The 115,343-nt window shown below is 52.6% G+C and carries 113 protein-coding genes, 2 tRNA genes, 1 pseudogene and 1 riboswitch (2 of these 117 cut by a window edge); of the genes and pseudogenes, 91 read left to right on the top strand and 25 right to left on the bottom strand.

Annotated elements, in window-relative coordinates; translation table 11 throughout:
* The 19 genes from sdhA to ACL02P_RS12455 all read left to right on the top strand — a co-directional run.
* On the top strand, positions 1–1,289 hold the 3' portion of the coding sequence (gene sdhA, locus ACL02P_RS12545) for a succinate dehydrogenase flavoprotein subunit (protein ID WP_009224828.1). The gene continues 457 nt to the left of window position 1, outside the view; the window shows 1,289 of its 1,746 coding nt (coding positions 458–1,746); its start codon lies beyond the left edge, outside the window; the stop codon is at positions 1,287–1,289.
* A gap of 12 nt (positions 1,290–1,301) precedes the next feature.
* Positions 1,302–2,087, top strand: coding sequence for a succinate dehydrogenase iron-sulfur subunit (sdhB, locus tag ACL02P_RS12540; RefSeq protein WP_009224829.1), 786 nt, complete (start codon positions 1,302–1,304; stop codon positions 2,085–2,087).
* Positions 2,088–2,208: 121 nt separating this feature from the next.
* Complete coding sequence (locus ACL02P_RS12535; protein WP_412837406.1) at positions 2,209–3,351, top strand: tyrosine-type recombinase/integrase; 1,143 nt, start codon at positions 2,209–2,211, stop codon at positions 3,349–3,351.
* A gap of 175 nt (positions 3,352–3,526) precedes the next feature.
* Positions 3,527–3,952 (top strand): GNAT family N-acetyltransferase, encoded by a 426-nt coding sequence (locus tag ACL02P_RS12530; RefSeq protein ID WP_412837405.1) that lies wholly within the window; start codon positions 3,527–3,529, stop codon positions 3,950–3,952.
* Positions 3,953–4,176: 224 nt separating this feature from the next.
* On the top strand, positions 4,177–4,884 hold the full coding sequence (locus ACL02P_RS12525) for a class I SAM-dependent methyltransferase (RefSeq protein ID WP_323079130.1): 708 nt from the start codon (positions 4,177–4,179) through the stop codon (positions 4,882–4,884).
* Between the two features lie 369 nt (positions 4,885–5,253).
* Positions 5,254–5,433, top strand: coding sequence for a hypothetical protein (locus ACL02P_RS12520; RefSeq protein ID WP_412837404.1), 180 nt, complete (start codon positions 5,254–5,256; stop codon positions 5,431–5,433).
* Positions 5,434–6,440: 1,007 nt separating this feature from the next.
* Complete coding sequence (locus ACL02P_RS12515) at positions 6,441–6,989, top strand: GNAT family N-acetyltransferase (protein WP_412837403.1); 549 nt, start codon at positions 6,441–6,443, stop codon at positions 6,987–6,989.
* Positions 6,990–7,274: 285 nt separating this feature from the next.
* Entirely contained in the window at positions 7,275–8,417 is a 1,143-nt protein-coding gene (locus tag ACL02P_RS12510; protein ID WP_412837402.1) for a YaaC family protein, read from the top strand.
* Positions 8,418–8,663: 246 nt separating this feature from the next.
* Positions 8,664–9,287, top strand: coding sequence for a hypothetical protein (locus ACL02P_RS12505; protein WP_412837401.1), 624 nt, complete (start codon positions 8,664–8,666; stop codon positions 9,285–9,287).
* Positions 9,288–9,520: 233 nt separating this feature from the next.
* On the top strand, positions 9,521–10,372 hold the full coding sequence (locus ACL02P_RS12500; RefSeq protein ID WP_412837400.1) for a hypothetical protein: 852 nt from the start codon (positions 9,521–9,523) through the stop codon (positions 10,370–10,372).
* A 202-nt stretch (positions 10,373–10,574) separates the two neighbouring features.
* Positions 10,575–11,042, top strand: coding sequence for an NUDIX domain-containing protein (locus tag ACL02P_RS12495; protein ID WP_412838240.1), 468 nt, complete (start codon positions 10,575–10,577; stop codon positions 11,040–11,042).
* 147 nt (positions 11,043–11,189) lie between these two features.
* Positions 11,190–11,543: a hypothetical protein gene (locus tag ACL02P_RS12490; RefSeq protein WP_412837399.1), complete on the top strand. Its 354-nt coding sequence runs from the start codon at positions 11,190–11,192 to the stop codon at positions 11,541–11,543.
* Between the two features lie 268 nt (positions 11,544–11,811).
* Positions 11,812–12,591 carry an MBL fold metallo-hydrolase gene (locus tag ACL02P_RS12485; RefSeq protein ID WP_412837398.1) on the top strand — a complete coding sequence of 260 codons (780 nt, stop codon included), beginning with the start codon at positions 11,812–11,814 and terminating at the stop codon, positions 12,589–12,591.
* Positions 12,592–12,830: 239 nt separating this feature from the next.
* Entirely contained in the window at positions 12,831–13,208 is a 378-nt protein-coding gene (locus ACL02P_RS12480) for a hypothetical protein (protein ID WP_412837397.1), read from the top strand.
* 51 nt (positions 13,209–13,259) lie between these two features.
* The gene (locus tag ACL02P_RS12475; protein ID WP_323079184.1) at positions 13,260–13,472 is read left to right on the top strand and encodes a hypothetical protein; all 213 of its coding nucleotides are present in this window, start codon (positions 13,260–13,262) and stop codon (positions 13,470–13,472) included.
* Between the two features lie 488 nt (positions 13,473–13,960).
* Complete coding sequence (locus tag ACL02P_RS12470) at positions 13,961–14,422, top strand: GNAT family N-acetyltransferase (protein ID WP_009225047.1); 462 nt, start codon at positions 13,961–13,963, stop codon at positions 14,420–14,422.
* Between the two features lie 50 nt (positions 14,423–14,472).
* On the top strand, positions 14,473–14,946 hold the full coding sequence (locus ACL02P_RS12465; protein WP_036645129.1) for a hypothetical protein: 474 nt from the start codon (positions 14,473–14,475) through the stop codon (positions 14,944–14,946).
* Positions 14,947–14,963: 17 nt separating this feature from the next.
* Entirely contained in the window at positions 14,964–15,353 is a 390-nt protein-coding gene (locus tag ACL02P_RS12460; RefSeq protein ID WP_009225049.1) for a VOC family protein, read from the top strand.
* A gap of 44 nt (positions 15,354–15,397) precedes the next feature.
* A complete protein-coding gene (locus ACL02P_RS12455; protein WP_009225050.1) occupies positions 15,398–15,568 on the top strand; it encodes a hypothetical protein in 171 nt (56 codons plus the stop codon).
* Between the two features lie 280 nt (positions 15,569–15,848).
* On the opposite strand, the gene ACL02P_RS12450 is transcribed toward ACL02P_RS12455, so the two are convergent.
* Entirely contained in the window at positions 15,849–16,223 is a 375-nt protein-coding gene (locus ACL02P_RS12450) for a hypothetical protein (RefSeq protein ID WP_009225051.1), read from the bottom strand.
* A 229-nt stretch (positions 16,224–16,452) separates the two neighbouring features.
* Between ACL02P_RS12450 and ACL02P_RS12445 the strand changes: the two genes are divergently transcribed.
* Both ACL02P_RS12445 and ACL02P_RS12440 read left to right on the top strand, forming a co-directional pair.
* Positions 16,453–17,100, top strand: a complete 648-nt coding sequence (locus ACL02P_RS12445) for a FusB/FusC family EF-G-binding protein (RefSeq protein ID WP_412837396.1) — start codon at positions 16,453–16,455, stop codon at positions 17,098–17,100.
* A 149-nt stretch (positions 17,101–17,249) separates the two neighbouring features.
* Positions 17,250–17,675 (top strand): hypothetical protein, encoded by a 426-nt coding sequence (locus ACL02P_RS12440; RefSeq protein ID WP_009225053.1) that lies wholly within the window; start codon positions 17,250–17,252, stop codon positions 17,673–17,675.
* A gap of 60 nt (positions 17,676–17,735) precedes the next feature.
* Here ACL02P_RS12440 and ACL02P_RS12435 read toward each other — a convergent pair whose 3' ends face one another.
* From ACL02P_RS12435 to ACL02P_RS12425, 3 genes are all read right to left on the bottom strand, one after another.
* Positions 17,736–19,364 carry a response regulator gene (locus tag ACL02P_RS12435; RefSeq protein WP_009225054.1) on the bottom strand — a complete coding sequence of 543 codons (1,629 nt, stop codon included), beginning with the start codon at positions 19,362–19,364 and terminating at the stop codon, positions 17,736–17,738.
* The gene (locus ACL02P_RS12430; protein ID WP_412837395.1) at positions 19,361–21,106 is read right to left on the bottom strand and encodes a cache domain-containing sensor histidine kinase; all 1,746 of its coding nucleotides are present in this window, start codon (positions 21,104–21,106) and stop codon (positions 19,361–19,363) included. Before ACL02P_RS12430 ends, ACL02P_RS12435 begins: the two co-directional genes overlap by 4 nt.
* Positions 21,107–21,621: 515 nt before the next feature.
* Positions 21,622–22,866, bottom strand: a complete 1,245-nt coding sequence (locus tag ACL02P_RS12425) for an IS110 family transposase (protein ID WP_090728280.1) — start codon at positions 22,864–22,866, stop codon at positions 21,622–21,624.
* Between the two features lie 410 nt (positions 22,867–23,276).
* Between ACL02P_RS12425 and ACL02P_RS12420 the strand changes: the two genes are divergently transcribed.
* From ACL02P_RS12420 to ACL02P_RS12390, 7 genes are all read left to right on the top strand, one after another.
* A complete protein-coding gene (locus tag ACL02P_RS12420) occupies positions 23,277–24,200 on the top strand; it encodes an ABC transporter permease (RefSeq protein ID WP_009225056.1) in 924 nt (307 codons plus the stop codon).
* 18 nt (positions 24,201–24,218) lie between these two features.
* On the top strand, positions 24,219–25,145 hold the full coding sequence (locus ACL02P_RS12415) for a carbohydrate ABC transporter permease (protein ID WP_009225057.1): 927 nt from the start codon (positions 24,219–24,221) through the stop codon (positions 25,143–25,145).
* Between the two features lie 47 nt (positions 25,146–25,192).
* Positions 25,193–26,812 carry an extracellular solute-binding protein gene (locus tag ACL02P_RS12410; protein WP_009225058.1) on the top strand — a complete coding sequence of 540 codons (1,620 nt, stop codon included), beginning with the start codon at positions 25,193–25,195 and terminating at the stop codon, positions 26,810–26,812.
* A 156-nt stretch (positions 26,813–26,968) separates the two neighbouring features.
* Complete coding sequence (locus tag ACL02P_RS12405) at positions 26,969–27,898, top strand: glycoside hydrolase family 43 protein (protein ID WP_260070372.1); 930 nt, start codon at positions 26,969–26,971, stop codon at positions 27,896–27,898.
* A 104-nt stretch (positions 27,899–28,002) separates the two neighbouring features.
* Positions 28,003–28,581, top strand: coding sequence for a DUF4269 domain-containing protein (locus tag ACL02P_RS12400; RefSeq protein ID WP_036645188.1), 579 nt, complete (start codon positions 28,003–28,005; stop codon positions 28,579–28,581).
* A gap of 116 nt (positions 28,582–28,697) precedes the next feature.
* Positions 28,698–29,219 (top strand): YfiT family bacillithiol transferase, encoded by a 522-nt coding sequence (locus ACL02P_RS12395; protein ID WP_412837394.1) that lies wholly within the window; start codon positions 28,698–28,700, stop codon positions 29,217–29,219.
* Positions 29,220–29,449: 230 nt separating this feature from the next.
* Entirely contained in the window at positions 29,450–32,062 is a 2,613-nt protein-coding gene (locus ACL02P_RS12390; RefSeq protein WP_412837393.1) for a carbohydrate-binding protein, read from the top strand.
* A gap of 40 nt (positions 32,063–32,102) precedes the next feature.
* Here the strand turns inward: ACL02P_RS12390 and ACL02P_RS12385 are convergent, their stop codons facing one another.
* Entirely contained in the window at positions 32,103–33,182 is a 1,080-nt protein-coding gene (locus tag ACL02P_RS12385) for a permease (RefSeq protein WP_085170486.1), read from the bottom strand.
* Between the two features lie 204 nt (positions 33,183–33,386).
* On the opposite strand from ACL02P_RS12385, the gene selD reads away from it, so the two are divergent.
* The 9 genes from selD to nagZ all read left to right on the top strand — a co-directional run bounded on the left by selD (position 33,387) and on the right by nagZ (position 42,139).
* Complete coding sequence (selD, locus tag ACL02P_RS12380; RefSeq protein WP_412837392.1) at positions 33,387–34,439, top strand: selenide, water dikinase SelD; 1,053 nt, start codon at positions 33,387–33,389, stop codon at positions 34,437–34,439.
* Positions 34,440–34,461: 22 nt separating this feature from the next.
* Positions 34,462–35,499 (top strand): tRNA 2-selenouridine(34) synthase MnmH, encoded by a 1,038-nt coding sequence (gene mnmH / locus ACL02P_RS12375; RefSeq protein WP_036624522.1) that lies wholly within the window; start codon positions 34,462–34,464, stop codon positions 35,497–35,499.
* A gap of 137 nt (positions 35,500–35,636) precedes the next feature.
* Positions 35,637–38,036 carry an S-layer homology domain-containing protein gene (locus ACL02P_RS12370; RefSeq protein ID WP_412837391.1) on the top strand — a complete coding sequence of 800 codons (2,400 nt, stop codon included), beginning with the start codon at positions 35,637–35,639 and terminating at the stop codon, positions 38,034–38,036.
* 118 nt (positions 38,037–38,154) lie between these two features.
* Positions 38,155–38,781, top strand: a complete 627-nt coding sequence (locus ACL02P_RS12365; RefSeq protein ID WP_412837390.1) for a MerR family transcriptional regulator — start codon at positions 38,155–38,157, stop codon at positions 38,779–38,781.
* 4 nt (positions 38,782–38,785) lie between these two features.
* Complete coding sequence (locus tag ACL02P_RS12360) at positions 38,786–38,929, top strand: hypothetical protein (RefSeq protein WP_009225065.1); 144 nt, start codon at positions 38,786–38,788, stop codon at positions 38,927–38,929.
* Positions 38,930–39,093: 164 nt separating this feature from the next.
* Positions 39,094–39,552 carry a DinB family protein gene (locus ACL02P_RS12355; RefSeq protein ID WP_036645134.1) on the top strand — a complete coding sequence of 153 codons (459 nt, stop codon included), beginning with the start codon at positions 39,094–39,096 and terminating at the stop codon, positions 39,550–39,552.
* A 63-nt stretch (positions 39,553–39,615) separates the two neighbouring features.
* On the top strand, positions 39,616–40,158 hold the full coding sequence (locus ACL02P_RS12350; RefSeq protein WP_339299969.1) for a hypothetical protein: 543 nt from the start codon (positions 39,616–39,618) through the stop codon (positions 40,156–40,158).
* Positions 40,159–40,195: 37 nt separating this feature from the next.
* Positions 40,196–40,780 carry a TIGR00730 family Rossman fold protein gene (locus ACL02P_RS12345; RefSeq protein ID WP_260070363.1) on the top strand — a complete coding sequence of 195 codons (585 nt, stop codon included), beginning with the start codon at positions 40,196–40,198 and terminating at the stop codon, positions 40,778–40,780.
* A 36-nt stretch (positions 40,781–40,816) separates the two neighbouring features.
* On the top strand, positions 40,817–42,139 hold the full coding sequence (nagZ, locus tag ACL02P_RS12340) for a beta-N-acetylhexosaminidase (RefSeq protein WP_412837389.1): 1,323 nt from the start codon (positions 40,817–40,819) through the stop codon (positions 42,137–42,139).
* Here nagZ and ACL02P_RS12335 read toward each other — a convergent pair.
* On the bottom strand, positions 42,127–42,462 hold the full coding sequence (locus ACL02P_RS12335; RefSeq protein ID WP_412837388.1) for an MGMT family protein: 336 nt from the start codon (positions 42,460–42,462) through the stop codon (positions 42,127–42,129). The two genes, nagZ and ACL02P_RS12335, sit on opposite strands and share 13 nt — an antisense overlap.
* Positions 42,463–42,635: 173 nt before the next feature.
* Between ACL02P_RS12335 and ACL02P_RS12330 the strand changes: the two genes are divergently transcribed.
* Positions 42,636–43,379 carry a DUF1361 domain-containing protein gene (locus ACL02P_RS12330; RefSeq protein ID WP_412837387.1) on the top strand — a complete coding sequence of 248 codons (744 nt, stop codon included), beginning with the start codon at positions 42,636–42,638 and terminating at the stop codon, positions 43,377–43,379.
* Positions 43,380–43,414: 35 nt separating this feature from the next.
* On the top strand, positions 43,415–43,978 hold the full coding sequence (locus tag ACL02P_RS12325; protein WP_009225072.1) for a GNAT family N-acetyltransferase: 564 nt from the start codon (positions 43,415–43,417) through the stop codon (positions 43,976–43,978).
* A 139-nt stretch (positions 43,979–44,117) separates the two neighbouring features.
* Here ACL02P_RS12325 and ACL02P_RS12320 read toward each other — a convergent pair whose 3' ends face one another.
* The gene (locus tag ACL02P_RS12320) at positions 44,118–44,927 is read right to left on the bottom strand and encodes a histidinol-phosphatase (RefSeq protein WP_009225073.1); all 810 of its coding nucleotides are present in this window, start codon (positions 44,925–44,927) and stop codon (positions 44,118–44,120) included.
* 63 nt (positions 44,928–44,990) lie between these two features.
* Positions 44,991–45,893: a LysR family transcriptional regulator gene (locus tag ACL02P_RS12315; RefSeq protein ID WP_323077553.1), complete on the bottom strand. Its 903-nt coding sequence runs from the start codon at positions 45,891–45,893 to the stop codon at positions 44,991–44,993.
* 381 nt (positions 45,894–46,274) lie between these two features.
* Between ACL02P_RS12315 and ACL02P_RS12310 the strand changes: the two genes are divergently transcribed.
* The 6 genes from ACL02P_RS12310 (at position 46,275) to ACL02P_RS12285 (ending at position 52,896) form a co-directional block, all read left to right on the top strand.
* Positions 46,275–47,744 carry an IS1380-like element ISPaen1 family transposase gene (locus ACL02P_RS12310; RefSeq protein WP_009225442.1) on the top strand — a complete coding sequence of 490 codons (1,470 nt, stop codon included), beginning with the start codon at positions 46,275–46,277 and terminating at the stop codon, positions 47,742–47,744.
* Between the two features lie 265 nt (positions 47,745–48,009).
* Entirely contained in the window at positions 48,010–48,468 is a 459-nt protein-coding gene (locus ACL02P_RS12305) for a chemotaxis protein CheX (RefSeq protein WP_323077551.1), read from the top strand.
* 105 nt (positions 48,469–48,573) lie between these two features.
* Positions 48,574–49,350 carry an SDR family NAD(P)-dependent oxidoreductase gene (locus tag ACL02P_RS12300; protein ID WP_412838239.1) on the top strand — a complete coding sequence of 259 codons (777 nt, stop codon included), beginning with the start codon at positions 48,574–48,576 and terminating at the stop codon, positions 49,348–49,350.
* A gap of 122 nt (positions 49,351–49,472) precedes the next feature.
* Entirely contained in the window at positions 49,473–50,891 is a 1,419-nt protein-coding gene (locus tag ACL02P_RS12295; RefSeq protein ID WP_412837386.1) for a DEAD/DEAH box helicase, read from the top strand.
* Between the two features lie 23 nt (positions 50,892–50,914).
* A complete protein-coding gene (locus tag ACL02P_RS12290; RefSeq protein ID WP_412837385.1) occupies positions 50,915–51,667 on the top strand; it encodes an ABC transporter ATP-binding protein in 753 nt (250 codons plus the stop codon).
* A gap of 2 nt (positions 51,668–51,669) precedes the next feature.
* Positions 51,670–52,896, top strand: a complete 1,227-nt coding sequence (locus ACL02P_RS12285) for an ABC transporter permease (RefSeq protein WP_412837384.1) — start codon at positions 51,670–51,672, stop codon at positions 52,894–52,896.
* Positions 52,897–52,961: 65 nt separating this feature from the next.
* Here the strand turns inward: ACL02P_RS12285 and ACL02P_RS12280 are convergent, their stop codons facing one another.
* The 3 genes and pseudogenes from ACL02P_RS12280 to ACL02P_RS12270 form a co-directional block, all read right to left on the bottom strand.
* The gene (locus tag ACL02P_RS12280; protein WP_232282282.1) at positions 52,962–53,096 is read right to left on the bottom strand and encodes a YjcZ family sporulation protein; all 135 of its coding nucleotides are present in this window, start codon (positions 53,094–53,096) and stop codon (positions 52,962–52,964) included.
* A gap of 108 nt (positions 53,097–53,204) precedes the next feature.
* Entirely contained in the window at positions 53,205–54,503 is a 1,299-nt protein-coding gene (locus ACL02P_RS12275) for an aminotransferase class I/II-fold pyridoxal phosphate-dependent enzyme (RefSeq protein ID WP_036645138.1), read from the bottom strand.
* 128 nt (positions 54,504–54,631) lie between these two features.
* Positions 54,632–54,910, bottom strand: a pseudogene (locus tag ACL02P_RS12270) (pyridoxamine 5'-phosphate oxidase family protein); the annotation flags it as partial.
* Positions 54,911–55,153: 243 nt separating this feature from the next.
* Here ACL02P_RS12270 and ACL02P_RS12265 point away from each other — a divergent pair.
* Positions 55,154–55,939, top strand: a complete 786-nt coding sequence (locus tag ACL02P_RS12265; RefSeq protein ID WP_009225083.1) for a helix-turn-helix domain-containing protein — start codon at positions 55,154–55,156, stop codon at positions 55,937–55,939.
* A 209-nt stretch (positions 55,940–56,148) separates the two neighbouring features.
* A complete protein-coding gene (locus tag ACL02P_RS12260; protein ID WP_412837383.1) occupies positions 56,149–57,084 on the top strand; it encodes a hypothetical protein in 936 nt (311 codons plus the stop codon).
* A 42-nt stretch (positions 57,085–57,126) separates the two neighbouring features.
* On the opposite strand, the gene asd is transcribed toward ACL02P_RS12260, so the two are convergent.
* Entirely contained in the window at positions 57,127–57,924 is a 798-nt protein-coding gene (gene asd, locus ACL02P_RS12255; RefSeq protein ID WP_412837382.1) for an archaetidylserine decarboxylase, read from the bottom strand.
* 181 nt (positions 57,925–58,105) lie between these two features.
* Positions 58,106–58,217: riboswitch (TPP riboswitch) on the top strand.
* A 108-nt stretch (positions 58,218–58,325) separates the two neighbouring features.
* Here asd and ACL02P_RS12250 point away from each other — a divergent pair.
* The 3 genes from ACL02P_RS12250 to ACL02P_RS12240 are packed head-to-tail and all read left to right on the top strand — an operon-like array spanning position 58,326 to position 61,356.
* Complete coding sequence (locus ACL02P_RS12250; RefSeq protein ID WP_036645141.1) at positions 58,326–58,931, top strand: ECF transporter S component; 606 nt, start codon at positions 58,326–58,328, stop codon at positions 58,929–58,931.
* Complete coding sequence (locus tag ACL02P_RS12245; protein ID WP_412837381.1) at positions 58,931–60,556, top strand: ABC transporter ATP-binding protein; 1,626 nt, start codon at positions 58,931–58,933, stop codon at positions 60,554–60,556. Before ACL02P_RS12250 ends, ACL02P_RS12245 begins: the two co-directional genes overlap by 1 nt.
* Positions 60,553–61,356, top strand: coding sequence for an energy-coupling factor transporter transmembrane component T family protein (locus ACL02P_RS12240; RefSeq protein ID WP_412837380.1), 804 nt, complete (start codon positions 60,553–60,555; stop codon positions 61,354–61,356). The genes ACL02P_RS12245 and ACL02P_RS12240 overlap by 4 nt, the downstream gene beginning before the upstream one ends.
* A gap of 96 nt (positions 61,357–61,452) precedes the next feature.
* On the opposite strand, the gene ACL02P_RS12235 is transcribed toward ACL02P_RS12240, so the two are convergent.
* Complete coding sequence (locus ACL02P_RS12235; RefSeq protein WP_412837379.1) at positions 61,453–62,550, bottom strand: YheC/YheD family protein; 1,098 nt, start codon at positions 62,548–62,550, stop codon at positions 61,453–61,455.
* Positions 62,551–62,774: 224 nt separating this feature from the next.
* Here ACL02P_RS12235 and ACL02P_RS12230 point away from each other — a divergent pair, with 224 nt between their 5' ends.
* The 11 genes from ACL02P_RS12230 (at position 62,775) to ACL02P_RS12180 (ending at position 71,785) form a co-directional block, all read left to right on the top strand.
* Complete coding sequence (locus ACL02P_RS12230) at positions 62,775–63,953, top strand: glycosyltransferase family 4 protein (RefSeq protein WP_412837378.1); 1,179 nt, start codon at positions 62,775–62,777, stop codon at positions 63,951–63,953.
* Positions 63,954–64,137: 184 nt separating this feature from the next.
* Positions 64,138–64,968, top strand: a complete 831-nt coding sequence (locus ACL02P_RS12225) for a glycosyltransferase family 2 protein (RefSeq protein ID WP_412837377.1) — start codon at positions 64,138–64,140, stop codon at positions 64,966–64,968.
* Between the two features lie 7 nt (positions 64,969–64,975).
* Positions 64,976–66,112, top strand: coding sequence for a glycosyltransferase family 2 protein (locus ACL02P_RS12220; protein WP_412837376.1), 1,137 nt, complete (start codon positions 64,976–64,978; stop codon positions 66,110–66,112).
* Positions 66,109–66,852 (top strand): glycosyltransferase family 2 protein, encoded by a 744-nt coding sequence (locus ACL02P_RS12215; protein WP_412837375.1) that lies wholly within the window; start codon positions 66,109–66,111, stop codon positions 66,850–66,852. The genes ACL02P_RS12220 and ACL02P_RS12215 overlap by 4 nt, the downstream gene beginning before the upstream one ends.
* A gap of 38 nt (positions 66,853–66,890) precedes the next feature.
* Complete coding sequence (locus ACL02P_RS12210) at positions 66,891–67,622, top strand: sugar phosphate nucleotidyltransferase (protein ID WP_016311045.1); 732 nt, start codon at positions 66,891–66,893, stop codon at positions 67,620–67,622.
* A gap of 30 nt (positions 67,623–67,652) precedes the next feature.
* Positions 67,653–69,002, top strand: a complete 1,350-nt coding sequence (locus ACL02P_RS12205; protein WP_412837374.1) for a GT-D fold domain-containing glycosyltransferase — start codon at positions 67,653–67,655, stop codon at positions 69,000–69,002.
* Positions 68,992–70,311, top strand: coding sequence for a glycosyltransferase family 2 protein (locus tag ACL02P_RS12200; RefSeq protein ID WP_412838238.1), 1,320 nt, complete (start codon positions 68,992–68,994; stop codon positions 70,309–70,311). The genes ACL02P_RS12205 and ACL02P_RS12200 overlap by 11 nt, the downstream gene beginning before the upstream one ends.
* A gap of 137 nt (positions 70,312–70,448) precedes the next feature.
* The gene (locus tag ACL02P_RS12195) at positions 70,449–70,736 is read left to right on the top strand and encodes a nucleoside-diphosphate sugar epimerase (protein ID WP_412837373.1); all 288 of its coding nucleotides are present in this window, start codon (positions 70,449–70,451) and stop codon (positions 70,734–70,736) included.
* A gap of 25 nt (positions 70,737–70,761) precedes the next feature.
* Positions 70,762–71,118: a hypothetical protein gene (locus tag ACL02P_RS12190; RefSeq protein WP_016311048.1), complete on the top strand. Its 357-nt coding sequence runs from the start codon at positions 70,762–70,764 to the stop codon at positions 71,116–71,118.
* Positions 71,115–71,462, top strand: coding sequence for a hypothetical protein (locus tag ACL02P_RS12185; RefSeq protein ID WP_412837372.1), 348 nt, complete (start codon positions 71,115–71,117; stop codon positions 71,460–71,462). The genes ACL02P_RS12190 and ACL02P_RS12185 overlap by 4 nt, the downstream gene beginning before the upstream one ends.
* Positions 71,426–71,785, top strand: coding sequence for a hypothetical protein (locus ACL02P_RS12180; RefSeq protein WP_412837371.1), 360 nt, complete (start codon positions 71,426–71,428; stop codon positions 71,783–71,785). The genes ACL02P_RS12185 and ACL02P_RS12180 overlap by 37 nt, the downstream gene beginning before the upstream one ends.
* 288 nt (positions 71,786–72,073) lie before the next feature.
* Here ACL02P_RS12180 and ACL02P_RS12175 read toward each other — a convergent pair whose 3' ends face one another.
* Positions 72,074–73,000 carry a transposase gene (locus tag ACL02P_RS12175; RefSeq protein ID WP_260070345.1) on the bottom strand — a complete coding sequence of 309 codons (927 nt, stop codon included), beginning with the start codon at positions 72,998–73,000 and terminating at the stop codon, positions 72,074–72,076.
* Positions 73,001–73,611: 611 nt separating this feature from the next.
* Here ACL02P_RS12175 and ACL02P_RS12170 point away from each other — a divergent pair.
* The 13 genes from ACL02P_RS12170 (at position 73,612) to ACL02P_RS12110 (ending at position 87,129) form a co-directional block, all read left to right on the top strand.
* Positions 73,612–74,697, top strand: a complete 1,086-nt coding sequence (locus ACL02P_RS12170) for a DUF3880 domain-containing protein (RefSeq protein ID WP_412837370.1) — start codon at positions 73,612–73,614, stop codon at positions 74,695–74,697.
* Between the two features lie 74 nt (positions 74,698–74,771).
* Positions 74,772–75,896, top strand: coding sequence for a glycosyltransferase (locus ACL02P_RS12165; protein ID WP_412837369.1), 1,125 nt, complete (start codon positions 74,772–74,774; stop codon positions 75,894–75,896).
* Between the two features lie 64 nt (positions 75,897–75,960).
* Positions 75,961–77,535 carry a glycosyltransferase gene (locus ACL02P_RS12160; protein WP_412837368.1) on the top strand — a complete coding sequence of 525 codons (1,575 nt, stop codon included), beginning with the start codon at positions 75,961–75,963 and terminating at the stop codon, positions 77,533–77,535.
* Between the two features lie 20 nt (positions 77,536–77,555).
* Positions 77,556–78,647, top strand: a complete 1,092-nt coding sequence (wecB, locus tag ACL02P_RS12155) for a non-hydrolyzing UDP-N-acetylglucosamine 2-epimerase (RefSeq protein ID WP_036645207.1) — start codon at positions 77,556–77,558, stop codon at positions 78,645–78,647.
* Complete coding sequence (locus tag ACL02P_RS12150; protein WP_412837367.1) at positions 78,640–79,626, top strand: polysaccharide biosynthesis protein; 987 nt, start codon at positions 78,640–78,642, stop codon at positions 79,624–79,626. Before wecB ends, ACL02P_RS12150 begins: the two co-directional genes overlap by 8 nt.
* Positions 79,623–80,453: an SDR family oxidoreductase gene (locus ACL02P_RS12145; protein WP_260070341.1), complete on the top strand. Its 831-nt coding sequence runs from the start codon at positions 79,623–79,625 to the stop codon at positions 80,451–80,453. Before ACL02P_RS12150 ends, ACL02P_RS12145 begins: the two co-directional genes overlap by 4 nt.
* Positions 80,446–81,378 (top strand): SDR family NAD(P)-dependent oxidoreductase, encoded by a 933-nt coding sequence (locus ACL02P_RS12140; protein ID WP_009225108.1) that lies wholly within the window; start codon positions 80,446–80,448, stop codon positions 81,376–81,378. Before ACL02P_RS12145 ends, ACL02P_RS12140 begins: the two co-directional genes overlap by 8 nt.
* Positions 81,375–82,085, top strand: coding sequence for a glycosyltransferase (locus tag ACL02P_RS12135; protein WP_412837366.1), 711 nt, complete (start codon positions 81,375–81,377; stop codon positions 82,083–82,085). Before ACL02P_RS12140 ends, ACL02P_RS12135 begins: the two co-directional genes overlap by 4 nt.
* A 139-nt stretch (positions 82,086–82,224) precedes the next feature.
* The gene (locus ACL02P_RS12130) at positions 82,225–82,632 is read left to right on the top strand and encodes a hypothetical protein (protein ID WP_009225110.1); all 408 of its coding nucleotides are present in this window, start codon (positions 82,225–82,227) and stop codon (positions 82,630–82,632) included.
* Positions 82,633–82,722: 90 nt separating this feature from the next.
* On the top strand, positions 82,723–83,652 hold the full coding sequence (locus ACL02P_RS12125; protein ID WP_009225111.1) for a glycosyltransferase: 930 nt from the start codon (positions 82,723–82,725) through the stop codon (positions 83,650–83,652).
* Between the two features lie 64 nt (positions 83,653–83,716).
* Complete coding sequence (locus ACL02P_RS12120; protein ID WP_260070339.1) at positions 83,717–85,027, top strand: nucleotide sugar dehydrogenase; 1,311 nt, start codon at positions 83,717–83,719, stop codon at positions 85,025–85,027.
* A 27-nt stretch (positions 85,028–85,054) separates the two neighbouring features.
* On the top strand, positions 85,055–86,041 hold the full coding sequence (locus tag ACL02P_RS12115; RefSeq protein ID WP_009225113.1) for a polysaccharide biosynthesis protein: 987 nt from the start codon (positions 85,055–85,057) through the stop codon (positions 86,039–86,041).
* A 17-nt stretch (positions 86,042–86,058) separates the two neighbouring features.
* On the top strand, positions 86,059–87,129 hold the full coding sequence (locus ACL02P_RS12110) for a glycosyltransferase family 2 protein (protein WP_260070337.1): 1,071 nt from the start codon (positions 86,059–86,061) through the stop codon (positions 87,127–87,129).
* 86 nt (positions 87,130–87,215) lie between these two features.
* Here the strand turns inward: ACL02P_RS12110 and ACL02P_RS12105 are convergent, their stop codons facing one another.
* Positions 87,216–88,286, bottom strand: coding sequence for a glycosyltransferase family 4 protein (locus tag ACL02P_RS12105; RefSeq protein WP_009225115.1), 1,071 nt, complete (start codon positions 88,284–88,286; stop codon positions 87,216–87,218).
* 213 nt (positions 88,287–88,499) lie between these two features.
* Here ACL02P_RS12105 and ACL02P_RS12100 point away from each other — a divergent pair, with 213 nt between their 5' ends.
* The gene (locus ACL02P_RS12100; protein ID WP_036645153.1) at positions 88,500–89,501 is read left to right on the top strand and encodes a YhcN/YlaJ family sporulation lipoprotein; all 1,002 of its coding nucleotides are present in this window, start codon (positions 88,500–88,502) and stop codon (positions 89,499–89,501) included.
* A 91-nt stretch (positions 89,502–89,592) separates the two neighbouring features.
* On the opposite strand, the gene nagA is transcribed toward ACL02P_RS12100, so the two are convergent.
* Genes nagA through ACL02P_RS12085 form a run of 3 tightly spaced genes read right to left on the bottom strand, consistent with a single transcriptional unit; the run spans position 89,593 to position 92,374 of the window.
* Positions 89,593–90,783 (bottom strand): N-acetylglucosamine-6-phosphate deacetylase, encoded by a 1,191-nt coding sequence (gene nagA, locus ACL02P_RS12095; RefSeq protein WP_009225117.1) that lies wholly within the window; start codon positions 90,781–90,783, stop codon positions 89,593–89,595.
* Positions 90,783–91,511, bottom strand: coding sequence for a glucosamine-6-phosphate deaminase (nagB, locus tag ACL02P_RS12090; protein WP_009225118.1), 729 nt, complete (start codon positions 91,509–91,511; stop codon positions 90,783–90,785). The genes nagA and nagB overlap by 1 nt, the downstream gene beginning before the upstream one ends.
* Positions 91,505–92,374 carry a MurR/RpiR family transcriptional regulator gene (locus ACL02P_RS12085; RefSeq protein WP_009225119.1) on the bottom strand — a complete coding sequence of 290 codons (870 nt, stop codon included), beginning with the start codon at positions 92,372–92,374 and terminating at the stop codon, positions 91,505–91,507. Before ACL02P_RS12085 ends, nagB begins: the two co-directional genes overlap by 7 nt.
* 236 nt (positions 92,375–92,610) lie before the next feature.
* Here ACL02P_RS12085 and ACL02P_RS12080 point away from each other — a divergent pair, with 236 nt between their 5' ends.
* The 3 genes from ACL02P_RS12080 to ACL02P_RS12070 all read left to right on the top strand — a co-directional run bounded on the left by ACL02P_RS12080 (position 92,611) and on the right by ACL02P_RS12070 (position 95,162).
* Positions 92,611–93,054: a MarR family winged helix-turn-helix transcriptional regulator gene (locus tag ACL02P_RS12080; protein ID WP_009225120.1), complete on the top strand. Its 444-nt coding sequence runs from the start codon at positions 92,611–92,613 to the stop codon at positions 93,052–93,054.
* A 274-nt stretch (positions 93,055–93,328) separates the two neighbouring features.
* Positions 93,329–94,819, top strand: coding sequence for a glycerol kinase GlpK (glpK, locus tag ACL02P_RS12075; RefSeq protein ID WP_412837365.1), 1,491 nt, complete (start codon positions 93,329–93,331; stop codon positions 94,817–94,819).
* Between the two features lie 118 nt (positions 94,820–94,937).
* Positions 94,938–95,162 (top strand): helix-turn-helix domain-containing protein, encoded by a 225-nt coding sequence (locus tag ACL02P_RS12070; protein WP_009225122.1) that lies wholly within the window; start codon positions 94,938–94,940, stop codon positions 95,160–95,162.
* A gap of 151 nt (positions 95,163–95,313) precedes the next feature.
* Here ACL02P_RS12070 and ACL02P_RS12065 read toward each other — a convergent pair whose 3' ends face one another.
* Positions 95,314–96,669 carry a dipeptidase gene (locus tag ACL02P_RS12065; protein ID WP_009225123.1) on the bottom strand — a complete coding sequence of 452 codons (1,356 nt, stop codon included), beginning with the start codon at positions 96,667–96,669 and terminating at the stop codon, positions 95,314–95,316.
* Positions 96,670–96,916: 247 nt separating this feature from the next.
* Here ACL02P_RS12065 and ACL02P_RS12060 point away from each other — a divergent pair, with 247 nt between their 5' ends.
* The 3 genes from ACL02P_RS12060 to ACL02P_RS12050 all read left to right on the top strand — a co-directional run bounded on the left by ACL02P_RS12060 (position 96,917) and on the right by ACL02P_RS12050 (position 100,025).
* Positions 96,917–98,113: a peptidylprolyl isomerase gene (locus ACL02P_RS12060; protein WP_412837364.1), complete on the top strand. Its 1,197-nt coding sequence runs from the start codon at positions 96,917–96,919 to the stop codon at positions 98,111–98,113.
* Positions 98,114–98,292: 179 nt separating this feature from the next.
* Entirely contained in the window at positions 98,293–99,027 is a 735-nt protein-coding gene (locus ACL02P_RS12055; RefSeq protein WP_036645155.1) for a class I SAM-dependent methyltransferase, read from the top strand.
* Positions 99,024–100,025, top strand: coding sequence for an MBL fold metallo-hydrolase (locus ACL02P_RS12050; protein ID WP_412837363.1), 1,002 nt, complete (start codon positions 99,024–99,026; stop codon positions 100,023–100,025). Before ACL02P_RS12055 ends, ACL02P_RS12050 begins: the two co-directional genes overlap by 4 nt.
* A gap of 66 nt (positions 100,026–100,091) precedes the next feature.
* On the opposite strand, the gene ACL02P_RS12045 is transcribed toward ACL02P_RS12050, so the two are convergent.
* On the bottom strand, positions 100,092–100,658 hold the full coding sequence (locus ACL02P_RS12045) for a phosphatidylglycerophosphatase A (RefSeq protein ID WP_407673920.1): 567 nt from the start codon (positions 100,656–100,658) through the stop codon (positions 100,092–100,094).
* A gap of 154 nt (positions 100,659–100,812) precedes the next feature.
* Here ACL02P_RS12045 and ACL02P_RS12040 point away from each other — a divergent pair, with 154 nt between their 5' ends.
* The 3 genes from ACL02P_RS12040 to ACL02P_RS12030 all read left to right on the top strand — a co-directional run bounded on the left by ACL02P_RS12040 (position 100,813) and on the right by ACL02P_RS12030 (position 103,421).
* Complete coding sequence (locus ACL02P_RS12040; protein ID WP_412837362.1) at positions 100,813–101,871, top strand: GerMN domain-containing protein; 1,059 nt, start codon at positions 100,813–100,815, stop codon at positions 101,869–101,871.
* A 153-nt stretch (positions 101,872–102,024) separates the two neighbouring features.
* Positions 102,025–102,783, top strand: coding sequence for a ribonuclease PH (gene rph / locus ACL02P_RS12035; protein ID WP_412837361.1), 759 nt, complete (start codon positions 102,025–102,027; stop codon positions 102,781–102,783).
* Positions 102,784–102,785: 2 nt separating this feature from the next.
* On the top strand, positions 102,786–103,421 hold the full coding sequence (locus ACL02P_RS12030) for an XTP/dITP diphosphatase (protein WP_009225130.1): 636 nt from the start codon (positions 102,786–102,788) through the stop codon (positions 103,419–103,421).
* 370 nt (positions 103,422–103,791) lie between these two features.
* Here the strand turns inward: ACL02P_RS12030 and asnB are convergent, their stop codons facing one another.
* Together asnB and ACL02P_RS12020 are read right to left on the bottom strand one after the other, a co-directional pair.
* On the bottom strand, positions 103,792–105,636 hold the full coding sequence (gene asnB / locus ACL02P_RS12025) for an asparagine synthase (glutamine-hydrolyzing) (RefSeq protein WP_412837360.1): 1,845 nt from the start codon (positions 105,634–105,636) through the stop codon (positions 103,792–103,794).
* 324 nt (positions 105,637–105,960) lie between these two features.
* Complete coding sequence (locus tag ACL02P_RS12020) at positions 105,961–107,205, bottom strand: IS110 family transposase (protein WP_090728280.1); 1,245 nt, start codon at positions 107,203–107,205, stop codon at positions 105,961–105,963.
* A 410-nt stretch (positions 107,206–107,615) separates the two neighbouring features.
* Here ACL02P_RS12020 and ACL02P_RS12015 point away from each other — a divergent pair, with 410 nt between their 5' ends.
* The 3 genes from ACL02P_RS12015 (at position 107,616) to ACL02P_RS12005 (ending at position 108,480) form a co-directional block, all read left to right on the top strand.
* Entirely contained in the window at positions 107,616–107,930 is a 315-nt protein-coding gene (locus ACL02P_RS12015; RefSeq protein ID WP_009225132.1) for a hypothetical protein, read from the top strand.
* A gap of 34 nt (positions 107,931–107,964) precedes the next feature.
* The gene (locus ACL02P_RS12010) at positions 107,965–108,315 is read left to right on the top strand and encodes a hypothetical protein (RefSeq protein WP_232282284.1); all 351 of its coding nucleotides are present in this window, start codon (positions 107,965–107,967) and stop codon (positions 108,313–108,315) included.
* A 91-nt stretch (positions 108,316–108,406) separates the two neighbouring features.
* Positions 108,407–108,480, top strand: a tRNA-Arg gene (locus tag ACL02P_RS12005).
* A 389-nt stretch (positions 108,481–108,869) separates the two neighbouring features.
* On the opposite strand, the gene ACL02P_RS12000 is transcribed toward ACL02P_RS12005, so the two are convergent.
* From ACL02P_RS12000 to ACL02P_RS11990, 3 genes are all read right to left on the bottom strand, one after another.
* Positions 108,870–108,943: transfer RNA gene (locus ACL02P_RS12000), tRNA-Gly, on the bottom strand.
* A 365-nt stretch (positions 108,944–109,308) separates the two neighbouring features.
* Entirely contained in the window at positions 109,309–109,809 is a 501-nt protein-coding gene (locus ACL02P_RS11995) for a glutathione peroxidase (protein WP_009225134.1), read from the bottom strand.
* A gap of 4 nt (positions 109,810–109,813) precedes the next feature.
* Positions 109,814–110,395 (bottom strand): thioredoxin family protein, encoded by a 582-nt coding sequence (locus ACL02P_RS11990; RefSeq protein ID WP_036645157.1) that lies wholly within the window; start codon positions 110,393–110,395, stop codon positions 109,814–109,816.
* A gap of 526 nt (positions 110,396–110,921) precedes the next feature.
* On the opposite strand from ACL02P_RS11990, the gene ACL02P_RS11985 reads away from it, so the two are divergent.
* From ACL02P_RS11985 to ACL02P_RS11970, 4 genes are all read left to right on the top strand, one after another.
* Positions 110,922–111,911 (top strand): ABC transporter ATP-binding protein, encoded by a 990-nt coding sequence (locus ACL02P_RS11985; RefSeq protein ID WP_028539362.1) that lies wholly within the window; start codon positions 110,922–110,924, stop codon positions 111,909–111,911.
* Positions 111,908–112,909 (top strand): ABC transporter ATP-binding protein, encoded by a 1,002-nt coding sequence (locus ACL02P_RS11980; RefSeq protein ID WP_009225137.1) that lies wholly within the window; start codon positions 111,908–111,910, stop codon positions 112,907–112,909. Before ACL02P_RS11985 ends, ACL02P_RS11980 begins: the two co-directional genes overlap by 4 nt.
* Positions 112,910–113,013: 104 nt before the next feature.
* Positions 113,014–114,678: an ABC transporter substrate-binding protein gene (locus ACL02P_RS11975; protein ID WP_009225138.1), complete on the top strand. Its 1,665-nt coding sequence runs from the start codon at positions 113,014–113,016 to the stop codon at positions 114,676–114,678.
* A 39-nt stretch (positions 114,679–114,717) separates the two neighbouring features.
* Positions 114,718–115,343: the 5' portion of an ABC transporter permease gene (locus tag ACL02P_RS11970; protein ID WP_009225139.1), read on the top strand. It continues 379 nt past the right edge of the window; 626 of the gene's 1,005 nt are visible here — the first part of the coding sequence; its start codon is at positions 114,718–114,720; its stop codon lies off the right edge, out of view.

The raw sequence follows: 115,343 nt of genomic DNA, 5'->3' as shown, positions 1-115,343 counted from the left end.
CGAAATATGAAAACTGGGAGTTCCTGTCTGTTGTTTTGGACGATGAAGGCGTCTGCCGCGGCATTACCGCACAAAACCTTCGCTCGATGGAAATCACCACGTTCCCTTCCGATGCGGTCATTTTGGCGACAGGTGGCCCAGGGATTATCTTTGGTAAAACGACGAACTCGGTCATCAACACGGGGACCGCGGCCAGTGCCGTGTATCAGCAAGGCGTCACGTACGCTAACGGTGAGTTCATTCAAATTCACCCAACGGCGATTCCGGGCGATGACAAGCTGCGTCTGATGTCGGAATCTGCACGCGGCGAAGGCGGACGGATCTGGACGTATAAGGACGGCAAACCGTGGTACTTCCTGGAGGAGAAATACCCGGCCTACGGTAACCTTGTACCGCGGGACATCGCGACACGGGAAATTTTCCATGTGTGCGTGGACCTGAAGCTGGGCATTAACGGCGAGAACATGGTGTATCTCGACCTGTCCCACAAGGATCCGAAAGAGCTGGACGTGAAGCTCGGCGGGATTATCGAGATTTACGAGAAGTTCATGGGCGACGATCCGCGTAAAATTCCGATGAAAATTTTCCCGGCAGTCCATTACTCTATGGGCGGTATGTGGGTCGACTATAACCAAATGACCAACATTCCTGGCCTGTTTGCGGCTGGCGAATGCGAATACCAATATCACGGGGCGAACCGTCTTGGCGCCAACTCGCTGGTGTCGGCGATTTACGGCGGCATGGTGGCCGGACCGAAAGCGGTGGAATATCTTCGCGGCCTGAAGAAATCGGCAGAGGATTTGAGCCCAAGCATTTTCGAAAGTTACCGCAAGGCCCAAGAAGAGAAATACGAAGGGATCCTGGCGATGGATGGCACGGAAAATGCCTATGTCATCCACAAAGAACTGGGCGAATGGATGACCGCGAACATGACCGTCGTTCGTCACAACGATCGCTTGGAAGCAACCATAGGCAAAATCAAAGAACTCAAAGAACGTTACAAAAAGATCAACATCAACGATACGTCCCGCTGGAACAATACGGGAGCGGCGTTCACCCGTCAGCTGTGGAATATGCTGGAGCTGGCCGAAGCCATGACGAAGGGGGCGCTGCTGCGTAACGAAAGTCGGGGCGCGCATTATAAACCGGAGTTCCCGAACCGGAACGACGAGGAATTCTTGAAGACGACAATGGCGAAGTGGACGCCGGACGGCCCGGAAATTTCGTACGAACCGGTCGACGTCTCCTTGATCCCACCGCGGATTCGCGACTACTCGAAGGACAAATAGGAGGGGATACCCATGGCAATGGCGGAAACGGATGTATCGGCCAAACAACAAACGGCCAAAAAAGTTAAATTCATCATTACACGCCAGGATGATCCGAACTCGAAGCCTTATACGGAAGAATTCGAGCTGGATTACCGCCCTGGCATGAACGTGATCAGCGCCTTGATGGAAATCCAGCGGAACCCGGTAAACCGGAAGGGCGAGCATACCTCGCCGGTTTGCTGGGAGTCCAACTGTCTGGAGGAAGTGTGCGGCGCCTGCTCGATGGTGATCAACGGCAAACCGCGCCAGGCTTGTGCGGCACTCATCGACAATTTGGAACAGCCGATTCGCATTGAACCGATGCGGACGTTCCCGGTCGTGCGTGACCTGGTGATCGACCGCAGCCGGATGTTTAATGCGCTCAAGCGGGTGAAAGCATGGATCCCGATCGACGGCACGTACGATCTGGGACCCGGGCCGCGGATGCCGGAGAAGAAGCGCCAATGGGCGTATGAACTGTCCAAGTGCATGACCTGCGGCGTCTGCCTGGAGGCTTGTCCAAACGTCAATGAGAAGACGGACTTCATCGGTCCGGCAGCCATTTCCCAAGTGCGCTTATTCAACGCGCATCCAACAGGCGAGATGAACGCCGAAGAGCGTCTGGAGGCCCTGATGGAACCCGGCGGCATCGAAGGCTGCGGCAACTCGCAAAACTGCGTCCGCGCCTGCCCGAAAGGCATCCCGCTGACCACCTCCATCGCCGAAATGAACAAGGCGACCACGAAGCATATGTTTAAAATGTGGTTTATGCAGTAATAGAATCTAATGGATTCATACCGATAAAGTAACGCCATTCATCCGAAAGAATCGGAGACAGACCTCGGGAGGGGCTGTCTCTTTTTTTTCGAGCTAGACAGAATAATGGAGGGGATCAGGGATGTACATTCATATTCATCGGATCGAACATGATCAGGTTTCCGTGAAATTGGAGGATTTCTCGAAAGAGGATGTAGGTAAGCTGCGTGCGGTTGGGGGAGGGAAGTGGGATCCTAACGGGAAGTTCTGGCGTTTTCCTTGCACGGAGGAGAAAATCAGGCAATTCGCAGAGTGCTTTCCGGGAGCGGAGATTCGAATGGACGGGTTAGCCGTGTCGTTAAAGCTATCCAGCGATGAAAAATTCATTCAGGCCCTGGAACAAAAGCTACTCACCTCGCTCAAGCTGAAGGGATATAGCCTCAAAACCAGCAAGGCCTACAGGGGGCATGTCCGGCGATATTTGCAGAACTTGGCTGATCATTTGAAGATGAAAAGCCCAGGAACCCTCAAGGATGAGAAAATTATGTCCGCGATCATCGACTCGTCCCGTACACAACAGTATGCTTTGCAGCTCCTTGAGCAAGGGCACTCTCCTGCTTATGTGAACCAAGCCATCAGTGCTTTGCGTTTCCTGGCCGTCGAGGTATTCAAGCAACCTTCCGAACAGATGAAATATATCCGACCCCAAAAAGAGAAAAAACTGCCCTATGTCCTATCGGAGCAGGAAGTACTCCGCGTTATCCAAGCGCCGACGAATCTGAAGCACCGCACGATGTTGTATCTGGCTTACGCCTCAGGGCTGCGCGTGAGCGAGGTCGTACGGCTGAAAGTCACGGATATCGACCCAGAACGCGGCATCCTTCGAGTCCGGCAAGGAAAAGGCAAAAAGGACAGGCATACCTTACTATCGCAAACGGCTTGGGACATGATCAAAAAATACGTAGAAGCGGAGCGACTCTCCAACTCGATGTGGTTGTTTCCGGGGCAGCATTCGGGGAGCCACTTGCATGAACGTTCATTGCAAAAGGTATTTCAGGAAGCCCTGCAAACCTCCGGCATCCGGAAACAGGTAGGCATTCACGTCCTTCGGCACTCTTTCGCCACCCATTTGCTTGAGAACGGCACCGACCTCCGCTATATCCAGGAACTGCTGGGCCACGCCAATCCCTCCACCACCGAACGCTACACCCACGTCAGCACCAAGAATCTGAAACGGATTGAGAGTCCGCTTGATCGGATTTTACGTGATCGAAGGGGGGAATAGCAGACTCCGGGAGGAGGATAAATTACAACTTACAGAATTAAGGAATGGAGGTATAATTAAGGAGATGTAATCGATTACGCAAATCCCCAGGTCAAGATGGTATTTGTGACGTGCAGAGATAAGGGAGTTATGTGAAATTCCTGTAAAGAGTAATAATAACCATTGGAGAGCCAATATGATCAATTTGAAGAATTATCATGACTTGACTGAAGTATTTCTGCTTTTGGCCGAATGTATGTGGCCTGATAATGAAAGAATTTTTCAAGAACTCAATAAGTACAAAGCAGATGACACAAAGGTACTTTATGGAAGACTCGTGAATAATGAACTTATAGGGCTAATTGGATTATTCCAGTTTTCGACTATGGAAGTTGAGCTGAAGCATATAGCCATTCGATCTGATTATAGAAAGCAAGGAATAGGAAGAGAAATGATTTATGAATATTTTAATAAGAATGACATTTCTAAGATGGTAGCTGAAACCGATAACGACGCAGTGAACTTCTATAGAAATATTGGATTTGAAATTACGAGTTTAGGGGAGAAATACCCTGGTGTTGAAAGATTTCAATGCATTTTATTAAGAGACAAAATCATTTGAGGGAATATTCAAGAAGACAGGAACTTCACATAACACCGTATTCACGCGTCGGGCCGGCATTCGCCGACCCTCGGTCCGCCCGAGGCATTTCGAGGAAGCAGATGCAGGCGGACAACCCTGAGGCTAAGTGGCGGAGCCACCCGGCGACTTCGTCGCCTTAAGTCTCCCGGGTTCGTGAATACAAGAACGTTAGATGAAACTTGCAGAAAGCTAGAGGTGAGGGTTTGGACAGAGTAGCGTATATAAGATCAGAAGAGAAGAAATATCATGACTTCTGTTATGATAATTACAATTTGTATGAACCTGGTTCGTGGCTGCATAGACCAGTAAGAACCGTAATCGACCTCCTCGATGAGTATAAAGGTCAAGAATACTTATCTGTATTAGATTTAGGATCTGGAATTGGTAGGAATAGTATCCCCATAGCAGAATCATTAAAGACCAGAATGGGGAAAGTAGTTTGCGTTGATTTATTGGAATCAGCGATAGATAAATTGAAAAGCTATAGTAACAAATTTGGGGTTGAACAATATATTGTTACAAGATTATCAGATATTGAACAGTTCAGAATCGAACAAGACGAGTATGACATGATTATTTCTGTATCTGCCTTGGAACATGTTAGTTCGGAAAGGGCATTGGAAATAAAGCTTAAAGAAATGACTCTTGGAACCAAAACGAATGGATCCAACTGTATAATTATTGGATCGAACATAAAGGAAGTAAACCTTGATAATGGACAAGAATTAGATCCAATGTTTGAAGTGAATATATCTACTGAACGAATGATGGAATTATTGGATCATCAATATTCTGGTTGGGAAATCAAAAAACGATTTGTAAAACAATTAGAATATGAGATTGACAGAAATGGAGAACCCGTAAAACTGACAACGGATTGTATAACCTATGTTGCAAAGAAAATAGTGTAAGTAATTCAAAGAGGCCTGCAAGCATCATCTAACAATGTGTTCACGCATCGGCGGACAAGCCGCCTCGGTCCCGGAAGATAAGTCGGGGAAGTAATTGCCGGGACACATCCATTCACCTAACCGCATCGCGGCCGGGAAACCCTGAGGCTAAGATAGGAGCTATCTAAGCCTCAGGGTCTCCCTTAAGGTGAATGGACGTCGTGAACACTGAACGTTAAGTGAAATTCTCGAGATTGTTAAACTACCTGGTGATCGGATTTCATGGCTATCCCAATTGGATGAAGATCGGATTTGCTGGGGCATTTCGATAAAGCTAGATGAAGATCGGATTTGCTGGGTCATTTCAATGAAGCTGGATGAAGATCGGATTTGCTGGGGCATTTCGATGAAGCAGGAAGAAGATCGGATTTGCTGGGGCATTTCGATGAAGCAGGAAGAAGATCGGATTTGCTGGGATATTTCGATGAAGCAGGAAGAAGATCGGATTTGTTGCGACACTTCGATAAAGAAGATAAAGACCGGATTTTACAGAATTGTTTGGCGAAGTGAGATGAAGAGCGGCTTGCTTAGTGATCTTAGTGAGCCTTTAATAATAGGGAATGGGATTGTTCAGCTGATTCGGAGATGTCGAGAACTTCACTTAACACCGCATTCACGCATCGGGGCATTCGCCCCTCGGTCGCCCGAGGCAATTCGAGGAAGCGGATTCAGGCGACAACCCTGCGAACCTAACCGCGTCGCGGCCGCCCCTTCGGGGCTTAAGGTTCTCGGGTTCGTGAATGCAAAGACGTTATGCGAAATTTCAGAAGCAAGTCATGAGGAAGAAAGCCCACCAGTGTTCGACATTATGTTAATATATGGGATATAGTCACCTGAGAGATTATTCGGAAAAAGTTAATCCTCGGTGACTTTTTTTGATTTCATTATTATTTCACACTGGACGCAAGATCGTTGAATTCACCCTATTTTTGTTTGTAGTAGAGAATCCAGTGAGCAGAAGTGGCACGTTTAAGAGCTGATTTTTCATTTTTGATACGGTTCCATGTTACGGTATTCGGATCTAGATCCGGTCTGATTGCATAGGGTTACTTTGAAACAGAGTTAGACCTGGCGTGCTAAGTTCATCTCGGCGGGACTTAGTAAGAGTCTGAATGCATAGGGGTATCTAGAGACTGCGAGAAGAGAACGTGCCACGTTTTGAAGTGGATTCGGAGGAGTGAAGTAACTCAGGAAAAGCCATACAAATACGTTTCGAGAGCGAATTCAAAGAAGTAAGGGTGAATTCAAAAGCGATCTTGCTTGGGCAGATTCATTGAAACTTCGCATAACACAGCATTCACGCATCGCAGCCTTACGGCTGCTCGGTCGCCGAGAGGCATTTCAAGGTAGTGGAATCAGGCGACAACCCTGCGAACCTAACCGCGTCGCGGCCGCCCCTTTGGGGCTTAAGGTTCTCGGGTTCGTGAATGCGGGAACGTTATAAGAAATGGGGGCAATGCGAATTGAAACCAACGAAATAACCCTCCACTAACCATGAATTGAATTGGAGGTAAAGTATGATCAAAGAGACAAATATACAAACTAATAGACTGATAATTAGACCATATAAAGAAAGCGATCTTCTTGAAGCCTTTCAATTAATGCAAGAAAAAGATTTATTTCAATACTTGCCGATGGAAGTAATGTCTTTGGAGGATTATAAGGGTCTTTTTAGTTGGTTGATTAATTGTTATGAAACAAGCTATAAGGAAGATTGGTTCAAATATTCATTTGTAATTACTGATAGGGAGACAGGAAACCACATTGGATGGTGTGGAGTCGGTTGCTTAGACTTTAATCATGATTATAAGGAAGTGTTCTATTTAATAGGGAAGTCTCATTGGGGCAGAGGATATGCAACAGAAGCAGTACAAGGGCTAATCAATTATTGTTTTAATAATCTTGGACTGAGTAAACTTACCGCAGTAGTGAAACCAGAAAATAAAGCATCAAAAAATGTATTAGAGAAGCTAGGATTTTGTTATGAGTTTACGGTATCAGACTTACCGGAAGAATTTGATTTTTATAATGGGGAATTGCTTTATTCAATAAGTAAAGAGATGTAAATTAGTAAGTATTGCTTCGAAGGCCCCCACATCTTATAACACCATATTCACGCATCGGGCATTCGCCCCTCGGTCCGGCACGAAGATAGAAGTGGGTTCGATGAGGCATTTCAGTTTCGGGGAAGTATAGGCAGCCGGACACATCGATCCCCCTAAGATAGGAGCTATCTAAGGGGGATCGACGTCGTGAATATAATAACGTTATAGGAAATTGGCGCAAACATTTTTTTGACAATGTATGATAATATATTGCATATATTTACTATCAAAAAACAGAGGGATAACATGACAATTGATAGAAGAACGATTACAAGGCTCAGAGAATCTTTATATAAGAATACTAAAGATATTAAAGAGGTTAAAGAAAAGATTAAAGTAAAAGAAGCTAGACCTTCAATAAAGAAGGGGAATAACGAAATTCCCGTGAGAAAGGCAGTCATTAATCCCAATTTTGCAAACAAAACGGTTTTGACAGATTCTACATGGCATTATGTTGAATTGTTCTTAAAAGAGCAAAAGGAGAATGAAGCGCTTAATTACTGGTACCAGGCAGAAAACTTCTTTAGAGCTACGCAAAGTTTAGATATGCTTTCTAAGCCATTAACTTCTTATTACTGCTTTCTTAATGCCACAAAAGCTTTGTTGACGTTTCGTAAAGTTGGTTACAATTTGAAGCATGGTGTGTCTGGTGAAAGTAGTTCAGGAAGAGTAAATCTTCAAAATGAAATTATATCAATTTATCCAAGAGGAGTTCTCTCAGGACTTTGTAATTACCTTCGGGAGTCTATCACTACTCCAAAAGAAAATTATACATTAAAAGATATACTATATAATTTGGAATATATCCATAGAGCATATAATATGACTTATACAAATCAACCCGAGCTTTTTATTCCGGTTGAAGAAATCAGATTTGTTCATGACAAGGATCGAAAAGTAGGTTGGTTAGAAGCAGTTCTTGAACCTCAATACTCTAATCAAGCTACAATTTCTAAGCTAGAAGGGTACAGCTTGGATAATTATTATAATAATTCAGATTTTTATGTTATTCGAAGAAATAAGACTTTTAATTGGGATGCTCCACGAAATGCCCCGACTGCAACAAGCCTAGATAATTTCAAAAGCTATTATTTTAAAAATAGAAGAAACCTTCGTTATATATTTAGTCCAAACAAACTTTGGTACATAAAAAGATCCAACTTAACCAATGGAATAATCAATAGAAGTACATTGACACTTACATTTGCAGCAATGCACAGACTTAGTGAAATGTCTCGATATGATCCAAATACCTTAGATAAACATCTATCAAACACAGCTGGATGGCTTATTTCAGAATTTATCACAAAATCGGCTTTTCAATTTATTGATATGATTTCCTCTGAAATAACAGGGGATGATTTCAGAGTGACAGGATTTAGGACATAATTGATTGGACGTATTTCAAGGAAGGCGCCAACATCCTATAACACCATATTCACGCATCGGGCATTCGCCCTCGGTCCGGCAGAAGTTGGAAGTGGATTCAGAGAGGGAATTTTCAGTAGCAGGGAAGTTTAATCAGCCGGACACATCGATCTTCCTAAGATAGGAGCTATCTAAGGAAGATCGACGTCGTGAATACAAGAACGTTAGACGAAATTCACTTAAAACTTTTTTTTGGAGGGTCATATCATGGAAGTATTATTTAAACGTAACCCGGACATTAAGAAGAACGCATATCCGAATTGGAGAAGAAGCAACTATTCAAGTTGGGAATTTAAAACTTACTCAGAGATGTACAAGAAAAGCGGGGATCTGCTAATAGATACTATTGCAGATAATTACAATAATAGAGCTGATGAAGTTATTATTCCTAGTATCTTTTTATATCGCCATGCAACTGAATTGATTCTAAAAGCTATCTTGTTAACACATTATCTAATGGACAGAAGTATGTCCAGAGAGAAGATACAAGATAAACTTCAAGGACATAGCTTATTTACTTTGTGGAATAAAGTTGAAAATATTATTCCTGAGTATTTGAAAGAAGCAATTCAAAAGGACAAAAGTCCATTTCAATTAATGAAAGCAGCTGTTATGGAACTGCATGAGATAGATTCAACTTCAATGATGTTTAGATATCCTTTTGATAAAGAGTACAAAGAAGCGCAATTAATAGGTGACGAAGAACATAATTTTGGGATTGATTATATAGTACTGAAACAACAATTTAATGAAGTATACAATTATTTAGAAGGCGTTTTCTATACGATATTTAATAGGTACGAGAATTTAGAGACAATTCCTATTTTGTAAGCTTAGTCATTGAAGAAGTGAACTTCGTCTAACAATGTATTCACGCCACGGAGCCTGGAGGCTCCTTGGATTGCCAGAAGGTAGGAAGCAAGGAAGCGGACTCAGGCAATCAACCACTTCGAGGCTAAGTCCTGGCGGACCCAGTCGCATGCGCTCCTTTAAGCCTCTCGGGTTCGTGAATACTGGGCACGTTATGTGAAACCATCGGTTGAATTATAAAGGAGGTTAAGCGGATGCAGAACGAAAATGAAAAAAAGTTTTTGATAGAATTTATCAAAGAATCAAAAATAGCATCTTTTAATAAAATGAATAATGCTACTTATAAATTCGGCACTTTGCTTGCTTTTTTCATAGGTAGTATTGTTTATACAGTAAATAATCTCCCGCAAACACCTCCGGATTTGAATGATTATTATGTGGCAAGCATATTAACAAATTATTTTATTGGAACCGTTATAATTGTATCGCATATATTTAATATTTGTTTTAGAAGGGGACAAACTAGACAAAACGCGATAAAGAATTGGAACAAACTAGAAAGTGCTTATATGAAGCCTGTAGAAATAGCAGGAATGATACAAGTAGTTATTTTTATATTATTAGTAATAGTAATGACTGTATTGTGCTTTCGACTAAAATTCCATTATTGGGAAATTTTAATACAGTATATTCCTATATTTTATTTGTCTTTTTTTATGTTAAGAAATCTAGCAAAAGGAATAAATGAAGATAAACTTAGACAAAAGCCAACTCAAGTAACCATTTCTCTATTGATGCTACTACTATCAATAGTACTTCCCTTCTACAATCTTCCAACAATTATTAAATTGATATTCCAACATAAACTTATTGCTCTATATTCACTTTATTTTGTTGGATGTTATTGGGCAATACTATTTATATTTAAAGTATTTGCATATCGAATAATATATACATGGGTTGAAGACTTATACAATGAAATTCATCTTAATAACATTGAATTAGATGAGATAAAAGCTAAACTCAAATTAGAATTTTCTTCTGGAAGGAATTTAGAAACAATGATTTATACTAGCAAATTCGAAGAAGACGATGGCATCACATAACAGTGTATTCACGCTGCGGGCCATTCGGCCCTTGGATCGCCAGAAGTTAAGATGCTAGGAAGCAGGTCAGGCGATCAACTCCTGCGAGGCTAAGTCTTCGACCCGGGCGCAAGCACCCTTAAGCCTCTCGGATTCGTGAATACGGGAACGTTAGACGACATAATCGATTTATAAAACATAAAGGAAGGTGAAACGCGTGCCGATGTCAGAGTATTATAAGAATATTAGAAATAAGATCGGACCAGATTTATTATTTATTCCGTCAGTGGCTGCCATAATAAGAAATGAAAAGAATGATATACTGTTTATTCGTAAGAAGGGTGAAACTATTTGGGGACTGCCTGCAGGCGCAATAGAAATTGGTGAATCACCATCGGAATCAATTAAGAGAGAAGTATACGAAGAGACAGGACTCATAATTCATCCAAAGAGAATCATCGGGGTTTTCGGAGGTGATAAGTACAGGTACGAATATACTAATGGACATAAAGTGGAGTACATAGTAACTATTTTTGAGTGCTCAATTAGAAGTGGCGAATTGAGTCCAGTGGATGGGGAAGCTGAAGAACTCAGATATTATGCAGAAGAAGAAATTCCCCCAATTGCAATACCCTTGCCGAAAGAGATATTTATCAAAAAATTGAGTAAAGATAAAACCATATTTGAATGATATTCGATGAAGTCAATTACGTCGTATAACACAGTATTCACGCTATGGGGCTACCGCCCCTTGGTTATCAGATGTATAATCATGGAAGTAGCTCAGACAACAAACGCCCCAGCCTAAGATAAGAGCTATCTAAGGCTGGGGCGTTTCGTGAATACAAGAACGTTATCTGAAACCGGTGAAAGAGCTAATAAAAATAACCATGAGAAGGTGTTTTGCATGAAAGTCATTTATAAAATTACATATCCAAATGGCAAGATATATATTGGAAAGGATTTTACAGATAGCATTAATTACTTTGGAAGTGCAAGCAGTTCTTTAATAGAGAAGGATTTTACAAGTGAACAAAGAAAAGACTTCATAATTCGTAAAGAGATTTTGTGGGAATCGGACAATGCTTCTGATAAAGAAGTGAATAAAAAAGAGATTGAACATATAAAAAAGTATAGATCGAATGATCCTGATGTTGGTTACAATCAATGGCCTAAATATAGAAAAGAGTAGAACTGATAAAATCAATAATATCTTTGAGAGTAATTCGACGAAGTCACCGGCATCAGATAACATTGCATTCACGCTGCGGATCGTCTTCGCCGATCCTTGGTCCGCCAGAAGTTATAAGCAGGGAAGCGGAGTCAGGCGGACAACCCTACGAGGCTAACTGCGCAAGAGCAGCCGGTGACTTCGTCACCTTAAGCCTCTCGGGTTCGTGAATCCAGGAACGTTAGCTGAAATTGCTGTAAAGAACGAAATTAAAAGGGAGGGAAACTCATTGAATCCCGATGAGTGGTTCACAATTGAAGAAATCGACCCAATGACTTTTGCCATAAGTGAATATGGCCATTGGGAGAAGGTGCATTCATATTTAGTTATTGGTGATGAATACGCTGCGCTAATAGATTCAGGAATTGGAATAGGAAATATCAAAAGTGTTGTTGATCAATTAACTTCTTTGCCTATTAAAGTCTTAACAACACACGTTCATTGGGATCATATTGGGGGTCATGGGCAGTTTAATGAAATATACGTACATGAGTTAGAGAATGATTGGTTAGAGAATGGAATACCTGGACTTCCTATTGAGGTAATACGTCGTGATGTAGGTAGAGATATTACAAAACCGTTACCAGTTGATTTTAGAATAGAAGCTTATGAGCCATACAGGGGTAAGCCCACTGCCGTATTAAAGGATAATCAAACGATAAATTTAGGAAACAGAACATTAACTTTCTTACATACACCTGGGCATTCACCAGGGCATCTATGTATTTATGAAGAAGAGCGCGGCTATTTGTATACTGGAGACTTAATCTACAAGGGAACTTTGTTTGCATTTTATCCAACGACAGATCCATTGTTGTTTATCAAATCTGTAGAGAAGATAAGTCGAATCGATCATATAACAAGAATACTGCCGGGACATAATGAATTAGACTTGAGCAAGGATTTTATAATTGAGTTGAATAAAGCCTGCCAGGAGCTGTTTAATAAAGGATTAGCCAGGCATGGAACAGGGATACATGATTACAAAGATGTAAAGATCTATTTTTAGTAATTCGTAGAAGACAGCAAATTCAGCTAACACCATATTCGCGCATCGGGGGACGAGCCCCCTCGGCCCGGACCGGAGTCAGAAGTGGATTCGGGGATGTCATTGGCAGAAGCAGGGAAGTGAATTCAGCCGGACACATCCTTCCCCCTAAGATAGGAGCTATCTAAGGGGGAAGGACGTCGTGAATACACGAACGTAATCTGTAATAATCGCAAAATTCATAAGAGCCAAGAGGAAAAATGAAAAAGAAAAATAATACACCAAGACATAAAAGACTTAATCAAGAAGGCAGACTACAAGCTGCGAAGCATTGGTTAGTTAAGTACAATGGAAAGAATCTTGTTAGAGGATATAGCAATCATTTTGCTGTTGATCTATTGTGTGCAGTAAGAGAACTAGAAAAACTGGGAATCCAAATTGATAAAGAATATAAGAAGCAATTGGAAATAGATTTACAAAATAAAATTAGAAGGACAGATATGAAAAAGAAGAAGATAATAGAAAACCAAGAGATTGAACGATTATTATTTTCTGAAATTGATGAGGATTATGAAATAGAAGAATATATAGAACTGCCGTTTGGAAGAGGGGACGAAGATGGCGATTACTACAGATAACACCATATTCACGCATCGGGCATTCGCCCTCGGTCCGGCACGAAGTTAGGAGTGGATTCGGAGAGGCATTTCAGTAGCAAGGAAGCGGAAGCAGCCGGACACAAAACATTTTTTGGAAGAAGAGTAATGGAAGAAAATAAAAAAGAAAAAAACAAAATATTTCATTGGCTAATTGAAATAGCAATACTTTTAGGAGTATGGGGCTTTGAAAATCCATTTATTGCCTATAATGACATATTGTTTCAATCGCTGCTAATAGTCTGAGGATGCGTACTGGCTGCCGCGATCAGAATGATGCAGCCACGTTCCCTTTGGGCTTCTGAAGGCGATACGCCTGATCCAGGGCCTTCAAACAAAGCTCCTTCGTCATTCGTTCGTCCATATGGAAGCCGACAATTTTACGCGTGCAGGGGTCCTCCAGACCTGATTCGGCTTCTCCGCTACTCTTGAATTCGGCGATCCAGCGGTACAACGGTTCTCATGCAGCCCCATTTCTCGGACTACCTGCGCCACCGTTTTCCCTTCTTCTTGGATGAGTCTTACGGTTTGAAGTTTGAATTCCTTGGTCGAAGAAGGCGGATCAATTATTGGTTTGGGTCACTCTGCATTATTGTGGGATTGGTCTTTCTATTTCTAGATTTCAATACACAAAATCATCGACGTAATTTGTAGGTTCAATAAAGAATATTAGTTCATGCATGCAAGAACAATAGATTCAATTACTGCAGAATGTATGGGAGATAAATATGGATGTGAAGATTAGATTACTTAAGGATCACGAAGATATTCCCCTTGATCTATTACTCTTAGCTGATCCATCGCAAGAGATGATCGAGGAGTATTTGCAAAGAGGTCAGTGTTATGTTGGTTTGCATGATAGAGATAAAGTTATTGCTGTCATTGTATTACTACAAACACGACCAGGAACATTGGAGATTGTTAATATCGCGGTGCGTGAAGACTTTCAGGGAAGAGGAATCGGGAAGAAACTGATCCATTTTGCAATTGACAAAGCAAGAGAACAAAACGTCAAAACGATTGAAATAGGGACAGGAAACTCAAGCATAGGTCAGCTATTCCTTTATCAAAAATGTGGATTCCGAATTACTGGAATCGATCGGGATTTTTTTATAAGACATTATCCTGAAAAGATTTATGAGAACGGAATTCAGTGCAGGGATATGATCCGGTTAAGTCTTGATTTGATTGAATAACTTGAAGACTCCGTAACATCCTTCAGGTTTCATCTTATGGAGGTGACCAATTGAAGAAGAGAGTGATCATAACATTATGTTGTATATTCCTTATTGTAATTCTTTATCTCACTTATGACTTTCATCGTCCCCGTCATGTAGAAGTAAGTCTGAGAAGCACTATTTACTCGGTAGAAACGGAGTTCGAAAAGCAAACGCAAATATCAATCATCGGCGAGCACTATAAAGTGCTTTTTGGGAAAGATAGGTTCATCGGAAAAATGATTGTAGATAACGATTTGGTCTATGATATCAAGCTCAAGAGAGAAGGCAACAAATATTTTGAAACACTTACAAAGAATAATGAGTTTCATGTACTAAATTCAATCGGCTCCATAATGACATCCGCTGATTTTAATAAGGTATGGTTACAATTGAATGATATAAATGAGAGATATCATCTTACTGAGGGATATGTATCAGGACCAGCGGGAAATAAAAATGAAGCAAACCAGGTTGCTAGAAACATCCTTGAGGGAATGTAATAAAAAGGAGCTTATCAATGATCCATCATGTCGAAATCAATGTTTCCGACCTCCAAACAAGTAGAGCGTTCTGGGATTGGATTTTTCAAGAGCTTGGATATTCGGTCTATCAAGAGTGGGACCAGGGAGTGAGTTGGATCAGCGGAACTACATATATTGTCTTTGTACAAACAGGAGAAAAATACTTAGATATTCCCTATCACCGAAAAAGAGTGGGATTAAATCATCTTGCTTTCCAAGCTAATTCCAAGGAGCAGGTAAATAAGATTACGAATCAGCTTGAAGATCGTGGGGTTACTATTCTGTATAAAGATAGACATCCTTATGCAGGTGGACCGGATCATTATGCGGTATTTTTTGAGGATCCTGATCGAATGAAGGTAGAAATTGTTGCTCCTTTGCATTAGTAGGATTATTTTTATTTAATGAACACGGCTATTCAGGCAAGCAAGTGCAAGAGGCACATATGAAACTGGCGAAACACGGAATAAAATGGTCAAGTTTAGAACCCCCCAAACATTCAGGCGAGTTGAATGTATCCCTAATTCTGAATGCGGATGAGGGCAATCCACGTGATGAAATGATCAAGAAATGGGATGCCAAACTCGACTTCTACCATTAAAACGGGTAAACTCACTCAGAAAAAATTAGTGTACGTCCGTGGGGATTACCAGCTTGAATTTATTTTTGATAGCAGTACGGACCTGAATCACATCAATTTAACTTACAAAGGTGCAAAGTAAAAAAGCAGCTTAAACAACAAACGCCCCAGCCAAAGAGCGATCTAAGGCCGGGGCGTTTCGCTATATTCGTGCATTTAAGGAGGAAACCAATCCGGGTAAGAGGAACGCGGTGAATTCTAGCTTCTTTAGATCTGCTTCCAACGATGAGCCTGTAATCAATTATTGTCTAATAATAAGAATGTCTCTAGGTGGTCTTCCGGTGCGTTGGATTTCAGCGATCTCCGAGTTCGTCAGATTACGGCCAACTAAAATGAGCGAAGATGTCACGTTATTGAAGTTGAAATTGCCCAAGTTGGACACATTTTGACTGCCCCGGAATACCCGGAAGGAACCTTGAAAGTTCGTTCCCGAGAACAACACCAGGGTAACGCGAGAGCTTTGCACAATATTTCTGAGACGGAAGCTGGTAAGTGCATTGTTGAATCTGAACGCTCCAAGATCGCGGACAGCGACCCCGCCGCGTCTGAAGAGAATTCGGCGGCCAGTAAAATTAGTACCTGACCATAATGCAAGACGTACATCGCGGTTTGCCAAATCTATCACTCCTTTTCATAGGGGTGATATAATATATTTCCGTTTCTATGAATCGGTGTGGACAAGAGAGTAGGGCACTTGTTTGATTTTAAGAGGAATCGAATTGCGGCTTTCCGAACTTGCTGATATACTTTTTCCTATTCGATCGCCCAAAATTCATTTTATCGTTTCTAATAACAGGCTTTGCACCTTATTGAATTGATTCATTACAAATAAGGGGCTGAAAGCTATGTGTACACCATTTATTAGAAACCACCAGTATAACGTGATCAAGAAACAAGCGGAATTTCTTCAGAAAACCCTGCGAACCGTCGCGGATCGAAGCGTTCTGGAGACAGTAAGGTTTAGTGCCGTTACGAATATCGTTGAGGCCTTTCCGACGCTGACGGAGGAGCAGAAGCAGATGCTCGGTCAAATCGCGACCTTCGAGACAGCTTATGAGTTCCAAAGATATCTTGGCGCGTTGGAACAATATCTGGAGCCTTTTCCGCCGATTACGGTGAAGCAGATTGAGAAGCTATTCCCTAAAAATAAAAAGCTGAAAGTACCGGATCTCGCCGCCATCGACTTTCGTTACGTGACGTACTTGAGTTGGGTGGACATCGCGACGAACAAGCTATACATCGTCTACCCGTACGAAGGCCGGTTCATCGGCATCGAGGGCCGCATCACGCCGACCAATAAGAAAGGGTATTGCTTGTTCTGCAATCGGCATCAGGAGCTTGCCTTTTTCTCGGTGAAAACCAAGTCCGCCCATGCTTCGCCGGACAACTTCTCCATGTACGGGAATTATGTCTGCCTGGAGAACCGGGATTGCAACCATAGCATTACGGATACGGGGGCTTTGGAGCGGTTCTTGCTGTCGGTTGGAAAATAAGTGAATAAGCGAAGAAGATCGCCGTTGATCGGCGATCTTCTTTTGCACTTGCATAGGATTGTGGGTGTCAAAGGATTGGAGTAAAATGGAAGCGGAACCCAGGCCGTGCGGAGCACTGCTGGAAATATGATTTGAGGGAGGCACTCTCAATGAAAAAAGCACTGAAAATTATGCTGATGCTGTCCTTGATTTGGGTTTGCTTGGTTCAGCCTGTGTCGGCGGCTACAACAAAGACGATCAAACTCAAGGTGACCCTCGTTAGTGTTGAGTTGGTGGAGAACAATCATGTTGGCAATGAGTGGTATACCAAGGCATCGGTGAATGGCAAAGAAATCGAGGAAGGCTCAACCGTCACTCTGAAGCTAAAATCATCGGAGAGTCTGAAGTTAAAAGCGTATGCGGAAGAGCAGGACAAAATTCCGGAGAGCGGCTCAGCTAACGCAACGGTGAAAGGGTCCTCCGTGACCAAGGACATTACCAAGTCACTTAAAGTAAAGGTTACCGAAAATCGAGGCCGGTATTCCGGGAATACGGCGGAATGGAAATTTACGTTTAAGGTGCAAAAATCGAAATAGACAAGGGAAAAGGGCCTTCCGATCGTCGGAAAGGCCCTTCTTCATACGCTTGGGGAGCGTTCAAGCCCGCTCCGCCACCGGCCATCGTGCCGCAGTGCGCGGGTTCTTCTTGTACTCGTTGGGCGTGACTCCGACCTCTTGCTTGAACAGCTTGGAGAAGTAGGAGTAGTTGGCGTAGCCGACTTGGTTTGCCACGGCGTACACGGACAGTTTGGTTGTTTCGAGCAGCTGCTTGGCAACGGAGATCCGGACCTGGATGACGTAGCTGCCCAGCGAGATGCCCGTTTCTTTCTTGAATAAGCGGGCGAGATAATCCGGGTTGAGGTAGACGACCTCCGCGAGATCGTTCCGGGTCAGCTCATCCCCGTAATGGGCGTGGATGTACTGTTTGATTTCCTCGGCAACGGATTTCGGTTCCGCCGCAAAATCCCGATAGGCCATGGCCGTATTCACCAAATAAGTGACGTATTCCTGCATGTCCTCGATGGAATGGAGAGACTGCGCCAACAGCTGCTCATTGGCCCGCGCCGCATATAATTTGTGCGCTTCGATGCCTTTTAACTTCAAGAAGGCGTAGACAAGCTGCACAATATCCAGGCGGAATAAGGCAAGGCAAGAGGTGTCCAGCGTCTTGCGGTCCAGGCAGTCGCGAAGATATCGCGCCGTCTCGGCGAGGAACGAAGCCGAATCGTTCTGATGAAGCAGTTCCTCCAAGCGGGTCAAATTCGGGGGATGATATACCGTTTGCTTTTTTAGATCATCGCGCTCTGCCCAATAGGTTCGGTTGCGGGTTTTGGTCAAACTCTCGTTCATCGCCAGTAGTTGGTGCAGTACGTGGCCGATACTCTCCAGCCGATCGGAGAGACCCACTAAGCAGCAAGCATCGCAATGCAAATAGGCGTTGGCTCTGCGAATCCCTTCGGAGCATAACTCCGCGAGTACGTCGGGTTCCGGCGGGGCGTTCCACTTGAGGATGGCCATCCATTGATGCTCCTTCACCTCCAGGATCGTCTCGACGGCAAACTGCGGATGTTTGAGCAGTTCGCCCAATACATTCCCGAGGGCAAAATCGAACAACCCCTTCTCCTCCCGGCCTAAGCTGCCGTTGTATGGAAACACGTGAATCAGCACTGGCTGAAGGATGTCGGACGGAAGGTAGGAGAGCTGCTGATCTTCCACCGCCTGAGCCACCGCTGCAGGCTTAACGGGTGCGGCCACGCTCGCGTTCACCAGCTTACGCCAGAAATACTCCAAGAGGTTGGCCTGATTTCGCTGCCATAGCACCCCTTCTTGCATCGCCTTCTCCCGCTGATGCTGCTCCTCGGCCCGCGCGACCGCTTTACGAAGGATCAGCATCAGCTTATCGAACTCGATTGGCTTAAGAAAATATTCGAAGCTCTGAAGCTCAATCGCTTTCTGCGCATAGTTGAAATCCGCATAGTTTGTCAGGAAGATAGCCTGGACGGCATAGTTCTCTTCCCGGATCCAAGCGAGCAGCTCAAGTCCGCTACCCTGCGGCATCTCGATGTCAGAGATCAGAATTTGTACCGAGTGCTGTTGCAGGATGTCACGAGCCTGGGCGACGTTGTTTGCGGTATAGACCTTATCGATCCCCAGAGCCTTCCACTCGATTTTCTTCTCTAAAGCAGCGACGACATAAACATCGTCATCCACGACTAATGCATTCATACTGCCACGCTCCTGTTCGTCCCGGCATCTGCCGGAAGGGATAAGATCACGCATGCACCGCCGTCCTCCCGGTTGGAGAACGATACGGCTGCATCCCCGTTGTAGAGAGACGCCAAACGCTGCAGTGTGTTCATAATTCCGATATGGTTTCCAGCGGATTGATCCAGAGGCCTGCCGTTCTGCAGACACTCCAGGATCTCCGGCGGGAATCCGGGTCCGGTATCGGTGATCCGGATCGTCATGCGCTCCTCGCCATCCTCCCGCTCCAATCGCACCGCCAATTCGATGTGTACTTGTGAAATACGGGACACCGCATATTTCACCGCATTTTCCACAAAGGTCTGCAAGACGAGCGGCGGGATTCGAGTCTCTGCGGCCAACATTTCCTCTACGTCGATGCGATAAACCAGTGCGTCTGGATACCGGTGTTTCTGAATATCCAGATATATCCGCACGTGCTCGATCTCATCTCTCAACTTAACGAAATCGCCATCGTTTTGGAAGATGTAGCGGAAATATCGCGAGGTGGATAAGGCCATCTGCTCGATTTCCTGATATAGCTGCATTTGCGCCATGCTATAGATATTCGTCAGGCAATTCAGGAAAAAATGCGGATTAATCTGCAGCTTCATATAATCCAATTGGATCCGCTGCTTCTCTAGTTCCCGTTCGTACAAGTCGATTTTAAACTTCTTGATCTGGTCGACCAGGTTCATGAATTGTTTATTTGCTCTTTCCAGCTCGATGATCTTACTGCTTTCGAACGCCAACGGCTCCCCTTCCTCCGTCCAAAACGCCAGGTTATAGGAGAAGCTCTTGATTGGAAGAAGGACCTTGTTCCGGAAGTAGATCAGGATGAACCCCAGGCTGCAGGTGATCATAACGGCGAGCAGGAGGATCAGCAGCTGGGCGATCATGATTTTCTCAAATGTCCCGAACTGGATCACCAGCTTTACGTGAAAAGAAGCGTTCGTGAACTCCCCGTTAACCGTCGTTCCACCCTTAAACAAGTTCTGAAAGAACGAGGGTCGCCGATCCTCGTCCAGCAGCGCACCGTTGTTGGAGATCGGGCTGGTTAAGACCTGGCTGCGATTATCCACCAGGGAGACGAACCCGTTCTCGCCGAGATTCAGCTCCCGTAAAGGACGAATCAGTTGATCCGCGGACACCAGGCTGATCATGTAGCTATCGTGAAAAGGAACGATGTTCGTAATATAGTGCCTGCCGTTAATTTCAACCGGTGTCCACTTGGAGTAAATTTTCTCGTAGACATCCCGTCCCGCCTCCACATTGGCGATGACCTGTTCCTTGAGCTCCAGGTAATGTGAATACGGAATACTGATCGGCGCACAGTTGAGGAAAAAATCCTGTTTCTTCAAATACACGAAGAAATTGTATTCCTGGCCGTAGTTTTTTTGCAGCTCATTAAAGCGCTTGTGCAGATTTTCATTCCCCTCAAAAAACTCCACGCTGTTCATCGGGTGATCGTTCATCGCCTGCAAGTTCTCATCGTTCGCCAGCGTCCAGCCCGTATAGTGGTTGATATAAGCGAAATCGTGGTTGATCCGGTTGATGTATAAATCCGCGGTATCCTGCAGAAAACGCGTGGATTGCTGCTTGACGATCGATACCGCAGATAAGCTGATGACAAAATCCAGGATCAGGATGATGAAGGAGATCAGAAACATGAAGTTAACGTAGTGACGAATCGGATATGGTTTGTTTTTCGCGGTGTTAGCCATGGCCCCCTCGCCTCTTCCTGCCGATACTAGCTTGTTTTTCAGTGGGAACACCTTTATGAATGCGCTGTCAAAGGTATTAACCCTATTATAAATCCTCCTTTAGAAAAAGAAGACCGAATCCCATCTACACCAACGGAAAGTCCGGAAAGCGTCAAATCAAGTCCGGATTCCGTTATTCCCTTCGGCCGCTGGTTAAGGGGACAGGATTCGGGCCCATGGGAGCCGGCGAGCAAAAGTCCGTTTACTGCCGAGTTTGAGTCCGATAAACGCACCAGGCTGGGCACTATACTGAAGACATGAAGCCGCCGGACATACGAAAGGCGTGACTAGGAGTTTAGACGATCAAGAAGTCCAGCGGTATGATGTCAAGTCCTAGATTCGAGTAAATTGGAAATTTTCTATGTGAAAAGTGCTTTGAGTCTAGAAAAATGACAATATCAAACTAATCCCAGCCCAAATCAAGGATAATTCCAGATTTTTACTGGGAATGAGTAAGGACTTTGGCAAAGGGGGCGTCAATCCTTCGCAGTCGTTACCTTCTTCCGTGGCGTATAGAGTTGGCCGTTGCGTAGCAGCACATCGACCAGACGCACAAGTTTTCTTGCCGTTAAGACGAGGGCGCGTTTGTGTTGGTGCTTAGGAACTTCTTTGTACTTCTTCCGGTAATACTCACCGAATTCCTCATCGCGGTTTTTCACCGAGTTGGCAGCTTCAACCAGGTAATAGCGAAGGAATCGGTTGCCGGATTTAATGCGTTTGGTATCTTCGGCTTCAAAAGGGCCAGACTGATGTTTACGCCAGGAAAGGCCGGCATACTTGGCCACAGCCGCTTGATCACTGAAGCGATCGATGTCTCCAATCTCCGCGAGGATACCGGCGGCATACACCCGGTCAATCCCAGGGATGGAGCGCAAGCATTTGGATTCAGGCAGGCCTTCGAGAATGCGCTCTATGGCTTTGTCCAAATCTTTGAGCTGTGCCTGGATGCTTCGAATCACTTGAATGGATGTGCCAAGCACCAGGTCGATGGAGTCCTCAACCACTTTGGAAAGTCGATAAGAGGCTCTGGCAGCCTTCTGAATGCAGCGTGCGACGTTCTCCGGATCAGGGAAGCGATTGCGTCCCTTGTCCCTTAAATAGTCGGCCAATTCGGCGACATCCATCGTGGCAATGTCGTCAAGGCTGTACTTCTCGGAGAGCATCTCCATGAGCGCGTGACCGAATACCGAGCTGTCTACTTCGGTCGTAAAGGCGTTGCACTTGTAGAACAGGTTCTGCAAAAAATATTGCTTCTCACGCGCCAGGTTGTGGATCAGGTGGAATCGCATGCGCGTGAGGCGCTGGAGCGCAACATATTGCTCTTGCATGACGATGGTGGTGGTCAATCGTCCAAAGCGCAAGCGATCCGCAATCACCCAGGCATCAAGACGGTCGGTCTTGTCCATATCCGGGTAGGCTTCTCTGAATTTGCTGACCAGCTTCGGGTTGATGGTGAACACTTTGGCTTTACGGGCTTTGAGCGCCGGATCCTCATGCATGAACATGGCAGGATGCCAGCTGTAGACCGAAGTCGCTTCAAGGCCAATGTGAATCTCGGAAGACGAATGCTTGTCCGCTACAGCGACGATGCGATCTCTCAGATGAGAAGCGCCGTCGAGATTATTCTTGACGGTGAGCGTTTCCAGCTTGTCTCCGTCGGGATTCATAAAGCACGCTTCCAGTTCTTGTGAGCTGACGTCAATACCGACAAATAACTTCAAATGGAGTTCCTCCTTTCTGTTGAGGGATTCAGGGAATGGACGCTCCGGGATGCCTCCGGCGCACACGCAGATCAATCACCCTCGCCTATGAGAACACACTTCAGTCCATGAGCTGCCCCGGCACTGCTATAGCCGGGCATGGGTTGCCGAAGGGAACAGCCAGCGGGTAAGAAGTTCAGACGTGTACCGGAGAAACAGACTTTTAATGTAGACGTGGCTACAGGAGGGATACGAATTTCCCCGAATGGACCCTAAGTTCCATTGTCCAGAGACATTCCAGAAAGTCCAGTCCCCATTCAATTTTCAAAGAACGATTTGCTGGAAAATTTCAAGGAATCTCTCCAGCCCCTACGGGGCTGGAAGCTGAAAGAAAAGAGCTTTCAAAAGATACTATACGAGGAGGGGATGTCATGAAATCCGGCGCAGTGGGCCTAAGGCGGACGCTTGGACAAATCAAAAGAAACCGGGGACTGTACTTGCTGCTGTTGCCTGCGGTGGTGCTGACGCTGTTATTCGCGTACAAACCGATGTACGGCGTGGTCATTGCGTTCAAGGATTATAGCCCGGCGCTTGGCATTGACGGTAGTCCTTGGGTGGGGTTCAAGCATTTTGAGAAATTTTTTCATTCGTATCAATTTTCGACGACGATTAAGAACACCATCATTATCAGCTTATACAGTATCGCCACGTTTCCGATTCCGATTGGGCTGGCCTTGATGGTCAATCAGATGCGGCCGAACCGGTTCCGACGTTTTTTTCAAACCGTCTCGTATATGCCGCATTTCATTTCTACCGTCGTCATGGTCGGGTTGATGCTGATTCTGCTCTCTCCGAGCACCGGACTGGTCGGCAATTTGTACAAACTGTTCGGCGGAGATGCACCTGATTTGATCGGTTCTGCCGGTTGGTTCAGCAGCATCTACGTCTGGTCGGACGTGTGGCAGCATGTTGGATGGGACAGCATCATCTACATTGCTGCGTTGTCTACAGTTGATCCCAGCTTGTACGAGGCGGCTACCGTTGATGGAGCCAGCCGCTGGCACAAAATCCGCTACATCGATATTCCGATGCTGATGCCGACGGCGATCACGCTGCTCATTTTGCGGGTTGGCGGTCTGCTGGGCGTTGGATTCGAGAAGGTCTATCTAATGCAAAACGACCTGAACATTACCGCAAGTGAAATCTTGTCCACGTACATCTACAAGATCGGCCTGCTGAGCAGCCAGTACAGCTTCTCCTCGGCGGTCAACCTGTTTAACACGGTCATTAACTTCCTGCTGCTGATTCTGGTGAACCAGATCTCCAAGAAATACAGCGAGAACAGCCTGTGGTAGGGAAGGGGGGAGAAGGAGATGAAAATGGAGACAGCCCATTCAGCAACAAATCCAGCCGTGCAGCCAATTAACAATCGATCTTCCGACAGAGTGATGGAAGTGCTGCTTTATGTCTTTGCGGTGCTGTTTCTGATTGTGTTAATTTACCCGCTTTATTTTATCGTTATCGCTTCTTTCAGCGACCCGTCAGCGGTGGCGAACGGGCAGGTGTGGTTTGTTCCCAAGGGGTTTACCCTGGATGGCTATAAGGAGCTGCTGAAGCACGAAAATATTTGGATCGGCTATCGAAACACGATATTGTATACGGTAGTAGGCACGGCCATTGGCCTGATCGTGAACGTGTCAGCGGCGTACGCGTTGTCGCGGAAGGATCTGGTCGGACGGAAGTTCCTTTCGTTGTTTTTCATCTTTACGATGTTTTTCAGCGGCGGACTCATTCCAACCTTCCTGACGATCCGGGATTTCCATCTGTACGATACGTTTTTGGTGATGGTCTTGCCGTTTTCCGTGATCGTGTACGATATCATCGTTGCAAGGACGTTCTTTCAGTCGAGCATTCCCGAGGATTTGTGGGAGGCGGCGCAAATTGACGGCTGCGGCAATCTCCGTTATTTCGCCCAGATCGTGCTGCCGCTGTCCAAGGCGATCATCGCCGTGCTGGGGCTATGGATCGCGGTTGGTTACTGGAACTCTTACTTCAATGCTTTGATTTATTTAAAAAATCCGGACCTGCATCCCCTGCAGCTGATCCTGCGCAACATCCTGATCACAAACCAGATGCAGTCCGGCATGGGGACCGGGGAAGCAGCCCAAATCGCGCTTCGGCTCGCCAATCTGATGCGCTACTCCGTCATTATTATCGCCACCGTCCCGATCATGTGCGTGTATCCCTTCCTGCAGAAATATTTCAATCAGGGGGTGATGATCGGAGCGGTCAAAAGCTAATTGGACACCGTAAGGCATGGTACAATCAAAGAATGGGGGAACGAGCAATGAGCAAACAAACAGGCAGATTCACGGTAAAAAAATGGACCGCGCTGATTCTTGCGGGAGCGCTCGCCTTTGGCCTCGCAGGGTGCGGCGGCGGTAAATCCGCGGATTCCGGAAGTCCGGCGCCAAGCGATACGAGCTTCTTCAATAAAGAGGGGCTGCCGATCGTAAACGAACCCGTTACGCTAAAGGTGTTGACGATGCGCTGGGGGAACATGGGCGATACGTTTACCCAGAATCAGTGGCTGAAGGATTTGGAGAAGAGTACGAATGTCAAAATTGAATGGCAGGTCGTGTCCTCGAACGATTGGAACGAGCAGAAATCGATCATGCTGGCCAGCGGCACGCTGCCGGACATTATATTAGGCGACCAGACTTTTTCCGACTCCGATATCGTGAATAACTTAAGTTACTTCCGTCCGCTGGACGAGTACATTGACCAATACATGCCGAACCTCAAAGCCGCGATGGCCGAGACGCCGGAGCTGAAGAAGATCAGCACGTTCCCGGACGGCAAAATCTATTCCTTGCCGACCCGGCTGCCGTCGCGTCCGAAAACGAAAAACCAGCCGGTCATTAACAAGGCTTGGCTCGATAAATTGGGACTCCAAGTGCCGGACACGGTTGATGATCTATACAACGTGTTGAAAGCGTTTAAAGAGCAGGATCCGAACGGCAACGGGAAAGCGGACGAAATTCCGTATACCGAAACCGGGTTGGCCCCGGATTTCCTGAATCCATTTGGCATTACCGACATCAACGCCAATAACATGTTGGTGAAGGATGGCAAACCGGTGTTCTATCCAACCAGCGAGGAGTACAAGGAAGGCTTGAAATTCGCCCATAAGCTGTATGCGGATGGCCTGATCGACAAAGAGTTGTTCACCCAGGATGCCACGATGACGTCGGCGAAACAGCAGAATGCGGATGCTCCGATCGTCGGATTTACGAACCAGTGGACGCCGGACGCGGTGTTTGGCAAATGGAGTGATCAGTATGTCGCCATTCCGCCTATCGCAGGTCCCGACGGGAAGCGTTACAATCCGGGGAATCCGAACGGCATGAGTTTTAACCGCAACGAGTTGTTGATTACGACGTCCTGCAAATATCCGGAAGTGGCCGCCCGCTGGGCCGACCAGTTCTATACCAACGAAGCGAGCATCCAGAACTTCTGGGGCGCGATTGGCACGGTCATTCAGAAGAATGACGATGGCACCTACACCTTGATGGATCCGCCGGCCGGCACCAGCGCGGACGCATGGTACTGGGAGCAATCGCTGCGGGATTTCGGACCGAAATACGTCAGCCCTTCCTTCGAGAAGAACATCGTGCTTAACCCGAAAGCTGGCGACGGCCTGAAGCTGGAGATTGACAAAATGGGCAGCGAATACGTGACTACGCCATTCCCGAATGTCATGTATACGGCCGAGGAGTTCCAGGAGCTCCCGACCCTGACCACGGACATCGACACTTATGTTTCGACGATGCGCGCCCAGTGGGTAACGAAAGGGGGCATCGACGAAGGCTGGGACGCTTACGTGAAGAAGCTGAACGACATGGGCCTGGAGAAGCTGATGAAAATCCGCACCGACGCCTACGACCGTTACATGAGCGTGAAATAACATCTTAATCGCCAAGGAACCGTCCTGTACATGGATTGCAGGGCGGTTTTGTATTCTTTAGGGATGACGGGATGATCCCATGCAGGTATGGATACCCGCGGCGGAGAATATAGCATTATGTGTCCGTTGATGCAATAAGCAAAAAGGAGGAGCCCCATGAACGAAGAGCAGCTCAAGAGATCCGGCAATCCCTTATTTACAGGCTGGTATGCGGACCCGGAAGCGAGGATTTTTCAGGATCGGTATTGGATTTACCCGACGTACTCGGCCCCTTACGATGAACAGACGTTTTTTGATGCTTTCTATTCCACGGATTTGACGGAGTGGACGAAGGTTGAGCGCATCCTGACGATGGAAGATATCGCTTGGGCGCGACGGGCGCTATGGGCTCCGTCGCCGATCGAACGAAACGGAAAGTTCTATTATTATTTTGCTGCGAACGACATTCAAAGTGACGAGGAGCTGGGCGGAATCGGCGTGGCGGTTGCCGATCGGCCGGAGGGTCCGTACCGGGATGCGCTGGGCAAGCCGTTGATTGATCGGTTTCATTTTGGCGCGCAGCCGATTGACCCCCATGTTTTTCTCGATGATGACGGAAGCGCTTACCTGTACTATGGGGGGTGGGGACATTGCAATGTGGCGAAGCTGACCGAGGACATGATTCATCTGGACACGTTCGAGGATGGAACCACGTTCAAGGAGATCACCCCGGATCATTATGTTGAGGGGCCTTGCATGTTCAAACGGAACGGCATTTACTATTTCATGTGGGCCGAGGGGGGCTGGACCGGACCGGATTATTCCGTAGCCTACGCCATGTCCGATTCGCCGGTTGGACCGTTCAAGCGCGTAGGCAAGATTCTGCAGCAGGATCCGGAAATCGCCACCGGCGCAGGTCATCACGGATTTCTGCAAATTCCGGGCAGCGACGAGTGGTACATCGTTTACCACCGCCGGCCGCTCAGTGAAACCGATGCGAATCATCGCGTGGTTTGCATCGATCGCATGTTATTTGAAGAGGACGGGCGAATCCAGCCAGTGCAAATGACCCATGAAGGCGTCGCAGCCAGACCGCTGGTGCGTTAGTCAGCTAAACGGGAAGATTCTTTGGTTGCTTGGCAGAGATAGGCCGAAACCATCGCGAAGTAGGATGGGAAGAAGCTTGGAAGGGCATCGGAGGGGGCATGATCATGACAAACAACTTCCTCGACCTCGCTTATTTGCAAAAAGGCAATGAGCGTCAGCGTCAGGCTTACATGGCGATGGAGGAGCTGCAGATGATAGACAGGCTGGCTTCCTATCATCCGGTCTTGGCTGGAACGATTCCGCTCGATATTGATATGCCCGACAGCGACTTGGACATCATCTGCGAGGTGTATGACGCCAAGCGGTTTGAGCAAGAGCTGGAGCGTTATTTTGGGGCATGCAAGGCGTACACCTGCTCCAGCAAAATTGTCGGCGGACTCCTGCGTACGGTCGCGAACTTTACCCATCACGGCTTGGCGTTCGAGGTATTTGGTCAGCCCAAGCCGGTGACGGAGCAGAACGCTTACCGGCATATGGTGATTGAGCACCGGATGCTGGAGATGGGAGGGGCATCGGCCCGGGAGGCGATCCGGAAGCTGAAGGCAGAGGGCTTGAAGACGGAGCCGGCGTTTGGCAAGTTTTTTCGGCTGGAAGGGGACCCTTATGAAACGCTGCTGGCCATGTATGAGTGGGAGGATGCACGGCTGCTCCATTTTATCGAAGAAAGGATCGAAACGAAATGATCCTAAGCAGGATGGTATGGAATAGGATATCGACAACGCCAGCTTGATCAGGTATAAAAGAATCAATAAGAAAGTGAAAGTGGCAGTTTAATTCCTGATCAGGAGGCGAACCAGACATGGACCCTAGATATCCGATAGGCGAGTATGCCTTCACAGGCGAGATTACGGCGGCGCAGCGGGAGCAATGGATACGTGAAATCGAGACGCTGCCGGCGCGATTAAGGCAGGCGGTGGCCGGTTTAAGCGAAGATCAGCTGAACCTCCCTTACCGCGAGGGCGGCTGGACTTTGCGGCAGGTCGTGCACCATCTGGCTGACAGCCATATCCATGCCTACACCCGGTTTAAACTGGCGCTAACTGAAGAGACGCCAACGATCCGGCCTTATCACGAAGACCGTTGGGCGAAGCTGGCCGACTACGAGGGAGACATCGAGGCTTCGCTGCTTCTGCTGGAAGCGCTTCACCGCCGCTGGACCCACCTGTTGAGATCGCTGAGCGAGGAAGACTTTGAGCGTTCGTTCCACCATCCTGAATCGGGGAAGACGACGAGCTTGGCTTATAATCTCGGCAATTACGCTTGGCACGGGAATCATCATCTTGCTCATATTACTGCTTTAAGAACGCGGCTGGATCTTTAGTTCCAGTCTTCTCTTCTGCAGGCAGCCTGAAAGTCCCAATAAGGACGACGGGCTGTTTTTTGTTTGCATCGAAATTGGAAAAGAACTTTAATTTCCGCTATAAATCGGCATTTTGAGTTATAGAAAGAAAGCGCTGTCTATTTTAACATGGGGTTCGTAATCGAACTAATCGATGAAAGGATGGATGATTCGTGAAGGCGGGGACGGGGAAGAGGTCGAGGTGGAGTGCGATGCTCCGATATGTACTGATTGCGATATTGGCTTGTTCGCTGACAGGTGGCGCGCAGATCGCCCCAAAACAGGCGGTCGCTGAAGGAGGAAGCACGCAAGCAACGGAGGCGGTTTATACGTTTGAGGCGGAGGCGGCGGCAAACACCTATTCCGGCAAAGCCGGTCCGGTTGCCTGCGACACCTGCTCCGGCGGGGCGAAAGTAGGCAACCTTTACCAAGGCTCAGCGATGCAGTTTAATGGGGTGAATGTAACGGAGGCAGGCGTTTATAAGCTAAGCTTGTCCTATATTTCCGGGGATCCCCGTTCGTTTATGGTCAGCGTAAATGGCGGAGAGCGGGAGCGTTTCTCGCCGCCGGCGACGAAGGATTGGAATACGGTGGGCGTATTCGACTTTGAGGTCCGTTTACAGGCGGGCGATAATACGTTGTCTTTTGACGATGACGGCGGATATGCTCCGGATTTGGACAAAATCAGCTTGACCTTCGTCACGTCCTCGGAGCCGGGAACCGATCCGGGGAACGGTGAAGATCTGGAGCTTGGTGCGCCGCTCAGTACGGTGAAATACGGGCCGATTGCCGTAACCCGGCACGCGAAAGGGATGAGCGTAACCAGCGGCAGTCTGAAGTTGCTCTATAATACGGAAAATGGGCTCTCGGCGTACAGCTGGAAAAATCGCGGTGAAGAGGCCAAGATCCAAGGGGCGTACAGCTCCATACAGTTGGACCAGTACTTAACCAGCAAGGATTACGCCAAGCATGAGTTCAAGCTGGAAGAGGTGGAGCGGTTCCACGACCGGGGCGGCAAAGGGATCAAGGTCACGGTGAACAACAGGCAGGAAGGTCTGCCGACCCTGAAGCAAATCTACTATATCTATGAGCAGAAGGATTACTTGCTCACTCAAGTTATTGCCGAGCAAGATACGCCGCTCGCAACGAACTATATTGCCCCGCTGATTGTGGATCACCGCGGCGGCGTGGATATCGGCCAATATGGCGACAACCGGGTGCTGGTAGCTCCGTTTGATAACGATGCATGGTCGCGGTATTTGTCCAAGACGATCAACACGGATCTAAACAATCAAAATTATGAAAGCTCGGAACTGACGGCCATTTTCGACAACGACAGCCGTCGCGGCTTTGTGGTGGGTTCGGTAAGTCATGATACGTGGAAAACAGGCATTTATTGGAGCGGATCCAATGACCGGCTGAATAAGCTGAACGCTTATGGCGGCTTCACTTCTCTGGCCTCCACGCACGATTCGTTGCCGCATGCCAAGGTCAGCGGGACGACGATTGCTTCACCGAAGGTGTTTGTTGGATTTTTTGCCGACTATCGGGACGGTTTGGAAACGTACGGGCGGGCAAATGCAGTGGAAGCGCCGCCGCTGGCGTTTGGACCCGATGTTCCGCAAGGGGTTCCGGTGGGCTGGAACAGCTGGGGAGCTGTTGGCAGCAAATTAACCTACGATAAGGTGATCGAGACCTCCAATTACTTTAAGGAGAAGCTGCAAGGGAAGTCGTTTAACAACAATGGTCAGCTGTATATCAACCTCGACTCCTACTGGGATAATATGAACGACGATCAGCTGGGCCAACTGGTTGATCATATCAAGGCGAACGGTCAAAAGGCCGGCATCTATTACGGCCCGTTCGTCTACTGGGGCGATAATTTGAACCAGACGGTGGAAGGAACGGACGGAAAATATACCTATGGCGATATCGTCCTTCGCGATGCGCAAGGGAACCCGCTGCCGAAGCTGGACGGCGCCTATGCCGTGGATCCGACCCATCCGGGTACAAAGCAGCGTATCGACTATTATATGAATCGCTTTAAGGAGCATGGCTTCGAGTATATTAAGCTGGATTTTCTGAGCCATGGCGCACTGGAAGGCCAACACTTTAACCCGCAAGTATCTACCGGCATCCAGGCTTACAATGAAGGAATGGCCTACATCGTTGATGCGTTGGACGGTTCGATGTTTATCAGCGCGTCGATCGCGCCGTTGTTCCCAAGCCAATACGCGCACAGCCGCCGGATCTCCTGCGACGTCGACGGTTCGCTCAACAGCACCGAATACCAGTTAAACAACCTGACCTATGGCTGGTGGCAAAACGGTACGATCTACCGCTACACGGATCCGGACTATATGACATTGGCGAAGGGCGGCTCGCTGCTCGCAGCGCAAACCCGAGTGAACGCGGCGGCGATTTCCGGTACTGTGTTCCTAAACTCGGATGATGTGGCGAATCAGACGGCCCGGGAGTATATGGAGCAGCTGCTGGTGAACCCGGCGGTGAATGCGGTGGCGAAGAAAGGGCTAGCATTCCGGCCGATGGAGGGCAACACCGGAACGGCAGCGGCGGACGCTTACATCTTAAAAGACGGCGGGGGATATTATCTCGCGATCTTCAATTTCACGAACGAGCCGGTGGAACGGACGATCTCCTTCGAGCGGGCTGCCATGGACAACAAAGGGAAGTCCGGCTTCCGCGTGACGGATCTGTGGACTGGTGAAGAATGGCGTGAGAAAACGGAGCTGCACGTCACACTGCAAGGGGCCGAGTCGAAATTGCTTCAGCTTGTTCCTGTTGCGGGGGGCGGGAAAAAATAAACAAAAAAGGAGCCGTGAATCTCGGCTCCTTTTTAATTTGTTACAGCACCCAAGCGCCCACAATCCCGGCAACGATGCCAAGGATGACCACTGAGGCGAACAAGAATCCCAACACCTTGCGCGGGAACGAACGCGACACCATCAGCAGAGACGGCAGGCTGACAGCCGGCAGCGTGATGAGCAGGGCTGCAGCTGGGCCTGCGCCAAGCCCAAGCGCGGTGAACGATTGAATAATCGGAATTTCCGCAGCCGTCGGAATGACGAACAACGTGCCGACGAGGGCAAACAACAGGATGGCCAGAATGCCGCTGCCCAACTCAACGGGGAACAAGACGCCTTGGAAGGCTCCCAGCAGCAAGACGGACAACAGATACGCCGGTACAACGTTCAGGATCATCATCCCGAGGCTCTTCAACCAGCGAAGAGCGAACGGCCCCTCGTTCTTCTGTTCGGCTGCCGCTTCCGCCTTTTCCAGCTCTGCTGGCGCGGGAACCTGCTGGCCTTTCGCCAGACGGTTGGCGAGGTAACTTACCCCAAACGTCAGCACGATGCCAAACACGAGGCGGAGCAAAGTAAATTTCCAGGACAAGACAAAGGTCATGAAGATCAATGTCGCCGGATTCAGTACCGGATTACCCAGCCAGAAGGCCAGGCTGGCGCCGACGGATACATTACGTTTCCGCAGGCCGGCGGCGATAGGGGCGGCACAGCAGGTGCACATCATCCCCGGCAAGGAGACGATACCGCCCAGAAACGTGCTCTTAAACCGGCTGCTGCCGAGCACTTTATATAACCATTGAGCCGGCAGGAGTACCTGGACAAGCGATCCTAGTAAAATCCCGAGGACGGCGGCCTTCCAGACCGATTTGAAATAGGCGGCTGCATAATCGACCGCGGCACTCCATGAAATGGGACCGGAAGCATCTGATCCAAGGATCGAAGAGCCAATCGAATGCTCGGTGGCGGCTTTGAACGCTTTTCCATAATAAGGCCACCATTTGACATAACTTAGGCCAGCGATGGCTATGATGAGAAACAGAACGACAAATATCGCCGTTTTGCGTTTATCCAAACCGCGTGGTTGCTGTTGCGGATAGTTGCCGCTTGATGATGAAACCATAGACTTCATTTCCCTTCACATATGATTCAAAATTTGAACTAAGACACGAAATATAGTATACCATACGATGGCAAGTGAACTACATTGAATCTGCTGGTAAGCGAGAAGCGGGACGGTTGCCATTTGTAATTCAACGGAGTACGCTTAAATAAGCATAAGCTAGAAAATCCTATATCGATACGTAGGGAAGGATTGTGATCCGTCATGTCTACTGTTGAACCTATAAAATTAACATCCTTGTCCAGCAAAGGAGGCTGCGGCTGCAAAATCGGCCCGGCAGACCTCATGCAAGTGATTCGAAGCCTCCCGCCAACGGTGCCGAATCCAGATCTGCTGGTGGGGCTTGATACAAGTGATGATGCTGGGGTTTATCGGTTAAGCGATGACCTCGCGCTGGTGCAAACGGTCGATTTCTTTACGCCAATCGTTGACGATCCGTACGCGTTTGGCCAAATCGCCGCCGCAAATGCGCTCAGCGATATTTACGCAATGGGCGGTAAGCCGCTCACCGTGCTGAACATTGTAGCTTTTCCGATTTCCACTTTGGATAAAAGCATTCTGGCCGACATCCTGCGCGGCGCAGGAGACAAGGTGCAAGAAGCTGGAGCGACGCTGGTGGGCGGCCACTCCATCGACGACAAAGAGCCGAAATTTGGCTTAGCTGTTACGGGATTGGTACACCCGGACAAAGTGAGAACGAATGCTGGCGCCAAGCCGGGGGACAAGCTGATTTTAACGAAGCCGATCGGCGTTGGCATCATGACCACCTCGATCAAGAAGGATCAGCTCAGCGCAGAAGAGACGAAGCGGGTCACCGAAGTCATGTCGACCTTAAACAAAACGGCTGCTGAAGTCATGGAATCATACGATGTGCACGCGTGCACAGACGTAACCGGCTTTGGCTTAATGGGACATGCCCTGGAGATGGCCAAGGGCAGCGGAACCGGCATCACCATCTTCCAGAGCCGCGTGCCGGTGCTTCCACGCGTGCGGGAATTGGCGGAGCAAGGATTTGTCCCTGGCGGAACGAAGAACAATTTCGCGCATGTGGAAGCGAACATTACGTTCCCGGACTCGCTGGATCAGATCGGCCGATACATCCTGTGCGATGCGGTGACATCGGGAGGCTTGCTGATTTCTGTGAATCCGGATCAAAGCGAGCAGCTGTTGGATGAACTGCAGAAAGCCGGCGTGGAAGCGAGCTTGATCGGCGAGGTCACCGCAGAGAACGCGGGCCATATTGTGGTCGAAGCCTAGGAAGGGGTTTGCAGCATTGGATATGTTTCAGGATATAGGCTTGCAGGAATGGGCGGAGCAGCGAGAAAGCGGCAAAGCGATCACCATGATTGACGTTAGATCGCCCTCCGAGTTCGCCGAGTCCACGATTCCAGGCAGTTTGAATATCCCGCTGTTTGATGATCAGGAGCGGGCGGAAATTGGAACTTTATATAAGCAGGTGAGCGTAGACGCCGCCAAACAACGCGGGCTTGAGATCGTTTCAGCCAAGCTGCCCGACTTTGTCCGGAAGTTTGCGGAAATCCCGGGGCGTAAAGCGGTATTCTGCTGGCGTGGTGGGATGCGAAGCCGAACGACGGCGACGCTGCTCAGTCTGATGGATATCCATACGTACCGGCTGGCCGGCGGATATCGCGCTTATCGCCAATGGGTTGTCAGCACGCTCGAGCAGATGGAATTTGCTCCTGAACTCACCGTGATCCACGGGAATACGGGAAGCGGCAAAACCTTGCTGCTTCGCAAGCTTCAGGAACAAGGGTATCCCGTTATCGATCTGGAGAAGATGGCGGGTCATCGGGGCTCGGTGTTTGGGCAAATTGGGCTGCAGGCGCATAACCAGAAGATGTTCGACTCGCTGCTATTGGATGATCTCCTGCGTTATCGGGAAGCGCCTTACGTGTTGATGGAGGCGGAAAGCAAACGAATCGGCAAGGTGGTTGTCCCTGAATTCCTCATGGAGAAGAAAGAGCAGGGGCGGCATATCCGGATCGATCTTCCAACGGACGTACGGGTGCAGATCATTTTGGAGGATTACGAGCCTTGGAACAATCCGGAGGGCTGTCTGCTAGCGTTCCGAAAAATCAAATCCAGAATCCATACGCCCATCGCTGCGGAAATCGAACAAAGCCTGCTTGCAGGCCGCTATGACCGCGCGGTTGAGCTTCTTCTAACTTACTACTATGATCCTCGGTATGCCCATACAGAAGGGCAATACGAGGGAGCGGAATTTACGGTGATTCGGGCCAACACGGTTGACGAAGCCGTCATGGAAGTTCAACGACTCTTACCGAAGTCGGTTTGATTCGGGGAATTTCTTCTTAACAGCTCGCAGAGGTTCTGCGGGCTGTTTTTTTGCTAAGCCGTTTTAGGGATGGTAAATTCAGCCAATTGCATTTACAATGGAAAAGAAAAATGGGTAAATGTGGGAAGGTGAAACGGTTGAAGCAACAGTTAAATCTAATCAGCAAAGCAGCACGGCAAAAGCCGCCTGTCAAATTGGCATTTCTTGGTTTGGTGGCGCTTTCAGTGGCCTTGCCGCAGGGGGCGGCGCTGGCAGAGGAGGCCACAGCCTCTACGTCAACAACGACGACGATCGTAAACACCGGGAACTTGGGAACCGATCCGTCCAAGCAAGGGGAGGCAGTTGCCGATTCGTCTCGTGCCAAAATTACGAAGGAGCAGGCTATCGCTAAGGTTCGGGAGTTGTTTCCGGTTTTGAAAGAGGCGACAGTGAACCAGGTCGAATACGGGATTCATAATGTGTACCCTGCACCAAGCTATCAGGATGTCTGGACCATTCATTGGCAAGTTGAAGTTGGCAATGGGAGTCACAGCTTTTCAAGCAGGGTGGATGCCATCACCGGGGATTTGATGAGCACCTATATTACCTTTCCGCGACAAGGCAATAAGGTCTATTATCCTCCGAAATTAACGAGAGAGCAGGCTTCGGAACAAGCGAAGGCCTTTCTCGCCAAAGCTGCTCCATCGTTATCAGCCGATGAGGTGAAAGAAAGTGATTCTCTTTTTTACTTGGATTCGCAGGCTTTATTTGGTCCGGTACAGTATGATTTTTCTTTCGATGTTCTGAAGAATGGGCTGCCCTCCGGTTTTGAATCCATTCATATCACGGTAACCGGCGATGGAGAAGTCGTCTTTTTTAGCCGTTCTGAGGAGAGGTTGGAATATCCGTCCTCCGTTCCGACGGTTTCTAAAGCGGAAGCGGAGAAGAAGTTCCGAGACGAGTTCCAGGTTGAACTGGGGTATGTCCCGGTACGGAAGAACGGTGCCATTTCCGATTGGATCCTGGCTTGGCAGCCGGTTTCGGATGCTTCCCTGGCCATTAACGCCCAGACGGGACGCAAGATGAACAGTGAAGGTACAGAGCTGACCTCCACCACGGTTACAATTAGCGATGTTCCAGCCGGGACCAAGATATTTGAGCCGCGCACTTCTAAAGTGGAATTAACATCTGATGAAGCCGCGAAGTTGGTGGAACAAACGGCTTTTATTCCAGAAGGCCGGAAGCTTAGATATCCGAGTATGAGCAGCGATTACAGGAATCCGGAGAGGAAGACATGGAGCTTAAGATGGGAAGAGGAGCGCCAGAACCTGACGGGACCGATGTATTTCCCGGCCCAGACGTACGCCACGGTCGATGCCTTGAGCGGACAAATTCTCGAGTTCCAGATTGAAGCCTTTAATTATGGCGAGCCGCGTGAACCGTTGGCGCCTCCGCCTGGAGCAGCGAAACTGAATTATGAGCAAGCGAAGCAGCGCGCCTTGGAATGGGTGAACCAGTTATATCCGCAAGCGAGCCGGAACCTAAAACTGATTGAACGCGGGGAATCTTGGAGTCGCCTCTCGAATGGAGAGCAATTCCGCTTCGAATTGACCCGTTACGTTAATGACCTTCCGGTGCTCGGTGGAGGGGTTTTTATTACGGTCGATGCGTATGGTCGGTTGTTCTTCTATTCTGTGAACCACGAGCAAATTCCGGAGGATCTGCCGGACGGCCAAACAGCAACCGTAACAGCGGAGCAAGCACTCCAATCGTACCTGGACAACTTTAAATTAGAATTGCAGTATAACCAGATCGGCGGGTATATGATTGATAATACCTACGTGGATCCAAAGGTATACCTCGTTTACTCACCGCAATTCAAGGATCCAGGAACGTCTTTTCAAGTGCTGAATGCCGTGACGGGCAAGTGGGTGACGACGTATGAGGGCATCCGCATGGAACCAACGCGGGGTGACATCGAGCCCAAAGATGTGAAGGGCCACTGGGCAGAGGCAGATTTGAAGACCCTGGTTCAATACCGCATTCTAGAAACGGATGAGCAAGGGAAGCTGAATCCCAATGAGACGATCACGGTGGGGGACTGGCTGACCTATGCCGTGAAGGCGGCGAATCCTTATTATACAAGCTACGTGCTGGCATCCCCGTCTGCCGCGTCCGCAGAGGTCTCGATGGACGACAAGTATTCCCAGGCGGTGAAGTACGCTGCCGATTTGGGGTGGATCGATCCGGCCGAGCCGTTACAACTGGATCAGAAGCTGACCCGAGAGCAGCTGGCCGTCTTGCTTACCTCGATGGTCAAATACGATCGCTTGGCGGCGAATTTCTTCGGCAAAGACGCATTCATCAACCAGTTCAGCGATGCCAAGCAAATCACTCGCCCCGGCGAGGTCACCATAGCGGTTCGACTCGGATTGCTGCAAGGCCAGAACGGCAAATTCAACCCGCAGCGCCAAGTCACCAAAGCCGAAGCCGCTTCTATCCTGATGAGATTGGTGAAGCTCCAAGGTCATACCGATCAGCCGATTGCCTCGCAGTAAGCCCCAGGATAGAGTGTTGACTCTCCCCTTTGAGGAGGCCTTAAGCTCAAGGAGCGGACGTCAGGATGGCAATTCTAAGCCGAGACGTAACCGCCAAAGAATAAGGAGGAGATGTTCAATGCTGTACACGGTCAAAGAGGTATCGGACCTTTCGGGAGTAACGATCAAAACGCTGCATCATTACCATAAGATCGGCTTGTTGAAGCCGCGGGAAATCAGCGAGGCGGGATATCGGCTGTACGGTGACCGTGAGCTGGAGCGGCTGCAGGAGATCTTGTTCTATCGCGAATTGGAGCTACCGCTCGCGCAAATTCAAACGCTGCTGGATGAGAAGCGGAACCGCGAGGAAATCTTAAGCGAGCAACGGGAGCTGCTGCGCAGCCGACATCGGAGGCTGGAGACGATTCTGCAAACGTTGGAGAGATCGTTGGAGAGCTCCGCGGCTGGTGAAGTACTAGCGGGGAGGGAGCTGTTTGTTGGGTTTGCCGATGAGGCCGAGTGGCGTGAAGCGCTCAAGAAGCAGGAGGAGCATTTGCGCCACACCTATGGAGTGGAAGTTCCCGGAGCCGAGCCGATCAACGTCTCGGAAATGAACGAGCAAGCCCGGGAATCGATGGAGTTTACGGGGAAGCTGGCCGAGGCATTACGCTCCGGAATTTCCCACGGTGACGAGGAGGTCCGGCAGCTGATCGAAAGACATCTGAATTTTATGGAAAAAACACAGTCACCCTGCTTCTCCGGATGATTTTGTGGCGCAGGCCCGTTTTTTCCTCAGCGTTGAGTTCCATCGCACCATGCTGGAAGGACAACAAACCGGGCTGGCGTATTACTTGCTGGCGGCGGCTGAAGCTTATGCGGCTACCGCGCCGGATGCTAACGACAGTGACCAGTAATACTCATGAGCCCAATACCCCAAAGGCTCCCGCGACATGAGGTCCGGGGGCCTTTTACATTCCGCGTGCTGAATTGAGCCAGATACTTATGGTAAAATCAGGTTACTGCTGAGAAGAGTGGAGTTACGTCTAAGGTACCTTTACCAGGGAAAGGAGTTAGGTTGATGTTAAAGTGGTTTCAATATAATTGGCAAGTCCGGGACGAATGGTTTCACTGGTGTGAGAATGTCCCTGAAGAAGAGCTGCTGCGCAAGCGGGTCGGCGGTGTGGGGAGTATTTTACAGACCTTATTTCATATCGTTGATGTTGAATGGAGCTGGATCCGCACCATCGAAGGGAAACCGGATTTTCAGGAGGACTTCAAATCGTTTATGTCTTTAGAATTGGTGAAGAAGCTGTCGGATTCCTTTCATACGGAAGTCGAGGCGTTTCTTCAGACTTGGACCCCCGAGATGGACGGAATACTTGTGACCGATTCATGGGGAAGAGAGTTTACGCAAGGCGAAATCCTCCGTCATGTGATTGCCCACGAGATTCATCATATCGGTCAGCTGTCCGTGTGGTCACGGGAGTTGGGGCGGGTGCCGGTGTCACCAAATTTTATTGACCGGGGACTTCGTTAGCTTTTGATAAAAAAAAGGGTAACCTATCCATATCTCCCAAATTACGACCGAGGAGGAAACGTCTTGAGACAGAATATTCAGGTGCCCTTTGGTTATGAGCCTCCGGCCCCGAGCCGGAAAGGGACGTTAATCTTCTACGATTCCTTTGAGTTGATTTCGGACGAAGAGCTGCTGCGGGCCGCGGAAGAGGCGGAGACCCGCAAGTTTGCGAAGCTGGTCCTTTATCCGCTCCATGAAGAAACGATGAGACGGATGTCGAAAGAACCGGTGAGTCCTTTCTATCGAAGGGAGGACCGGTTGCATGCGTGGAGACGGGAGCAGAAGGGAGCAGGGCCGGCGCTCCTTGTGGAAGGCTGGGAAGGCAAGCGGAAAAAGTATACGCCCTTCGACACAGCCCTTCGTCATCTAACGGAGGCTTATCCGGCCCCCCACTTCCTGTATCTGACACCGGAGCTGGCAAACCAGTTTGCTTCCTTCTCCTCCTTTGAGGAGTGGATCGTCAAGATCCGGCTTCTGCTTGCGGCCGAGCCGAGCCATCTGCATCCGCGGCTGGAGAAGTTCAGCCATCGTTGGGATCTGGCCGGCGCACGGTTAGATTTCGCTTGAACACGTGTTGTCTATTTATTTTGCAGGAGGGAAGAGGATGAAATCGATTTGCGTATTTGCCGGCTCGCGATTTGGTGAAGACGAGCAATACCGCGTCAAGGCGGAACAGCTGGGAAAAGTCATGGCACAGCGGGGATACCGCTTAATTTATGGAGGCTCTAGGCACGGGCTGATGGGCGCCGTAGCGAATGCGATATTGGAGGCCGGCGGCGAAGCGATTGGCATCATGCCTTCCGGTTTGATTCACGGAGAAATGGCGCATCCGGGGTTGACGCAGTTTATCGAAGTCGAGGGTATGCATGCCCGGAAAGCAAAGATGAGCGAGCTGGCAGACGGGTTCATCGCTCTTCCCGGTGGATTTGGCACGTTGGAGGAGCTGTTTGAGGTGTTATGCTGGCTGCAAATCGGCATCCACCAGAAGCCGGTTGGCGTTCTTAATGTGCAGGGCTATTTCGAGCCGCTGATGGAATTGGTGAATTCCTGCATCCGGGCCGGCTTTGTCCATCCTGGGCATGAAGCCTTGATCAATCTAGCCGAGGAACCGGGCGAGCTGCTGTCGCGGATGGAGAACTTTGTACCGGTTATTGCGGAGAAGAAATGGAAGCAGGGGCGAACCCTGTGAAATATAGGCATTCAAAAAAGAGACGGAGGCGATAGAATGGACAGAATCAACACATCGCATCGGAGCAGAAGCCTCTGGATGATCACTTGCTTGCTGCTGCTCGTGATCCTCGTAGTCGGGGGATGTTCGGGGGCAGCACGCAATCCTTCGTCTTCTGTTGGAGAAGGAAACGGAGGTTCCACCTCCAACGGGACGGAAACGAACCAAGGAGAGACGTCCCCTTCAACCCCCGAAGCGCCGGAAACCTCGGAGAAACCGGCCGATCCTGCCGCCAAACTGCTGGATGAGCTCAGCACCGAGGAGAAAATCGGCCAGCTTGTTCTGGTGGGCATGGATGGAACTGAGCCAAACGACGTGACTCGCCAGCTCATCGAGGAGTATCACGTTGGGGGCTTTATTTTCTATAAAGACAACATCCAGGACACCAAGCAGGCGCTTACCTTATTTAACGGCTTGAAGACCGCCAACCAGAACAAGGCGGTACCGCTGTTTCTGAGCGTTGACGAAGAAGGCGGGCGGGTCAGCCGCATGCCTGGGGAACTCACGAAGCTGCCTGCCGCTCGCAAAATCGGCAATACCGTCAGCGAGGAATTGGCCGGGCAAATTGGCGGAATCATCGGGCAAGAGCTGGCCGGCTTCGGACTGAATCTGGACTTCGCCCCGGTGCTTGACGTCAACAGCAATCCGGATAATCCGGTGATTGGGGATCGGGCATTTGGCACGAAGCCGGAAATCGTTAGCCGCATGGGCATTGCCGTGATGAAGGGAATCCGGGAGCAAGGCGTAATTCCGGTCGTTAAGCATTTTCCGGGACATGGCGATACTTCGGTGGATTCGCATCTGGGGCTGCCGGTTGTGGAGCATGATTTGGACTGGCTGCGGAAGCTGGAGCTGGTGCCCTTTAAGCAGGCGATTCAAGAGGGGGCCGACGTCGTCATGATCGCTCACCTGTTGATGCCGAAGCTGGACCCCGAGCATCCGGCTTCCTTCTCTAAGGCGGTCATTCATGACTTGCTGCGGGAGGAGCTGGGATACGAGGGGACGATCATTTCTGATGATATGACGATGGGCGCCATCGTGGAGCATTACGATATCCGTGACGCGGCCGTGCAGTTCATTCAGGCCGGCGGGAACATCGTGCTCGTGGGCCATGACGCAGAGAAGGAGAAGCAGGTGATTCAGGCGTTGCGCGATGCCGTCAACTCCGGCAAGATTTCAACGGAAACGTTGGATGAACGAGTGTATGATGTGCTGAAGCTGAAGCAGAAATATCAGCTCAGCAACGACCCTGCGCAGGGACCAAATACGAAGCAATTAAATCAGGATATCAGCGATATCCTTAAGCCTTACGGGCTTTGACCCCTGGAGCTGTCCGGGCGGTACTGGTGCTGGTAACGATCCAGATCAATTCGTCCGCCTGGCAGCACTTCAACGCCTTCCGCCTCCAGGTTCCAGGTCTGCTCTTGGAAGGCGGATTCGTCTTGCAATGCGATGTGCCCCTTCCCGTTCACAACCCGGTGCCATGGTAGTCCGTATTTGCTGCTCATGCTGTGAAGAATGCGGACCACCTGCCTCGCGGCACGGGGACTTCCTGCTGCGGCAGCGATTTGGCCGTAGGTCATCACTTTGCCTGGCGGGATGGAGGAGATGATGTCAATCGTTCGTGCGGTAAATGGCTGCATGATGAACAACTCCTTATTTTCAAGGTTGTCTATACCGTTATATACCACGCCGCAATCGTAAGTTCCAGCGCTACCTTATCCGTTCCAGCCAGGAACAGAGGAGGATCACTGCTATGGTAACGATCCGCCGGCTCCAAACGTATATAGGTTAAAGGCAAACGGGAGGGATAGGTTTGCAACGGTGGAGGATGCTGGGGTATCCGGAGAAATGGATTTTATATGCAGTTTTATTTATGTTCACGGTGATTGGGATGAAATATGCCATCAGCACGAGGTTGCCAGATGGCGGACGGCCGCCTTATCTGTTCCTGATCTGGAACGTGTTTTTGGCTTGGATTCCGCTCGGGCTGGCGGTTCTGCTCGACATGATCCACTTGATCCCATCGCGGACGGCCAAGGTTGCATTAAGCGTTCCGGTTGGGCTGTTATGGCTGTTTTTCTATCCAAATGCCGCGTATCTCATCACCGATTTGCTTCACCCGTTTAACCGTTACCCGATTGCGGCGGGCATCCGGTTCTGGGAAGAGCTTTCGTTCTGGGATCACCTCTTTACGTTGTTGTTTGCTGCGTTGCTGGGATTGGCGCTGGCGACGGTATCCCTGGCATCGGTGCATCACCTGGTGCGGCGAGCGGGAGGCGGCTTGGCAGGCTGGGCGTTTGCTGTTCTCGTGCTGCTGCTTAGCAGCTTCGGCATTTATCTCGGCCGCTTTATCCGCTGGAACAGCTGGGACTTGCTCAGGCATCCGGGATATGTGCTCCGAGAAACGGCGGATTATTTCACCGATGCCGCGAACGTGGCGCATATGGTGGGGTTTTGCAAATGGATCTTTTTGATTACCTTCTTCTGTTATGTGGTGCATTACGGGGTGGCAAGAATTTATCGCGCCTCGGAACGGATGCAAGGGGATAAGGTGTGACAGGATTTTAGAAGCGAGATCCGGGGGGATGGGACATGACGGAAATGAAAGAGCAGCTGCGGCGGCAGTTTCCAGTCCTGGAAAGTGAGCGGCTGGTGCTGCGGCGGCTGCTTCCGGAGGATGCGGAGGCGATGTTTCGCTGCATGTCCGATCCGGCGGTGCGCGCCTTTACCGAACTCAATCCGGGCAAGCTGCTATTTCCCGGCCGGCTATACCGCTATTTCGAGGAATCCTACCGTGTATTGCGGGATCTTCACTTTGCTGTGATTCGTAAAGCGGAAGGAGATTGGATTGGTTTATGCTCGCTGCAGCATTGGGACGTTGAGGGACAAACTGCGCGACTCGGCTATCTGATCTCCCCGGCGCATTGGAACCAGGGCTATGCAACGGAAGCGGCAGCGAGTGTGCTGGATTTCGCTTTTGAGACACTTGGACTCGGCTGCGTCGAAGCACGCTGCAGCCCGGACAATCCGGCATCGGAGCGCGTCCTTCGGAAATGCGGTCTGCGGGAAGCCGGAAGGCTCTCCCCGGCGGGGCGAAGAGGCCGAAGATTGGCGCTCAAACGATATATCATCGAAGGGAAGTCCTTTGAAACATAAGTGATCGTTTTTGTTACACAAATGAAATATAGCTGTGATCAAACCCTAATAGAAAGGGGGTACACTTATTACATGACCCCCTTTTGAATATATATCTCTCTTAGAACCCGAAGGACGTGATCGGGTTCTCTTTTTTTGTCTACAGAGGAACGGTGACTTTCTGTTTATTTTTGAAATAGACCCATTCCTGAAATCCGATTTCCTTCAAGCGTTGGGCGACTTCCTCCCACTCATCCCCGACCCGTGACGGCGTGTGGGCGTCGGAGCCAAAGGTGACGGAAACGCCGAAATGAAGGGCCCGCTCGAGAATGGAATCATCAGGATACCATCCGCCGCTCAGCTTGGTTTTCCCGGAGGTGTTGATTTCGATGGCCACCCCGTGCTCTGCGATCGTTTTTAAAGTATCGTCAATCGCTTGTGCGGCGGGAATGTCCGTAAATGCCGGGTAGTTGCCCTTCATCGCGTCGATGTGTCCCAAAATTTGAAACATCCCGCTGCGCGCCGATTGGCGGATCAAATCGTAATAGGCCTCTTTGCTGGCCACTTTTTCCTCTTGGCTCAGGCCCTTCCAACGATTTTTGTTGAAGATGCTGACCTCTCCAACGCTGTGAACCGATCCGATAATGTAATCAAAAGGATACTGGTTCAGCATATTCCGATAAGCGCCCAAATGTTCCGGGAAGAAATCCGATTCAATCCCCAGTAGAACATCGATTCGGCCAGCGTATTCCTGCTTTAACTTCAGCACTTCCTCAACATATCCGGCAAAAGCTTGTTTGCCCATGGCGATCCGGGGAAAAGGCTGGTCCTCATCATGGCCGAAGTATGGCGTATGATCGCTGATCCCGATTACCGATAATCCGGCAGCCAGGCCGGCTTCGATGTAATCCCGGATGTTCCCGTCCGCATGGCCGCAGCGGAAATGATGGGTGTGAAGGTCAAACTTCATGGGAGACGGCTCCTTTCTGTTGGCGTTGAGGTGTTGTGCTTATCTGCACGTGCGTATCCTGGTTTATTCAGAACTGATAAAATGGGTTTCCGGCATGCCCTTCAGGTCACCCAGAAACTGCTGCATCGCCGAGTTGATGTATCGGCTGGATTTGTAAATGACGCCCACCGGGTGAGTGACTTCAAGCTCAGGGATCGGCACAACCTTTAGCGTGCCTTGTTTCAACTCGCGTAATATCGATTGCCGTGAAATGATCGCCGCGCCCAGATTGATCTCCACCATCCGTTTGACTTCTTCACTGCTGGACAGTTCCATCACGATGTGCGGTTCGATGTCGTGTTGCCGGAAGACCTCGTCGATAAACCGGCGTCCGACCGTATCGGGAGACAGCATGATCATAGGGATGCCGCGCAGCGATTCCAGAGTGGGAGATGGGTTGCTCGCCAAGGGGTGCAGCGGCGAGACGACGAATTCGAAAGTATCATAATACAGCACCGACGAGAGAACTTGCGGGTTGTTTTCGATCAAATACCCGATGCCGATGTCGACAAGACCCTGCTCCACGTTCTGATAGATCTGGCTGGAGGGCATGGATTGAATGGTGGTTTTGATCAGCGGAAACTGGTCTTGGAAATACGATAAGATCCGCGGCAGAATTTGAATTGCGATCGACGTGGTTGTCCCTAACACGATATGTCCTTGCGGGGTATGCTCCATATCGGACAGCTTCTGCTTGAGTTCTTCAACGATGTCCAGAATGCGTTCCGCCTGCTCAAGGAAAACTTGCCCCCGGTCCGTCAGGGTAACCGGTTGGTTGCGGTCAACCAATACGGTATTAAACTCATCCTCCAGGCTTTTGATTTGAGCCGAGACTGCGGGCTGGGTTAGGTTGAGCAATTCACCAGCCTTTCGGAAGCTTTTTGTTTTGGAGATCGTAATCAGCGTCTCCAACTGACTAATATTCACCAGAAGGCCTCCTTTCTTTCCCGTTCCTTGGGAAATGCGCCGGATGCGGCGCCTTCCTCCATGATTAATTCATTATAGGGGAATTTCGTTGGCTAAATCAATGACACGCCATTCGGCTTCATTCGACAAGATCATCCTTTAGAAGTACTTTTGTCCCCGTCATTCGATTTTTAATGACTTGTGCCTAGGAATAAAGTATAATAAGTTTTAACATGAATTCGGAATGTAGCCTAGCCAAAATCTGAGAGATTCACGTTGTGACAAGGCATTTTCGTCATAAAAAGTTGCCAATTTTTTTGCAAAATAAACAGGACACTGCAAGCCTCTTGTCAAAGGTTAAACCACCACGAATAACCAACGAGAGGAAGTGTCCCTAGCAACATGGTACCACAAGCAACGAACCATGCGCCAGAACGAAAATCACGCCGCGAACGCCGAATTGAAATTCTTGCGGAGCGTCGCCGAATCAAGCAGATCATGAAGAAGTTGAGACCGGTCACATTCGACAACAACACCGTCACGGAAGCCGGGAACTTCCAGTTCCTTGCCAGGTTCAAGGAACTCATCGGTCTGGACACCCTTATCGAGAGTCACGTTCATCTGGAACAAACAGCCAACTGTGTCTACACGGCCGAAAAGCTCGTCGATCACCTGCTGGACTGCGCGCTACTCGGCCACACACGTTTTTCACATATGAATGCCCTGCAGTCGGACCCTGGTTACCAGATCGTTACCGGCATCGAGCGTTTTCCTGACGAAAGCACCTTTCGCAATTTCCTGGGCAAACTCACCTGGAGCCATCTGATTCAGCTTGTCGCGTTAAACCGGGATTTGCTGGCACATAAGGCGCGGACGGGCGAAAAGCGCCTGGTCTGGATCGACATCGACGACACGGTCATCACGCTGTTCGGGGAGCAGGAAGGCGCGACAAACGGCTACAATCCGCGTTACCACGGACGTCCCTCGTACAAGATCCGGGTTGCTTTCATCGCCGGAAGCGGCGAGCTGATCCACTTGCAACTGAATCCCGGCAACATGAACGGCATGAAGGATTTGCTCTCGTTCGTTAAAGAAGTCGAAGCGATGCTGCCGCCGGAATGGATCGTCGAAGGCATCCGGGCCGACTGCGGTTTTGCCGACGAAGCTGTCATGGCGTACGCCGAAGAACGCGGCTGGCAGTACATCTTCAAGCTCCCGAAGAAAGCGACCGTCAAGAAGGCCATCGCTTATCTGCAGCAGCATCCCGCCTTTTGGGAGACGCTGAACGAAAAGGAAGAGCACATTACGTTCGCAGACGAGGATGATCGTTGGGCTGCTGCCGACATCCCGATTCTCCTTACCAACTGGGAGAAAGCCAGGCGCTGTGTCATCTACCGGGAAGCCCACGAAACCGAGCGTACAACCGATGGCCAATTGACGATGGCTCTCACGACCTATTCCTTCCAAGCCATTGTCACCAATACCGATCTCAAGCCGCTCATGCTGCTTCGCTCGTACAACAAGCGTGCCAACATCGAGAATCGCATCGATGAATTGAAAGAAGGTTATGCGGTGGAACAAAACAGCCAACATTCCATGCTCCGCAACCTGCTGTTCAGCTGGATCAAGGCCATTGCCTACAACGTGATGGTCTGGTTCAAACAGACGCTGATGCCGGAAACCTTGCAGCGGTGCGAAGTCCAAACGATTCGCCGAGCGGTGATCCGGGTACCCGGCAATGTGGTCGGCTCCGGTCGCTACCAGCATATCCGGCTTGCGCCGAATCCGACGCTCGCTGGAATCGTCGATGCGATGCAGCAAAAGCTCAGAGCATTGGCCATAAGCTTCATTCCGACTCTACATGCGGCCTAACGGTTCGATTCATCCCTGGCCATAACGGCATTTCGACCTGTAAAAATCAGGTCTTCTTTGGGTTGTGCAAAAAAACGCAGGATCACATCAGAACGTAAGAAGACTTAAAAGCCCGGCTCCAAAAACGCATTGAAACAGGCATTCCGTAGTGCGATGGCGGGTTATCCACAGGCCTGAGTTATCCACATTCCGATTTCATGTTTAACTAAATGCCGGGTCTATTGAATCGTAAAGTTATTCTTCTAGTGAAAAGGGGCGCATCCTTTTGAAAGCAGAAGTCATAAATCCTTTTCTTGAATCCGCACGTTCGGTTATTCAACAGGTTGTTCAAGTTTCGCCTTCCACCGGGAGTATGGGGGTTAAAGAAGTAATTCCTGTGCAGGATCATATATGGATTCAAATCGGAATGACGGGCCATTTCAGCGGCATGGTGGTGTTCGGTTTGCAAGAGGCCGTGGCGCTGCGCATCGTTTCGGCGATGATGGGCGGATTCGTCCTGACGGAAATGGATGAGATGGGACAAAGCGCGATCTCCGAGCTCGGCAACATGATCAGCGGGAATGCCAGCACCATTTTGTCCAATCAGGGAATTGTTGTGGACATTACGCCTCCGCAGGTCCTTAAGATGGAGCACGCGGCAGGGATTGGGCCCCGCAAGGCGCTTTGCATCCCACTGCTGATGGACGGCATCGGCGAACTGGACATTCAAGTGATGATCTCTTAAGATTAGGTACAGCATAAAGTCATGGTTAAATCACTTTCTTGATGCGGCTTCGTGAACGGAAGATGACTTTTTGAACTACCTCTTGAAGGGAAGTTACAGGTGAGTATGTCGTTAGAGGGCAAAATCGTTGTCGTCACCGGCGCATCCAGCGGGATTGGCGCCTTGGCGGCGCAGAGGTTGTCTGAGCGCGGCGCTGTGGTCGTTCTGGCTGCCCGGAATGCGGAGAAGCTGAACCGGGTTGCGGCGAGTCTGGCCGGACCTTATCGGGTACTGGAGATGGACGTTGGCAGCGACGCTTCCGTGAAGGAAGGATTCAATCAGATTCTGAAGGAATTTGGACGGGTCGATGTCCTGTTAAACAATGCAGGTTACGGGAAGTTTGAATACCTGGATCAAATGCCGGTTTCCGAATTTGCGGAGATGATGAACGTCAATTACATCGGGATGGTTCGGTGTACGAAGGCGGCCCTTCCGTCCATGAAGGCTGCCCGTTCCGGACGGATCGTTAATGTCGCTTCGATGGCCGGCAAAATCGGCACGGCCAAGTCTGCGGCCTACACCGCGACGAAGCATGCAGTTATTGGCTTTAGCAGCGCGTTGCGCCAAGAGGTTCGGGAGTACGGCATTACGGTGTCAACGATTAATCCGGGACCGATTGATACGCCTTTTTTTGATATTGCAGATCCAAGCGGTGGTTATGTCAACAACGTGCGTTGGATGATGCTCAAGCCGGAGCGTGTGGTGAAAGCGATGGTGAAGGCGGCGGAGAAGGGCACGATGGAAATCAACTTGCCTTGGATCGCCGGTGCAGGAGCAAAGTGGTATCAGATGTTCCCGCGACTCGCGGACCGGTTAAGCTATCGAATGATGAATAAGAAATAGCCTGCCTGTGAAGGCAGGCTTTTTGCGTCGGTGTAAATTTGTTGTGACTTAGGCTTATCGCATATAATGAAAATATTGGCATAGGACATCAAGTACTTTGAAAATAAAGGATGAATAGCGAAATGACGAATATTACATTTGCCGGGCTCGGAATTGGCGAGCCGTTGACCACGGCCTTGCTGGACTACGGAATATCGGAGCCGACACCGGTTCAGGCGGAGTGTATCCCTGCGGCGTTGGAAGGGCGGGATATCCTTGCGCAGTCGCAGACGGGGACGGGGAAGACGCTGGCCTACTTGCTGCCGTTGCTGCAACGGATGACCCCTGGAGAGAAGACGTTACAGGGGTTGATATTAGCACCCACTCAGGAGCTGGCGATGCAAATTCTGCGGGAGGCGGAGAAGTACGGAGAAGCGCTGGGGATCCGAAGCCAGGCGTTAATCGGCGGCGCTGCGATCAAGCGCCAGCTGGAGAAGCTGAAGCAGCACCCCCAACTTGTCGTGGGAACGCCGGGCCGGATTCGTGAGATTTTAGCGCTCCGCAAGCTCAAGCTGCATACGCTGCGCACCGTGGTTGTGGACGAAGTGGATCAAATGTTCCAACTTGGCGGCACAGCGGACGTGGAGCACATTCTGCGCGGGACGTTGCGGGATCGCCAGCTGATGTTCCTGTCGGCGACAATTAACCCGGATATTCGGGCATTGGCAGCGAAAGAGATGAAGGAGCCGCTGGAAATCGGGATTGAACCGGAGCACCGAACGTCCAAAACGGTGGAGCATCTTTACTTCTTATCCGAAGCGCGGGATAAAATCGATATGCTGCGGCGGATCGTACGCCACTTCGAACCGGAGCGGACCATTGTATTTATCAATAATACGGATCAGATCGCTGAAGTTGAAGCGAAGATGAACTATGTAGGTCTCAGCGCTGGCGCTTTATATGGAGATGCGGACAAAACGGCGCGCAGCCTGACGCTGAAGCGATTCCGCGAAGGGAAAATCCGCGTGCTGGTGGCGAGCGATGTTGCTGCCCGTGGACTGGACATTGAGAATTTGGCCCTGGTCGTGAACCTCGATCCGCCCATTGATTCCGAGCATTACGTTCACCGAGTCGGCCGAACTGGCCGGATGGGGCGGAAGGGCCTGGCCGTTTCGATCGTGACGCCGCAAGAAGAATTCATTATGCGTAAATTCGCTCGGGAACTGGGCATTGAGATTGAGCCCAAGGCGTTATATAGCGGGAAGCTGGTGGATGCCGGCGAGGCGGGTTCCGGCAAGCGAACTCGTTCCTCCGTTCGCGGCAAGGCCGGCGCAGACGCGGCTCCTCGCCGCAAAGGCACACCGGGGAGCGCTGGCCGTACAGCAGGGGAAGGCGGTAACGGACGGACATCCCCGTCCGCACAGATTTCCGGCCGATCTGCTTCCAGTCATGGAGGATCGCGGAAGGTATCGCCCACCGCTGAGCGGAAGAAGGAGCGTCTTCAGGATCGGAAGAATAAAGGGGCTCCAAAGTGGTTGAAAAATAAGCCGCCGCGCAGTTAGGCGGATCGTGGGAGGCGTTAGGTTTGAGTGGAAGTGAACTGCCTGTATTGCAGGTCGACGAGCTGAGCGGCGGTTACAGCTTGGGAAGGCCTGTACTTCACGACATAAGCTTCGAGGTGAAGCCGGGGGAAATGGTTGGGCTGATCGGGTTAAACGGGGCCGGTAAGAGCACAACCATGAAGCATATTCTGGGACTGATGACTCCGCATCAGGGAGAAATTCGCATTTCCGGCAATACGCGGGACGATGCGCCGGAGGCCTATCAGTCGCAGCTGGCCTTCGTCCCGGAGTCGCCGCTGCTCTATGAGGAATTGACGGTACGGGAGCATTTGGAGTTTGCAGCCCGGGCCTACGGCGTCGAGCCGGCGGCTTACCGGGAGCGGGCGGACCATCTGCTGAAGCTGTTCCATATGGAAGAGAAGGCGGACAGCCTGTCGGCCCATCTCTCCAAAGGGATGAAGCAGAAGGTGATGATCATGTGTGCGTTCGTCGCCCGGCCGCCGCTGTATATTATCGATGAACCGTTTCTGGGATTGGACCCGCTGGGCATCCGGTCATTGCTTGATTTCATGTTGGAAATGAAACAAGGCGGAGCCTCGATTCTATTAAGCTCGCATATTCTGTCAACGATTGAAAATTACTGCGACCGTTTTATCGTTCTGCACCGGGGGAGAGTGCTGGCCCAAGGGACGCTGGCTGACATCGGGGAGCAGGCGCAAGCCTCGGGAGCTTCGCTGGAGCAAATTTTCTACGCCTTAGTGAAGGACGGCGAATAGCGATGGAGCTTCAAACGCTGCGAAGCCGGCGGAGAGCGGCCTTCTGGGGCAAAGTGCTCCCGTATTTGCCCTATGTCTTTCAGAGCGGCCTCGCCGTCTTGCTGCTCCTGCTTATTATTGCGTTTTCGGCCTGGTATACGGCGTTTCTGCAAAACATTCCGCCCGGTTTGCCGATTCGCTGGATTTTGCTGCTGTTATGGGGTCCGCTGACCGTATATGCCGGATTTCGAACCTATGCGCAGCCGGCTGACGTAATTTTCTTACTGCCGCAGGAGACGCAAATGAAGGCCTACCTAGCCCCGGCTTTTCGGAACGGACTGATTTATAAGCTGGTTGGACTCTATATTGTGGTGTTGCTGGCTTGGCCGTTGTATCAGCGCAGCGGAGAGGGCGGGGTTATTCAGCCCCTATGGCTGATGCTGGTCGTCCTGCTGTTGCTCAAGGCGTTAAGTGCCTACGGAGCTTGGCAGGAGCTCAGAATTACGACGTCCCGGGCCAGAGCCGGGTACCGCTTGCTGCGCTGGTGCTTTGTGCTGCTGATGACGGCGGCTTGGATCTGGCAGCCAGCCTGGAAAAGCACCTTGTTCACGGTGCTCGTCAGCCTCAATTACGGCCTGATCTTGCGGTTTCCGATGAAATACAGGGTCCCTTGGGACAACCTGATCACCGCTGAACGTACGGCGGCGGCCCGGGTGCAGATAATTCTCAGCTGGTTCGTGGACGTGCCGTCGGAAGGACAGAAGGTGATCCGCCGCCGCTGGTTGTCCGGCATCGGCAACCGGATTCCGTGGCAGCCGGCCGAGGCCTACCGTTATTTGCTGGTCAAGACGTTTGTCCGCAGCGAGCTGTTGGGCATCCTGCTTCGCCTAACACTGCTGGGCATGGTGCTGACGGGATGGAACGACAAATCCTGGCTCGGACCGGCGATTCACTTGCTGTTTGTGTTCCTGTCGGGCATGCAGCTAGCCGCCTTACGCCAAACCCATCGGGACTCACCGGCAGCCTCCTTCTATCCATTGCCTGCCGGCGCACGGAAGACGGCGACGCTTCGATTAAGCTCCCGATTGCTGTTCGCGATCACGGTATTGCTATGGCTGCCGATGGCCGTCATACCGGGCGGCGATGCCCTTTTGACGTTTGGTTCCTTGGCCGCAGGCTTGCTGCTGGCGATAGGCATGCGTTCTTCCTGGAAGCGCAGATGGCGCGAGGAGGACGAAGACGAGGAATAGCAAAAACGGACCGTTCCCGGGTGGGAGACGGTCCGTTTTTGCTTGGAAACTTTTTATTCAGCAGATTAATACAGGATGGAACGGCTAACGATAACCAACAGGATAAAGAGAACCAGGATCACACCCGTGCTCGTGAACAGGCCGCCGTGACCGCCGTAGCCGCCTCCGTAGCCGCCTCTTGCTTCTTCAATTCCACTCATCTTCATTCCCCTTTCCCATTTAGGTGTATTGTGATAGTACACCGTATTGTATGAGAAGAGGGGCTGGCGCGCGTGGGCCAATGTGCCGTTCTCCGACGGACCCGCCGCCTATTTGCCCTGCAAGTCTTGGACCCCTTGATAGATCAGATCAAACAGTTCCTCCAGATGCTCCTCCGCGATACAGGAGAAGGCGATCCGCAGGTCGGTGTCGCCCAGCGCGATCGTGCCGATACCGTACTGGTGGATCAGATGCTGGCGCAGCGCTTCCGCCGCAACCGTCTTGAGCTTCAGGCACATGAAATAGCCGGAATTAAACGGATAGTATTCCCAAACGTCCCCATACTTGCCGCTGTCGAGCAAGGCTTTGACTTTATTGGCCCGGCCTTTCATAATCCGGAATTTCTCTTCCTTCTGGGCGGTAAATTCCGGAGATTTCAGGGCATGAAGCACAAACGTCTGCGAAGGATGGGCACCGCTCGAAATCGTGGCGCGGATGATCCCCAACGTCTTCTGTTCCAATGCGGTCAGCACCGCTTGGTCTTCGGCGGCGTAAGTAATAAATCCGACGCGGAAGCCCCAGACGTATTCTTCTTTCGTTGCGCCGTCCACTTTGATCGGCAAAATGCGCGGATGCAGTCCTGCCAGCTTGCCAAACAATGATTCATGAAGGGAATCTTCGAAAAACAACCCAAAATAAGCGTCGTCGGTCACGACGACCACATTAATTCCTTCTTCGGCCGCTGCCTGGATGGCAGCTACGATCTCTCCGCCTTCCTTGGCGCCCGGCGTATATCCGGTTGGATTGTTCGGGAAGTTCAAGATAACGATCGCTTTGCCTTTGTCCTTCTGAGCTAGCAGCGCTTCACGCAATCCGGCGCTGTTGAAGGTCATGTCTTCGGTGAACAGCGGGAAATTCACGATGTCGGCGTGACGGCGAATGCCGAAGGTAAGCTCGTAGTTCTCCCAGTTTTTGTCCGGATAAATGACAACATCGCCTTCATCAACGAACAGGTCGGCGACGATGCTGAGCCCGTGGGTCAGGGCGTTGGTAACAATCGGTTGGCCGAAGCTCTTGCCTTCGAGCGACGGGTTCTCCTGGATCATTTTGTCACGCCATACGCTGCGCAGCTCAGGTTTGCCTGCTGGCGGGGCATAAGGGTACAAATCCTGCGGTTTATAGGCGGACAACGTGTCCTGAATCGCTGCCAGATGCATCGGGATGCCGTTTTCGGTAGCGATGCCGATCGTAGCGTTATATTTCTTAGCGTGGGCTGAAGCTTCGGCAGATTGGCTTAAAATGCCTTCCTTCGGGAAGTAAATTTCCTTGCCCAGCGTGGACAGCATGTCATACACGTGCCGGTTGCCGGATTTGACGCTCTCGTTTAACTGCTCCGCGAGTGGGTTCATCACATTCATCCTTCCAAATCGGTTTGATATTTTAGGACAGTAACGTCTTAAACTGCCTAACATTATATCATTTCGACTCGGGCACGTCACGGTGAAATCACAACGGATTTGGCTTATTTTTCTTAGTGGGCCGGGCAGGCCAGCTTGGGATCGGTAAAACACGACGGAATGATCGCATACTCCTTGGCTACCGTGAAGCAGACCTGCGGATCCCGAGTGATCTGCTTCATTTTCTCTCCGGCCAGACTTCCGTGAAAATAGAAATGCTCGCCATCATAAACGAAGTTGAGCGGCGTGACCCGGCTCCAGCCGTCCTCGCCTACCGTACCGAGAAAACCGAAGCTCATCTCCTGCAAAAACTCGCGAATTTCCGCCTCTTCTGTGATGCTAAATTCTTTTCTGCGCATGGATGGTTCCCCCTCCGATTGTTTGACATTCAGCTTACGCCGGAAATTGACAAGAAAAAAGAACCAATTTACATTTGAGGGTGTATTTCGAATGAAAGCGGCCTGGGGGGATATTTAAACCCGTGCGCTTTAAAGGTATAATAAAGGTGATAAACTTGTCCTCGTTATTAAAATAGGAGGGCAGGATACTGTACGGATCAGGCAAAATGATGCGTTTGTAGTTTTTTTATGGGGGGGAAGGACATGCTTCACGTTTCACCATCATCATTTGAATTGAAGCCGGCATTCGCCAAAATCGTATGCGAACCCGGTTGGAAATGGCACAAGCGGGAGAAGCCGTTGCAGAATTATGATCTCTTCTATGTGTGGAGCGGTGAAGGTACGGTTGTCCTGAACGACCAACCCATTCCGGTCAGTAAAGGCAGCTGCTTCCTGTTCCGAAAAGGGGATCACACCAGTGCCACGCACAACCCGCAGAAACCGCTGGTGCTGACGTACATTCATTTCGACGTCCATGAGCCCGTGACGGAAGTGCCGGGTCCCTACCGCGTACTGGAGGATACGCTGGATTTCGAATATATGTTGTCTCGTTACGTCCGTTTATTCTTGATGAAAGCCTATGCCGCCGAGGAGGAGGCCCAGCTGATTCTCAAGCAGCTGTTGATCCATTTGCTGCGGGAGGAGCGGCAAGTGCCGGTGGAGAAGAAGGTCAGCAACCAACTGCATGAAGTGATTCATGAAGTGGCGAATTATGTGCTGCAACATCCCGGACTTCCCCACAAAGTGCAGGATTTGGCTGCCCGGGCGGGCTTATCCCCGCGCTATTTCTCGATTAAATTCAAGGAAATTATCGGGATGTCCGTGCAGTCTTACATCATCAAGTCAAGGATCGACCGGGCGCAGCATTTGCTCCTGCATGCCGGCATGAATGTGACCGAGGTTGCGGATGCGCTGGGGTATCGGGATATCTTCTTCTTCAGTCGCCAGTTCAAACAATATACGGGAAAAAGCCCGTCCGAAATCCGCTAAGCAGGCTACTCTAATCTAACCCAACCCACCCTAAAGTTAAATAAGCTTCATTTATCGACCGCCGGGCTTCATGCTCGGCGGTTTTTCCGCTTGCCCTGCGAACCGTCTCCTTGACCAAAGTCTAGGGAGCAAACCGGTCCCGCGCCTGTGGTGGTTCACGGGAACCTTGATATAAGCTCAGGATAGATGGAAATAGAAGGAGGACGAAAATGCGAAAGAAACGTACATCCCAAATCGCATGGCTGGCGGCATCGGCCGTACTTCTGGCCCTGGCTTCAGGTTGCGGTCCGGCGGAAAATGAAACGCTGCAGCAGCAATGGGGGCAGACCTTGGGGAATACCGTTGATTCGATAAGCCAATCGATCAGCGAGACCGCGGCATCCGTGCAGCAGTCGGTGGCGCTGGCCGCAGACGAGTGGAAGGACGATTTGACGTTCACGGGACGCTCGTATGACCTTTCGACAAGCGAAGCCATCGGCAACGCCAGCAAGCTGCAGCTGGAGAATGCCGTAGGGCGTCTTGAGTTGAAGGAAGGCACGTCCGATCAGTTCGTGGTGAAAGCGACCATCCAGGCCGCGGATCTGCCGGCACGTAAGGAGAAGCTGGATACGTTGTTTGAACAGAGCGAGGTGACCGTCACCTCTCAGGGCAATACGGCTCAGGTGCGCGTGCACGCCAAAGGCGCGCCGGACCAAAATTTATGGGATTGGGCGCAGAAGGAGCTGCATTTTACCGAATTCCGCATCGATTATGTCGTTGAGGTCCCTGCCGGGATTCAGGAGTTTGAAGTCACGAACCATGTCGGGGAGATCGCGGCGAGCGGGCTTACGGGAACCTACCGGCTGAAGGGAGAGGTCGGGTCGATTCGGGTCGAGGATGCCCGTCTGTCCGGGGATTCATCGATCCGTACAGCCACCGGCAGCATCAATCTAGATATTCTCACGCTGGATACGGGCGGTCAGCTTCAAGCCATCACCGATGTTGGCAGCATCACGGCAACGCTTGATCCGTCGTTAGACTGCGATCTCGAAACGTCCAGCGAACTGGGCGAAGTCATTGGAGCCGCGAAGGGACGAAGCGAGCGAGGCGGCGGAGGGCCGTTGGTCGCGCTGGAGACTTCCATCGGCAGCATTACGGTGCAATAAAGGGGAAGAGCCGGCCGAAGCCGGCGGGCGATGATCACTGAATTAGCTTGGTTTTGCGGAGTTAAACCGGCCCAGCGCTTCGCCCATCCGTACCTTCTGTCCGGGCGCAAGTTCAGGCAATGGGGTGAAGGTGCCGTTCTGGGTGAGCAGAACGACGGTGGATCCAAACTCGAAATAAGCCAGGTCGTCGCCTTGCTCCCAGGATTTTACCGAAGGGTCGGTGTACTGGATGCTGCTCACGTTCATCGCGCCGACCTTCACGAGGGCGATTTCCCCATAGTCGTGGGAAATGTAAGTGATCAAGCGTTCGTTTCGGCACAACACCTTCTTCATATGGCGCATGCCAAAATCGTTCACCGGGTAGACCCGGCCTTTGATGTGCTCGCATTCCAGCTTCTTGCCCGTCACGGGTGCGTGAATCCGGTGATAATCGGTAGGACTCAGATAAAGAACAAAGGCGTAACCGTGTTTGTACAATTCTACACGAGGGGAGCCGTCCAGCAGCGCTTCCAAGGAATAATCCTGTCCTTTGACGTTCAAGATCGTGCCGGATTGCACCTCGCCCATAAACGTAATCAGCGCGTCCACTGGACTGATCATCACTCCCGGCTCCGCGTGCAGCGGGCGCATGCCCGGCTTTAATTTGCGGGTGAAGAACTCGTTTAACGTGCGATATTCCCGAAGCTCCTTCTCCGCTTCATGCAGCGGAATGCCATACGATTTTGCGAAAAAAGGGATCATTGCTCGGCTAACCCCCGAATGGGAGAACTTGCCCATCAACCGGGATAACCATTTCCGGGAGGAGAGCTCTGTCATCCATTTCATCCATGTCGCGGCCAAATCGCATCCTCCTAGTCTGTCCAGTAATGCTGCATTGGTATTGATGAATTCGTTGCCACTTCCGCTTATCTTGACACAGAATCAGGCCGAAATCAATACAGGACGGGTAACTCCTAGTTTACAGATTTGTACAAATTTAGGCTTGATGCCTGGGCGGAGTTGGTGTATGTTTATATCAATCGCATAGGGATACGGGGGCTTGAGCGAATCAGGCTGAGATAGCGGCATATTGCGCCGCGGACCGTTAATCTGATCTGGATAATGCCAGCGTAGAGAATCGATCGTCCGGGACTTTTTGTGCCTACGTGCGCCCCCGTGACCTGACCGCCGTCTGAGCTTATTCAGGCGGTTTTTTTTACGATGCGAGGATTTAAACCAAATGATCAAGAGGAGAGATGAAGATGTCGGAGGTTGTTCAAAAAAGAACGGGGCGTGGCCTCAAGCTAAGCGATGTGCTGGTGACGGTGTTGGTTTCGTTGGTGCTGGGCGTGGTGTATCACTTCTGGAGCTCGGTGTACAATTTGTTCTCCCCCCTGTTCTTCCAGGCCGATGAACTGGTGTACGGAATGTGGTTCCTGGCTGCAACGCTGGTGTTCTTGCTGATCCGCAAACCGGGGGTGGCGTTGATCGCGGAGGTCGCTGCGGCCCATGTGGAAATTTTGTTCGGCAGCGAATGGGGAGTTCAGCTGATTCTTTACAGCGTGCTGCAAGGCTTAGGGGCGGAGCTGGTGTTCGCTGCGTTCCGGTATCGGAAATTTTCCGGCTCCGTTGCTGCATTAGCCGGGATCGGAGCTGCCGTGGGTTCGGTTATCCCGGATTTCTTCTACGGATATGTGCAGGATTACGAGCCATGGCTCTTGACCGCCAAATATGCGATGCGGGCCGTCAGCTCGGCGCTGATCTGCGGGTACTTCGCTTATGCCGTCGTGAAGGCCGTAGAGGCGACAGGGGTTACGACGCTGCTGCGACCGGTTGATCCGAAAGACTATGCGGCGTTGAATGACTGATGCGGAAGGAAACGACGGCAGCTGAGGTCCGGGAGCTGCGGCTCAAGTTCCCGGGTGAAGACCGGTTTGTGTTTAAGGATTTGGATTTCTCGGTGCGGCGCGGGGAGCATGTGCTGCTGCTGGGTCCCAGCGGATGCGGCAAATCGACGCTGCTCCAGGTGCTGAGCGGCATCATTCCAGACTTGGTAGAGATTCCGATGCGCACGTCCGCGCAGCAGCTTCCCTCGTCGTGGCGCTTTCTGTTCCAGGATCCGGATACGCAGTTTTGTATGCCTTATGTGGATGAGGAGTTGGCTTTTGCCTTAGAAAATTTAGGCGTGCCGAAGCAGGATATGCCCGCGCGGATGCAGGCCGCATTGGCCAAGGTGGGCCTGGACCTGCCTGAGATCCATGTGCCGATCGATTCGCTGTCCCAAGGGATGAAGCAACGGTTGGCGCTCGCATCGGTGCTGCTTGGCGATCCGGAGGTGCTGCTGCTGGATGAGCCTTCGGCTTTGCTGGACCCGCAGGGCCGCGAGCAAATCTGGCAAGCGATCGCCAAGGTGGCCGAGGATCGCACCTTGATTATCGTGGAGCACCGGATCGAGGAGTTGACGGCACTGGGTCTCGTTGACCGCGTCGTGTTGTTTGGACCGGACGGGCAGGTGCTGGGCGAGGGGGCACCGGACGTAGTGTTTGACACGTACCGTTCCGAGCTCATTGAGTTTGGGATCTGGTATCCCGGCGTCTGGGAGGCGTATTTTGCCACCGAAGCCGGCCGTCGATTGCTAGAGCCGGTGAAGGATGAACGGCGATTGGATGGACTTGCCGCCGTGGAACTGACCGATTTTTGCGGGTTCCGGCAAGGGCGGCCGGTGATTGAAGTCGGGCAAGCCGCCGTGTATCCCGGGGATTGGATTGCGATCACAGGACCTAACGGTGCTGGGAAAAGCTCGCTGTTGCTCAGCCTGATCGGCTTGTTGCCATCAGAGGGAGCATTCGTGCTGCAGGGAAAGCGGATCGAGACAGGGAAGCTCAGCCGCCGTGCCCGCAGACGAATGCTGGAGTCGACCGCTCGTGAGATCGGATTTGTGTTCCAGAATCCGGAGTTTCAGTTTGTCGCCGATCGGGTGGTGGACGAAGTCGCCTTCTCGCTGAGGGAGGACGGACTTGGCGACGATGCGCTGAACCGTCGGGTGACGGCGTATCTGGAGCAGTTTGGTCTAACCGGCTTGGAGATGCGGCATCCTTACCAGTTGTCGCTGGGCCAGAAGCGGCGTCTTAGCGTGGCTGCGGCTGCGGTGCGCGAGCAACGGCTGCTGTTGCTAGATGAGCCGACCTTCGGCCAGGATGCGGCGAACACGTTCGCCATCCTGCAGCTATGCGAGGCGTTGCGCCGGCGCGGGACGGCGATTCTTATGGTTACCCATGAAGAGCGGATTGCGGAGCAGGTGGCCACCCAGCATTGGGAGGTGCGGGACGGACGGCTAACGTCGCAGCGGTTGACCCGGCGGGTGGATCGATCTCCGGCAGGTGCCGGTGAGTCACCTGGATCAAATGGATCGGCCGGACGGGGAGCGGATACCACCTCCGCGAAAATCAAACAACACGGGAGTTTCGGTCCAGAGGCGGTGATATCAAGATGAGGCGTTTTCTGACCCCGAAGCGGCGGACTTGGCTGCACCAGGCGAATCCGGCCGCCAAGCTGGCGTTGATGATCCTGCTGTTTCTGCTGACGTTATTTACGCACCGGCTCGATTTTATTTTTTATCAGGCGATCTTGTTTACGTTCCTGCTGTTCCTGCTCAGTGGTTATGAGCCTTGGAAAGTCGCCTTGCTTCTGTTCCCCTTTGCACTGATTTTTGCCTCCTCAGCGGCGACGATGATTCTGTTTGGCAAAGGGACGGAAATTTGGTGGTCGTGGGGATTGTTCCGCATCTCCGAAGAAAGCTTTTACCGGGGGATTCATATCGGGTTTAAAGCGGTGGCCTTTGCCGCCGAAGGGCTGTTGTTCGTGTTGACGACTCCTTCGGTCGCCTTGTTTTACGCGCTGATGCAGCAGGCGAAGCTGCCGCCAAAATACGCCTACAGCTTTATGGCCTCGGTCCGGCTACTTCCCATGGTCTGGGAGGAGCTGCTTGTCCGACGCAATGCGCTGCTGATCCGCGGCGTTCGCCGTCCGCGCGGACTGCCCGGCCTTGTCGCGCATGCGAAGCTGTATGCTGTGCCGCTGCTATCCCAGAGCATCCGGCGGGCCCATCGCGTTGCTGTCGCCATGGAAGCGAAAGCGTTCGACGGGAATCGGCCGCGCACGTATTATTACCCGACTTCCTATTCCCGGTACGATGTGCTGACATTGCTGCTCATCGCCTTGTTTGCGGCTGCAGCTTACTTGCTGGCGGTCTTGTACCCGCCATTTCACATTGCGGATGTCCGTTATCATTAAATCTATGAAACGAAAGGGCATGATTCCTTCCGGAGGCGGTTTGCAGCCTGCTCTGTGGAGAGGAATCTGCCCTTTTTTTGGGCTTTGGTCATTTGGCTAGGCCCGGTCCGATTGGTCTAACAAATAACGGGCGTAAGCCATCGGCTGACGATACGAATCCTTCCAAGCATCCAGCAATCCGGCTTTTCGAAAGCCGTAACGCTGGTCACGCCCATTGCATTCGATAAAGTAAGGCTTCCCGCTTGCGGTTAAGCCAATGTCCAGCCCCAGGTCGGCGAGATGCGGGAGACGGTTGCCCAGATAGCGGGAGATGGTCAGGGCAAGCTCATTGACGTGAGCAAGGGCCGCCGGGACGATCCGCTCCGGGAGCGCTTTGGCCAGCAGCTCCTCAGCGGGAAGGGCTTCGCCGCCTCTGGCGAGGTTACACACAAAGCTGCCTGCAGCAGCGACTTTGGCGAAGCGCCCGGTCACGCTCCAATCGCCTCCGCCGCCCCGCTGGACGGTGATCCGCAGATCGATGGGGCGCTGCTCGTATTCCGCCAGCGGAATACGCTCTTGCACGAGATACGGCGTACGCCGTAGCATGCGCCGGGCCCAGGGCGGCAGTTGTCCCCGGTGCAGTTGAACCGTCCTCCATTGCTGCTTGCCTAGTGGCGAAGCATAAGTGAGTTCCCACCCTGACGACGGCATATATCGCAATCGCATTACGCCATGGCCAACGGAGCCGCGGATCGGCTTTAGGATGAGGTCACTATGGCGGGACATCATTTTCCGCAAGTTGCCGGAGTTTAACGGCATCGCCGCCGGAAGGTACGGCCGCAAGTGAGGAGCGCCCCAAAGCAAGCGGTGGATGAAGTCTTTTCCATAACGGTTGGTCGTATTAAAGATCGTGATGCCCTGGGTATTCAGGGATTGGAGTCTTTTTCGAGCTGCGAGTCTGGGGTATAACGCTCGGTTATGGATCACCGCAGGCAAGGGCAGCTGTTGCTCTACGTATTCGATGCCATTATAAACATACGCGACACATCTGGCCCCTGCCGGATCGATGCCAGCAAGACGCAAGAAAACGGGGGTTAATCCATATTCCCGCGCCGCTTCTTCATACCCTGTGATCCACTCTTGGCCAGTTCTGCGCGTGGGGATCCCTCGGTACATGCTGGAATTCAGCAGGATTCCGATAGTGTCCTGACTCAAGTGGGTTTCCTCCTTCCCGTGCGTCTTCCTTCAGTGTATGTTGTCCCGGTTCATTAGCGTGGACGACTGTGCTGCGACAGCCGCCTGTTTTCGGGCGAACTGCGGATGGATCGTCGCCTTTGGCAAATTAGGCTCATCTTCCAAGAAGGTGTCACAATTGCCGGGAGGTTTTCGTATATTTAGGATATCGAATGCAAGCGAAACGGTAAGGAGGGGGACTTCACATGGATCGGGAAAAAGTCGCGGTGATCGCGCCTGACGCCCTTGCGGCTGCATCAGGAAAACACCGTCCAGTGAAGAGGGTGCTGGAACGAATGCTCCCTCATGCGGCAGAGCAGCTGCACATTCGCCTCTTTGGCGTTGCTGACGGGCATTTACCGGCACAAGGCTGGATGGGGGGCGTCCCTTTTTATTGCTTGCCCGGAGGACGTCTCTACCTGGAGTCACTGCTGCGGCACTTGCGCAAGTGGCGGCCGGATACGGTGGACGTTCATGGCCGACCGCTGCTGGCCTGTCAGCTTAAAGCTCGGCTTCCACTCTCCCGCGTACTGTTGACGTTGCCCTCTGCCCGGATCTTTTCTCCTCCCTGCCATCCCAAGGCATGTCCGACGCAAATTCTGGAAAGCGTGGACGGCCTGATCGTCGGAAGTGAACGGACTAAAGCCGAGTTGCTGGCGCAGTTCCCCTCCTTGGTCACTCCGGTATGGGTGCATTTGCCGGGGGCGAGCTTAGAGGAGCAGGCGGTGCTGCGTTGGACGCCAGATGGGGAACAGCAGCGTCAGCAGCGGCTGATGGAGCTGGGATGGACGAACCGCAAAATCGTTCTGCTGGCCGGCAGTTGGCCGCCGCTTAGGGATGAGGGGCACATTGTCTCGGCTCTTACGGAAGTGCTGGATCGCGTACCGGAGGCGATGTTGGTGTTCCTTGCCGCCGACTCCCCCGGATCCGGGTCTTCCCGTGAATTGCTTGAACGACCGAAGCAGCATGGGCTTGCCGCCTACGCTCCGGAACGGATTGCCTGCCTGCCGGCCGGGTCGCCCTATTCCATCTCGGACAGGTACCTCTTGGCGGATTGCCTGGTGCTGTTACCGGGCGATGAGCCGGCGTCGATGTTAACGCGCATCGAAGCGATGGCCGCCGGCTTGCCCATGCTGGACGCCAGCGACGCCCCGGTGCTCGAATTTGCGGTAGATGGTCTGCTCGCCGAAGGGGCGGGGGACAGCTTGGCAGATCGGATCGTACTGCTGCTGGAGGAAGAGGAGTTTCGTCAAGTCATCGGCCGGGCCAGCCGAGAAATCGTTCGTCGTCATTACCGCTGGGAGCACGCCGCAGACCGTTGGGTAAGTCTCGTTCGCGCTAGAGGGATTCAGACGAACGCAGGCCGCCGCAGCGCCAAAAACTGACGATGTCTGGATATCCATAGCTAATCTTAGGAAAACGCCGAAAGGCGTTTTTTTCTTTTGGCTCACAGCAGGGCCTGTGCCGCATTCGTCAGGACAACTGTACGTTTGCCGTTACCAGCCCCCCGGCCAGACATACACTGAGGTATATGCTCCGGTATTATTATGTTTTTGGGAGGAAATTGATGTGGTCAAAAAACGCAAGCCGCCGCGCATCCGACTGAACCGCAAACCGATTCAGCGCAAAAAAGTGCTGCCGCGTTTGGTCAATCATCCCGATCCCATCGTATCCATCATCATTCCGGCGATGAATGAAAGGGCGACGATCGCCAGCGTTCTGCGCGAAGCCAGCCGGGTGCATCCGCGCAGCGAAACGATCGTCGTTGTTAACGGCTCAACCGACGGGACCGCTGAGCTGGCTGAAGCCTGCGGCGCTCACGTCATCCACGTACCGGAGCCGCTGGGACATGATGTGGGCCGGCGCGTTGGGGCGGAGGCGGCCCGCGGTCAAGTGCTGCTGTTCATCGACGCTGACATGGTGATTCCAGCCCGGGAGCTTCGGCCTTTTGTCAACGCGGTGCTGACGGGTGTCGATGTGGCGCTGAACGGCTACTCCGGCCCGGCGCGAGGGAAGGTGGCTCATCCGGTCGTTCTGGCGAAACACGTCCTGAACGGTGTGCTGCAGCGCCCTGACCTGCGTGGAGCTTCCTTAACGGCGGTCCCGCATGCGATGAACCGAACAGCGGTGGACACCGTCGGCTTGGATACGCTGGAGGTTCCGCCGCTCGCCTTAGCTAGAGCGATCCGGCTGGGGTTAAACGTCCAGCCGGTGCATACCGTTCCCGTCGGCAAGCTGAATCCTGCCCGGGGACGAATATGGAACAAGGGAAGTCGCGTCGATCCGCTGACCGCATTGGTGGCAGGGGATCATCTGGAGGCCATCCATTGGCTGCTCCGCCAGCTGGGACCGCGCGGCGGATACAGCGATCTGGGCCGGCAGCGCGGTAAGGTGAGGTGAACCATTGATGGTCATGGTAACTAGGCAAACGATGAAGCATCGTCGGAAACGAAGAAGCGGATCGCTGACCCGCTTGCGCGGAGCAGCAAGCCGTAGAACGAGCGGCTTCATCCGCAAAGGCCGCCGTTTGGCCCGTCCGTCGACGGGGAAAAGATATGCCAGCGCCCCGCTCCAACGCCTCAAAGCCAAAGCTTGGGCCGCAGGAGTCCGTGCGGTGGCAGCACAGGATGGGGCGGAGAAGGGTTCGCCTCATATGCAGGATTGTTTTCAAGCGTGGGCGCAGGCGGAGCGGGTGGACCAACTGCCTTTCACGGCTTTGCTGACGGCCTCCTTGGCGTATCGCCGCGGTTATGCCCATGCGGCCGGGCTTAGTAGGCCGTGGATTCCGCTGCCGCTGAAGGGCTGTGCCTCGGCCATCGTGACGGCGAGTAATGAGGAGAAGACGTTGCCGGCGGTTTTGGCGGAGCTCCGCAAGTTGCCTCTGCATGAGATCATTGTCGTCCTGAATGGCTGCGATGATGCAAGCTTTGCCGTCGTGGATCGGGATCCGCGTATCACGCGGCTGAGCTTCCCCGAGCGGTTAGGGCATGACGTAGGCCGGGCGATTGGGGCAGCGGTAGCCACCGGAGATATTTTGCTGTTCACGGACGGGGATATGTGTGTTGCCGCAGAGGATCTGGCTGCTTTTTTGATCGCGATCGACCGGGGGGAGGATTTGGCTCTCAACGATTTGACGCCGCATCTGCCGCCGTTCTCCCAGCAGGATGAGGTGACGCGCTGCAAGGCATTCCTGAATCTGGCGCTGGGACATCCGGAGTTGAAGGCGAACTCGTTAACTGCGGTGCCAAACGCTTTGTCCCGCCGCGCTGTGCGGACGGTGGGCATCACTGCGCTGGTCGTTCCTCCGAAAGCCCAGGCGCTGGCGTTGGTTCGTGGACTGAAGGCAGTAGCGCCGATTTCCGTGGACGTTATCCGCAAGAACCGTCTCCGCACCAGCAACAGCGGGGCAGGCAATGCGGTCGCGCAGATGATCGTTGGCGACCATCTCGAGGCGCTTGGCGAGGTTATGAAAACGGAAGGTGTCCGGTTGCGATTTTCCACACTGGGCCGGAGCGAATTGGCGAAAGTGAGGAATGCCCGATGACGGCTGGAGTAACGAGTATCATCATTCCGACCTATAACGGGCTGCACTTGCTTGCCCCTTGCGTGGCGGCGATCCGCCAGTATACGGAGACTCCCTATGAGATCATTGTGGTGGACAACGGCTCCGAGGACGACACGGCATCGTTCTGTCTGAGCGAGCGCCTGATCCTGGTGGCGCTGCCGCGCAATGAAGGATTTCCGGTCGCCGTGAACCGAGGATTGTCCGTCGCTTCGGGCGATCACCTCCTCGTTCTTAATAATGATGTCCTCGTCTCCCCGCGATGGCTCTCGAATCTGCTGCTGGCGCTGCACAGCGCCGCTGATGTCGGCCTCGTCGGCCCGGTGACCAATTATGCCAGCGGACGGCAGCAGGTGGCGATCAACTGGGCGGAAGGTGAGGATTTCGCCCAAATCGCCGAGCGCCATAACCATTCGGATCCGATGAAATGGCAGGAAGTCCAACGGCTGATCGGCATGTGCCTGCTCTTTAAGCGGGAGGTACTGGAGCGGGCAGGAGGATTCGATGAACGGTTTTCGCCCGGCCATTATGAAGATGACGACTACTGCTACCGCGCTCGGCAGCTAGGTTACCGTCTGCTCATTTGCGGCGATACGCTGGTGTACCATGAAGGCAGCGCCAGCTTTAAAACCCGCCATCCGGAAGGGTGGAACGAGCTTATAGAACGGAACCGTATGCGGTTTATCGAAAAATGGGGCGTAGATCCTTGGCAATTTATTTAATGGGAGCCCCAAATTTTTAAGGTAAGGGAGGAGCGTTCATGAAAGGTGTGATTTTGGCGGGGGGCACCGGCACGCGTCTATACCCGCTGACCCGATTGATCAACAAGCATCTGCTTCCGGTCGGGAATTATCCGATGGTCTGTTACGGCATAGAACGGCTGCGTCAAGCTGGAATCACCGACATCCTCATCGTGATCGGTAAACAATCTGCAGGGTTGTACGCGGACTTCCTTGGCAGCGGGGAGAACTTTGGGGTTAACCTGACGTATCGTATCCAGGAAACGGCCGGTGGAATCGCAGAAGCCTTGGAGCTGGCGGAAGGGTTTATCCCACCGGCCAGTAAATTCGTTGTGCTGTTGGGTGACAACCTGTTCTTGGACGATTTAACACCATACGTGGAGCGATTTAAGCAGCAGCCTTTGGGCAGCGCACGGGTAATGCTGAAGCCGGTGGATGATCCACGGCGCTACGGCGTGCCGGTGTTTGCTGAAGACGCCCCGGAACATATTGCTTATATCGAAGAAAAACCGAAGAAACCGAAATCGAAGTATTCGGTCACTGGGATTTACATGTACGATGACAGCGTGTTTGGCATGATCCGCAGCATCGAACGTTCCGCTCGCGGCGAACTGGAGATTACAGACGTGAATAACCTTTACGCGCGGGAAGGCAAGCTCGAGTTCGACGTACTCCAGTTGTGGTGGGGAGATGCCGGCACATTTGAGTCGCTTCAGGAAGCCGCAATTCATATGAAAGGCGTACTTCCCTAAGCGATAGGGAAGCCGGAAAGGAGGCACGGGATGGCTACACGCGACAATGCGGCGGTCACCAGCCGCAAAACATTCGGCCGGCGGGGCACCGGCAGCGCAGCTGCGGCCGCAACGGTCCGCCGGTCTGCCGGCCGGTGGAAGAACGGCCGCGCTAACCGGACCGTCGCCGGCAAGGCCGCGTTGCGCCGGCGTCACGGCAGCCGCCGGCGCCGCAGCGGGCGCCTCGGGCGCTTCGGGCGTCGCGGAGCTCGCGCGGCGGCTTGGCGGCGGTACCGGCAGGCGGCGGGCTATGCCGGCGGTGTGATCGGTACCGGCGCCATGGCCGGTACCGACGGCGCGGGCAGTGCCGGCGCTGCAAGCCGCATTAGCGGCCCGGGGGGTCGCCAAGACCGGGCCGCTAAGGCCCTTTCGCCTGGCCCGGCCGCAATTCCGCCGCCGCTATTGCCCGCACCCGGGCCGGCCTCGCTGGGCGCTTCCGGAGCCGCCTGGTCTGCGGCGGAAGCGGAGCGGGTTCGCGCCGCCGCCTTCGAGGCCGGCTACCGCGAAGGTTTGTTTGAAGGCGGGGAAGCCAAGCTGGGCCGCTTAATTCCCCGCTATATGCTGCTGCCCGAAATCTGGGTGGACGACGTCATTGCCGCGGGTTTCCCGACCGTCGCCGGGCAGCTTTATCCGCTGCTTACGCCAGCAGAGGTGTTCGCCGCTGCGGAGGGGGCGCTGCGGGAAGGCCGGCCGCTGTCGATTGTCCGTCTCGGCGACGGAGAACTGCTCACCTTGGCGCACGATACGGTAATTTCCACCGAGGAAGCGCTCCGCCGGGGGGCTTTTTTGCCCTATGCAGGCGTGCATTTGCCCGATCCAGCAGCGCGCGAAGCGTTGGCAGCCGCGATAAGGGCTGCGGATATTATCGGGGTTCCGGAATCCCGGCATCCTTCCTATCAAGGGCTGTTGTTCCCGGTGCTGCGCCACTATGGAATCGATTACCGCGGTTTACGCTTGACCACTTCAACCGTGAATTATGAATTAAATGCCGGAGGTTATTTAACGAGACTGCTGCATGGCCGGCGCGTCTTGCTGATCGGGAATCAGGCGGAAGTGTTGGCGGGATTTCTTGGGCATCGCAGCGTGCAGGTTGTTGGTTGGCTTGCTCCGGTGCAGGGTGTAGCCGATGTGCCGAGAGTCGCGATGCGCCTCCGGGAATTTCCGGACTTTGATCTGGCTTTGGTTGCGGCCGGAGTGGCTGCCGTGATGATCTGCACACGGCTCTCCGGAGAGCTGGGCAAAGTGGCGCTGGATATGGGACATTTAGCCGACAAACTGATAAAAGGCGAGGCGGCATGGCCGCAGCTCGGGGAGGTGCACATCGGTGCAAATGGAGTTTGACGGAAAAACCAAGATGCAAGCTAGACTCGGTTCAAAAACCTACGATCAAGGATACGTTGCCGGCTATGCTTACGGAGTTCAAGAAGGCTACCGAGCATTTGCTGACCGCCAGGAAATCACGAGTATCATCATACCGACCTATGATCGCAGAGACCTGCTGCTGCAGTGCTTGGATCATATCGATCGATATACGTCTACACCGTATGAGGTCATTATCGTTGACAACGGATCGACCGATGGAACGGCGACAGCGGTTCGGCGGCGGCCGGGTCGGGTGCGGCTGGCGGTGTATCCGCAGAACCTGGGGTTCGCCCGCGCCGTAAATACCGGGCTGATGATGGCCAAGGGGAATACAATTGTGCTTCTGAACAACGATGTACTGGTGACGGAGCGCTGGCTGGATCAACTGCTGGCATGCCTTCGTCAGTTTCCTCAAGCAGCCGCAGTTGGGCCGGTAACGAATTACATCAGCGGCGAGCAGCAAATTGACGTTCCCTATGAGGACGTGGCGGATATGCCGGCTTTTGCTGCTTTGTACAACCGTTCGGATCCGATGAAGTGGCGCATGACCGATCGGCTGGTAGGGTTCTGCGTAGCCTTTCCGCGAGCGACGCTGGAGCAAGTTGGTTATTTCGACGAAGGATATGAGATCGGCAATTTCGAGGACGAGGATTGGGTCGCCCGATTGCGCCTGCAAGGAAAGAAGCTGGTGATCGCTGAGGACACCTTCGTCCATCATTACGGAAGCATGACGATGAAAGGATTAGGCAATCAGCAGTTTCAGGAAGTGAATACCCGCAACCACCATTTCTTTCGTGAAAAATGGGGAGATTTGCACGCCCTCTATGCGAGGATGACCGATTGGCGCGAGGAACGGACGCTAAGGGCGGCCGATTTCTTCCCGACTCACGTGCGGGTTCGGGATGTAAAGGGAGGCGTACACTGGCTGGAGCATGGTGTTCGCCATCCTGTGCATCCGGCGGCGGCTGACACGATGCCGGTGCCGCTGCGGCTGTCTGTGCTGGATCTGGTCCAGCTTCCCGTCGGCCCGGCCCGTTCACCGGAGCAACTCGCTGGCTTAAGCAGCGGTATGCCATCCGAGGCGGGCTTTACGGACGGCGTCGTGGTCGCCAGCAACGGACGGTGGTACCAAATCGATCGGGGGCAACGGAGGGAGATCGTCTCGGAATACACGCTCCGCGCTTGGGGGCTTACGCCTTCGTTAGCTGTACCGGAGAACGAAGTGGCTGCCTACCCGGAGGGGCTACCGATTCTGCCTCCGCAACGCATCGTGAGCGAGGATTTATAGGCTGGAACAAGCCGGCTCTACAGGAACGCGCAAATTCGTACCGGCATATGTTATTGGAGGGCATCCTGAGGCTGGTGTCCGCAGTCCGCTAATCAGAGCACGGCGTAAAGGCCGGCCTTAGTTGAGGAGGAGTCAGAGTGGAGCAAAAAATATCTGAGATCATCGTGCACATGGCCCACTCTCACCAGCAGATGGCGCGGGTGATCGATGCGGAACGACAAGTCGCTGTACGCATGGCACAGATCGTTCATGCGATTCCCGACGCCGTGCCAGCGTTCGATGGGACGCCCGGCATTTTGGAGAATTCGGGTCGGATCAACAAAAGTGTGATCTCCTACTTAAATGCCATTGCCGATTTACAGGAAGCAATGGCCGAGAATTTGAGCCATGTGATGAAGCAATTAAAGGTCCAAGAAGAAGAGTGAGGTTAATGAAGCGGGGTATGATGCCATGAGCAGGGAACAGGCTTATCTGAACATGCTGGATGCGGCCGCAAAAATCCAGTGGAACGTCGCAATGATACTGGAAGCCAAGGCGGTCGAGTCCGAGAAGGTGCGCAACTGGATATTGAATCATGTGCTGGATAGCAGTTTCGAGGATCACGAAAAGCAGCTGTCTGACCCGCTGGAGGTTCACGATCAACTTGTGGAGGTGATTGAGGGCCTGACCAAGCTGCAAAATGGGCTGTGCAGCAACCTGAAAACGGTGCTCCCTCCCGACATGACAGAAGGCGGCGGGGATGGTCTGGACGGAGGATTCGGTGGGTTGTTCGACGGCGGTGATTTTGATCTGGAGGCAGGCAAATGACGATGTTCCCCCTTCAGGCCGGGGAGGAGGCGAAACTCCGGTTAGTTGATGCTATAAGCCAAAGCCAGCAAGCGATGGCGCGGATTCTCGGCAGCCTCGCCGACGTGACCGAACTCTCCCCGGACGCTGCAAGGCATATTGCCGGAAATATCGATAAATTGACCAAATATCAAGAAGCGATGGCCCGCACGGTTTGCGGGTTGACTTTTCATCGCGTCAAATATGGAACTCCTTCGCCGCCATGGATGATGGACGCTTGTTATGCAGCATACGACGTTACCCGAGGAGAACAGGAGGAAGAAGAAGGATGGCAAAAAACAAACTCCGGCGTACCCGCCGTGTAAAGCCGCGTACGGCGAGAAAAGTCCGGATCCGCAGAAAACGGAAGCTGACCCTAAGGCGGAGAAGTAAGACGATCCTTGCCCGCCGCAAGCGTCGCAAGGCGGTGCACAAGCCGCGTACACATCGCAGAAGAAGACGTAGAGTGAGACGCCGGCGAAACGCACTACCGGTCCCGGCAGCGGCGGTTCCTGTTACAGAACAAGGAAGCGAAGACAAGGCCGTTTATGATCAGGCCTATAACGAGGCTTATCAAGAAGGATTTAACAGCGGCTTCGCCCAAGGCTACGAGGACGGACATAAGATGGCCTACAAGGATCAAGTCTGACGTATCATCTCTGAAAAGAATCAATCTGATAGGTGCAAATCAGATCGATATCTAGCATCAAATCTATTAACCGTTGTCGGTTCATCGGCAGCGGTTATTTCATTATAGGGAGGGGGGCATATTGCCATTCTCAGCCCCTTTTTAACCATTATCCCTTTGAATCAGGGAGTGAAGAGAATGGGATGGAACTGTCCAGTATAAAAAAATTTGAAGTTGCCTAGGAGTCAATTCCTTAACTACTTGCATGTACTTCTTGTAATACTCCATACACTTTACTTCTTGCAATTCTTATGCGACTGCTGCAAGGAACGGCTTCAGCTGGCGTGCGTTCAGACCATGGGCGATTAACTCACGGTAAGGGATGGCAGGAATGGACAAGCACATTTTCAGCAGGTTTTGGCGCATCTCTTCCTCGGAACAAGTCATGCGCAGGTAACGGCGGACGGTGTACTCATTCAAATACGCCTGCAAATGCGTTGTCCCCAAGGCGACATACGTGCGTCGGATCGAGTCTCTTGCTTGTCTCACGACTCTCCGCAAGGGCAGATACATTCGATAAACGAAAGGGAACCACCGCTTGGTTGAGGTATGTTGTCCATCGACATACTTGTTGATGAATGCCTCAAGATCGCTCCGGTCAGCCTGTTGCTCGCCCCCTCCTCTTTTATGCGGAATCAGTTGAATCTTCACTTGCTCGGGTTCGCCAGTCTCCGTGACCGTGCAGCCGGCAACAACCGCGGTGGCATAAGGTTGACAAGCTGGATGAAAGCGTCTGGTATCCGTGCCATATTGATCGCGGCTCACCTTTACTTCTCCAGAGAGCAAAACCTTCGCCTCACATTCGCCGAGGGTATGACGGATTTTGTGCAGCATGAGCCAAGCGGTCTTGTAGGTCACTTGGATTACCTGACTCAACCGCAGCGCCGAGATGCCATCCGGGAGCAGAAACAGCTCCAGTGCTTGGAACCACTTCACCAAAGGCAAATGGGTTCTTTCAAAAATGGTGCCGACCAAAGGAGAGGCTTGATAGCCACATTTTCCGCATTCAAATAAAGGAATATGTCGAGTGGACAGACGGGTGCACTCGGTATAAGCACAGCGCGGGCAGACGAAGCCATTTGGCCATTTCATCGCGATAATCGCCTCGATACAGTCGGCCTCGCTTTGAAAACGGCTGCTGATAGATTTAAGCTCCATGCTCGTACTTAATTCCATGTCCGATCCCTCCAATTGAAGTTCCTCTAGTCACTGAATACGCACGTGTGTTCCCTTTTTTCTCATTATAGCAAACATACGTTCTTGTATCAACTAAAAAATCCCAAATATTCACGAAAAATGTGGATGTTCAGATCACTGTGCAGCCTTAGTTTAATCCCCCTCATCGATCGCCAAATCTGAATCAAAGGGATAATCGTGCAAAAAGGGGGCTAGAGGGGCTAGAATCCCTTCTACTCTCTTCCTAATCTCTCATTTCTGATCGAAAGGGATAATGGTGCAAAAGGGCACAACGAAGCACAACGAATCACAACGAGGCACACAAAGGCACACAGTGGCACACAAAGGCATAACGAGGAAACAGCAAGGCGCAAATAGGCGCTTACGAGAGGTTTTCTATCGCGATCTCCGTATTCTGAGCGAAAGGGATAATCGTGTAAAAGAGGCGTGCCGTAAGCCCAAAGATCGGAGGCAGGCGGTGTCAAAAGGCGGCATTCGCCAATTTATACGGCGGGCGGGTAGTCGTCCATGATGCACGTGTCCCCTCAGCATATATTTATTAAGACCCAGGAAACGAAAGATTGAAATCCACGAAGATAGGATGAAGAACCTTGGAGAACGTCAACGAGAATCGATACGGCGAGGCTTATCAGGCCGGATACCAGGAAGGGATTCGGTATGGCGGATGTCAGGCTGTACTGGAACGTATTCCGCCGGTTTCTCGGCCGAAAGTGGACCTGCGGGTGCTGTATGTGCCTCAAGGGTTCGATGCGATTGACGAAGGGGTTCAGACAGCGCTTGCGGAGTTGACGCGGGAATGCATCGTTGCCTCACCGGAAATGATGCTGCAGGAAACCGAGCACCATCGTCCCGATCTGGTGCTGGTCATGAATTCGCTGCACATTTTTCCGCCTGATCATACTGCGCAGTTGGAGCAGATCCGGAGAATGGGGATTCGGACCGCTGTTTGGTTCGTGGATGATCCTTATTTTACCGATGATACGACCGCGCTGGCTTTAAGCTACGATGTGGTGTTTACGCACGAAATCGAATGTGTGCCGCTCTATCGCTCCTTAGGGGTGCAAAGCGTACACCATCTTCCGCTCGCTGCGAATCCGCGTCAATTTCGGCCCATTCCGGCTAAGCCGGAATATCGCTATGATGTTTGTTTTATCGGCAATGCTTTTTGGAATCGAGTCGCCTTGTTTGATCGCTTAAGCTCGTTCCTGCAGGACAAACGCGTGCTGATCGCCGGGTATCATTGGGACCGCCTGCCCCGATACGAGCAGTTGGCACGGTTCATCCGACCCGGATGGGTTCCCGTTGAGAAGACGGTTCGTTATTACAACGCCTCCAAAATCGTGCTCAACATCCATCGACCAACGCAAGCCGGCCAGGATAACCGGAACGGGAACGATACCTCAGGGAGATCGATCAATCCGCGAACCTATGAAATCGCCAGCTGCGGCGCTTTTCAAATTACGGACATCCGCGACGATTTAACCTCTTTCTACCGGCCGGGCTACGACATCGAGACGTTTCGGGATGAGGCGGAGCTGGAGGCGAAAATCCGTTACTATCTCGAGCACGACGAGGAACGGCGCTTGATCGCTTGGCGCTCGCTGTGGACGACGACGGCCGTCCATACGTATATGGACCGGGTTAGCCGCCTGCTGGCAGCAGTCACCGAAAGCTAAGAGCAGGAATCAACCGGCAAGCATCACCCTACAAGAAGCAACCGACAAGTATCAACCTATAAAGGAGTGACCTTATGTTCATGGAAGAAGCGGCTGGCCATCCAACTCAACCCGTGATGAGCCCGGAGGAGAGCGGTAGAACCAACGGGTTCCGTGACGGCTATGCCGAGGGGTACCTGAGAGGAAGAGCCAGCTATATTGTCAGTCAACCGCGGCCGAAATTCCCGGTACGCAACTTAAAAATATTATATGTCGGTTCGGGGAAAGGATTTCCTTATTCTCCGATTGATGAGGCCGTAACTTCCACGCTCCGCACGTTAACCGCTGAAGTGATTACCGCTGTGCCGGGTGATTCGTTACCGGATTTGGCATCGCTGCATAAACCGAACTTGTTGCTCGCCCTCGACGGCTTGGAGCTTCCTCTGGAGCATGTCAACGCCGTGCGGGCGATGGGCATCCCGACGGCCATTTGGTTTACAGATGATCCCTATTATACGGATATGACGGTTCCGCTGAGCACTCAATATGACTACGTGTTTACTCTTGAACGAAATTGCGTTGATCTGTATCGCTCAGCCGGCTGCAGCCAAGTTCATTATTTGCCGTTTGCCGCCTTTCCGCAGCACTATCGTCCGACCTTGATGCCATCCCCGCACCGCCGCAATTTAAGCTTTATCGGTTCAGCGTATTGGAATCGGGTGAACTTTCTCCGGCCTATTTTTCCAGCGTTGATTGAACAAGGCTTAATGATTAACGGTATCTGGTGGGATCGACTGCCGGAGTACCCGGACTATGTGGACCGGATCGAGCTGGGAAAATGGATGGGTCCGGTGGAAACCGCTGAAGTGTACAGCGGGTCGAAAATTGTCCTGAACTTACACCGCTCCCCGTTTGAGGAGGATGTTAACAACAACAAAGCGGGTATCACAGCGGCGTCGCCAAACCCGCGGACGTTCGAAATTTCGGCCTGCGCAACGCTTCAATTGGTTGATTCGCGGGATGACCTAGCTTCGTTCTACGTCCCCGGCGAAGAAATCGAAACCTTCTCCTCGCCGGAGGAGTTGGTTGAGAAGGTGCGTTTTTATCTGACTCACGAGGAAGCAAGACGGGAAATTGCGTTGCGTGCGCTGAATCGGACCTTGCGGGACCATACCTATTCCAATCGGTTAGATCAGCTGCTAACCGTGATTTTCGGGTGAATCCTGTGAAGTGGAAGCTGGTTCCTGAGCCTCGGACAAACGCACAGGCAAAGGAGGGGCAATTGTGTCGGATAGAAAGAAGCTTCTGCTGTTCTCGCACGTGTGCAATTCCAGAAACGTAACCGGCGCCGAAAAGCTGTTGTTATTCAGCGCGAGAAAGCTGTCGGCTTATTACGACTGTACGATCGTGGTTCCAAGGCAGGGCAGTTTGTCGGTTCTGGCCAATCGTTATGGGATTCGCACTCTGCTGTGCGATAACTCGTTGCTCTACGGGATGTGTTCCCCGCACTCCGGTCTGTCTGGCGAATTCCATGCGATCGCCTGGAGCGACTCGGTGCAGCGCACGATCGGCTTGCTCCAAGAGGAGCAGCCGGATGCTGTACTGGTGAATACCAGCGTAAACGTGTCGCCGACGATTGCTGCCAAACAGTTGGGAATTCCTGTGATTTGGCAGATTACGGAGGTCATTGCGTCCAATGAGTTTACGGCGGAAGCGGTGAATCTGATCGACAGATACAGCGATTTGATCGTTGGCATTTCCGAATCCGCGCTGCTCCCTTTCTTTGGAACGCAGGCCATGCACAAAACCGTGTTGCTCTACCCTTCGTGGAACCCGGAGGATATCCATCCCGAGCTTTGGCCGACACAACGCTGGCATCGAAGAGCGCAATGGAAGATCAAGCCGTCCGAGGTCTTGGTCGGCTATATTTCCTCTTACCTGATTCCGGAGAAAGGAGCCGATCATTTCATCGGGGCAGCGCTGAATCTGGTGCACCGGTTCCCGGCGGCCAAATTCGTCATCATCGGTGCAGAGGTTCAACCTGAGTATTACCGGAGCTTAAAGCGGGCGGTTCAGGGATCGCCGTATTCGCAGCGATTTATTTTTGTCAGTATGGAAAACCATGTGGAATCCGCCTTTAGTGCGATGGATATCGTCGTTGTTCCAGGCATTCTGCCCGAAGGGTTTGGATTAACGGCGCTCGAAGCGATGATCTTCGGTAAACCGGTTGTTGCCTATGCTTCAGGCGGATTGCGGGAAATTTTGGAGTCGACAGGCAGCGGTGCTTATTTGGTACCGACGGGAGACAGCGTCGGACTTGCGGAGAAGTGTGCAGAGCTCCTGTCTTCCATGGAAATGTCCCGCAGCGTAGGGGAAAGGAATCGAGCTCAAGTGGAGGTTGTGTTTGGCCCGGCCGCTTACGAGCTGCGGCTTCAAGGACTCGTTCAGCGCATGCAGGGGCTGTCGGGGGTTGCCGTGCCGCTGCCTGAGCCGGCCCCGACTGCTCCTTCCCCAGATGCGGCGGAGTTTCGAGGCTCTGGAGTGGGGGCAGTGCCAATTGGGAAGGCGCCGGCAGGTGCAGCGAGCCCATCCGGCCGCCGCAGACGGGTCAAATTGAAGCGAGCCAAACTTCGCAAGAGAAGATCCGGTACGGGAAGGAGCTTGACCGCCCGACGCGGCGGGAAGCGACGCGCAAGCAAGAATACCCGGCGCAGGGTGGCGCGTGCTCGTAAGAACCATCGAAGCCGCGGGACGGGGCGCGCACGGAAGATGAACCGGAATCGCCGCCCAGCCGGCCGGAGAACAGGAACTACCCGCAAGCAACGCGTGCGGAAACGCCAGAAGTCTACAAGGAGATGAGTCAGCAAGGAGATGAGACCGTGAAAATCATGACCATATTGGGGACCCGACCGGAAATCATTCGGCTCAGCCGGATCATCCCGTTGCTGGATCAGTGGGCCGAAAAACATGTACTGGTGCATACGGGGCAGAATTTTGCGGCTAGTCTCAGCGATGTTTTTTTCCAGGAGCTAGGGTTGAGACAGCCAGACTATATCTTTCAAGATCATCAAACGACGCTGGGCAGCCAGTTGGCGGCGATGTTTGGCCAGATGGAGCGGATCTTGGAGGTGGAGCGGCCTGACCGCGTGCTTCTGCTGGGGGACACCAACAGTGCGCTGTGCGCCGTACTAGCCGAGCGACTCGGCTATCCTGCGATCCACATGGAGGCGGGCAACCGCTGCTTTGACCTCGAGGTGCCCGAGGAGAAGAATCGGAAAGTCATCGATGCGGTGTCGACCATCAATATGCCGTATACTCCGCAGAGCAAAGCCCATTTGCTGGCGGAGGGGGTGCCAAGCAACCGCATCGTGCTGACCGGCAATCCGATTTACGAAGTGATGAAGTTCTACGAGCCGCAGATTGAGGCGAGCGACATCCTGCAACGGCTGGGGCTGAAAGAAGGGGATTATTATCTCGTGACCGCCCATCGGGCGGAGAACGTCGACCGCCCGGCCTCCCTGCACGCCATTATGGAGGGGCTGAACCGGGTCGCGGAAGCGTCGTCTAAACGGTTGATTTGCAGCATTCACCCCCGGACGAGATCGCGGATTGAACGTGATTTGAAGCTGGAAATGCATCCACTGGTGGAATTTCACGAGCCGTTTGGTTTCTTCGACTTCGTGAAGCTGGAGAAGCATGCGATATGCGTGTTGACGGACAGCGGTACCGTGCAGGAAGAATGCTGCATCATGCAGGTGCCTACGGTAACGATTCGCCGTACAACGGAGCGGCCGGAGACCGTGGATTGCGGCAGCAACGTCGTATCCGGCGTAGACGCCGGCAGAATCGCCGAAGCGGCGAAGCTGATGGCCGGCATGGAGCGTTTGTGGCCTTGTCCTGAAGGTTATCTGGAGGAGAAGGTATCGCAAAAAGTGGTCAAATTCGTGCTTGGGGGGAAGTTGAATGTTTAAAGATCAAGTCATTCTCGTCACCGGGGGGACCGGTTCCTGGGGTTACGAGCTGATCCGCCAGCTCCTCCCTCAAGACCCGAAGGAGATCATCATTTACTCCCGTGGAGAAGCGGCGCAAGTTGCGATGAGCCGCACCTTTAACGACGAGCGCCTGACGTTCCGAATCGGCGATATCCGCGACAAGGAAGCTTTGGTCACGGCCTGCCAGAACGTGGACATCGTCTTCCATCTGGCTGCTTTGAAGCACGTGCCCATCTGCGAGGAGCAACCTGCCGAAGCGCTGAAAACCAATGTGGTTGGCACCCAAAACGTTATTGAAGCCACCATTAAAAACAAAGTGAAAAAAGTCCTTTATATCTCTACGGACAAAGCGTCGAACCCGTCTAACTTTTACGGCATGACCAAGGCCATCGGTGAAAAGCTGGTCGTTTACGCCAACCTGATCCAGGATGAAACCCGATTTGTATGCATCCGGGGCGGCAACGTGCTGGGCACCAACGGCAGCGTGATCCATTTGTTCAAGCAGCAGATCCGTGAGCAGAAGCGGGTAAAGATCACCGATTTGGAAATGACCCGATTTTTCCTGACGATGCCGGAAGCGATCCAGCTTCTGTTTAAGGCTTCTCGGGAGAGCATCGGCGGGGAGATTTTCGTCATGCTGATGCCAACCTGCCGGATTATCGACCTGGCGGAAGTGCTGATTGAAGCTTCGGGCATACCCGATGTGTCGATCGAGGTGACGGGTATACGCCCTGGGGAACGGATTCACGAGCTGCTGCTCAGTGAATATGAAAGCCGGTCGACCGTGGTATACGACAAGGAGTATCTGGTCATCATGCCTGCGCTCGAGATCGTGGGTCTGAGAGATCGTTACGGCCATTTGCCGCTTGTTCCCTACGGCGAGTTGAGTTCGGAGCATGAGCTGATGAGCAAGGAGGAGATCCGCATCATGCTGGATAAAGGAGGATTTCTCTCATGAAATTGCTAATCCTAGGGGGCCATGGGATGGCCGGTCATGTATTGGTACGGCATTTTCGCGAGAAGGGAGGCTACCAGGTGTTCTATACCTCACGTGACCCTGGTGACCGGGACTCGCTGATATTGGATGCCGGAGATATCGTCGCCGTCGATCAGGCGGTGCAGTTAGTTCGTCCAGATGTCATTATTAACGCGGTTGGGGTGCTTAATCAATTTGCCGACCGGGACAAAATTATGGCTTATCATATCAACGGATTTCTGCCCCACCGGCTGCGCCATTTGGCTGACAAAATCAATGCGCGTCTGATTCATATCAGTACTGACTGTGTCTTCCGCGGCGACCGCGGCAGCTACCGGGAGGATGATCAGCCCGATGGTGTTACGACGTACGCCTTAACGAAGGCGCTCGGGGAAATACGGGACGCAGGACATCTGACGATCCGCACCTCCATTATCGGACCGGAAATTCGCCGTCACGGGATCGGACTCTTTCATTGGTTTATGAGTCAGAAAGGCAAGGTGTCCGGGTACCGCCAGGTCAAATGGAACGGCGTGACAACGATCCAGCTTGCCAAGACGATCGAATTGCTGCTGGACCGTCCCGTGTCCGGGTTGATCCATTTAGCGCATCCAGAGGTCGTCAACAAGTATGAGATGCTACAGATGTTTCAAGAAATTTGGGGGAAAACCGACGTTGAGATCGAACCGGATGACGGCCCTAACCTCGACCGTACGCTGGTAAACACCCGTCCGGACGCGGCGGTCCCCCTTCCCTCGTTCCGTCAGATGCTGGAGGAAATGGCGGAATGGATGAAACAGCATGGGTGACCGGGGGACGGTTCTGATTACAGGAGCCGGCGGTTTTACCGGACGCCATGCTTGCCAACGTTTTGCCGCCAAGGGATACCGGGTTTTCGCTTTGGTCAGGAAGGAAGCCGGATTGCCTGCAAACGAGAAGGTAGCGTACATCCCATGTGATTTGACTGACAGGGCAGGGGTCAAACAGGCCATCGAGCGGACCCGGCCGCAGTACGTGCTGCACCTGGGCGGTAAAAACTCCGTCCCGGATTCCTGGGCTGAGCCCATCCTTTATATGGAAAGTAATGTCATGACGACCCTATACCTGCTGGACGCGTTGTATTCCTGCGGTTTGGGGGATACCCGTATTCTCGTTGCCGGCTCACGGCTCAAATTCGGACTGGATCGACCGCTTCGACCCACTCACCCTTATGGGTTAAGCAAAACTTTGCAAGAGGCGTCCGCGTTGGCCTGGGGTAAGCTGTTCCATCTTGGCGTGTTGATCGCAGAACCGGGCAATTTGATTGGAGCCGGCCCGTCAACGGGGATTTGCTCTCTGCTCGCCCGGCATATCGTCCGGCTGGAGCGCGGGGAGTCCCCTCCCCCCTTCCAGTTGTCTGCGGCGGATGCTAGGCGCGACTTCCTCGACGTGAGCGACGCGGTAGACGCTTATGAAATGCTGCTGCGCCAAGGGGAGATCGGCGAGGTGTATCCGGTCTGCTCCGGGCGGGAGCGAAGCTTGGCCGAGCTGGTGGAGGACTTCGCGCAGCTAACAACTGTAACGGATATGAGGATCCAAGCGGGTCCTCCATCCGCAAACGGAGCGGTATCCCATGCCGAGCCGCCCCTTCCCCAGGCGCTCTGGGACTTGGGGTGGCGGGCTAGCGTGGCCTGGGAACAATCGCTGCTGGACATTCTGGACTATTTTCGCAAAGAGGGGGCCGAATCGTCATGAATCCGCGCGTTAGTATCATTATTCCTTTCTATAACTGTCCCTATATTGAACAGGCGGTACAAAGTGCACTGAGTCAAACGTATCCGCATACGGAGATTATCGTTGTGGATGACGGTTCGACTGTCCACGCCGAGCGGCTCGCGCCTTACCGCGGTCATATCTATTATTTGGGCAAGGCGAATGGGGGAACGGCCTCTGCGCTGAACCACGGTATCCGACACGCTTCCGGGGAGTATATCGCGTGGCTTAGCTCGGACGATCTGTTTGCGCCTCAGAAAGTCGAAATGCAATTAAGTTTCATGCTGGGGCAAGGCGCTGAAATTTCCCATACCAATTTCCACTACATCGATGAGCATGGCCGAATCACTCAATACAATGCCGGCATGCAACCCCTGGGGATGCGAGAGCTGGCGAACACGTTGTACAGCGGCAACCCGATTAACGGATGTACTGTCATGATGAGACGCAGCTTGATTGAGCGCGTGGGACTGTTTGATGAAGGCCTGCCGTACACTCACGACTACGATCTGTGGCATCGAGTAATGCTCTCTCGTACGGCTTTTCCTTATTTGAACGTCCCGCTCATTTCCTACCGGCGCCATTCGGGGATGGGGACGCTGCGCCATCAAGCGGCGATCTCGGCGGAGATCCGGTTCATCCAGAATCGTTACCGGGATGCGCTGACCCATCTTATCGCGAATTCTTAACGATTCAAGCGGACCGGGCCAAGATATCGACGAATCCTAAAGAGACAAAATAAGCGGTTATCTTGATAAAGATGTCTATACCAAAACCTTCATCGGTTCATAACCTGTACTAGATTACAAGAAGGTGGTGATTTAAAAGATGGGTGTCTTTCTTGATGCCAGAAGCTCCGTGAACTCCAACCAGCCCGGATTCCCCGGAACTCCGCTCACAGATACTCCTGCATTGTTCGGGATTATCGGCCTGCAAACGCAGAACGTTCCGAATCCGATTGTTTTGCTGTCGGGTACTATCGGAATTCTGGGAGACGTCGGCGATACGTTTACGATTGAGATCGTTCGCGGTGCAACGTACGTTCCAGCCAATGTCATCTTTACCCTCGACGGCGGCGTTAGCAGCGCCGCTTCCACAGAAGTCACGTCTTTCGTAGCCGCCGACCTTCAGGCTCCGGCTGCTCCGGAAACCGTTTATACGTCCTTTATCTCTGGAGCAACAACGGCAGTCCGAAACGGTCCAGAATCATTTGTAGGCATTGCCCAACAGGGTTAGGTTGTACCCAGAAAGCCTGCCTCGGGGTGACCCGGGCAGGTTTTCTGCTAAACGAAGGATATAAGCTCCGATAGAAAAGGATTTGAAGGAATGAAGCGGCTAAAGATTTTGTTCGTAACGAAGGATTTCAGTCGATATTTGGAACGGAATTTTCACTACATGCAGTTGGAACTGCGAAAATATGCCGATTTGGCCTTGGATCATCAGGGCGGAGAGGTACGGGCCATTCTCCGGCGAGCTCCCTTTCAGCCCGATTTTGTTCTGTTTAACGATCGGTTTCATGCCTCTTATTGCCCTCCAGTTGAGGGGCTGGAACATTTGAAGTTACCTTGGGGCATGATCATGCATGATCTGCATGCCAAAGTCGAGCAGCGACGAGAGTTCCTGCGGCGTTACCCCTCTGCCACCATCTTTGTGATGTATCGGCAAGCGTTCCGGGAGCGGTATCCCGAGTTCAAGGGCCGTCTTTATTGGCTGCCCCATTTTGTAGAACCTACCGTGTTCAGGGATTATCGACGCCGGAAAAACATCAACGTTCTGCTTATGGGGGCAACTAACCCGAAGGTATACCCGTTGCGCCATAAGATGAAAACGGCTTTGACCGGATATCCCGGCTTTGTATGTCACAGCCATCCCGGCTATACGGACTTCGAATCCGATGCCCAGGCGCTTGTAGCGCGAGGCTTTGCGCTTGAAGTGAACCGATCCAAGATCTTCCTGACTTGCGATTCCAAATTCCATTATCCGCTTCGCAAATATTTTGAGGTACTCGCTTGCAACACGCTGCTGCTCGCTCCCGAGAACGCTGATCTACGCGCGCTTGGGTTCAGGTCCGGCGTACATTATGTGGCCGTGTCGGAGCGGGATTTTCTCGCCAAAATTCATTTCTATTTGCATCCAAGCAACGAATCGCTGCGGGCGAAGATCAGCGGTCAAGGGTATGAGTTCGTCCGGGAGAAACATACGACCTCCGTTCGTACTCTGCAGCTCCTTCAAATGATCCGTTCCATCGTCGGTTAAAAATACACGAAAGTGAGCGCGAGGCACGTCCTTACGGTCAAACTTCAAGCGAAAGGGGAGATGGATGTTGTCACGAATCATTGCCATCGTCGGTATGGGATATGTTGGTCTTCCTTTGGCCGAAACGTATCTAGACCAGGGTTTTCGCGTCATCGGCATCGACAAGGACGAAAAGAAATTACAGCTTTTGCAACAGGGACGAAGTTACATCGCTGACGTTCCCGATGAGAAAATCAAACGATATACCTATGCGCAGCAATTGACGGTATCTCCGGACTTCGCCGAGATCGCAAGCGCAGAAGCAATCATTATTTGCGTGCCGACTCCGTTGACGGAACAGCATGTGCCGGACTTGACCTATCTGGTCGATGCCGCAGAAAACATCGGGAAGCATCTTAAGCCCGGGCAGTTGGTCGCATTGGAAAGCTCTACTTACCCCGGAACCACCCGGGAAGTGATTTTGCCGCTGTTGCAAAAAAGCGGTCTACACCTGGGGACGGAGTTTTTTGTGGGCTTTTCACCGGAACGGGTGAATCCCGGAAGCCGCCGTTACTCCCTGAGAGATATTCCTAAGATCGTCAGCGGGATTACCGCTGCTTGCGCGGATCGGATGGAGGAGCTTTATCGTGCGGGCTTTCGCACCGTGGTGCGGGTATCCTCGACGGAAACGGCTGAGATGGCGAAACTGCTGGAAAACACCTTTCGTTTCGTGAACATTTCTTTCATCAATGAGTTTGCTTTGCTCTGCGATCAAATGGGAATCAACGTTTGGGAAGTGGTGGAGGCGGCCTCTTCCAAGCCGTTTGGCTTTAAGGCGTTTTATCCCGGCCCCGGCGTAGGCGGACATTGCATCCCGGTGGATCCGATCTATCTGCAATGGAAAGCACAGCAGTTAGGGATGGAAAGCTCATTTATCGAGATCAGCTCGCGGATTAACCGCGACATGCCAGGGTACATCGTGTCCAGGCTGCAGGAAGAATTGAACGGTAGCTCTCTTGCCGGTAAGCGGATTTTGGTGCTCGGAATTACGTTTAAAGAGGATGTCGCCGATATCCGCGAATCGAGCGTGCTTGAGCTGATTCGGCTGCTCATGGCCGCTGGTGCAATAGTCGATTATCACGATCCGTTGATTCCAGAAGTGGAGATCAGCGGAATCAAGCTGTATTCGGTGGAGTTGACAGCGGAGCGCTTAGCCTCCTCGGACGGCGTGGTGATCGCCGTCCGTCACCGCGGATTGCCGCTGGAGGATGTCGTGAAGCACGCGCCATTTGTATTCGATACGCGAAATGCGGCCGCCGGTATACAAGGCAAAGCGCGGATCGTTACGCTGGGGGGCGGAAAATCAGGATCCGCTCAAAACGGAATTTCCCGATGAATCTAGTTACGAAAGGAAGGTATATAGATGTTCAGAGACAAGACCGTGTTAATTACCGGGGGGACCGGATCCTGGGGGAAAAGGCTGACAAGGAGACTGCTGCAAGAGGGACCGCGGGAAATCCGCATTTTCTCGAGAAACGAATACGCTCAGGTCTTAATGCAGCGGGAATTTAGCGGGCACGCCTCAATGCGGTATCTGATCGGTGATGTCCGTGATTACGCGGCGGTGGAAGCGGCGAGTAAGGGAGTGGATTATGTCTTCCATCTGGCAGCTTTAAAACATGTGCCGGTTTGCGAATTCCAGCCGGAAGAAGCGCTCAAGACCAATGTGCTCGGAACGGAAAACATCATTCAGGCGAGCATCGCGAATAAGGTCATCAAGGTGATCGACGTGTCCACCGACAAAGCGGTGGATCCGACAAATACGTACGGGATGACCAAAGCGATCGGGGAGAAGCTGATGATTCGTGCGAACGATTTAAGCGAGCATACCCGGTTCACTTGTATCCGCGGGGGGAACGTGCTTGGGACGAACGGCAGCGTGGTTCCACTGTTCATCAACCAGCTGCGGGACGGGAAAGACTTAACGATTACCGCCCGGGAGATGACGCGCTTCTTCCTGACCTTATCCCAGGCGATCGATCTTCTGCTTAAAGCAGCCACGACAGCCATCGGGGGCGAAACGTTCGTGATGAAAATGAAGGCCTGCCGCATCATCGATATTGCTGAGGTGCTTGCGGAGCATTATGTCGGACATCACGTCCCGGTGCAGGAAATCGGCATTCGGCCTGGAGAGAAGCTGCATGAGGTGCTGGTCTCTCGGTACGAAGCTCCCTATACGCTCAAATATAGCGATCAATATTACGTCATTCTTCCTCCCAGCTCCAAGGAGCTCATTGCCCATTATTCCAGCTTGCCTCGCGAACTGTTCTCTGAATACAATTCCAATGCGTCTTTGCTTGATAAAGCCGAAGTGACTGAGCTGCTGCGGGAGGGAGGGTTCCTGAACTGATCACGATAAGTTTATGTATGATTGTCAAAAATGAAGAAGCCCGTTTGCCTGTATGTCTAAAGTCCGTCGCGGATTTGGCGGACGAAATCGTGATCGTGGATACGGGATCAACCGACCGCACGAAGGAGGTGGCCGCGGAATTCGGGGCCAAGGTGTACGAGTTCGCCTGGCGGGAGGATTTTGCGGCCGCGCGGAATTTCAGTTTTTCTTTGGCAACCTGTGAATACATTCTCTGGATGGATGCTGACGATGTATTCACCGAACCCAACCGCGCCAAGCTCCTTCGGTTAAAGCAAGAATTGAGTTCTGACATCGACGCGGTCCTGATGAATTATGTGCTCCACGAGGAGGAGCAGACCGGAGCACCGCTGGCCTTCACTCGGCGGAACCGATTGGTCAAACGGAGCCGGAATTACCGCTGGATTGGCATCGTACACGAATACCTGGATGTCGCGGACGGGAAACAGCTGCTGACGGATATTGCTGTGACCCATCGCGGAACCGGGAGCCATTCCGGACGGAATCTAAAGATCATCGAGCATCATTTGGCTTCCGGCGGCGTACTGCAAGGACGCCTGCGTTTCCACTTTGCATGCGAGCTGGCAGATGCCGGTCGATATGAGGAAGCCGTACCGCATTTTGCGGAGTTCCTCCTCGATCCGAAGGCAAACCGGGATGATCTGATTCTAGCTTGCGCCCGTTTAGCGGATTGCTATGGTTTTTTGGGACGCGAGCGACAAAAACTGGAGACGCTGCTGCGATCCCTCCAATTTCATATTCCAAGTTCGGAAATTTGCTGTGCTATCGGCAACTGCATGGAGGATCGGCAAGAATGGGCGATGGCAATCTATTGGTACGGTCAGGCGATACAGAATGCCAATGTTGGCAGTTGGACAGCGATCGTTCATTCAGCGTCCCGGACATGGTTGCCGCATAGCCGGTTATGTTTGTGTTATGCGCAGCTCGGCCATTTACGTCAGGCTTATGAGCATAACCGGGAGGCGCTTCGCTATTTGCCCGAGGATCCGGGCCTCCTTGAAAATGAGAAGAAGCTGAAGTTGGCTTTGGAAACGGCGTCTACCTCATAGGCGGTTCCCCAATAGTATATGCATTTTGCAGAAAAATTGCCGACAAAAGAACCTCCAGATCACTGGAGGTTCTTTCATTCGCTTCTTTATTTTACTCCTAAGCTTTGCAGCATTTGGCGGAACGAATCAGCATACTGCTGCGGCGACAGCCACTGGTGGATATGCTGTTCCCCCATGCTGCGGATCTTCTCCCGCTGCCCGTGATGGTCCATCAGCTCCAACGCTCTGGCAACCGCTTGGCCCACTTGCGGGTACGCGAAGAACTTTCCCGTTTCATTATGCTTGATAAAAAGACGTACGCCATCGGAATCGGTGGTAAGCACGGGACAACGGCAAGCTAAGGCCTCGGCAACGGCATAGCCGAAGCCCTCCAGGGTAGATGTGGAGATCATCAGTCCGCCTGAATCGCCGACGCGGGATAGATAATAGGGCATCTCCCGGTTAGGGGTATTTGGATACAATTTGAGTTTAGGCTCTAGCCCCAAGCGTTTAACATACTGCCAAAACCGGTTTTTCGTCTCCTCGGACGGGAGCTGATAATCAAGGAACATCCAAATTTCCATCTGTGGACGTTGGCGGTGTAGGGCGGAAGCGATTTTCAGGAACAACTCCCAATTTTTGTTGGGCTCCAGCCGTCCGACCCAAGCGATGATGGGCACCGGATACTTCGGTTGCGCAATGTGACGGAAATGCCGGGTATCCAACGGATTCATCAATACGAACTTGGGCAATGTGGGGTAGTAGGTGGAGGCCAGCTCAATCAAATGGGGGGTTGGAGGCATCAGCGAAGCCTGGCAGTTTCGCAGGATTTCCTCCTTGCCTTCCCGAAGCGTCTGCTCTGCTTGTTCCCGCGTTCCCAAGCCTTGAATTTCAAAAATAATCGGTTTGTGAAACCCAAGCCGGCGCAGCCGTCCGGGCATCCAGTAATCCGAGGTTGCGATAACGGCATCATATTGCGGCAAACGTTGAGCGAGTTCGGCATCGCTTGGATCCACCATCACGGGAATGTTCGCCTGCTGCGTGTTGATGAGCCCGGAACCGGGACGCAAATACATAATATGGCCTTCAATGTTCCGTCTTTTTAGCGCATCGCAGCGCAGGCGGTTTAAGGTTTCGACCCCGCCGCTCGGAACATAAAACGTAAACAGCACTTTCATGGGCCAGCACCCCTTGAGGTTATTCAGCGTCTCAGATTTAGTGTACGCGTAATCTGAATTGGACGTGTGGGTGGATTTCCCACGATACAAGCCCGCTGAAGCATAGGAGGCTGGTGGGTCGCTCGGTTATGTTTACCTGTATGACGACAACGGGATTTGGCGCATGATAAGTCCTGTTTCATACATTACTTCTTACGGATGGAGGTTGACTACATGCGAGGAGCGAAAGTCGTTAACTTATCGTTATCCGCAGCGTTGCTTGCCGGGATGGCTTTAATGGCAGGTTGTGGTGACGGGAAGGGCGACAATAATGTGCGCACGCAAAGCTTACGGGGCAATAACCGAAATTATGATGTCAATTCTTTAAACCCCAGCAACCGTCTGTTCTCCCGCAGCGCCGGCAGCGGACAGGATATGCGTATCCGTTCCCTGCGTTACAGCCCTGCGCTTAGCAACAAGGTGGCACAGCTTGGCGACGTTCAAACCGCACATGTCGTTGTTACCGACCGTGATGCATATGTAGGTGTCACACTCCACGGCACGAATACGACAGGCCGCACTAGCGCTTACGGGGTGCAACGTCCCAATGGAGTTGGCCTTGGTACGACCAATGTCGGCGGCCCTTACGGTGCGGACTATGGAACCCGCGGCGCCGCAGACAACGGTTTGGCTCGCGGCAACGACCGTGCCGGACTGGGCGGGCTCTTTGACCTCGGACGCGGTTTGTTCGGAACGGGGAACAACGTCAATCGCAGTAACAACGGCTCGATGTTGGGCACCGGCACAACCGGCAACCGTTTCGGGTCGATGTATCCTGGAGGTACTCGTGGGACGACGAACACCCCTTCGGGCTTCACTACCGGGAACGGAGCCTTGGGAGCTGGAACGAGCAACGTGTCCCAGGATCTCAAAAACCGGATCGAAGCAGCGGTTAAGCAAGCGGCACCGCATATCCGCAACGTCTACGTATCTAACGATTCCGATTTTGTATCCACCATTGGCCAATATGCTACAGAGTCTCGGGGCGGCGGAACACTGAACAACTTCATCAGCGATTTCGAAACGCTGATTAACCGTGTATTCCCCGGCCGTGCAGGGACGATGACCGGGCCAAATGGTTATGCGCCGACAAGACCTAATGCCGGCATGGGCAATGGGACAGGAACAGGTGCACGTGACATGAATGCCGGTTTCACCGGAGGGACAACCCGCTAGCGGCGGTTTATAGCGAGAACCAAAAAGCGCGAGAAGCGGGAAGAAATCCTTCCTGCGTCTCGCGCTTTATCTTGTGATTGGATGGTTTTGATTATTCGTTATCTTGGAATGCACGTCCTTTGACCCACACCCGCTGCAATTCCAAATCGCGGTCGACCAGCAGCAGATCTGCTTGTTTGCCGGTTTCGATCGAGCCGGTTAAATGGTCGATGCGGATCAGCTTCGCCGGATTGGCGCTGGCGGCTTCCGACGCGCGTTCGATCGACAATCCCACCTCGCGTACGAGATAGCGGAAACCGCGGATCATCGTCAACGTGCTTCCGGCTAACGTTCCTTCGCTGTCGCGCAGCGTGCAGACGTTATTCTTCACGACAACCGGCAGGTCGCCAAGCATGTAGTCCCCGTCACCGAGCCCTGCAGCCGACATAGCATCGGTGATCAGGAGCAGGTTGCTGCCGGTCTTCACGCTGGCCAACAGCCGGATTGCTGCAGGATGGACGTGAATGCCGTCGGCGATGATTTCTGCGCTAATGCCCGGCGTGCTCAGGATTGCCCCGGCGGTGCCCGGTTTGCGGTGATGCAGCGGCGTCATGGCGTTAAACATATGCACGGAGTGGTTTAAGCCAACCTCGTAAGCGGCCATGATTTCTTCGTAAGTGGCATCGGTATGACCGGCAGCCGCTACGATTCCCTGCTTCCGTAAATAGCGGATCAGCTCATGCGCCCCGTCCCGTTCAGGCGCAAACGTAACCTGCTTAATTAGCCCCGGATACTGTTGTTCCCAACCTTCGATCCATTCGCGGTTCGGCGGGACGATGTGCTCAGGATTTTGGGCGCCCGGCCATTTCGGGCTGATAAACGGCCCTTCCAGATGAACGCCAACCAATTGGGCATAAGGCATCTCGCCAGCCATATATTGATGGACTTCGGCCAGCACGTTGTCGATCATCGCCTTCGGAAGGGTCATCGTTGTCGCCAGCATCGAAGTCGTTCCCTGACTGCAATGAAGCTTCGTAATGGCGTCCAGACCTTGCTTGCTTGGCTGCGAGAAATCCTTCAGCATGCCGCCGTGCACGTGCACGTCGATAAAGCCGGGCAGCACATAGCTGCCTTTCGCATCAATCGTCTCGACGCCTGCAGCGTGAGCTTCAGGTAATCCGGCGGTCGTGCCGACGTAAGTGATGACGCCGTCTTTCACCGCAACCGCGCCGTCGCGGAACGTTCCGCGCGGGGTGACAACTTCGGCATGAATGAGGTTGAAGGTACGTCCGGCGCCGCTCATCACAGGAATCTCCCCGCAGCCTGGTCAACGACGACAACCACATTCGGGTGGGTTTGCAGCAGCGAAGCCGGACATTGGGTCGTGATTGGCCCCTTTAACGCTTTGGCGATGATTTCGGCTTTGTCTTCGCCTTTGGCCATCAGCAGGATTTGCTTAGCCTGCAGGATCGAACCGATCCCCATCGTGAGCGCGTGAGTTGGCACCTCGTCAATGGAATTGAAGAAGCGCGCATTGGCCAGCCGTGTCCGCTCTTGCAGCTTCACGACATGCGGCGGCCCCGTCAGCTCATCGGCAGGCTCGTTAAACCCGATATGGCCGTTATGTCCAAGGCCCAGCAGCTGCAAGTCGATTTGACCCGCTTGATCCAGCAGTTTTGCGTAGTCCTTGGCCGCTTGCTCAGGATCCGGAGCATTTCCCTCAGGTACATGCGTATTTTCTGGCAAAATATCGATATGATTAAACAGCTTCTCGTCCATGAATCGGCGATAGCTCTCTGGATGGTCCGCCGGCAATCCGATGTATTCATCCAGATTGTAGCTGCTCGCTTGCTTAAAGCTGACGCTGCCTTTCTTGTACAGCTCGATCAGCTTCTCATACACCCCGACCGGTGTGCTGCCGGTAGCCAGGCCCAAAATCGCCCGCGGGTTAGATTGCAGGAGGCTGGCGATGATGCCTGCTCCGGTTTCATTAAATTGCTGCTCGCTGTTGGTTTTGATAATATTCAGCATTCGTGTTGCCCTCCTTGGGTTTTACGATAAATTTGAACATTCTGATACGAGCTTTCGAGCTTCGGAATGAAATCCTGGAATTCCAAGCTGACCATCCCCGTAAACAAAATATCGATGACGTGCAGCTGCGCAATACGCGAGGCCATATCACCCCGGCGCATGCCTTCCTCTAACGAGGATGAGAATAAAGCGATATCCGCGAGCGAAGCCAGGGAGTTGCTGCTGTACTGCGTGAGCGACAACGTGGTTGCGCCGCTGTCTTTGGCGCAGCGCAGGGCGTCGATCGTTTCCGGCGTTTCGCCTGAATAGGAGATCGCCAGCGCCACGTCGCCTTCGCCGAGCGAGGAAGCGGAAGTGATCTGCATATGCGAGTCAGCGAAGGCGGTGCAGTTCTTGCCAATACGCACCAGCTTCTGGTAAAAGTCTTGGGCGACAATCGAGGAAGTCGCCACACCGTACAGATCGATGCGCTTGGCGCGGCATAACGCCTCAACGGCCCGGGACAGCTGGTTCATGTCCAGCAGCCGGGTGGTGTCGGTAATCGAGGCGAGATGGTTGGCTTCCATCGCTTCGACGATTTTTTGCAGGTCGTTGCCGGCGATGATGTCCTGGTAGTGGTTCTCCGCAGGCTTGTGGGCCAGCTCGGAAGCCAGCTTCATTTTGAAATCAGGGAAGCCTTTAAAGTGAAAAGTCTTGCAGAACCTTGTCACCGTTGAGGGACTAATCCCGCACGCATTGGCCAGCTCTGTGATCCCCTGATGAATGACGGTGGCCGGCGACTCCAAAATGTATTCGCCCAGCTTGCGTTCCTGCGGCGACAGCGTCTCCAGGTGGCTGGATACCGCATGCAATATGGGTGTCATAGATAAATTCCTCCCTCAGGAAGTTCAGCCGTTGGATGTGATTGTTTACTTGCTACGAAAATAATTTTTATTAAATTCTTGTGAAATGTGAAAATTATTTTGACTTCTCGGTTTCATCATAAGCGATTTTCCCGGCCTTTTCAAGTAGGGTTACCCGTCAAATGGCGACAGATTCCTTGAATTTTCGGAGTCTGCATAATACACTCTAAACAGTAGGGTTATTATCGGAGAGAGGAATGGTTTGGTTGTCCGTTGATCTCGACCATTACATAGATCGGATCGAATCGGTATGGACCCGTTCGTTTCGGAAAGTGAAAAGTGAATTAATGCACCATCAGGAGCTGGGCCTGACGGGCCCGCAATTTCATACGCTGATGCTGATTGCCCGGAAGTCCAACTGCAATGTCAGCTATTTAGCCGAGAAGCTGGAGGTGAAGCCCAGCGCGATTACGGTCATGATCGATCGGCTGGTCCAAAGCGGTTTCGTGGAGCGGCGGCATGACGAGCAGGATCGGCGGGCGGTGCTGTTGTCGGTTACCGAGCGGGGGGCCGAGGTGCTGGCGGAAGCCCGGAAGAAGTCACGGGAAGTGTTGAAAACGCATTTATCCGTCCTCAGCGAAGAGGAGCTGGAGATGATGATCACGATTTTGGAGAAGCTGTCCAAGAATTCCAAAGCGTGAGGGAAGCGGTGAACATATTGGCGGAAAGGAACCATGGAATTTTCTATGGTTCTTTTTTTAAGATATCAGAAAGTATAAACTTCGGGGCATTAGCATCCTGATATCGCAAGATAAACTTCCGCTAAACGCGGTCTGTCTACTTTGAATGTACGTCGATAGACGTTTTTCTTATCGCTGATTCTCCGTGAACCTGATAGCGTGCACGAAGGATGCCGGGTTATGATAGACATAAGAATGAAAGCGTTATTTCATCAAACCGAAACGGAGGAGTTCCATGGAAAAATATATCTTGGCTTTGGATCAAGGCACAACGAGCTCGCGGGCGATTTTGTTTAACCGGCAAGGGGAGATTGTTCATTCGGCACAGCGGGAATTCCCGCAGTATTTCCCCGAACCCGGCTGGGTCGAGCAGAATCCCAATGAGATTTGGGGCTCGATCATGTCGGTGATTGCTTCCTGCTTATCGGAATCCGGTATCAAGCCGCGGCAGATTGTTGGGATCGGGATTACGAACCAGCGGGAAACGACGGTCGTTTGGGAAAAAGACAGCGGCAACCCGATTTACCCGGCGATCGTCTGGCAATCCCGGCAAACGGCCGCGATCTGCGAGGAGCTGCGGAATGCCGGTCATGACGCTTTGTTCCGGGCCAAAACCGGTCTGCTGCTCGACCCTTATTTTTCTGGAACCAAGGTCAAGTGGATCCTCGACCATGTCGAAGGCTCGCGGGAGCGGGCGGCGAAGGGCGAATTGCTGTTCGGGACCATCGATACCTGGCTCATCTGGAAGCTGTCCGGCGGCCGCTTGCATGTAACGGACTATTCCAACGCTTCGCGGACGCTGATGTACAACATCCACGAGCTGACCTGGGATGACGAGCTACTTGCGATTCTGGACATCCCGAAGGCGATGCTGCCTGAAGTGAAATCCTCCTCCGAGGTATACGGCACGACGGTTCCGTACCACTTCTTCGGGGAGGAGGTGCCGATCGCGGGGGCGGCCGGAGACCAGCAGGCAGCTCTGTTCGGGCAAGCTTGCTTCCAGCCGGGGATGGTCAAAACGACGTACGGAACCGGCTGCTTTATGCTGATGAATACCGGCAGTACCCCCGTTGTATCGGAGCACGGGCTGATCACCTCATTGGCCTGGGGCTTAAACGGGAAGGTGGAGTACGCTCTTGAGGGCAGTATCTTCGTGTCCGGCTCGGCGATCCAGTGGCTGCGCGACGGGTTGCGCATGTTCCGGAACGCCAAGGACAGCGAGGTGTACGCCTCGCGCGTGGACTCAACGGAAGGCGTCTACGTTGTTCCAGCCTTCGTTGGTCTCGGCAGCCCGTATTGGGACAGCGAAGTTCGCGGCGCGGTATTTGGCCTGACGCGGGGGACGACGAAGGAGCATTTTATCCGGGCGACGCTGGAGGCGCTGGCTTACCAGACCAAAGACGTTCTCGGCGCGATGGAGCAGGATGCCGGATACGCCGTACGGTCCATGCAGGTGGATGGCGGCGCTGTTGCGAACGGCTTTCTCATGCAGTTCCAAAGCGACATTCTTGGGGTTCCCGTAGAACGTCCGGCGATCGGCGAAACGACGGCGTTGGGCGCGGCCTTTTTGGCGGGTCTCGCGGTCGGCTACTGGAGCGATTTGGACGAAGTCGCGCAGTGCAAACGCCTGGAACGCCGGTTTAGCCCAACGATGCCGCAGTCTAAGCGGGAAGCGCTCTACCAAGGCTGGCTGAAAGCGGTTCAGGCCGCGATGGCCTTCAAATAACGGGCCGCCCATTTCTATACGGCACCGCACCATTAACCCTGTTTCTTCATAAGATGTGTTGACTGTATCCCTGAACCTTGTTAAACCACAAAACCCGAGCAAGGAGGGGTGACGCATTTTGAAGAGCAGCGATCGTAACAGCAAATTTCTGTTGACTCATCGTGAACGGGAGGTCTTCGAGCTTCTCGTGCAGGATAAAACGACGCGCGACATTGCCGGGCAACTGTTTATTAGTGAGAAAACCGTCCGTAATCACATTTCTAACGTAATGCAAAAGTTGAATGTCAAAGGTCGCGCGCAGGCGGTTGTCGAGCTGATCAAGCTTGGGGAGCTGAAAATCTGACGGTGAACTACGTGTTCGTAGAAAGCCGCAAGCCTTCTTTTTCACCCCGGAAGGGGTAAGAGAAGGTTTTTTTGTGTGCGTATCCGCAAATAAAAAAACCTCCAAGCATCCTATTCACATCAGATGCCGGAGGTTATTGGCTAAACTAACGTTACAGCGACTTCAAATAATGAACGATCGTGAGCAGCCCTTTGTCAAAGTTCTCCAGGTTAAAATGCTCGTTTGGCGCATGCAGGTTTTCGTCCGGCAGCCCGAAGCCCATCATGACGGCTGGAGCCGACAGGACGCGGGACAAGGTCTCGACGATCGGGATCGAACCGCCGTCCTTCGTGAACAGCGCCCGAGTGCCGTAAATGGCTTCGTAGGCATCGGCCGCTTTTTGCAGCATCGGATCTTCCGGATTGCATGTGAAGGCCCGCGCTTTCTCGGTCGCTTTGACCTTCAAGGTTGCCCCCGGCTGCAGGTGTTTGTGCAGATGCCGTTCGATGCGGTCGATCGTGGCTTGCGGGTCCTGGTCGCCAACGAGGCGGCAGGTGATTTTGGCATGGGCTTCCTTCGGCAGTACCGTTTTGGTCCCTTCCCCTTGGAATCCGCCGTAAACCCCGTTGAGTTCCAGCGTTGGACGGGCGCCGGTCCGCTCGACGAAGGAGTACCCTGCTTCGCCAAACAGCTCCTTCAAGCCAAGATCCCGCTTGAGCTTCTCTTCGTCAAATTGTTGCTTGGCGAACTCTTCGCGTTCGAGCGCAGACAGCTCGTGAACGCCTTCGTAGAAGCCTTCGACCGTGACTCGGCCTTGCTCATCATGCAGGGAAGCCAGCAACGATACCAGGGCGTGCAGCGCGTTAGGGACACCGCCGCCATATGTACCGGAGTGCAAATCGGTGTTGGCGGTATACACCGAGACTTCCATCGCACACAAGCCGCGCAGACCGATGCAAATCGCCGGTTTGCCCGGTGCCATCAGCGCGGTATCGGAGATCAGGATCACGTCAGCGGCCAGCTTGTCCTGGTTGGCTTCCAAGAAGGCGGGCAGGTTCGGGCTGGTGACTTCCTCTTCCCCTTCGATGCAGAATTTGATGTTGACCGGAAGCTCCTTCTCCTGCTTCAAAATCGCCTCCACGGCCTTGATATGCATAAACACTTGGCCTTTATCGTCCGTCGCTCCGCGGGCGTACAGCTTGCCGTTCCGAATGGACGGCTCAAATGGCGGCGTCTCCCACAGATTCAGCGGGTCTACCGGTTGTACGTCATAATGGCCGTAAACCAGAACGGTTGGTTTCCCTGGTGCGTGCAGATGCTCGGCATAAACGATGGGATGCCCTGCAGTAGGATGAATCTCCACCGATTCCATACCGGCGCGGCGCAGAGCTTCGGCGATCCATTCGGCCGCCTTCTGCACATCGCCTTTGTGTTCGGACAAGGCGGAGATGCTGGGAATCCGAAGCAATTCGCCAAGTTCATTTAAGTGTTGTTCGCGGTTCGTATTAAAATAAGCTTGATAATCCATCGTCGAATGTTCCTCCCGAACTAGAACTAGTTTTACCTTTATATTCTACACCTTTTTTGCCGAGAACACGAATGATGGGGTGACGCAATTAAAAGCAAGAGCCTCCCGATTCCTTAAATTCACCTTAAAAGGGACGCGCTTTTTTTAGGAATATTTAAGGTAAATTCGATGGATATCTGGTAAAGTCAAGAAAGCACGTTTTGAATCCAAATTGAATGCTTCATGAAGAAGGGAGTCGCAAAGTCATATGGACGAAAAGGAAAAAAAAGAGTTGGAGGCAACCGGAGGCGAAACCGGAGCCGCTGAGGAGACGCGGGCCCAGGATGGACAGGCCGGTCCGGTGGATGCCGGGACGGACCAGCTAGCGAAAGCGGCAAATGATCCGGCGGATGCTGTGGGCGACCCGTCGACGGAAACGGAATCTTCTCCAGCGAACGAAGCGGAAGTAACCGTCGCGGCTACGGGCAGCACAACCGATGAGGACTTGACGCCGGTGATGGTTCCCCTGAACGGGGAGACGGAGACTGCACCGGTACAAGCCCCTACATCCAGTAATAAAGTATGGCAGATCGTATCGTTGGTACTGGCTGTTTTGCTGGTCGTTGTACTGATCAAACCGCCGTTTGCCACGAATAAGGCAGAGGCCGTCGCTACGGTTAACGGTGTGGAAATTACGAAGGACCGGCTCTATGAAGAACTGGCTGCCAATGGCGGAGAACAAGCGCTGACAAACCTCATCAACCAGGAGCTTGTGAACCAAGAGGCTGCTAAGAACAATATCACGATCACGGATGCCGATGTCGACGCCGAAATCGAAACCTACAAAACCCAGTTTGGTTCGGAAGAAGCGCTGAATCAAGCTTTGGAGCAGTACGGGATGACCATGGATGATTTGCTCAAGCAGGTCGAAATGGAGCTGAAGCTGACGAAGCTGCTGGAACCGCAGATCAATGTTACCGAGGAGCAGGTTAAGGAAACGTTTGAAACCTACAAGGATTCCTTTAATACACCGGAGCAAGTTCGGACTTCCGTCATTTTGGTCGCAACTGAAGAGGAAGCGAAGGATATCGTGAAGCAGTTGAAGGAAGGCGCCGATTTTGCAGAGCTGGCCAAGAGCAAATCGCTGGATACAGCTACGAAGGATCAAGGAGGAGACACCGATTTCTTCGCCCGCGGCGAAATGGAAGAAGCGGTGGAAGAAGCCGCCTTCAAGCTGGCGAAAGGCGAGATTAGCGAGCCTGTTAAGACGAGCGAAGGTTATCAGGTCATTAAAGTCACCGACAAGAAGGAAGCCCACACGGCAACGCTGGAGGAGAAGAAGGATGAGATCCGCAAGAGCCTTATCTCCCAACAGGTTTCCAGCATGTCGGGAACGTGGCTGGAGGACGTTCGCAGCAAAGCGAAAATCACCAATACATTTACGGATGCAGCCGCTGCCGAGTAATTCGGCTGAAGCAGCAGCCATTCTGAACCGCCGAAGCTCTGCTTCGGCGGTTTTTGGTATTTCGGTTTGAACACTTCAAGATCGCTTTGTGTTTCCGGAAGTCTGACGGTACAATGAGGATACACGGATGCATTTGAGTACATATCCAATTGGGACGGATCGTATGGAGGCAGGGGAAGATGGCGGAGTGGTATGAGCTTAGTTTCGGGGAAGATTATTTGCTGGTATATAAGCACCGCGATGCGCAAGGTGCGAAACACGAAGTTCAGCGGATGATCCGCTGGCTTCATCTTCCTCCAGGTGCGAAGGTGTTGGATTTATGCTGCGGCATGGGCCGCCATTCGCTGGCGCTGGCCGAAGCGGGTTACAAGGTGACCGGCGTGGATTTGTCAGAGGTGTTGCTGCGCGAGGCGAGACGCCTCGACCCCGAGGGTCGGATCACCTGGCACCGGGCGGATATGCGCGAGTTGCCGCTTCAAAGCGGGGAGTTTGAGGCGGTGGTGAACTTATTTACTTCATTTGGTTATTTTAAAAAGGACGAGGAGCAGATCAAGGTGCTGCGGGAAGCGGCCCGCGTACTGAAGTCAGGGGGCCGTTTCCTTCTCGATTTTCTTAATCCCGCTTATGTTGCCGCCCATCTTGTTCCGTATTCGGTACGGGAGGACGCGGGGCAGCAGATCGTAGAACGGCGGCGGATTGAAGATGGGTATGTCATCAAGGACATCGAAATTACCGCCCCTGGCGGAGAACCAAGGCATTATATGGAGCGGATTAAGCTGTACGAATTGGATGATTTTCGGCGGATGCTGAAGGAGGCCGGTTTAACCTTGCAGAACGTTCATGGGGATTATGATGAAGAGCTTTACGATCCGAAGACGTCTCGGCGCATGATTTTGGTGGGGGTGCGGCCATGACATTATTGCCGGAAATCCAGCTCTGGGACCGGGAGCTCGTGGCCCGTGTTCCGATCTCGATGGCCCCTCCCCTGCGCAGGGTGAACAGCTACGTGCTGAAGGGAGAAGAGGGGATTACCATCATCGATCCAGGGCCGCGAACGGAGGAGACGATCGAAGAGTGGCGGGCAGCTTGGCAGGATCTCAGGATATCGCCGCGCGACATTAGGCAAATCGTCTTGACCCACCACCACCCCGATCATTATGGCCTGGCGGGATATATGCAGGAGGTCACCGGAGCGGCCGTATTGATGTCGCCGCGGGCTTATAAAGAGACGCGGCTGATGTGGGGGCCGGACAGCCGGATGCACAAAGCGCTGCCCGATTTGTACCGGCGGCACGGGATGCCGGAATCGTGGTACAGCCAGCTGCCCGGGCATCTGCAGGGCTTTTTCGCTCAGATCACGCCGGCTCCCGAAGTAACCTTTCTCCGGGAGGGAGAGCCGATCCGGATGGGTGGACGAGCCTGGCTGCCGATTGAAACGGCCGGACATGCCCCGGGGCACCTGTCCTTTTATAATGCCGAACACCAACTGATGTTCTGCGGGGATGCGGTGCTGCCGCAAATCTCCCCCAACGTCAGCTTCTTGCCCGGCAGTGATCCGCAGCCGCTGCAATCGTTCCTGGATTCGCTGGAGAAGCTGAGCGCTTACGAGGTGGCAACCGCATATCCGGGACACCGCAATCCGTTTGATTATTTTGCGGAGCGTGTGCGGCTGTTGCTTGAGCATCACGGCGAGCGGCTCCTGCGCATCGAACGGTTGCTGCAGGAGCGGCCGCAAACGGCTTTCGACGTTTGCGCCGCCTTATTTGGCACGGAGCTTAGCATCCACCAAATGCGCTTTGCCATGTCAGAAACGCTGGCCCATCTAGTTGAGTTGGTCCGGCAAGGGCGGGCTGAAGAGCAGACGAACGGAGAAGGTACAGACGAGGTTATCCGGTATGCTCCGGTGGAATAGTCCAATAATGCAAAAAGAAGGGCGGCATTTGATTTGCCGTCCTTCTTTGCGTTGCACTGATGGAGATTACCGCTCGGAGTCGAGGGATTCCTCACCGCGTTCTTTTTCCCGTTCCGCTTGTTTGCGATGGGCGATCCGGCTGCTGGCCGAGGCTGCAATGGCGCCGACAATGTCATCCAAGAACGTATTGCACGGACCCAGCGTCTTGTCATTCAGCCGTTCCAAAATGCCCGGTTTCAGCTTATCGACATAACCGTAGTTGGTGAAGCCGATGCTTCCATACACGTTTACGATCGAGAAGGCCAGGATTTCATCCACACCGTACAACCCCTCGTCATTGGCAATCATGTCCTGCAGTTCAGGGATCAGCATCCCCTGCTCTGCCAAAATATCGAGCTGGATGCCGGTCAGCACCGCATTTTGCACCTCGCGTTTGGTCAGCACCTGCTCCACGTTATGTATGCACTCTTCCATCGTCAGGTTCGGGTAGTATTTTTGCTGCAAAAACATTACGAGTTCTGCGATTTGCTCCGTCGTCACGCCGCGCTTGTGCAGCCACTCCTTGGTGGCATCAGCGACTTTCTTGCTGTTCAAGCTGTAAGGCACTTTGGCCTTCGGTTGTTCCATCCCCATACACTCTACTCCTCGTCATTTTTAGTTGGATTGACAAGATATGAAGAAGTTTGTCCAGATCCCGGAAAAATATAGTTATGTTTCGGGACAAGGCTCGTATATATAGTAATACAAATCTTAGCCAATTGAAAAACTTAGGGAGGCACGAGCAAAAATGAAATGGAACCGCCGATTACGAAATACGGCTGCCGCCGGGGCAATATCGCTTCCGCTGCTGCTGTCGGGCTGCGGCATGTTTGGGGGAAGCTCCGCCCAAATCGATCCTCCGCCTACAGATATCGAAACCCAAATGTTGGAAGGTCTGGATGCCGTAGAGCAGACAAGCTTTGCCCAGGAGGAAGCGCTCTCTACAGTTTACTTGGTGAACGAGCATGGCTTGCTGGCCCCGGTCGCCCTGCACTTGCCTGATGGCGAGGCTTCGCTCAAGCTGAACCGGATGCTGGAGATGCTGGTGAAGGACGGCAAATATGCCAGCCTGCTCCCGGCCGGCTTTAGCGGCATTCTTCCGGCGGGCAGTGAGGTGAAGGCCGTCACCGTGAAAAAAGACGAGAAGCTGGCCGTCGTCGAGTTTAATCAAGCGTTTACCGGCTATGAAGCGGCCGATGAGCGCAAAATCCTTGAGGCGTTGACCTGGACGTTAACCGGAACGCCGGATGTGGAGAAGGTTCAGCTGTGGGTGGACGGGCAGAAATTAAACGAGATGCCGGTGAACGGTACGCCGCTGGATCGGCCGCTCAGCCGTAATCTTGGGATTAACCTCGAAATTAAAGCTGAATCCGGCTTATCCCAACTGAGCCCGGTCATTGTGTATTTCTCCGCAGCAACGCCGGAGGGCGTCCAATATTTCGTCCCGGTGACCCGATTTGTACCGGCTGACGGCGATCGGGTGAAATCCGCGCTCGGCGAACTGCTCAAAGGGCCGCAACAAGGAGACGGCTTGGAGCGGGTCGTGACCGACAACACGAAGCTGGAAAGCGTCGAGGTCTCGAAGGACGGCATTGTGACGGTTGCGCTGACGGACGATATGTTTGAAGCCGGCGAGAAGCTGCCAGCACAAATGCTGCAATCACTGGTGCTGACGGTGACGGAGAACCGGGACGACAGCAAAGTACGCATTTGGCTAAACGGGCAAAAGGAAGTCGTTGGCCTGGATAACCAGACCTATAGCGAACCGGTGATGCGGCCGGAAACGATTAACGAAATCCCACTGTAACTATGTTGTTCGCGGCGCGCCCTAAGAGGCAAACCGGACCCTGCTAGGTGCAGGGTTCTTTTTTTGGCCGAATGGAAAGGTGCTTTTATGCCCACACTTTGGTAGAATAGGGAAAGCATATTGACAGCAAGAACACGTAGGAGGCAGTAAAAGATGAGAAGCAACGGACGCCAGGCGGACGAGCGCCGAGCGATGAATTTAACCGTCAATGTTAATAAATACGCAGAAGGGTCTGTCTACATCGAGGTGGGCGATACGAAGGTGCTGTGTACCGCCACGGTTGAAGAGAAGGTCCCGATGTTTATGAAAGGTCAGGGCAAAGGCTGGGTGACGGCGGAGTATTCGATGCTCCCTCGCGCAACTCAAACGCGGAATCAGCGGGAATCGGCCCGTGGGAAGCTGAGCGGCCGTACGATGGAAATCCAGCGGCTCATCGCCCGCGCGCTGCGTTCGGTCGTGGATCTGCAGGCGCTGGGTGAGCGCTCTATCACGATCGATTGCGACGTACTGCAGGCAGATGGCGGAACGCGGACCACGTCGATTACCGGGGCGTTCGTGGCGTTGGCGCTGGCGATGCACAAGATCGCTCAGAAGCACGCGCTGCCGAAGTTTCCGATCACGGACTTTCTCGCATCCGTCAGCGTAGGGATCGTTGGGGAGGACACGTTGTTGGATCTCAACTATGAGGAGGATTCCAAAGCGAAGGTCGACATGAACGTGGTGATGACCGGCAACGGCCAGTTTGTTGAGGTTCAAGGTACCGGGGAAGAGAACCCGTTCTCCCGGGCGGAGTTGGATCATATGCTGGAGCTCGCCGAGAAAGGGATTCGGGAGATGATCGAGCAGCAGCGTGAGGCGCTCGGGCCGATTGCGCTGCTGATCGGAAGCGGGCAGTCCCGATCGGTGGTGTAAGCATGATCGAAGGAACGGAGATTATCGTGGCGACCCGTAATGCCGGGAAGGTGCGGGAATTCGCGCATGCCTTGGCGCCGCTGGGCAAAGAGGTTCGGAGCTTGGCCGATTACCCGGATGCCCCGGAGGTGGTGGAAGACGGGACGACGTTCGCCGAGAACGCCCGTAAGAAGGCCAAAACGGTCGGCGACGCGCTAGGCCGCCCTGTGCTGGCCGACGATTCGGGCCTTTGCGTCGACCAATTGGACGGTGCGCCGGGCGTTTATTCGGCCCGATATGCCGGGGAAGGTGCCAGCGACGAGGACAACAACGAGAAGCTGCTCGCCGAGCTTGAGAAGCGGCGGCTGGGCGAGGATACGGAGCAGCCGCTGCTGAGCACGGCGCGGTTTGTCTGCCACCTGGCCTTGTACGACCCGGCCAATGGGCAGTTTATCGAAGCCTCCGGCGAAGTCGAAGGCTGGATCACCTCCGAGCCGGCGGGCGGCGGCGGGTTTGGGTATGACCCGCTGTTTTATCTGCCGGCGTACGAGAAGACCATGGCCGAGCTGACGCTGGAGGAGAAGCAGGCCGTCAGCCATCGCGGCGCGGCGCTGCGGGCGTTGGCGGACAAGCTGAGCGGGGCGGCTGCGGGGAAGTAGGCGAGGGCCGTGTGACCGTGCAGCACGTGAGGCCCGAGGAGGCCGTGCAGCCCGTGCAGCCCGTGCGGCTTGGCGCATAGCCGCTTGCTTGCGGGAAATTAACGGTAAATCCTCCTGTTAATTTTCGACTTTTTGGCTCGTTGCACCAATTAACGGTAAAACCTACAGTTAATTTTGCCCTAAAGGCCGGAAACGGCCCAAATGCCCGAAATTAACGTCAGGAAATACCGTTAATGCCTGTTAAAGCACCCGAACCGGTAAAATTAACGGCAGGTTTTCCAGTTATTTTTTCGCAACCCACTATAAGCGACATCAAAAAAAGCAAGTCAGGGACCTGGGTAAGGTTCCCGGCTTGCTTTTTGCGCTTCAATTAACGAATTTTCACGTTGTAGGTGCTCAGCCAGAAGTTCACCTGCGACAAATACGCAAACAGCTGCGGACCGCTCATCAGCTGGCCGAACCATGGCAGGTTGGAGGACGATTCCTTGGACGCGGCGATGGCGCGAATTTTGTCCGCATTAATCAGCGGCAAGATCGGCGAGGTCGGGTCGTCGAGAATCTTCAGCATTTGATCCCGCACGGCAGTCAGGTAGTTCGGGTTATGCGTTTTGGGGTAGGGGCTTTTTTTGCGGTAAAGTACGTCTTCAGGCAGGATGCCTTCCAGCGCTTTGCGCAAAATCCCTTTTTCCCGGTTCCCGGTCGTTTTGATCTCCCACGGAATATTCCAGACATACTGCACCAGTCGGTGATCGCAATAAGGCACGCGGACTTCCAATCCTGCAGCCATACTCATGCGGTCTTTGCGGTCCAGCAGCGTTGGCATGAACCGCGTGATGTTCAGGTACGACATGACCCGCATCCGAGCCCGCTCGCCCTTCTCCCCTTCCAGCTTCGGTGTCTCCGCGACCGCTTCGCTGTATCGATCGGCGATATACTGCTCCGGCTTGATCCATTCGCGGATTTCCGGCGACAACAGATCTGCGCGCAGCCCGGTCGCCACAGACCAAGGGAACGTTCCCGAATTCAGCAGCTCCTCGCGGTGGAACCACGGGTAGCCGCCAAAGACTTCATCCGCAGCTTCGCCGGAGATGGCGACGGTGGCCCCTTTTTTAATCTCCCTACAAAAAAGCAACAGCGAGGCGTCCACATCCGCCATGCCCGGCAAATCGCGGGCAATCGTCGAGTCGGGCAGCGCCGCAACCAGCTCAGGCGTATCAAACTTGATCGCGTGATGGGCGGTCTGCAGCTCCTCGACCATCCGCTGGATCCACGGGCCGTCCGCGCCAGGCTGATAGCTGTGGGCCTGGAAATGCTTGTCGTTGTCGACGTAATCGATCGAATACGTATTGACTTGACCTTGGCCGGTCCGCTTGTAATAATCGACGGCCAGCGCGGTCAGTGCGCTGGAGTCCAGACCTCCGGACAGCAAGGTGCACACCGGCACGTCGGAAATGAGCTGGCGTTCCATCGTGTCCTGCAGCAGCTGGCGAATCGTTGCGGCGGTTTTCTCTACATTGTCCGTATGGGGCTCGGCTTCCAGCTTCCAGTAGGCGTATTTTCGCAGTCCATTGCGGTTGAAGATCATGACGTGGCCCGGACGCAGCTCCTTCAGATCCTTGTACACGCTATGGCCGGGCGTCCGCGCCGGACCTATAACGAAAATTTCGGCAAGGCCTTCAGGCCCGACGACGGGCTCAACCTTCGGATGGCGCAAAATCGCCTTCGGCTCGGAACCAAAGATCAGGGTGCCGTCAATTTCGCTGTAGAATAACGGTTTTACCCCGAGACGATCTCGGGCAAAAAAGACATGCTCCCGAACGCTGTCCCAAATGGCGAATGCAAAAATTCCGTTCAGCCGGTAGACGCAATCCGGTCCCCACTCGATATACGATTGCAGCAACACCTCCGTATCACAGTTGGTACGGAACGGTCGGCCTCTCCGCTGCAGCTCCGCTTTCAGCTCCAGCGCGTTATAAATTTCCCCATTATATACAATCGTAAATACCGCGTCTTCCTCATGGATAATCATCGGCTGTGCCCCGTTCTCGGGGTCCATGACGCTGAGGCGACGATGTCCGAAAGCACACGGGCCGGAAATCCAAGTTCCCTGGGCATCCGGTCCCCGGTTTTCCAGACAGGATGTCATGGATAACACCAGATCCGATTCTTTCGTCAAGTCCCGGTTCCATTCGATAAAGCCGGTTATTCCGCACATTTTTGCTATCTCCTCTCCGCATTGCTTTACAGTCCCCGCTTGCCGACCGGGTGAAAAGTATTAACAAATTATGCCGAACGAGGGCATAAAATGTCTGTCCATTATGGAAAACTATGGCGTGGAGGCAGTATAGCGCGAGGTGAAGCAAGGCATAAGAAGTCCAGCGGTATGATGTCAAGTCCTAGATTCGAGTAAATTGGAAATTTTCTATGTGAAAAGTGCTTTGAGTCTAGAAAAATGACAATATCAAACTAATCCCAGCCCAAATCAAGGATAATTCCAGATTTTTACTGGGAATGAGTAAGGACTTTGGCAAAGGGGGCGTCAATCCTTCGCAGTCGTTACCTTCTTCCGTGGCGTATAGAGTTGGCCGTTGCGTAGCAGCACATCGACCAGACGCACAAGTTTTCTTGCCGTTAAGACGAGGGCGCGTTTGTGTTGGTGCTTAGGAACTTCTTTGTACTTCTTCCGGTAATACTCACCGAATTCCTCATCGCGGTTTTTCACCGAGTTGGCAGCTTCAACCAGGTAATAGCGAAGGAATCGGTTGCCGGATTTAATGCGTTTGGTATCTTCGGCTTCAAAAGGGCCAGACTGATGTTTACGCCAGGAAAGGCCGGCATACTTGGCCACAGCCGCTTGATCACTGAAGCGATCGATGTCTCCAATCTCCGCGAGGATACCGGCGGCATACACCCGGTCAATCCCAGGGATGGAGCGCAAGCATTTGGATTCAGGCAGGCCTTCGAGAATGCGCTCTATGGCTTTGTCCAAATCTTTGAGCTGTGCCTGGATGCTTCGAATCACTTGAATGGATGTGCCAAGCACCAGGTCGATGGAGTCCTCAACCACTTTGGAAAGTCGATAAGAGGCTCTGGCAGCCTTCTGAATGCAGCGTGCGACGTTCTCCGGATCAGGGAAGCGATTGCGTCCCTTGTCCCTTAAATAGTCGGCCAATTCGGCGACATCCATCGTGGCAATGTCGTCAAGGCTGTACTTCTCGGAGAGCATCTCCATGAGCGCGTGACCGAATACCGAGCTGTCTACTTCGGTCGTAAAGGCGTTGCACTTGTAGAACAGGTTCTGCAAAAAATATTGCTTCTCACGCGCCAGGTTGTGGATCAGGTGGAATCGCATGCGCGTGAGGCGCTGGAGCGCAACATATTGCTCTTGCATGACGATGGTGGTGGTCAATCGTCCAAAGCGCAAGCGATCCGCAATCACCCAGGCATCAAGACGGTCGGTCTTGTCCATATCCGGGTAGGCTTCTCTGAATTTGCTGACCAGCTTCGGGTTGATGGTGAACACTTTGGCTTTACGGGCTTTGAGCGCCGGATCCTCATGCATGAACATGGCAGGATGCCAGCTGTAGACCGAAGTCGCTTCAAGGCCAATGTGAATCTCGGAAGACGAATGCTTGTCCGCTACAGCGACGATGCGATCTCTCAGATGAGAAGCGCCGTCGAGATTATTCTTGACGGTGAGCGTTTCCAGCTTGTCTCCGTCGGGATTCATAAAGCACGCTTCCAGTTCTTGTGAGCTGACGTCAATACCGACAAATAACTTCAAATGGAGTTCCTCCTTTCTGTTGAGGGATTCAGGGAATGGACGCTCCGGGATGCCTCCGGCGCACACGCAGATCAATCACCCTCGCCTATGAGAACACACTTCAGTCCATGAGCTGCCCCGGCACTGCTATAGCCGGGCATGGGTTGCCGAAGGGAACAGCCAGCGGGTAAGAAGTTCAGACGTGTACCGGAGAAACAGACTTTTAATGTAGACGTGGCTACAGGAGGGATACGAATTTCCCCGAATGGACCCTAAGTTCCATTGTCCAGAGACATTCCAGAAAGTCCAGTCCCCATTCAATTTTCAAAGAACGATTTGCTGGAAAATTTCAAGGAATCTCTCCAGCCCCTACGGGGCTGGAAGCTGAAAGAAAAGAGCTTTCAAAAGATACTATACGAGGAGGGTTAACCATGGAAAAAAGGACTTATTACGTTTCGGTTCAAGGGCGATCGCTCCTTGAGGATCCCGGCGCTGCAGCGTACGAGTGGGAGATTCAAGCCACCCGGGAGGAGGCGGATCACCTGAGTCATATGCTCGAGCATTTGGGGGAGAAGGAGGAGAACGGGTTTATGGCTTTTACCTATCCTTGGCCGGATACGCCGGAAGATGAGGTCAACCGCAGCTACGAAAGTTATCTGAACGCGTTGTATCGTGAAATTTACCGGCTGGGCACGGCGGAAACGCGGGCGCAAATGGAGCGCTCCGGTTTTGCAGCACAGCTGTAGCTGTTTGGATGTCCATCGGAAAGGAGCGACGCCTGTGACGTATTATATCAAGGACGCGGAATATCGGCGGATGGATGAGCACCAAGGGCGACCCTGTGCCGTGATCCAGGTGTATCCGGGCGCGGTGGGAGACCCCGAGCTTTTTGTATATGTGGCGCGTGCTGCGGACGGGAAAGGGTATGAAATCATCCGGATGATCCGCAGCGAGGCGAACTTGGAGATCGACTGGTACGATAATAATCTGCATCAGGCGTTCTCTGAGGTGGCGGAGGAGCGGTTTGGGGATCGGGGCTGGCCGGAGCCGGAAGCTCAGCGGAAGGAGTTCCTGCAGAATCTGCTCGCGAATGAGCAGATCGTCGCCCGATTGGAGCAGTTGCCCCATTGAGGGAGGAATCACCAAATTTATGCCAAAAACGCTTTGAAAAACAAAAAGGATGCGCTATAATAATTAACGCATCCTTTTTCTATAACGACGTGTCCCAGTAGCTCAGCTGGATAGAGCAACGGCCTTCTAAGCCGTCGGTCGGGGGTTCGAATCCCTCCTGGGACGTGACGAAAGAGCACCCTTTGGGGTGCTCTTTTTGCTATAGTCCCAGGTTGGGCGAGAACCCCCACAATCAACTAACTGGATTTTCTACCGCTATTTTGGCCGTTTTTGGACAAAACCGAAGAATTAGAGGTAAATCCTACTGTTAATTTTGTTCAAAAATGCCCCTGAGCGGGAAATCAGCAAAAATAACAGTAGAATTTCCAGTTAGTAGCTTGCACGTGAGAAAAAATCAAATATTAACGGTAAGTTTTCCAGTTAATTCATCTCGACCCTGGCTCAGGGGAAGTCAAATAAAGAACTCGCCCCCAAATGTGGTAAGATCCGCATCTTCCAGATAAAATCAAAAAAACCCTTTGTTAATCAAAGGGCTAGAGGTTAAAAAAAGGTTATGGAGCGGGTGAAGGGAATCGAACCCTCGCCTCAAGCTTGGGAAGCTGGCATTCTACCATTGAACTACACCCGCAAGAGCTAAGCAAGAAATATTATAACGCCAACGCAGACAAGAATCAAGCCCCGCCATTAATTACCGGTCGGGGCGTTTCAATTTACTTTACGATGATGCTTCGGATGCAGCCATCCCTCTCACGATCTGCGCAGGTTTCAAGGGCAGCGCCTGCCCGTCGATCGACAGGATTTCGAGCGATGGCGGCGATCGGTGGATTCAGAGAATAACGAAAAGGCTCAGTTCTTCTAGTGGTTAGCATAAATAAGATTATAGCGAAAATTGTCGATTAGAACGAAGTTTTTTTATGCGGAGAGACTGCGTAAAAAAACGCCGGAGTATTAAGTTTCCGGCGGCTTTGGCGGTATGGGCGTTAGGGCTTGAGATTAACGGCCTGCCGCCGAACTAGACAGCAGCGCTTGAAGGTCCGGCTCAATCTCAGCGGGTTCGGTGCGAGCCGCATACCGCTTGACGATCTCGCCGTCTCGCCCAACCAGGAACTTCACGAAGTTCCATTCGATATCCCCCGTATCGTAAGGTTCTGGCGTATGCTCCCGCAGATAACGGTATAACGGGTGGGCGTGCTCCCCGTTTACGTCGATTTTGGCGAAGAGCGGAAAAGTGACTTGATAATTCGTTTCACAGAAAGCCTTAATCTCTGCTTCCGTCCCAGGCTCTTGCTCGGCGAATTGATTGCAGGGGAACCCAAGAACGGAGAAGCCTTGGTCCTTGTACTTGCTGTACAGTTGCTGCAGCCCCGCATAATGCGGTGTCAACCCGCATGCACTGGCGGTATTGACGATGAGCAGCACTTGTCCCCGATATGGCGCGAGCGTCGTGGTTTCACCCGTAATCGTACGGACTTCAAAATCGTAAAGGCGGCTCATCGGCTTACACCAAATCGCAGGCGTCCGCTGGCATCCAGTGAGCGTCCTGCCCTTCCCATTTCACATTGCAGCCGATCGGATTCGTTAGCGGAATCGAAATTTCGCGCCCGGTGGTGAGCTCCTCCAACACCCGATCCAGATCGTTAACCGTCATTTTGCTCGTGTCGCGCGGGTTATCAACGCCGCGTCCCGTATAGACGAGCTTGCGGTCGGCATCAAAGACGAAGAAATGCGGCGTGCGCAGCGCACCATAGTCTTTCGCTGCCGTTTGTTCCTTATCCCGCAAATACACCCAAGGGAATCGATGCTGCTCCATCCGTTTGACCATGTGCTCGAAAGAATCTTCCGGATGGGTGTTTTCGCTGTTCGAGTTAATCCCTACAAATACGACTCCCCGATCCTTGAACTTCTCTGCCGTTTGCCGCGTGACTTCATCAGAGCCAAGCACATAAGGACAGTGATTGCAAGTAAAAAACACGACGAGCACCTTGGCCAAAGCAAAAGATTCCAAAGAGTAGGTCTGGCCATCCGTAGCCGGCAGGTTAAAGTTTGGTGCCGGACTTCCCAAAGTTAACGTGAAACTCATCACCATCACCTCTCACATATTTTGATAACGTTTACTTCCATTCTACCTTAAATGTTCCGATAATCTCAAATTTTATGAATTACCTGCTAAATAGCTGTCATAGACATGACATTCTGAAATTTTCTATTGTCTATTCTGTGAAAATGCTGTAAAGTAGCTTATCAAATAAGCCATTAATTTTATGTCAGTTAACTTAACACTCCAATTGACCATAGTTCGATAAATCGCCACTTTTAGCGAAATTACGGCAGAGTAATTGTGATTTACCGTATATCGCTTCATTGACCCCTTCTGCTTAGGCTTCTGCTTTACCTGATTGCTGTGCGGAAGCGAGAATGTACATTCGTCCGCGTTGTAGAGACAATTCGAAGGTCGAGTGCCGCAACTAACATAGAGATAGAGGGCACTGCTGCATCTTTACGCTTTAGGAAATTACAGCACGACAGATCGATTGTACATTTGTCTATTATTGACGGACATTGTCGAATTGCGAGATTCCATTTTTACGGGAAAAGAGGCTGTAAACATGATTCAACCCATTTTGCAGATTAAGGATTTGCACACCCACTTTTTTACCGACCGAGGCGAAATCCCTGCGGTGGACGGCGTGAACCTGTATGTGAATCCCGGCGAGGTGCTTGGCGTCGTTGGCGAATCCGGCTGCGGCAAAAGCGTTACCTCCTTGTCGATCTTGAAGCTGATCCCTCAGCCGCCTGGCAAAATTACGGGAGGGTCGATCGAGTTTAAGGGGAAGGACATTGTTCCGATGAAGGAGCGGGAAATGCGAGCGATTCGCGGGAACTCGATTTCCATGATTTTTCAGGAGCCGATGACGTCGCTGAATCCGCTGTTTACCGTCGGCCAACAAATTGGGGAGACGGTTCGGCTGCACCGGGGGCTCAGCAAGAAGCAAGCACGGGAACATACCATCGACATGCTGAAAAAGGTTGGCATTCCTCGGCCGGAGGCCATCATCGATGAATATCCGCATCAACTCTCCGGCGGGATGAGACAACGGGTGATGATCGCGATGGCGATCTCCTGTAATCCGGAGTTGCTGATCGCTGACGAACCAACTACAGCACTCGACGTGACCATCCAGGCACAGATCCTCGATTTGATCCGGCGCTTGAATGAGGAGAACGGTACGGCCGTAATGATGATCACGCATGACCTTGGGGTCGTTGCCGAGATGTGCCACCGGGTAGCTGTGATGTATGCCGGCAAAGTGGTGGAGGAGGGCCCTGTGCGGGATATTTTTAAAAATCCGCTGCATCCCTACACCCAAGGGCTGATCAAGTCGGTGCCGCGCATGGACGAGGACCGCAAGCGCCTGTTCTCCATTCCAGGCAACGTGCCGATCCTGAACACCCGGATGAAAGGCTGTCGCTTTGCCGAACGCTGTTCGCATGCGATGCCGATTTGTTCGGAGCAGCTGCCTGAGCTGAAGGAATACGAAACGGCGCATAGCTGCCGGTGCTGGCTCCATGAAACGCCACAGGAGGAAGTTGTATGAGTGAACCCTTACTGCAAGTTGAACATCTGAAAAAATACTACCCTACCGGGGGCGGATGGTTTGGCAAGTCACAGCAATTCGTTAAAGCGGTCGATGACATCTCGTTTACCGTGCGACGGGGCGAAACGTTTGGACTGGTGGGGGAAAGCGGCTGCGGGAAATCCACGACCGGTCGTTCCCTGCTTCGGCTGATTGAGCCGACCGGCGGCAAGGTGATTTTTGAAGGGGAGGACATCACGGCTTTGTCGCCAGAGGCGCTGCGCCGGAAACGCAAGGATATGCAGATTGTGTTCCAGGATCCCTTCTCCTCGTTGGATCCTCGCCATACGGTGCAGCGGATTCTGGAGGAACCGCTGATCGTTCACGGCGTGGGCAATGCCAAGGAACGTAAACAGATGATCGACCGGTTGATCGATGTCGTTGGTCTGACGCAAAGCCATCTGCAGCGTTATCCGCACCAATTCTCCGGCGGTCAGCGGCAGCGGATCGGGATCGCCCGTGCATTGGCGCTCCAGCCAAAGCTGATTGTCGCCGACGAGCCGGTTTCCGCGCTGGATGTGTCGATCCAGTCGCAGGTGGTGAACCTGCTTCAGGATCTGCAAGAGGAGTTCGGGTTGACGTACATCTTTATCGCCCACGATTTAAGTGTCGTGAAGCATATCTGCGACCGGGTAGCGGTTATGTACCTCGGCCGGATCGTTGAGATTGCCGACAAACACAAGCTGTACTCGTCACCTCAGCATCCGTATACCCAGGCGTTGCTCTCCGCAGTTCCGCAGCCGGATCCGGACAAGAAGACCGAGCGGATTATTCTGCAAGGCGAAGTGCCCAGCCCGGCTAATGCGCCGGTCGGCTGCGCGTTTCATACGCGGTGTCCGATGGCAATGGACGTTTGCCGGACGCACCGCCCTGAGCTGGCTGAGACGGATGCGGGCCATTTGACGGCTTGCCATCTGTACACCGAAGTGAAGAACACAGGAAGCGCGAGCTTGGCATAAAGATGACGTTTTGAACTACCTCTAAAGGTTTATAGTCTGGGTACTATGCCCAGCTTTTTTATAAACAAGAAATTATATATTGGGATTCAGAAGGGAGCCACAAAATGAAAGCAAAGAGATGGAGTAGTGTTGTTCTTGTTACGATGCTGAGCGCCGCCATCGCCTTGGCGGGGTGCGGAGGCAGCAACAATGCCGGTGGCAGTAATTCCGGCGGAACGAATACGGGCGCGAATACGGAGGCAACCACTCCGACCGGTTCGGCCCAAGATACATTGGTTGTAGGCCGCGGCGGGGATTCCGCTTCTCTGGACCCAGCCATCGTAACCGACGGTGAATCTTTGAAAATCGCCCACCAAGTCTTTGATTCCTTGCTGGAGTACAAAGAAGGAACAACCGAGGTTCAAGGCTCGTTGGCCGAGAGCTGGACGGTATCTGACGACGGTTTGACCTATACCTTCAAGCTGCGTCAAGGCGTGAAGTTCCATGATGGTACGGATTTTAATGCGGATGCGGTTGTATTCAACTTCACCCGTTGGTCTGATCCAAACAGCGAATACAAATTTGAAGGCGACTCCTTTGACTACTATGATTCCATGTTTGGTCCAGACGGCAAACGCGTTATCAAGGAAGTAGAAGCGGTCGACGAGAACACGGTTAAGTTTACACTGAACCAACCGCAAGCGCCGTTCTTGCAAAACCTGGCCATGACCTCTTTCGGGATCGCCAGCCCAACGGCCATCAAGGAGAAGAAAGAAAACTTCAAGAACGAGCCGGTAGGTACAGGTCCATTCGTATTCAAAGAGTGGAAACGCAATGACTCGATTACGTTAGAGAAGAACCCGAACTACTGGAAAGAAGGGCTTCCGAAGCTGAACAAAGTGATCGTTCGCTCTATCCCGGATAACTCTGCTCGTTTCAACGCGCTGCAAAGCGGTGAAATCGATTTGATGGAGGACCTGAGCCCGGACGATCTGGCGACCTTGGAAGCGAACCCGGATCTGCAAAAGATCGAGCGTCCTTCCAACAACGTAGGTTATGTCGGCTTCAACCTGAAAAAAGAACCGTTTAACAACGTGAAAGTAAGACAAGCGCTGAACTATGCCGTTGATAAGCAAGCGATCATCGATGCCTTCTTCGCAGGCCAAGCTGAACCGGCTAAGAACCCAATGCCGCCGTCCCTGTGGGGCTACAACGATAGCATTACCGATTATGAGTATGATCCAGAGAAAGCGAAAGCGTTGCTGGCCGAAGCAGGTTATCCGAACGGTCTGCCAGGCGAATATGTCTTCTATGCCATGCCGGTATCCCGTCCTTACATGCCAGACGGCAAGAAGGTAGCCGAAGTTATTCAGCAAAACTTTGAAGAAGTTGGCGTAAAAGTGAAAATCGAATCTCCGGAATGGGCCGTTTATCTCGACGATGCGCAAGCCGGTGAAAAAGACGATCTGTTCATGCTCGGTTGGACCGGCGACAACGGCGACCCAGACAACTTCCTGTACACGCTGCTGGACAAAGACGCGATTCCGTCCAACAACTACACGTACTATTCGAGTGACGAACTGCATGAGTTGTTAGTCGCTGCGCAAAAAGAAACCGACCAATCGAAACGTGAGGAACTGTACAAACAAGCGCAAGAAATCATCAAAGCCGACGCTCCGTGGATTCCGCTCGTGCATACGACACCGCTCCTGGCTGCAAGAGCGAATCTGAAAGGATACGTTCCGGCGCCGACAGGTACGGAATATTACAGCAACATCTATTTCGAATAACAGGCGGGAGCTTAACGCCTCTGGCAGGTGAACCTCATCTTGAAAGCTTATATTTTGAAAAGAATACTCATCATGGTTCCTGTCCTAGTCGGCATGACGATTATCGTGTTTTCCATTATCCATGCGATTCCCGGTGATCCTGCGGAAACGATTCTGGGGCAGAAGGCAACGGAGCAGTCCAAGGAAGCGCTCCGCGAGCAACTGGGCCTGAACAATCCGTGGTATCAGCAGTATTTCACGTACATGGGAGATTTGTTGAAAGGTGACCTGGGGCAATCGATCCGCACGAGAGTACCGATTGCCCAGGAGATTGCCCCCTATCTGGCGGCTACGGCGGAACTAACCGTGGCAGCCATGGCGTTTGCAATCTTCTTTGGCGTGAATGCCGGCATCATCAGCGCCTGGAAGCAAAACTCGTGGTTCGATTACATTTGCATGCTGATCGCGTTGATTGGGGTATCGATGCCAATCTTCTGGCTCGGGCTGATGGAGCAGTGGATCTTCTCGCTTAAATTGCATTGGCTGCCTTCCATCGGGCGGATGAACCAACGTGATCCGGTTGAAGCGGTCACCAATCTGTATCTGATCGACAGCATGATCGCAGGCCGCTGGGATCAGTTATGGACGGTGTGCAGGCATTTGATTTTACCAAGTGTCGCGCTGGG

This window comes from Paenibacillus sp. MB22_1, assembly GCF_047200555.1.
GTDB lineage: Bacteria > Bacillota > Bacilli > Paenibacillales > Paenibacillaceae > Fontibacillus > Fontibacillus phoenicis.
This window is presented reverse-complemented; position numbering and strand designations above follow the sequence as displayed.

Excerpts from the sequence above, each read along its gene's own strand:
- asnB (WP_412837360.1), bottom strand. The coding sequence starts at position 105,636 with ATGTGCGGAATAACCGGCTTTATCGAATGGAACCGGGACTTGACGAAA.
- ACL02P_RS12060 (WP_412837364.1), top strand. The coding sequence starts at position 96,917 with ATGGACGAAAAGGAAAAAAAAGAGTTGGAGGCAACCGGAGGCGAAACC.
- selD (WP_412837392.1), top strand. The coding sequence starts at position 33,387 with ATGTCTACTGTTGAACCTATAAAATTAACATCCTTGTCCAGCAAAGGA.
- ACL02P_RS12105 (WP_009225115.1), bottom strand. The coding sequence starts at position 88,286 with ATGAAAGTGCTGTTTACGTTTTATGTTCCGAGCGGCGGGGTCGAAACC.
- ACL02P_RS12100 (WP_036645153.1), top strand. The coding sequence starts at position 88,500 with ATGCGAGGAGCGAAAGTCGTTAACTTATCGTTATCCGCAGCGTTGCTT.
- ACL02P_RS11980 (WP_009225137.1), top strand. The coding sequence starts at position 111,908 with ATGAGTGAACCCTTACTGCAAGTTGAACATCTGAAAAAATACTACCCT.
- ACL02P_RS12220 (WP_412837376.1), top strand. The coding sequence starts at position 64,976 with ATGGTCATGGTAACTAGGCAAACGATGAAGCATCGTCGGAAACGAAGA.
- nagZ (WP_412837389.1), top strand. The coding sequence starts at position 40,817 with ATGGACAGAATCAACACATCGCATCGGAGCAGAAGCCTCTGGATGATC.
- ACL02P_RS12300 (WP_412838239.1), top strand. The coding sequence starts at position 48,574 with ATGTCGTTAGAGGGCAAAATCGTTGTCGTCACCGGCGCATCCAGCGGG.
- ACL02P_RS12185 (WP_412837372.1), top strand. The coding sequence starts at position 71,115 with ATGACGATGTTCCCCCTTCAGGCCGGGGAGGAGGCGAAACTCCGGTTA.
- ACL02P_RS12215 (WP_412837375.1), top strand. The coding sequence starts at position 66,109 with ATGACGGCTGGAGTAACGAGTATCATCATTCCGACCTATAACGGGCTG.
- ACL02P_RS12165 (WP_412837369.1), top strand. The coding sequence starts at position 74,772 with ATGTTCATGGAAGAAGCGGCTGGCCATCCAACTCAACCCGTGATGAGC.
- ACL02P_RS12250 (WP_036645141.1), top strand. The coding sequence starts at position 58,326 with ATGTCGGAGGTTGTTCAAAAAAGAACGGGGCGTGGCCTCAAGCTAAGC.
- ACL02P_RS12055 (WP_036645155.1), top strand. The coding sequence starts at position 98,293 with ATGGCGGAGTGGTATGAGCTTAGTTTCGGGGAAGATTATTTGCTGGTA.
- ACL02P_RS12265 (WP_009225083.1), top strand. The coding sequence starts at position 55,154 with ATGCTTCACGTTTCACCATCATCATTTGAATTGAAGCCGGCATTCGCC.
- ACL02P_RS12390 (WP_412837393.1), top strand. The coding sequence starts at position 29,450 with ATGCTCCGATATGTACTGATTGCGATATTGGCTTGTTCGCTGACAGGT.
- ACL02P_RS12480 (WP_412837397.1), top strand. The coding sequence starts at position 12,831 with ATGAAAAAGAAAAATAATACACCAAGACATAAAAGACTTAATCAAGAA.
- ACL02P_RS12065 (WP_009225123.1), bottom strand. The coding sequence starts at position 96,669 with ATGGATTATCAAGCTTATTTTAATACGAACCGCGAACAACACTTAAAT.
- ACL02P_RS12230 (WP_412837378.1), top strand. The coding sequence starts at position 62,775 with ATGGATCGGGAAAAAGTCGCGGTGATCGCGCCTGACGCCCTTGCGGCT.
- ACL02P_RS12510 (WP_412837402.1), top strand. The coding sequence starts at position 7,275 with ATGACAATTGATAGAAGAACGATTACAAGGCTCAGAGAATCTTTATAT.
- ACL02P_RS12535 (WP_412837406.1), top strand. The coding sequence starts at position 2,209 with ATGTACATTCATATTCATCGGATCGAACATGATCAGGTTTCCGTGAAA.
- ACL02P_RS12405 (WP_260070372.1), top strand. The coding sequence starts at position 26,969 with ATGAACGAAGAGCAGCTCAAGAGATCCGGCAATCCCTTATTTACAGGC.
- ACL02P_RS12395 (WP_412837394.1), top strand. The coding sequence starts at position 28,698 with ATGGACCCTAGATATCCGATAGGCGAGTATGCCTTCACAGGCGAGATT.
- ACL02P_RS12030 (WP_009225130.1), top strand. The coding sequence starts at position 102,786 with ATGATCGAAGGAACGGAGATTATCGTGGCGACCCGTAATGCCGGGAAG.
- glpK (WP_412837365.1), top strand. The coding sequence starts at position 93,329 with ATGGAAAAATATATCTTGGCTTTGGATCAAGGCACAACGAGCTCGCGG.
- ACL02P_RS12190 (WP_016311048.1), top strand. The coding sequence starts at position 70,762 with ATGAGCAGGGAACAGGCTTATCTGAACATGCTGGATGCGGCCGCAAAA.
- ACL02P_RS12445 (WP_412837396.1), top strand. The coding sequence starts at position 16,453 with ATGTGTACACCATTTATTAGAAACCACCAGTATAACGTGATCAAGAAA.
- ACL02P_RS12460 (WP_009225049.1), top strand. The coding sequence starts at position 14,964 with ATGATCCATCATGTCGAAATCAATGTTTCCGACCTCCAAACAAGTAGA.
- ACL02P_RS12080 (WP_009225120.1), top strand. The coding sequence starts at position 92,611 with ATGGTTTGGTTGTCCGTTGATCTCGACCATTACATAGATCGGATCGAA.
- ACL02P_RS12045 (WP_407673920.1), bottom strand. The coding sequence starts at position 100,658 with ATGGGGATGGAACAACCGAAGGCCAAAGTGCCTTACAGCTTGAACAGC.
- ACL02P_RS12240 (WP_412837380.1), top strand. The coding sequence starts at position 60,553 with ATGAGGCGTTTTCTGACCCCGAAGCGGCGGACTTGGCTGCACCAGGCG.
- nagB (WP_009225118.1), bottom strand. The coding sequence starts at position 91,511 with ATGCTGAATATTATCAAAACCAACAGCGAGCAGCAATTTAATGAAACC.
- ACL02P_RS12130 (WP_009225110.1), top strand. The coding sequence starts at position 82,225 with ATGGGTGTCTTTCTTGATGCCAGAAGCTCCGTGAACTCCAACCAGCCC.
- ACL02P_RS12085 (WP_009225119.1), bottom strand. The coding sequence starts at position 92,374 with ATGACACCCATATTGCATGCGGTATCCAGCCACCTGGAGACGCTGTCG.
- ACL02P_RS12515 (WP_412837403.1), top strand. The coding sequence starts at position 6,441 with ATGATCAAAGAGACAAATATACAAACTAATAGACTGATAATTAGACCA.
- ACL02P_RS12325 (WP_009225072.1), top strand. The coding sequence starts at position 43,415 with ATGACGGAAATGAAAGAGCAGCTGCGGCGGCAGTTTCCAGTCCTGGAA.
- ACL02P_RS12210 (WP_016311045.1), top strand. The coding sequence starts at position 66,891 with ATGAAAGGTGTGATTTTGGCGGGGGGCACCGGCACGCGTCTATACCCG.
- ACL02P_RS12495 (WP_412838240.1), top strand. The coding sequence starts at position 10,575 with ATGTCAGAGTATTATAAGAATATTAGAAATAAGATCGGACCAGATTTA.
- ACL02P_RS12385 (WP_085170486.1), bottom strand. The coding sequence starts at position 33,182 with ATGGTTTCATCATCAAGCGGCAACTATCCGCAACAGCAACCACGCGGT.
- ACL02P_RS12120 (WP_260070339.1), top strand. The coding sequence starts at position 83,717 with ATGTTGTCACGAATCATTGCCATCGTCGGTATGGGATATGTTGGTCTT.
- ACL02P_RS12150 (WP_412837367.1), top strand. The coding sequence starts at position 78,640 with ATGTTTAAAGATCAAGTCATTCTCGTCACCGGGGGGACCGGTTCCTGG.
- ACL02P_RS12050 (WP_412837363.1), top strand. The coding sequence starts at position 99,024 with ATGACATTATTGCCGGAAATCCAGCTCTGGGACCGGGAGCTCGTGGCC.
- ACL02P_RS12145 (WP_260070341.1), top strand. The coding sequence starts at position 79,623 with ATGAAATTGCTAATCCTAGGGGGCCATGGGATGGCCGGTCATGTATTG.
- ACL02P_RS12015 (WP_009225132.1), top strand. The coding sequence starts at position 107,616 with ATGGAAAAAAGGACTTATTACGTTTCGGTTCAAGGGCGATCGCTCCTT.
- sdhB (WP_009224829.1), top strand. The coding sequence starts at position 1,302 with ATGGCAATGGCGGAAACGGATGTATCGGCCAAACAACAAACGGCCAAA.
- mnmH (WP_036624522.1), top strand. The coding sequence starts at position 34,462 with ATGTTTCAGGATATAGGCTTGCAGGAATGGGCGGAGCAGCGAGAAAGC.
- ACL02P_RS12125 (WP_009225111.1), top strand. The coding sequence starts at position 82,723 with ATGAAGCGGCTAAAGATTTTGTTCGTAACGAAGGATTTCAGTCGATAT.
- ACL02P_RS12040 (WP_412837362.1), top strand. The coding sequence starts at position 100,813 with ATGAAATGGAACCGCCGATTACGAAATACGGCTGCCGCCGGGGCAATA.
- nagA (WP_009225117.1), bottom strand. The coding sequence starts at position 90,783 with ATGAGCGGCGCCGGACGTACCTTCAACCTCATTCATGCCGAAGTTGTC.
- ACL02P_RS12110 (WP_260070337.1), top strand. The coding sequence starts at position 86,059 with ATGATTGTCAAAAATGAAGAAGCCCGTTTGCCTGTATGTCTAAAGTCC.
- ACL02P_RS11975 (WP_009225138.1), top strand. The coding sequence starts at position 113,014 with ATGAAAGCAAAGAGATGGAGTAGTGTTGTTCTTGTTACGATGCTGAGC.
- ACL02P_RS11985 (WP_028539362.1), top strand. The coding sequence starts at position 110,922 with ATGATTCAACCCATTTTGCAGATTAAGGATTTGCACACCCACTTTTTT.
- ACL02P_RS12400 (WP_036645188.1), top strand. The coding sequence starts at position 28,003 with ATGACAAACAACTTCCTCGACCTCGCTTATTTGCAAAAAGGCAATGAG.
- ACL02P_RS12310 (WP_009225442.1), top strand. The coding sequence starts at position 46,275 with ATGGTACCACAAGCAACGAACCATGCGCCAGAACGAAAATCACGCCGC.
- ACL02P_RS12260 (WP_412837383.1), top strand. The coding sequence starts at position 56,149 with ATGCGAAAGAAACGTACATCCCAAATCGCATGGCTGGCGGCATCGGCC.
- ACL02P_RS12295 (WP_412837386.1), top strand. The coding sequence starts at position 49,473 with ATGACGAATATTACATTTGCCGGGCTCGGAATTGGCGAGCCGTTGACC.
- ACL02P_RS12205 (WP_412837374.1), top strand. The coding sequence starts at position 67,653 with ATGGCTACACGCGACAATGCGGCGGTCACCAGCCGCAAAACATTCGGC.
- ACL02P_RS12505 (WP_412837401.1), top strand. The coding sequence starts at position 8,664 with ATGGAAGTATTATTTAAACGTAACCCGGACATTAAGAAGAACGCATAT.
- ACL02P_RS12180 (WP_412837371.1), top strand. The coding sequence starts at position 71,426 with ATGGCAAAAAACAAACTCCGGCGTACCCGCCGTGTAAAGCCGCGTACG.
- ACL02P_RS12420 (WP_009225056.1), top strand. The coding sequence starts at position 23,277 with ATGAAATCCGGCGCAGTGGGCCTAAGGCGGACGCTTGGACAAATCAAA.
- ACL02P_RS12245 (WP_412837381.1), top strand. The coding sequence starts at position 58,931 with ATGCGGAAGGAAACGACGGCAGCTGAGGTCCGGGAGCTGCGGCTCAAG.
- ACL02P_RS12115 (WP_009225113.1), top strand. The coding sequence starts at position 85,055 with ATGTTCAGAGACAAGACCGTGTTAATTACCGGGGGGACCGGATCCTGG.
- ACL02P_RS12430 (WP_412837395.1), bottom strand. The coding sequence starts at position 21,106 with ATGGCTAACACCGCGAAAAACAAACCATATCCGATTCGTCACTACGTT.
- ACL02P_RS12500 (WP_412837400.1), top strand. The coding sequence starts at position 9,521 with ATGCAGAACGAAAATGAAAAAAAGTTTTTGATAGAATTTATCAAAGAA.
- ACL02P_RS11995 (WP_009225134.1), bottom strand. The coding sequence starts at position 109,809 with ATGAGCCGCCTTTACGATTTTGAAGTCCGTACGATTACGGGTGAAACC.
- ACL02P_RS12365 (WP_412837390.1), top strand. The coding sequence starts at position 38,155 with ATGCTGTACACGGTCAAAGAGGTATCGGACCTTTCGGGAGTAACGATC.
- ACL02P_RS12320 (WP_009225073.1), bottom strand. The coding sequence starts at position 44,927 with ATGAAGTTTGACCTTCACACCCATCATTTCCGCTGCGGCCATGCGGAC.
- ACL02P_RS12280 (WP_232282282.1), bottom strand. The coding sequence starts at position 53,096 with ATGAGTGGAATTGAAGAAGCAAGAGGCGGCTACGGAGGCGGCTACGGC.
- ACL02P_RS11990 (WP_036645157.1), bottom strand. The coding sequence starts at position 110,395 with ATGAGTTTCACGTTAACTTTGGGAAGTCCGGCACCAAACTTTAACCTG.
- ACL02P_RS12285 (WP_412837384.1), top strand. The coding sequence starts at position 51,670 with ATGGAGCTTCAAACGCTGCGAAGCCGGCGGAGAGCGGCCTTCTGGGGC.
- ACL02P_RS12335 (WP_412837388.1), bottom strand. The coding sequence starts at position 42,462 with ATGCAGCCATTTACCGCACGAACGATTGACATCATCTCCTCCATCCCG.
- ACL02P_RS12275 (WP_036645138.1), bottom strand. The coding sequence starts at position 54,503 with ATGAACCCACTCGCGGAGCAGTTAAACGAGAGCGTCAAATCCGGCAAC.
- ACL02P_RS12355 (WP_036645134.1), top strand. The coding sequence starts at position 39,094 with ATGTTAAAGTGGTTTCAATATAATTGGCAAGTCCGGGACGAATGGTTT.
- ACL02P_RS12175 (WP_260070345.1), bottom strand. The coding sequence starts at position 73,000 with ATGGAATTAAGTACGAGCATGGAGCTTAAATCTATCAGCAGCCGTTTT.
- ACL02P_RS12415 (WP_009225057.1), top strand. The coding sequence starts at position 24,219 with ATGAAAATGGAGACAGCCCATTCAGCAACAAATCCAGCCGTGCAGCCA.
- ACL02P_RS12345 (WP_260070363.1), top strand. The coding sequence starts at position 40,196 with ATGAAATCGATTTGCGTATTTGCCGGCTCGCGATTTGGTGAAGACGAG.
- ACL02P_RS12140 (WP_009225108.1), top strand. The coding sequence starts at position 80,446 with ATGGGTGACCGGGGGACGGTTCTGATTACAGGAGCCGGCGGTTTTACC.
- ACL02P_RS12135 (WP_412837366.1), top strand. The coding sequence starts at position 81,375 with ATGAATCCGCGCGTTAGTATCATTATTCCTTTCTATAACTGTCCCTAT.
- rph (WP_412837361.1), top strand. The coding sequence starts at position 102,025 with ATGAGAAGCAACGGACGCCAGGCGGACGAGCGCCGAGCGATGAATTTA.
- ACL02P_RS12435 (WP_009225054.1), bottom strand. The coding sequence starts at position 19,364 with ATGAATGCATTAGTCGTGGATGACGATGTTTATGTCGTCGCTGCTTTA.
- ACL02P_RS12200 (WP_412838238.1), top strand. The coding sequence starts at position 68,992 with ATGGAGTTTGACGGAAAAACCAAGATGCAAGCTAGACTCGGTTCAAAA.
- ACL02P_RS12530 (WP_412837405.1), top strand. The coding sequence starts at position 3,527 with ATGATCAATTTGAAGAATTATCATGACTTGACTGAAGTATTTCTGCTT.
- ACL02P_RS12440 (WP_009225053.1), top strand. The coding sequence starts at position 17,250 with ATGAAAAAAGCACTGAAAATTATGCTGATGCTGTCCTTGATTTGGGTT.
- ACL02P_RS12410 (WP_009225058.1), top strand. The coding sequence starts at position 25,193 with ATGAGCAAACAAACAGGCAGATTCACGGTAAAAAAATGGACCGCGCTG.